At 71.0% G+C, this 115343-nt stretch carries 96 protein-coding genes and 7 pseudogenes (1 of these 103 running past the window's edge); 60 read left to right on the top strand and 43 right to left on the bottom strand.

Translation table 11 applies throughout. The features are described from left to right. From HUT19_RS02980 to HUT19_RS02970, 3 genes are all read right to left on the bottom strand, one after another. On the bottom strand, positions 1-851 hold the 5' portion of the coding sequence (locus HUT19_RS02980) for a cytosine permease (protein ID WP_176178924.1). It extends 829 nt beyond the left edge of the window; 851 of the gene's 1680 nt are visible here — the first part of the coding sequence; its start codon is at positions 849-851; its stop codon lies beyond the left edge, outside the window. 132 nt (positions 852-983) lie between these two features. Then, the gene (locus HUT19_RS02975) at positions 984-1718 is read right to left on the bottom strand and encodes a GntR family transcriptional regulator (protein ID WP_176178923.1); all 735 of its coding nucleotides are present in this window, start codon (positions 1716-1718) and stop codon (positions 984-986) included. Positions 1719-1996: 278 nt separating this feature from the next. Then, positions 1997-2680 (bottom strand): nitroreductase, encoded by a 684-nt coding sequence (locus tag HUT19_RS02970; protein ID WP_176178922.1) that lies wholly within the window; start codon positions 2678-2680, stop codon positions 1997-1999. A 394-nt stretch (positions 2681-3074) separates the two neighbouring features. Between HUT19_RS02970 and HUT19_RS02965 the strand changes: the two genes are divergently transcribed. Further along, complete coding sequence (locus tag HUT19_RS02965) at positions 3075-3662, top strand: NADH-quinone oxidoreductase subunit B family protein (RefSeq protein ID WP_176178921.1); 588 nt, start codon at positions 3075-3077, stop codon at positions 3660-3662. Positions 3663-3692: 30 nt separating this feature from the next. On the opposite strand, the gene HUT19_RS02960 is transcribed toward HUT19_RS02965, so the two are convergent. Next, positions 3693-4883, bottom strand: coding sequence for an MFS transporter (locus HUT19_RS02960; RefSeq protein WP_176178920.1), 1191 nt, complete (start codon positions 4881-4883; stop codon positions 3693-3695). A 604-nt stretch (positions 4884-5487) separates the two neighbouring features. On the opposite strand from HUT19_RS02960, the gene HUT19_RS02955 reads away from it, so the two are divergent. From HUT19_RS02955 to HUT19_RS02945, 3 genes are all read left to right on the top strand, one after another. After that, on the top strand, positions 5488-6993 hold the full coding sequence (locus HUT19_RS02955; RefSeq protein WP_176178919.1) for an AMP-binding protein: 1506 nt from the start codon (positions 5488-5490) through the stop codon (positions 6991-6993). Further along, the gene (locus HUT19_RS02950) at positions 6986-7885 is read left to right on the top strand and encodes an alpha/beta fold hydrolase (protein WP_176178918.1); all 900 of its coding nucleotides are present in this window, start codon (positions 6986-6988) and stop codon (positions 7883-7885) included. The genes HUT19_RS02955 and HUT19_RS02950 overlap by 8 nt, the downstream gene beginning before the upstream one ends. Before the next feature lie 145 nt (positions 7886-8030). After that, entirely contained in the window at positions 8031-9257 is a 1227-nt protein-coding gene (locus HUT19_RS02945) for an SMP-30/gluconolactonase/LRE family protein (protein WP_176178917.1), read from the top strand. Positions 9258-9386: 129 nt separating this feature from the next. Here the strand turns inward: HUT19_RS02945 and HUT19_RS02940 are convergent, their stop codons facing one another. Beyond that, entirely contained in the window at positions 9387-9968 is a 582-nt protein-coding gene (locus HUT19_RS02940) for a PadR family transcriptional regulator (RefSeq protein WP_176178916.1), read from the bottom strand. A 121-nt stretch (positions 9969-10089) separates the two neighbouring features. On the opposite strand from HUT19_RS02940, the gene HUT19_RS02935 reads away from it, so the two are divergent. After that, complete coding sequence (locus HUT19_RS02935; protein WP_176178915.1) at positions 10090-10656, top strand: hypothetical protein; 567 nt, start codon at positions 10090-10092, stop codon at positions 10654-10656. A 6-nt stretch (positions 10657-10662) separates the two neighbouring features. On the opposite strand, the gene HUT19_RS02930 is transcribed toward HUT19_RS02935, so the two are convergent. Next, on the bottom strand, positions 10663-10830 hold the full coding sequence (locus tag HUT19_RS02930; protein ID WP_176178914.1) for a hypothetical protein: 168 nt from the start codon (positions 10828-10830) through the stop codon (positions 10663-10665). A gap of 143 nt (positions 10831-10973) precedes the next feature. Here HUT19_RS02930 and HUT19_RS02925 point away from each other — a divergent pair, with 143 nt between their 5' ends. From HUT19_RS02925 to HUT19_RS02890, 8 genes are all read left to right on the top strand, one after another. Continuing rightward, entirely contained in the window at positions 10974-11252 is a 279-nt protein-coding gene (locus HUT19_RS02925; protein ID WP_176178913.1) for a hypothetical protein, read from the top strand. 244 nt (positions 11253-11496) lie between these two features. Further along, positions 11497-12558 (top strand): ABC transporter substrate-binding protein, encoded by a 1062-nt coding sequence (locus tag HUT19_RS02920; RefSeq protein ID WP_176178912.1) that lies wholly within the window; start codon positions 11497-11499, stop codon positions 12556-12558. A 3-nt stretch (positions 12559-12561) separates the two neighbouring features. Beyond that, positions 12562-13386: an ABC transporter ATP-binding protein gene (locus HUT19_RS02915; protein WP_176178911.1), complete on the top strand. Its 825-nt coding sequence runs from the start codon at positions 12562-12564 to the stop codon at positions 13384-13386. After that, the gene (locus tag HUT19_RS02910) at positions 13383-14339 is read left to right on the top strand and encodes an ABC transporter permease (RefSeq protein WP_217712238.1); all 957 of its coding nucleotides are present in this window, start codon (positions 13383-13385) and stop codon (positions 14337-14339) included. The genes HUT19_RS02915 and HUT19_RS02910 overlap by 4 nt, the downstream gene beginning before the upstream one ends. A gap of 63 nt (positions 14340-14402) precedes the next feature. Further along, a complete protein-coding gene (locus HUT19_RS02905) occupies positions 14403-15755 on the top strand; it encodes an LLM class flavin-dependent oxidoreductase (RefSeq protein ID WP_176178910.1) in 1353 nt (450 codons plus the stop codon). Then, positions 15752-17347, top strand: a complete 1596-nt coding sequence (locus tag HUT19_RS02900; protein WP_176178909.1) for an FAD-dependent oxidoreductase — start codon at positions 15752-15754, stop codon at positions 17345-17347. Before HUT19_RS02905 ends, HUT19_RS02900 begins: the two co-directional genes overlap by 4 nt. Then, the gene (locus tag HUT19_RS02895) at positions 17344-17712 is read left to right on the top strand and encodes a ferredoxin family protein (RefSeq protein ID WP_176178908.1); all 369 of its coding nucleotides are present in this window, start codon (positions 17344-17346) and stop codon (positions 17710-17712) included. Before HUT19_RS02900 ends, HUT19_RS02895 begins: the two co-directional genes overlap by 4 nt. Before the next feature lie 27 nt (positions 17713-17739). Beyond that, positions 17740-18639 carry a TauD/TfdA family dioxygenase gene (locus HUT19_RS02890; protein WP_176178907.1) on the top strand — a complete coding sequence of 300 codons (900 nt, stop codon included), beginning with the start codon at positions 17740-17742 and terminating at the stop codon, positions 18637-18639. Positions 18640-18772: 133 nt separating this feature from the next. Here the strand turns inward: HUT19_RS02890 and HUT19_RS02885 are convergent, their stop codons facing one another. The 6 genes and pseudogenes from HUT19_RS02885 to HUT19_RS42740 form a co-directional block, all read right to left on the bottom strand. Continuing rightward, the gene (locus HUT19_RS02885) at positions 18773-28591 is read right to left on the bottom strand and encodes a neuraminidase-like domain-containing protein (RefSeq protein ID WP_176178906.1); all 9819 of its coding nucleotides are present in this window, start codon (positions 28589-28591) and stop codon (positions 18773-18775) included. A gap of 60 nt (positions 28592-28651) precedes the next feature. Continuing rightward, a complete protein-coding gene (locus tag HUT19_RS02880) occupies positions 28652-36067 on the bottom strand; it encodes a SpvB/TcaC N-terminal domain-containing protein (protein ID WP_254885408.1) in 7416 nt (2471 codons plus the stop codon). A gap of 305 nt (positions 36068-36372) precedes the next feature. Continuing rightward, positions 36373-37533, bottom strand: a complete 1161-nt coding sequence (locus tag HUT19_RS02875; protein WP_176178904.1) for an alkaline phosphatase PhoX — start codon at positions 37531-37533, stop codon at positions 36373-36375. A gap of 159 nt (positions 37534-37692) precedes the next feature. Then, on the bottom strand, positions 37693-37947 hold the full coding sequence (locus HUT19_RS02870) for a hypothetical protein (RefSeq protein ID WP_254885407.1): 255 nt from the start codon (positions 37945-37947) through the stop codon (positions 37693-37695). 178 nt (positions 37948-38125) lie between these two features. After that, on the bottom strand, positions 38126-38326 hold the full coding sequence (locus HUT19_RS02865; RefSeq protein ID WP_176178902.1) for a hypothetical protein: 201 nt from the start codon (positions 38324-38326) through the stop codon (positions 38126-38128). A 12-nt stretch (positions 38327-38338) separates the two neighbouring features. Further along, a pseudogene (locus tag HUT19_RS42740) lies at positions 38339-38434 on the bottom strand (MarR family transcriptional regulator); the annotation flags it as partial. 139 nt (positions 38435-38573) lie between these two features. On the opposite strand from HUT19_RS42740, the gene HUT19_RS02860 reads away from it, so the two are divergent. Beyond that, positions 38574-39125, top strand: a complete 552-nt coding sequence (locus HUT19_RS02860) for a TetR/AcrR family transcriptional regulator (protein ID WP_254885406.1) — start codon at positions 38574-38576, stop codon at positions 39123-39125. A 92-nt stretch (positions 39126-39217) separates the two neighbouring features. Then, entirely contained in the window at positions 39218-40861 is a 1644-nt protein-coding gene (locus HUT19_RS02855) for an MFS transporter (RefSeq protein ID WP_254886111.1), read from the top strand. A gap of 146 nt (positions 40862-41007) precedes the next feature. Here HUT19_RS02855 and HUT19_RS42735 read toward each other — a convergent pair. Further along, positions 41008-41193: pseudogene (locus HUT19_RS42735) on the bottom strand (hypothetical protein); the annotation flags it as partial. A 222-nt stretch (positions 41194-41415) separates the two neighbouring features. Then, complete coding sequence (locus HUT19_RS02850; protein ID WP_254885405.1) at positions 41416-42879, bottom strand: MFS transporter; 1464 nt, start codon at positions 42877-42879, stop codon at positions 41416-41418. Positions 42880-43181: 302 nt separating this feature from the next. Here HUT19_RS02850 and HUT19_RS02845 point away from each other — a divergent pair, with 302 nt between their 5' ends. Beyond that, positions 43182-44042, top strand: a complete 861-nt coding sequence (locus HUT19_RS02845) for a helix-turn-helix domain-containing protein (RefSeq protein WP_176178899.1) — start codon at positions 43182-43184, stop codon at positions 44040-44042. Positions 44043-44165: 123 nt separating this feature from the next. Here HUT19_RS02845 and HUT19_RS44180 read toward each other — a convergent pair. Continuing rightward, positions 44166-44282 (bottom strand): annotated as a pseudogene (locus HUT19_RS44180) (hypothetical protein); the annotation flags it as partial. A 70-nt stretch (positions 44283-44352) separates the two neighbouring features. Next, a pseudogene (locus tag HUT19_RS02840) lies at positions 44353-45042 on the bottom strand (aldehyde dehydrogenase family protein); the annotation flags it as partial. Positions 45043-45113: 71 nt separating this feature from the next. Between HUT19_RS02840 and HUT19_RS02835 the strand changes: the two are divergent. Next, positions 45114-45473 carry a TetR family transcriptional regulator C-terminal domain-containing protein gene (locus HUT19_RS02835; protein ID WP_176186405.1) on the top strand — a complete coding sequence of 120 codons (360 nt, stop codon included), beginning with the start codon at positions 45114-45116 and terminating at the stop codon, positions 45471-45473. 85 nt (positions 45474-45558) lie between these two features. Here HUT19_RS02835 and HUT19_RS02830 read toward each other — a convergent pair whose 3' ends face one another. Beyond that, positions 45559-47526, bottom strand: coding sequence for a hypothetical protein (locus HUT19_RS02830; protein ID WP_176178898.1), 1968 nt, complete (start codon positions 47524-47526; stop codon positions 45559-45561). Positions 47527-47777: 251 nt separating this feature from the next. Between HUT19_RS02830 and HUT19_RS02825 the strand changes: the two genes are divergently transcribed. From HUT19_RS02825 to HUT19_RS02800, 6 genes are all read left to right on the top strand, one after another. Continuing rightward, positions 47778-49118, top strand: a complete 1341-nt coding sequence (locus HUT19_RS02825) for an ABC transporter substrate-binding protein (RefSeq protein WP_254885404.1) — start codon at positions 47778-47780, stop codon at positions 49116-49118. Continuing rightward, positions 49115-50032, top strand: a complete 918-nt coding sequence (locus HUT19_RS02820) for a carbohydrate ABC transporter permease (RefSeq protein ID WP_176178896.1) — start codon at positions 49115-49117, stop codon at positions 50030-50032. The genes HUT19_RS02825 and HUT19_RS02820 overlap by 4 nt, the downstream gene beginning before the upstream one ends. Then, a complete protein-coding gene (locus HUT19_RS02815) occupies positions 50029-50856 on the top strand; it encodes a carbohydrate ABC transporter permease (protein ID WP_176178895.1) in 828 nt (275 codons plus the stop codon). The genes HUT19_RS02820 and HUT19_RS02815 overlap by 4 nt, the downstream gene beginning before the upstream one ends. 2 nt (positions 50857-50858) lie before the next feature. Then, the gene (locus HUT19_RS02810; RefSeq protein ID WP_176178894.1) at positions 50859-52625 is read left to right on the top strand and encodes an alpha-galactosidase; all 1767 of its coding nucleotides are present in this window, start codon (positions 50859-50861) and stop codon (positions 52623-52625) included. Between the two features lie 2 nt (positions 52626-52627). Then, positions 52628-53617, top strand: coding sequence for a LacI family DNA-binding transcriptional regulator (locus HUT19_RS02805; RefSeq protein ID WP_254885403.1), 990 nt, complete (start codon positions 52628-52630; stop codon positions 53615-53617). A gap of 193 nt (positions 53618-53810) precedes the next feature. Then, complete coding sequence (locus tag HUT19_RS02800; protein ID WP_176178892.1) at positions 53811-54863, top strand: acyl-CoA desaturase; 1053 nt, start codon at positions 53811-53813, stop codon at positions 54861-54863. Positions 54864-54881: 18 nt separating this feature from the next. On the opposite strand, the gene HUT19_RS02795 is transcribed toward HUT19_RS02800, so the two are convergent. From HUT19_RS02795 to HUT19_RS02785, 3 genes are read right to left on the bottom strand one after another with little or no spacing between them, the layout of a single operon-like run. Next, entirely contained in the window at positions 54882-55706 is an 825-nt protein-coding gene (locus HUT19_RS02795) for a hypothetical protein (RefSeq protein ID WP_176178891.1), read from the bottom strand. A gap of 31 nt (positions 55707-55737) precedes the next feature. Beyond that, on the bottom strand, positions 55738-56775 hold the full coding sequence (locus HUT19_RS02790) for a hypothetical protein (protein ID WP_176178890.1): 1038 nt from the start codon (positions 56773-56775) through the stop codon (positions 55738-55740). Positions 56776-56777: 2 nt separating this feature from the next. After that, positions 56778-57233, bottom strand: coding sequence for a hypothetical protein (locus tag HUT19_RS02785; RefSeq protein WP_217712237.1), 456 nt, complete (start codon positions 57231-57233; stop codon positions 56778-56780). Between the two features lie 80 nt (positions 57234-57313). On the opposite strand from HUT19_RS02785, the gene HUT19_RS02780 reads away from it, so the two are divergent. From HUT19_RS02780 to HUT19_RS02770, 3 genes are all read left to right on the top strand, one after another. Then, positions 57314-60955 carry a CHAT domain-containing protein gene (locus HUT19_RS02780; RefSeq protein WP_176178888.1) on the top strand — a complete coding sequence of 1214 codons (3642 nt, stop codon included), beginning with the start codon at positions 57314-57316 and terminating at the stop codon, positions 60953-60955. Between the two features lie 35 nt (positions 60956-60990). Then, positions 60991-61635: a hypothetical protein gene (locus HUT19_RS02775; protein WP_176178887.1), complete on the top strand. Its 645-nt coding sequence runs from the start codon at positions 60991-60993 to the stop codon at positions 61633-61635. Between the two features lie 97 nt (positions 61636-61732). Continuing rightward, on the top strand, positions 61733-62470 hold the full coding sequence (locus tag HUT19_RS02770; protein ID WP_254885402.1) for a hypothetical protein: 738 nt from the start codon (positions 61733-61735) through the stop codon (positions 62468-62470). A 242-nt stretch (positions 62471-62712) separates the two neighbouring features. Here the strand turns inward: HUT19_RS02770 and HUT19_RS02765 are convergent, their stop codons facing one another. Both HUT19_RS02765 and HUT19_RS42725 read right to left on the bottom strand, forming a co-directional pair. After that, the gene (locus HUT19_RS02765) at positions 62713-63171 is read right to left on the bottom strand and encodes an SRPBCC family protein (protein WP_176178885.1); all 459 of its coding nucleotides are present in this window, start codon (positions 63169-63171) and stop codon (positions 62713-62715) included. Positions 63172-63344: 173 nt separating this feature from the next. After that, positions 63345-63974: a hypothetical protein gene (locus tag HUT19_RS42725; RefSeq protein ID WP_254885401.1), complete on the bottom strand. Its 630-nt coding sequence runs from the start codon at positions 63972-63974 to the stop codon at positions 63345-63347. Here HUT19_RS42725 and HUT19_RS42720 point away from each other — a divergent pair. Together HUT19_RS42720 and HUT19_RS02750 are read left to right on the top strand one after the other, a co-directional pair. Further along, a complete protein-coding gene (locus HUT19_RS42720; RefSeq protein WP_368661741.1) occupies positions 63881-64213 on the top strand; it encodes a LysR substrate-binding domain-containing protein in 333 nt (110 codons plus the stop codon). The two genes, HUT19_RS42725 and HUT19_RS42720, sit on opposite strands and share 94 nt — an antisense overlap. Before the next feature lie 284 nt (positions 64214-64497). Beyond that, a complete protein-coding gene (locus HUT19_RS02750) occupies positions 64498-65385 on the top strand; it encodes a universal stress protein (protein WP_176178883.1) in 888 nt (295 codons plus the stop codon). Between the two features lie 124 nt (positions 65386-65509). Here HUT19_RS02750 and HUT19_RS02745 read toward each other — a convergent pair whose 3' ends face one another. The 3 genes from HUT19_RS02745 to HUT19_RS02735 form a co-directional block, all read right to left on the bottom strand. Next, on the bottom strand, positions 65510-66685 hold the full coding sequence (locus HUT19_RS02745; protein ID WP_176178882.1) for a cation:proton antiporter: 1176 nt from the start codon (positions 66683-66685) through the stop codon (positions 65510-65512). Positions 66686-66689: 4 nt separating this feature from the next. After that, entirely contained in the window at positions 66690-67190 is a 501-nt protein-coding gene (locus HUT19_RS02740; protein ID WP_254885400.1) for a cation:proton antiporter regulatory subunit, read from the bottom strand. A gap of 335 nt (positions 67191-67525) precedes the next feature. Next, positions 67526-67864: a helix-turn-helix domain-containing protein gene (locus tag HUT19_RS02735; protein WP_254885399.1), complete on the bottom strand. Its 339-nt coding sequence runs from the start codon at positions 67862-67864 to the stop codon at positions 67526-67528. A 308-nt stretch (positions 67865-68172) separates the two neighbouring features. Here HUT19_RS02735 and HUT19_RS43895 point away from each other — a divergent pair, with 308 nt between their 5' ends. From HUT19_RS43895 to HUT19_RS02720, 4 genes and pseudogenes are all read left to right on the top strand, one after another. Continuing rightward, positions 68173-68298 carry a hypothetical protein gene (locus HUT19_RS43895; RefSeq protein ID WP_303331588.1) on the top strand — a complete coding sequence of 42 codons (126 nt, stop codon included), beginning with the start codon at positions 68173-68175 and terminating at the stop codon, positions 68296-68298. Positions 68299-68436: 138 nt separating this feature from the next. After that, on the top strand, positions 68437-69414 hold the full coding sequence (locus HUT19_RS02730) for a TerC family protein (protein WP_176178880.1): 978 nt from the start codon (positions 68437-68439) through the stop codon (positions 69412-69414). A gap of 306 nt (positions 69415-69720) precedes the next feature. Beyond that, on the top strand, positions 69721-70095 hold the full coding sequence (locus tag HUT19_RS02725; RefSeq protein WP_176178879.1) for a hypothetical protein: 375 nt from the start codon (positions 69721-69723) through the stop codon (positions 70093-70095). Next, a pseudogene (locus tag HUT19_RS02720) lies at positions 70092-70680 on the top strand (universal stress protein); the annotation flags it as partial. The gene HUT19_RS02725 and the pseudogene HUT19_RS02720, both read left to right, overlap by 4 nt. Positions 70681-70859: 179 nt before the next feature. Here the strand turns inward: HUT19_RS02720 and HUT19_RS02715 are convergent. Continuing rightward, on the bottom strand, positions 70860-75281 hold the full coding sequence (locus HUT19_RS02715) for a hypothetical protein (RefSeq protein ID WP_176178878.1): 4422 nt from the start codon (positions 75279-75281) through the stop codon (positions 70860-70862). Between the two features lie 441 nt (positions 75282-75722). Here HUT19_RS02715 and HUT19_RS02710 point away from each other — a divergent pair, with 441 nt between their 5' ends. From HUT19_RS02710 to HUT19_RS02695, 4 genes are all read left to right on the top strand, one after another. Further along, on the top strand, positions 75723-76949 hold the full coding sequence (locus HUT19_RS02710) for a haloacid dehalogenase-like hydrolase (RefSeq protein ID WP_254886108.1): 1227 nt from the start codon (positions 75723-75725) through the stop codon (positions 76947-76949). Positions 76950-77348: 399 nt separating this feature from the next. After that, entirely contained in the window at positions 77349-78338 is a 990-nt protein-coding gene (locus tag HUT19_RS02705; RefSeq protein ID WP_176178877.1) for an FkbM family methyltransferase, read from the top strand. A gap of 171 nt (positions 78339-78509) precedes the next feature. After that, on the top strand, positions 78510-79079 hold the full coding sequence (locus tag HUT19_RS02700) for a PadR family transcriptional regulator (RefSeq protein ID WP_176178876.1): 570 nt from the start codon (positions 78510-78512) through the stop codon (positions 79077-79079). A gap of 146 nt (positions 79080-79225) precedes the next feature. Further along, positions 79226-80950 carry an acyl-CoA dehydrogenase family protein gene (locus HUT19_RS02695; protein WP_176178875.1) on the top strand — a complete coding sequence of 575 codons (1725 nt, stop codon included), beginning with the start codon at positions 79226-79228 and terminating at the stop codon, positions 80948-80950. A gap of 245 nt (positions 80951-81195) precedes the next feature. On the opposite strand, the gene HUT19_RS42715 is transcribed toward HUT19_RS02695, so the two are convergent. Further along, positions 81196-81357 carry a hypothetical protein gene (locus tag HUT19_RS42715; protein WP_254885398.1) on the bottom strand — a complete coding sequence of 54 codons (162 nt, stop codon included), beginning with the start codon at positions 81355-81357 and terminating at the stop codon, positions 81196-81198. Between the two features lie 176 nt (positions 81358-81533). Between HUT19_RS42715 and HUT19_RS42710 the strand changes: the two genes are divergently transcribed. Beyond that, complete coding sequence (locus HUT19_RS42710; protein ID WP_254885397.1) at positions 81534-81827, top strand: hypothetical protein; 294 nt, start codon at positions 81534-81536, stop codon at positions 81825-81827. Between the two features lie 60 nt (positions 81828-81887). On the opposite strand, the gene HUT19_RS02685 is transcribed toward HUT19_RS42710, so the two are convergent. The 3 genes from HUT19_RS02685 to HUT19_RS02675 all read right to left on the bottom strand — a co-directional run bounded on the left by HUT19_RS02685 (position 81888) and on the right by HUT19_RS02675 (position 83799). Further along, entirely contained in the window at positions 81888-82274 is a 387-nt protein-coding gene (locus tag HUT19_RS02685) for a PPOX class F420-dependent oxidoreductase (protein ID WP_176178874.1), read from the bottom strand. Between the two features lie 76 nt (positions 82275-82350). Then, positions 82351-83151, bottom strand: a complete 801-nt coding sequence (locus tag HUT19_RS02680; protein ID WP_176178873.1) for an aminoglycoside adenylyltransferase domain-containing protein — start codon at positions 83149-83151, stop codon at positions 82351-82353. An 18-nt stretch (positions 83152-83169) separates the two neighbouring features. Then, positions 83170-83799: a methyltransferase domain-containing protein gene (locus HUT19_RS02675; RefSeq protein WP_303332567.1), complete on the bottom strand. Its 630-nt coding sequence runs from the start codon at positions 83797-83799 to the stop codon at positions 83170-83172. A 173-nt stretch (positions 83800-83972) separates the two neighbouring features. Here HUT19_RS02675 and HUT19_RS44175 point away from each other — a divergent pair. The 3 genes and pseudogenes from HUT19_RS44175 to HUT19_RS42700 form a co-directional block, all read left to right on the top strand. Further along, a pseudogene (locus HUT19_RS44175) lies at positions 83973-84197 on the top strand (transcriptional regulator); the annotation flags it as partial. Between the two features lie 107 nt (positions 84198-84304). After that, positions 84305-84841 (top strand): hypothetical protein, encoded by a 537-nt coding sequence (locus HUT19_RS02670; RefSeq protein ID WP_254885395.1) that lies wholly within the window; start codon positions 84305-84307, stop codon positions 84839-84841. A gap of 224 nt (positions 84842-85065) precedes the next feature. After that, on the top strand, positions 85066-85329 hold the full coding sequence (locus HUT19_RS42700; protein WP_254885394.1) for an alcohol dehydrogenase catalytic domain-containing protein: 264 nt from the start codon (positions 85066-85068) through the stop codon (positions 85327-85329). On the opposite strand, the gene HUT19_RS02660 is transcribed toward HUT19_RS42700, so the two are convergent. Next, the gene (locus HUT19_RS02660; RefSeq protein ID WP_176178871.1) at positions 85324-86322 is read right to left on the bottom strand and encodes a GlxA family transcriptional regulator; all 999 of its coding nucleotides are present in this window, start codon (positions 86320-86322) and stop codon (positions 85324-85326) included. The genes HUT19_RS42700 and HUT19_RS02660 overlap by 6 nt on opposite strands. Before the next feature lie 147 nt (positions 86323-86469). Here HUT19_RS02660 and HUT19_RS02655 point away from each other — a divergent pair, with 147 nt between their 5' ends. The 15 genes from HUT19_RS02655 (at position 86470) to HUT19_RS02585 (ending at position 102166) form a co-directional block, all read left to right on the top strand. After that, the gene (locus tag HUT19_RS02655) at positions 86470-87366 is read left to right on the top strand and encodes an NAD-dependent epimerase/dehydratase family protein (protein ID WP_176178870.1); all 897 of its coding nucleotides are present in this window, start codon (positions 86470-86472) and stop codon (positions 87364-87366) included. Positions 87367-88345: 979 nt separating this feature from the next. Then, the gene (locus tag HUT19_RS02650) at positions 88346-88687 is read left to right on the top strand and encodes a GNAT family N-acetyltransferase (protein ID WP_176178869.1); all 342 of its coding nucleotides are present in this window, start codon (positions 88346-88348) and stop codon (positions 88685-88687) included. 160 nt (positions 88688-88847) lie between these two features. Further along, positions 88848-89456, top strand: a complete 609-nt coding sequence (locus tag HUT19_RS02645; protein WP_176178868.1) for a helix-turn-helix domain-containing protein — start codon at positions 88848-88850, stop codon at positions 89454-89456. A 110-nt stretch (positions 89457-89566) separates the two neighbouring features. After that, entirely contained in the window at positions 89567-90862 is a 1296-nt protein-coding gene (locus HUT19_RS02640; protein WP_176178867.1) for an MFS transporter, read from the top strand. 12 nt (positions 90863-90874) lie between these two features. Further along, positions 90875-92239: an FAD-dependent oxidoreductase gene (locus HUT19_RS02635; protein WP_217712236.1), complete on the top strand. Its 1365-nt coding sequence runs from the start codon at positions 90875-90877 to the stop codon at positions 92237-92239. Then, positions 92236-93423 (top strand): CaiB/BaiF CoA-transferase family protein, encoded by a 1188-nt coding sequence (locus HUT19_RS02630; RefSeq protein ID WP_176178866.1) that lies wholly within the window; start codon positions 92236-92238, stop codon positions 93421-93423. The genes HUT19_RS02635 and HUT19_RS02630 overlap by 4 nt, the downstream gene beginning before the upstream one ends. Continuing rightward, complete coding sequence (locus HUT19_RS02625; protein WP_176178865.1) at positions 93420-94208, top strand: enoyl-CoA hydratase-related protein; 789 nt, start codon at positions 93420-93422, stop codon at positions 94206-94208. The genes HUT19_RS02630 and HUT19_RS02625 overlap by 4 nt, the downstream gene beginning before the upstream one ends. A gap of 46 nt (positions 94209-94254) precedes the next feature. Beyond that, a complete protein-coding gene (locus tag HUT19_RS02620; protein WP_176178864.1) occupies positions 94255-95160 on the top strand; it encodes a dihydrodipicolinate synthase family protein in 906 nt (301 codons plus the stop codon). After that, positions 95160-95933 carry an SDR family oxidoreductase gene (locus tag HUT19_RS02615; protein ID WP_176178863.1) on the top strand — a complete coding sequence of 258 codons (774 nt, stop codon included), beginning with the start codon at positions 95160-95162 and terminating at the stop codon, positions 95931-95933. The genes HUT19_RS02620 and HUT19_RS02615 overlap by 1 nt, the downstream gene beginning before the upstream one ends. Further along, positions 95930-96949, top strand: a complete 1020-nt coding sequence (gene add, locus HUT19_RS02610; RefSeq protein ID WP_254885393.1) for an adenosine deaminase — start codon at positions 95930-95932, stop codon at positions 96947-96949. The genes HUT19_RS02615 and add overlap by 4 nt, the downstream gene beginning before the upstream one ends. A 22-nt stretch (positions 96950-96971) precedes the next feature. Beyond that, positions 96972-98426 carry an aldehyde dehydrogenase family protein gene (locus HUT19_RS02605; protein WP_176178862.1) on the top strand — a complete coding sequence of 485 codons (1455 nt, stop codon included), beginning with the start codon at positions 96972-96974 and terminating at the stop codon, positions 98424-98426. A gap of 284 nt (positions 98427-98710) precedes the next feature. Next, positions 98711-99130, top strand: coding sequence for a PepSY domain-containing protein (locus tag HUT19_RS02600; protein WP_176178861.1), 420 nt, complete (start codon positions 98711-98713; stop codon positions 99128-99130). A gap of 192 nt (positions 99131-99322) precedes the next feature. After that, positions 99323-100075 (top strand): response regulator transcription factor, encoded by a 753-nt coding sequence (locus HUT19_RS02595; protein WP_176178860.1) that lies wholly within the window; start codon positions 99323-99325, stop codon positions 100073-100075. Further along, complete coding sequence (locus HUT19_RS02590; RefSeq protein WP_176178859.1) at positions 100072-101523, top strand: HAMP domain-containing sensor histidine kinase; 1452 nt, start codon at positions 100072-100074, stop codon at positions 101521-101523. Before HUT19_RS02595 ends, HUT19_RS02590 begins: the two co-directional genes overlap by 4 nt. A gap of 172 nt (positions 101524-101695) precedes the next feature. Then, a complete protein-coding gene (locus tag HUT19_RS02585; protein WP_176178858.1) occupies positions 101696-102166 on the top strand; it encodes a DUF3592 domain-containing protein in 471 nt (156 codons plus the stop codon). Positions 102167-102180: 14 nt separating this feature from the next. On the opposite strand, the gene HUT19_RS02580 is transcribed toward HUT19_RS02585, so the two are convergent. The 5 genes from HUT19_RS02580 to HUT19_RS02560 form a co-directional block, all read right to left on the bottom strand. Beyond that, complete coding sequence (locus HUT19_RS02580) at positions 102181-103788, bottom strand: ABC-F family ATP-binding cassette domain-containing protein (protein ID WP_176178857.1); 1608 nt, start codon at positions 103786-103788, stop codon at positions 102181-102183. Between the two features lie 175 nt (positions 103789-103963). Beyond that, a complete protein-coding gene (locus HUT19_RS02575) occupies positions 103964-104359 on the bottom strand; it encodes a nitroreductase/quinone reductase family protein (RefSeq protein ID WP_176178856.1) in 396 nt (131 codons plus the stop codon). 100 nt (positions 104360-104459) lie between these two features. Next, positions 104460-104798, bottom strand: a complete 339-nt coding sequence (locus HUT19_RS02570) for an amidohydrolase family protein (protein WP_254885392.1) — start codon at positions 104796-104798, stop codon at positions 104460-104462. Further along, complete coding sequence (locus HUT19_RS02565; RefSeq protein ID WP_176178855.1) at positions 104795-105214, bottom strand: VOC family protein; 420 nt, start codon at positions 105212-105214, stop codon at positions 104795-104797. The genes HUT19_RS02570 and HUT19_RS02565 overlap by 4 nt, the downstream gene beginning before the upstream one ends. A gap of 346 nt (positions 105215-105560) precedes the next feature. Beyond that, positions 105561-105860 carry a putative quinol monooxygenase gene (locus HUT19_RS02560; protein WP_176178854.1) on the bottom strand — a complete coding sequence of 100 codons (300 nt, stop codon included), beginning with the start codon at positions 105858-105860 and terminating at the stop codon, positions 105561-105563. Positions 105861-106031: 171 nt separating this feature from the next. On the opposite strand from HUT19_RS02560, the gene HUT19_RS02555 reads away from it, so the two are divergent. Continuing rightward, entirely contained in the window at positions 106032-106919 is an 888-nt protein-coding gene (locus HUT19_RS02555) for a helix-turn-helix domain-containing protein (RefSeq protein ID WP_176178853.1), read from the top strand. A gap of 16 nt (positions 106920-106935) precedes the next feature. Here the strand turns inward: HUT19_RS02555 and HUT19_RS42695 are convergent, their stop codons facing one another. Both HUT19_RS42695 and HUT19_RS42690 read right to left on the bottom strand, forming a co-directional pair. Then, entirely contained in the window at positions 106936-107166 is a 231-nt protein-coding gene (locus HUT19_RS42695) for a hypothetical protein (protein ID WP_254885391.1), read from the bottom strand. A gap of 429 nt (positions 107167-107595) precedes the next feature. Beyond that, positions 107596-108048: a TetR family transcriptional regulator gene (locus HUT19_RS42690; RefSeq protein ID WP_254885390.1), complete on the bottom strand. Its 453-nt coding sequence runs from the start codon at positions 108046-108048 to the stop codon at positions 107596-107598. Positions 108049-108145: 97 nt separating this feature from the next. Here HUT19_RS42690 and HUT19_RS02540 point away from each other — a divergent pair, with 97 nt between their 5' ends. Further along, positions 108146-108598, top strand: a complete 453-nt coding sequence (locus tag HUT19_RS02540; protein ID WP_176178852.1) for an iron chaperone — start codon at positions 108146-108148, stop codon at positions 108596-108598. Between the two features lie 103 nt (positions 108599-108701). Here the strand turns inward: HUT19_RS02540 and HUT19_RS02535 are convergent, their stop codons facing one another. After that, complete coding sequence (locus HUT19_RS02535; protein WP_176178851.1) at positions 108702-111515, bottom strand: LuxR C-terminal-related transcriptional regulator; 2814 nt, start codon at positions 111513-111515, stop codon at positions 108702-108704. A 234-nt stretch (positions 111516-111749) separates the two neighbouring features. On the opposite strand from HUT19_RS02535, the gene HUT19_RS02530 reads away from it, so the two are divergent. Continuing rightward, on the top strand, positions 111750-112202 hold the full coding sequence (locus HUT19_RS02530; RefSeq protein ID WP_176178850.1) for a pyridoxamine 5'-phosphate oxidase family protein: 453 nt from the start codon (positions 111750-111752) through the stop codon (positions 112200-112202). Between the two features lie 74 nt (positions 112203-112276). Here HUT19_RS02530 and HUT19_RS02525 read toward each other — a convergent pair whose 3' ends face one another. Continuing rightward, positions 112277-112696: a DNA alkylation repair protein gene (locus HUT19_RS02525; protein WP_176178849.1), complete on the bottom strand. Its 420-nt coding sequence runs from the start codon at positions 112694-112696 to the stop codon at positions 112277-112279. A 161-nt stretch (positions 112697-112857) separates the two neighbouring features. Between HUT19_RS02525 and HUT19_RS02520 the strand changes: the two genes are divergently transcribed. Next, a complete protein-coding gene (locus tag HUT19_RS02520; RefSeq protein WP_176178848.1) occupies positions 112858-113007 on the top strand; it encodes a hypothetical protein in 150 nt (49 codons plus the stop codon). Between the two features lie 124 nt (positions 113008-113131). Here HUT19_RS02520 and HUT19_RS02515 read toward each other — a convergent pair whose 3' ends face one another. Then, positions 113132-113386, bottom strand: coding sequence for a zinc ribbon domain-containing protein (locus tag HUT19_RS02515; RefSeq protein WP_217712235.1), 255 nt, complete (start codon positions 113384-113386; stop codon positions 113132-113134). Between the two features lie 22 nt (positions 113387-113408). After that, positions 113409-113990: a TetR/AcrR family transcriptional regulator gene (locus HUT19_RS02510; protein ID WP_176178847.1), complete on the bottom strand. Its 582-nt coding sequence runs from the start codon at positions 113988-113990 to the stop codon at positions 113409-113411. Between the two features lie 178 nt (positions 113991-114168). Here HUT19_RS02510 and nadE point away from each other — a divergent pair, with 178 nt between their 5' ends. Further along, positions 114169-114999: an ammonia-dependent NAD(+) synthetase gene (gene nadE / locus HUT19_RS02505; protein WP_303331587.1), complete on the top strand. Its 831-nt coding sequence runs from the start codon at positions 114169-114171 to the stop codon at positions 114997-114999. Positions 115000-115124: 125 nt separating this feature from the next. On the opposite strand, the pseudogene HUT19_RS42685 reads toward nadE, so the two are convergent. Beyond that, positions 115125-115296, bottom strand: a pseudogene (locus HUT19_RS42685) (helix-turn-helix domain-containing protein); the annotation flags it as partial. Positions 115297-115343: the final 47 nt, after the last annotated feature.

Raw genomic sequence — 115343 nt, 5'->3', positions numbered from 1 at the left:
TTCAGCGCCCCCAGCACCACCCAGCCGGGACCGGCCGTCACCACGGCGGTCCACCAAGCCCGGCTGTTCTCCGTGGTCTTGGGCGGCATGAAGCGCAGATAGTCGATCTGCTCGCCGATCTGCGCGATGAGGGACAGGCACACCCCCGCGCCGAGCAGGACGGAGGCGGTGTTGACGCCACCGTCGCCGCCCGTGCCCGCGTAGGAGAGGAAGCGGTCGACACTGCCGGGGTCGGTGGCGATCAGGTACACCAGCGGGGCGACCATCAGCAGCAGCCAGACGGGGGTGGTCCACACCTGGAGCGTGCTGAGCGCCTTCATACCGTAGATCACCAGCGGGATCACCATCAGCGTGGAGACCAGATAGCCCAGCCACAACGGCAGTCCGAGGCCGAGTTCGAGCCCCTGCGCCATGATCGACCCTTCGAGGGCGAAGAAGACGAAGGTGAAGCTGGCGAAGATGACGCTGGTGAGCACCGAGCCGTAGTAGCCGAAGCCGGAGCCGCGGGTGATCAGGTCGAGGTCGATGTTGTAGCGGGCGGCGTAGTACGCGAGGGGGAAACCGGTGACGAAGATGACAACGGCGGCGACGGCGATCGCCACGAGGGCGTTACCGGTGCCGTGTGCCAGGCCGATTCCGGCGCCGATGGAGAAGTCGGCCATGTAGGCGATGCCGCCGAGCGCGGTGGTCGCCACGACCGCCGGTGTCCAGCGGCGGTAACTGCGCGGTGCGAAGCGGAGGGTGTAGTCCTCCAGGGTCTCCTTCACCGCCTGGTCGGTCTGCCGGTTGCCGGACGGGTCTGCCGATGCGGAACGGTCCGGCGCTGCCGACCGTGACTCGATGGCGCTCATGCCACGCCTCCTGGGAGTGCGTTGGGTGGTACCGGATGTGCCGTGCGGGCGGCCGGACCCCGTGTGGCGTCGTCGGCAGGACGGGGGAGTGCGGGCACGGGGTGCGGACCCCGTGCGGGAAAACAGCGGAGGTCAGATCCGGCCGGCGTGCAGGGCCATCTGCGTCATGGCCCGCTGGGCGCGCTCCATGACCACGGCCATCGAGTCGCCGACATGGGCGTGCAGGGCCCGGTAGCCCTCGTCGAGGCGGCCGTCGCGGACGAGTTCCATGATCTCGATATGCTCGGTGATGGTCGTCTGCACCCGGTCCCGGGTGAGGAAGTCGTACATCCGCACCCGACGGATCCGCTCGCTGACCGTCACGAGTGCCTCGGTCAGGGCAGGGTTGCCGGAGGCGCGGGACAGCTCGGCGTGGAACCGCTCGTCCTGTACGACGAAGCGCGGGTCCGGCGCGGGAGGACGCTCGCGCATCGCGTACCAGCGCTCCAACTCGGCGGTGAGGACTGCCGGATCGTGCCGTACGGAGGAGTCCTCGATGGCGCGGGCGACCCCCCGCAACTCCAGGGTGACCCGGAGCTCGTAGAAGTCCTTCAGCTGGGCGAGGTTGGGGACGGTGGCGAAGAAGCCACCGTCCTCCCGCTCGATCAGCCCGTCGGTGTGCAGCCGGGCCAGCGCTTCGCGCACCGGCGTCCGCGACACCCCGAACCGCGCGGCCAGCCGCAGTTCGGCCAGCGATTCACGCGCCCCGAACTCGCCGTTCAGGAGAGCGTCCCGCAACCTCGCGTAGACCGTCCCACCGAGCGAGCACGCGGGCCGGGCCTCCGGTACGGAGGCTGTGTCCAGCTGTGTATACAGCTCTGCATCCATGGGCGGAAACGCTAGGGAGGGTTCGTTTCCCGGACGTTCCCGCTCCCGTGAAGTGCTCGTTTCGGAGATCTCACCGCGGGGCGCCGGCTGCGGGGGCCCAGCCGCGGGGCGCCGCTCGTGCCGCGTCAGCCAAGGTTCGCCCCCGCTCGCCGCCCTGGCACGCACACTCGCTGCGTTGGCCGAAAGCCCGAGCAGACCCACTACGACGGCTTGCGGCCGCCTTGCGATCGCACGCACCAGGACGCCTCGCTACCGGGCGAACCTTGGCTGACGCGGCACTAGCGGTGGAAGCGGGTCGTCTCCGCCAGTTCCGCGCGGGGCATGCGGACCTGGTTCCTGGGGGAGGACTCGTCGGCGTAGCCGAACGAGATCCCGAAGATGAGCTTGTTGTCGCTGATGCCGAGCGTTTCGCGGATGGTGTCGCAGAAGAAGCCCAGGGACGCCTGCGGACAGCTGGCCACCCCGTGGGCGGTCATGGCGAGCATCAGGGTCTGTGCGTACAGCCCGGTGTCATTGGCCATCCGTTCCTCCGCGTTGGGCGGCATGAACATCAGCGCCACGTGCGGGGCGCCGAAGAACCGCAGATTGTCCCGGAGGATGACATGCCGCCCCTCGTGGTCGTCCCGTGCGATGCCCAGGGAGCTGTACATCCGCGCTCCCATGTCCTGACGCCACCGGACGCTGTTGCCGGAGTACATGGTGTCGTCGTAGGGATAGTCGAACGTGAAGGCGTTCTCCTCCTTCGCGGCGAGCAGGGCCTTGCTCAGCCGGTCACGGGTTTCTCCGCTGACCACCTCGACAAGCCAGGGCTGGGTGTTGGACGAGGAGGGCGCCGCACCGGCCAGCGTGAAGATGTCATGCAGTGTCCTTTCGGGGACGGGGGCGGGGAGGAAGGCCCGGGTGGCACGTCGGCCGCGGATCAGCCGCTCGGCGTATGCGGGCATCAGGGGGGTGGAGGACATGCACATCACTTCCCAGGGGGCATGACGAAAGTCGGTGGAGAGACCGGGCGGCATGGGGTGGTGCCGACGGGTGCCCCGGATGTCCACCGGACGGCACTCCGCCGTGCTGCCTGCCCGCAGCAACTCTCGCCGCGCTCCCTGCCGGGCCGGTGAGTAATTCCTGCTCATCCCGGGGGCGGAGGCGGCCCCGCTCGCCTGCTGGGCGCCCCGCACCGTACCGGAGGAGGAGAACCGCGCACACACCTCAGCGGTGAGTAGTTGTTACTCATCTTCCGGTGGGTCGTCCTCACCCCTGGTTCCGGTCCGGTGCCGTCCGGCTACGTTGTGTGAGGAGCAGAACGCTCCGATCAGCCAGGACTGCCGTCCCCGGACCCTTTGGAACAGAGGTGCTGGTGTGGGTATCGAAGAGAGTCTCCCGAGCGGTTTCGCCCTCACGACCGTGGAAGTCCTCGCGGGAGCCGCGCGCAAGTCGTCGATGTTCCCCGCGGTCTTCGGACTGGCGTGCTGCGCGATGGAAGTGATGGCGACGGGAGGTGCGAAGCACGATCTGTCGCGGTGGGGGATGGAGTACTGGCGCGGGCCGAGACAGGCGGATCTCATGATCGTGTCCGGACGGGTCAGCCAGAAGATGGCTCCCGTGCTGCGCCGTGTGTACGACCAGATGCCGAACCCCAAGTGGGTCATCGCCATGGGCGTGTGCGCGTCCTCGGGCGGGATGTTCAACAACTACGCCGTGGTCCAGGGGGTCGATCACATCGTCCCCGTGGACATCTATCTGCCGGGGTGCCCGCCCCGCCCGCAGATGCTGATGGACGCCGTCGTCAAGCTGCACGAACAGGTCAGGTGCGCACCCCTCGGGGTGAACCGTGAGGAGGCCGCACGCGCGGCGGAGGAGGTGGCGCTCCGCGCCCGTCCCGTCATCGACGTGCCGCTCCTGCCGACCGGCCCCCGGACGCCGGGGCACGCCCGGGGGCCGGCGTAGGGGCTCCTCCGCGGGTCGGCGTGCGCCGGGTCAGCGGACGCTCTTGATCGGCAGGACGGCCACCGCGCCGATGACCGCGAGCGCGACACCGGCACCGAAGAGCGACCGGTAGCCGCCCAGCGCGCTGATCAGACCCGCGGCGACGACGGGGGCCACGGCCGTGGCCCCGTTGTTCGCGATGCTGAGGATGCCCATGTCCTTGCCGCTGTCCTCGGCGTTGGGCAGCACCAGTGTCATCAGGGCCTGGTCCACCGCCGCGTAGCAGCCGAAGCCCAGGCCGGCGATCGCATAGAAGGCGTACATCGCGGTGACGGTGGGCCAGATCAGCGGAAAGAGACCGGCGATGGCGATGGCCAGCGAGGAGATGAACACGAACACCTTGCGGCGGCCGAGTCGGTCGGACAGGGCACCGGCGGGGAGTGTGCCGATGATGACGCCCGCCACCAGCACCAGGTTCAGGGCGGGGCTGAGCTCCGCGGCGTCGTCCAGGGACATGCCCACGTAGTCCTGGAGGATGTACAGCTGGTAGGTGAGGATCGCGTTGAATCCGAGGACCATCGCCGTGCGGGCGACGAACGCCCAGGCGAAGTCCGGGTACCGGCGGGGGCTCACCCAGAAACCGCGGAGGAAGCGTCCCAGGTGGAAGGGGGGCCGCGGTTCACCCGCGCTGGAGCGGTCGCCGGACAGCAGCGTGAACAACCCGGCCGCGGCCACCAGACCCACCGCGATCACCATGTAGCCGAGCGGGATCCGGGACACGAACGCCGCGGCCACCAGCGTGCCCCCCACCGCGCCCGCGAACCCCGCCAGTCCCATCAGGGCGGAGACGAAGCCGCGCTTCTCCGGGGGAGTCCGGTCCGGCACCAGCGCGTTGACCGGCGCGATCAGCACATTGAGGAACATCTTCGTGAGTGCCCAGAACACCGCGATCCACATCAGTGCCCCCAGGGCGCCGAGCGCCAGCAGGGACACCGCGCTGCCCAGACCACCGGCGACCACCCAGGGCGTACGCCGTCCCCAGCGGCCGCGGGTGCGGTCCGACAGCGCACCGGCGAGGGGGTTGGCGAGGACGGTGACGGCCGCGCCGACCGCGGTCACCATGGCCAGCGCCCCGACCTTGCCATCGGGGGTGATCTCGGCGATCTGTTTCGGTATCAGGATCCCCAGCGCGCCCCCCAGGCAGATGTTGTACATGAGGGTGACGCTGACGACTGACGTCATGAGCGCGCCGTACCGGGCTTTCGGCGGTTTCCCCGTGTCCGGTGGGACGACCGTGACGTTCATGGAGCGACTCCCTGTCAGGGCGGTGGACTCAACGAGCCATGGGGGAGGACCACCACCACGCGGGTGTGCTCCCCAAGCGGCCGCGGAGGCGAGGAGGAAGAAGAAATGTCGAACGCTGAGACACAACGCGCCTCGTAGCCCGTGAGGGGGCGAGTGCGCGGGGGTGGGTGCGCCATGAGCGCATCCGCGGTGGGTGACGGCCTGCTCGGCAGGCCCCCGCTGCGCAAAGTGTTACCGGCCATGAACGTTTGTGTCCAGGTTGCGGAAACAGTGGCGGCGGTCACATCATGCCCCGGACCTTTCCGGCCCGGAGGCGGTGTCGCGGGGGCGGGGGCGCATGCGAGGGCACCAGTGGTTCTACGGATGCGGCCATGCCCGACCCCGGCCTTTGATGGCGTGCGGACTGGCAGTGCTGCCCGGGGTGACGGCAGCGCGGCCGGCCCGAGGGAACGTACGCGCCACTCTTCATTCCGCCTGCCCGTCCCGCACCGGAGGAGGACGTCCCGGCCGCCGTCCGGTCCAGCCGTGAGAAGGAAGACCGATGTCCACGACGCAACCGATCGGCCGCATCATCAGGGAACTGGCCAAGCGGGATCCGCAGCGCCCCGCCATCACCTGTGGCGCGCGGACCCTGACCCGGGAGGAGCTCGACCGCGGGAGCAACCGGCTCGCGCGCGCCTACGCGGAACTCGGGGTGCGACACGGTAACTTCGTCACCATCGCGCTGCCGAACTCCACCGAGTTCCACCTCGCCGCCGTCGCCGTCTGGAAGCTCGGTGCCGTGCCGCAGCCGGTCTCCTGGCGGCTGCCGGCCCGTGAGCGGCGGGAGATCGTGGAACTGGCGGGCTCCACGCTGGTGGTCGGGGATCTGGATCCCGCCGACCACCCCGGCGTCGCTCATGTTCCAGCTGGTTTCCGGCCTCCCACGGGCCTGGGTGACGGGCCGCTGCCCGAACGGATCTCCCCCTCCTGGAAGGCTCCGACCTCAGGCGGTAGCACCGGACGCCCCAAAGTCATCGTCGACGGCCACGACGGTGACATCGACCTGGCCCAAGCTCGCGCGATGCTGATGGAACCCGACGACTGCCAGCTGGTCGCGGGCCCGCTCCATCACAACGCGCCCTTCACCTTCTCCAGCCTGGGCCTGTTCCTGGGCCACCACCTGGTGGTGCTGCCCCGCTTCGACGCCACCGCGGCCATCGACGCGATCCGCACCCACGCCGTGTCGTGGATGGTGCTGGTGCCGACCATGATGCAGCGCATCTGGCGCACGGCGCAGGAGGAACCGGGACGCTTCGACGCCTCCTCGCTGAGGGTGGTGCTGCACTCCTCGGCGGCCTGTCCGCCATGGGTGAAGGAGGCGTGGATCGACCTGGTCGGTCCCGAGCGGCTGTGGGAGATGTACTCCGGTACGGAAGCCCAGGCGATCGCCGCACTCAACGGCACCGAATGGCTCGCGCACCGGGGCTCGGTGGGCCGTCCGATGAGCGGCGAGATGACCGTGCTGAACCCCGACGGCACACCGGCCCCGCCCGGGGTGATCGGCGAGATCTTCATGCGCGCGCCCGAGGGCGATCCCGGCTACCGGTACATCGGGGCCGAGGCCCGCAGCCACGGCGACTGGGAGTCCCTGGGCGACCTCGGCTGGATGGACGAGGACGGCTACCTCTACCTCAGCGACCGCCGCACCGACCTCATCGTCTCCGGTGGCGCCAACATCTACCCGGCACAGGTCGAGTCGGCTCTCAGCGAGCATCCCGCGGTGCTGACCAGTGTGGTCGTCGGACTTCCGGACGACGACCTCGGCCAGCGGGTCCACGCCGTCGTCCAGGCAGCCCCCGGCACCACCGTCGAGGCGCTTCTCGACCACCTGGCCGACCGGCTGGACCGCTACAAGATCCCCCGCTCCATCGAGCTCACCGACGAGCCGCTGCGCGACGACGCGGGCAAGACCCGCCGTGGAGCGATCCGCGACGCCGCCATCGAGTCCCTGCGAGGGACAGAACGCGTTTCCGGACGGGACATGAAGGGACCGTCACATGCCTGAGAAGATCGTCCTTGCCGGTGAACTCCAGCTGTGGACCGAGGACTTCGGCGATCCCGCCGACCCGGATGTGCTGCTGATCGTCGGAGCGGACGCCCAGGCCGTGGGGTGGCCCGACAGCCTGTGCCACGGCCTGGCGGCGAGTGGGCGGCACGTCATCCGCTACGACCAGCGCAACACCGGCAAGTCCACCCTGATCGACTACGACAAGAACCCCTACGACTGCCATGACCTGGCCCGCGACGCCGTGGCGGTCCTGGACGGCTACGGCGTCGACGCCGCGCACATCGTCGGCGGGTCCATGGGCGGACTCGTCGCCCAGCTCCTCGGGCTCGACCACCCGGGCCGCGTACGCTCACTGACGCTGTGTTCGACCAGTTCTCGCCTGGCGGGCGTGGTGCCCACCCTCAGAGGCGAGGCGTCGTTCTTCTCTCCGCCCCCGCACGCCGACTACCTGGCACACGTGGCGCAGATGGCGGCCGAGCTGGCCGCCAGCCCGCCCGCCACCCGGGAGGAGTTCATCGAGGCCCGCTTCAGCGCTTACGCGCCGCTGGCTGGAAGCACGGAGTACGACATGGAGGGGTGCCGGGCAGTCCTCACCCACGAGTACGACCGCGCGACCAACCCCTGGCACCCGGACGCCAGCCAGCTCGCCATCGACGCCATCGCATCCGTCGGCGACCTCGCGCCCAGGCTGCGCGCGCTGGACGTGCCCACCCTGGTCATCCACGGCACGGATGACCCGATCATCCCCGTCGAGCACGGGCGGGCCCTGGCCGAGACCGTTCCCGGAGCCAGAGGGCTGTTCATCGAGGGCTACGGCCACGTCTGTCCCAACGCCGCGGTCATCGAACATCTCCGCGCGGCCATCGTCGGCATCACCGGCGGGCCCTGAACCACTCGGCCACTCACCCATCTACCCGCCACCGCCCCGCGCCTGCCGTTGGGGTGGATGCCGGGCGGGCCGGTGGCGTGGTGCGGACGAGGGCGGGCCATGGGTTCCTAGGGTCGGGCGTCCGTCCAGAACAGATGGGTGTGTCATGATCCGTTTTTCCACACGACAGCGACTGACCGCGCTGTCAGGAATTCTGACGCTGTGTACGGCTGGCATCGCACCGGCAACCACGGCCACGGCCGCGCCTCCCGACCGCGCGCGGCGCACCGTGCCCCTGTACGTCTCGGAGTACACCGACAACACGGTGCTGAAGGTCGCCACCGACGGCAGCGGCCAGACCACAGTCCCGACCACCGGGCTCACCCGCCCGACCGGTCTCGCGCTCGACGCCGCCAACAACCTCTTCGTCTCCGACACGGGAAACAACCGTGTGGTGGAGGTCCCGGCCAACGGCGGCGGTCAGACCACCGTCCCCACCACCGGCCTCAACCGCCCGATCGGACTGGGCCTCAACCGCGACGGCGACCTCTTCATCTCGGACAGTTTCAATGACCGGGTGGTGCGGGTCCCTCCGAACGGCGGTGGTCAGACCACCGTTCCGACCACTGGTCTGCTCCACCCGGACGGCCTGGCCCTCGATGCCGACGGCGATCTGTTCATCGCCGACTTCATCAACGACCGCGTCGTGAAGGTGCCCGCCGACGGCGGTCCGCAGACCACCGTCCCCCTCATTGGCCTCTCCCAGCCCACCGGGCTGGCGTTCGACCGGGCCGGGAACCTGTATGTGTCCGACTCGGGCAACAACCGGGTGATCAAACTGCCCGCCCGCGGCGGCTCTCAGTGGACCGTCCCGACGACCGGGCTGAACAGCCCGCAGGGGCTGGCCCTCGACGCGCAGGGCGACCTGTTCATCGCCGACTTCGGCAACGACCGGGTGGTGGAGGTCCCCGCGCGCGGTGGCACCCAGACCACCGTCCCCATCGCCGGGCTGCACACTCCCGTCGGACTGGCCATTCCGACCGCAACCCACCACGAGTCCACCCGTCTCACAGCGTCCCCGGCCACCGTGCAACGGCACCTGACACCTCCGTATCTGAAGGTCAAGGGGCTGTCCGCCACCCTGACCAACGCCCAGGGCACCCCGCTGCGCGGTCAGACCATCCGGTTCACCGACGCGTCCGGTACCCGGAAGCTGTGCACAGCGGTGACCGGCGCCCAGGGCAGGGCCGAGTGCGATGCCACCCTCCACAGCGGCAACCGCGCTCGCTACGACGAACTACGCCGCCACGGCTACCGCGCCACCTACGCCGGCATCACCCCGTACAAGCCCAGCACCGACACCGCCCCCGTACGCTCCGCGCACCGGCACTGAGCGCCCGCGGCGACCTGGGCACGCCACGCCGAACGGCGGCGTGCCCAGGTGGGTCCGCTCCACACCGGGGTCCGGCGCGGCCGGATGAGACGCTCAGTGCGGGCTGGGGAGCACACCGGGCTCCTTCGTCTAGGGCGCCGGTGCCTCGGGGCCGGGCGGCGGGGCAGCCACGGTCGGGGCATCCGCGCTCTCGTCGAGGGCGCCGACGCGCTCGGCGGCCCAGCGGGCCCACTCCTCCTGCATGACGGACTGCCGGACGCCGTACTCCAGGACGATCCGGCCGTAGACCGACAGCGGGCCCTCGTCCCAGTCGATGGACTTCTCCAGCTCCTTCAGGGCGGTGCGGCGCGTGGCGGCGCGGGCGGCCTCGGCCTCGAGGTGGGTGACCGCCTCCAACCGGGTGAGCCGACCGAGGAAGAACACGCGCAGCAGCATGTCGCTGCGGCGGGTGGTGGTGGGTGGGGTGCCGGTCAGCCAGTGCCGCAGCTCGGCCTTGCCGTCCTCGGTGATGGCGTACTCCTTGCGGCCGCGCGGACCCTCGGCCGTGACCGCCACCAGGCCCCCGTCGGACAGCTTGCCCAGCTCCCCGTAGACCTGGCTCTGGGTGGCCGCCCACACGTTCGCCAACGAGGTCTCGAACAGCTTCATCAGGTCATAGCCGCTGGCCGGGTGGTCGGCCAGCAGCCCCAGTACGGCATGGCGAAGGCTCATGACCTCCACTTTACCTTCCAATATTGACACGTCAACGTTGGACCTTCTATTTTTGACATGTCGGAGTGAGAATGTCGCCGCAAGGGGACGAGAGGGCCGGAACGCCCACAAAGGAGCGGACATGAACTACCTGCGCGGCTTCATCCCGTGGATCGCCTTCGCGGTGGTCTCCTCACTGGGCTGGCAGTGGGGCGCGCTGGCGGGCCTGGTGATCGGGGCCGGGCTGCTGGTGCAGCAGCGGAAGTCGGGTGTGGACGCGGACGCCCTGGTGCTGGAGGGCAGCACGGTGGTCTTCTTCGCGGGTCTCACCGCGCTCTCCTTCGCCCGCCCGCACAGCGCCCTTGAGTCCTACGGCGGCGCGCTGGCGCTGGGCTGGCTGGCCGTCACCGCCTGGGTGACGGTCGCCGTGCGGCGGCCCTTCACCACCGGCATAGCCCGCCGCCAGGCGCCGCGCGAGGTGTGGGGCACCCCGCTGTTCCGCCGGATCAATGTGGTGATCACCGCCGTCTGGGCCACCGCCTTCACCCTCTCCGCCGCCGCCCTGGCCGCGGTCCACGCCGCGGATCTGGGTGATACGGCCTCGACGGCGGTCCAGGTGGCCGGGTTCGTGCTGCCCGCCATGTTCACCGCCCGCTACCCCGAGCGCGCCCGAGCCCGCGCCCTCGAGCAGACCGCACCGCGGGTCTGAACGTCGCTACGTGTGGCTGCCGGACGTCGTCCGGCAGCTCGCCGTGCCTTTGCGGCGCTGGAGTGCTGTGAGGGTGCGGTACTCGACGCGTGCGGCCTGGTGCCAGTCGTTCTCCGACCGGCCGTGCACCAGCCCGGCGAGGCTGCGTCCGTCCACGGTCGACGGTGGCTTCACCCCCGCGAGAGGGCCCGGACGTACCGTTCCTGTCGGCTGGCTGATACTCATTCAGGCACTTTTCCATGAACCCGGTCTGACAGCCCGCGCGTTGCAGCACGGGTCCGCTCGTCCCGGAGCGTCGACCTGGAGCACGCCCGCACTTGCTGGACGCCCGTCACCTGCTGGAGGTGACCGACCTCGACATCGCTCTCTCCGCCCCCGCCTACCGGAAGTCCTTGCGAGGCGGCCCGAAGAGGGTGATGCGAAACCGGCCCGCCGAGGGTAAGGAATCCGCCATGCGAGACGGCATCCGGAAGTCGTTGACGAGGGACTCCGCCACTGCCATCCTGCTTGACGTGAGCCAATCCGAGAATTTCGCCGTGCGTCTGCACGTCGATCTGCGACGCCAGGCCAGCGCCATCTGTGCCGCCGGCCGCTGAGTCGTTCGCGCTCGACTCCCTCACTTTTCTTCCCGCTCGGCATCTGACGGTATCCGCTGCCCTCTGGGCACGGTGAGTCCTGCCTTCCCGGTCCGCTCCCCCCACCTTCCTCGGCCTTTCCTGCACGACATGACGAGGAATGGCTTCATGGTGCTGCCAGGACTCATGCGCGTGCGGTTTTTCGGATAGCGCCGTGCGGCTATTCGGCCTGCCTTTCACATCCCCCTTCGCAAGGACCCCTTTCATGCGCACAGCTACTTCCAGGCGACAATTCATGACCCTGCTCGGTGTCTCGGCCGCGGCGGTGAGCTGCGGTACGGCCACGGGCAACGCCTCCGGGAAGCAGACCAAGAAACTCCGGTACCAGGGATGGTCGGGCCAGGTCACCCTGCCAGAGCTCGCCGAGGACCTGGGGTATCTGGGCGATGTGCAGCTGGACTGGGTCGGCAACACCATCAGCGGTCCCCAGGACATCCAGTCCGCGGCCACCGGACAGGTCGACTTCGGCGGAGCCTTCAACGGCGCGGTGGTCAAACTGGCCGCGAACGGTGCCCCGATCACCTCCGTCATCGCTTACTACGGATCCGACAAGGCCGCGTACAACGGCTTTTACGTGCTGGAGGACAGTCCGATCCGATCGGCTCGCGACCTCATCGGGAAGAAGGTCGGGATGAACACCCTCGGCGCCCACTCCGAGGCGATGCTCGATATCTATCTCCAGCGTCATGGACTGTCCCAAGGGGAGATCGGCAAGGTACAGCCGCTGGTGGTGCCGCCGGTCAATACCGAACAGTCGCTGCGGCAACGCCAGATCCAGGTGGGTGTGCTGGGCGACATCCTGCGGGAGAAGGCCCTGGCCAAGGGCGGGATCCGGCCGCTGTTCACCGACGTCCAGCTGCTCGGGAATTTCAGCGCCGGAACGTATGTCATGACCGATCGCTTTCTGCGGCAGAACCCGGACACGGTCAAGACCTTTGTCACCGGCGTGGCCCGGGCCATCGAGTGGGCCCGCAGAACACCGCGCGAGGAAGTGATCGCGCGGATGACCGAGGTGGTGAGGAAGCGCAAGCGCAAGGAGGACGCCACGCCCCTGAAGTACTGGAAGTCCTTCGGGGTCGCCGAGACCGGCGGCCGGATCGCCGACAAGCAACTCCAGTTGTGGATCGACTGGCTGGAGGAGCGCGGTGACATCAAGCCGGGGAAGGTCAAGGCGTCCGACCTCTACACCAACAAGTACAACCACTATCGCCCGGCGAGCGCCTCGTCCAGCTCCCCGGCTCCCTCCGCGACGAAGACCCGGAGCTGATCCATGACCGTCAAAATCGCTTTTGAGCAGGTCCGCAAGGCGTTCCCGGTGCAGGGTTCGGCAGGCCGCCGCCAGGGCACCGAGTTCACCGCCCTGGACGGAATCGACCTGGAGATCTCGGCGGGTGAGTTCGTGGTGGTCGTCGGACCCAGCGGCTGCGGCAAGTCCACCCTGCTGGACCTGCTCGGCGGCCTCACCCAGCCCACGTGCGGGCGGATCCTCCTGGACGGAGAGCCGGTCACCGGTCCCGGTCTCGACCGCGGCATCGTCTTCCAGCAGTACGCCCTGCTGCCCTGGCGCACGGCCCTGGGCAATGTCGAGTTCGGCCTCGAGGCCACCGGAGTGCCGCGGCGCCGGCGCGCCGAACGCGCCCGGGAATACCTGGACCTGGTGGGTCTGACCGGATTCGAGGACCGCCACCCGCACGAACTCTCCGGCGGAATGCGCCAGCGCGTGGCGATCGCGCGCAGCCTCGCCTACGACCCCGATGTGCTGCTCATGGACGAGCCGTTCGCCGCCCTGGACGCGCAGACACGCGAGCTGTTGCAGAACGAGCTGCTGCGGATCTGGGAACGGACCGGCAAGACGGTGGTCTTCATCACCCATGGCATCGAGGAAGCGGTCTACCTCGGGCAGCGGGTGGCCGTCCTCACCTCCCGGCCGGGGACCGTCAAAGAGGTCGTACCGATCGCGCTCGACGCCCGCACCACGGCGGACGACGTGCGCTCCAGCCCGGAGTTCGCGCGCTACCGACACGAGATCTGGAGCCTGCTGCACGACGAAGTGGCCCGAGCCCAGCAGTTGGAGAAGGAGAGTGTTCCCGCATGAGCCCCGCCACCGGGACAACGACCGCGACCAAGGACCCCACCACCCCCGTGACGGAGCCCGCCCCGGCTTCCGGGACCACTGCCGGGCCACACACACCGGATCCCGCGGGCACAGCGACATCGGAGCCGGATAAACGGCAACCACCCGCACCCCTGACGGCCAGGGCCCGCGCCGTCGCCCGCCGACTGCCCGGCCTGCTGCTGCGCGGCCTCACCAAGGTGGCCGCGGTCGCCGCCCTGCTGGCCGTATGGGAGATCGCGCCCCGCGTCGGTCTGGTGGACGGCACCTTCCTGCCGCCCTTCAGCGAGGTCGCCCGCGCCTGGTGGGAGTTGCTGGCCGACGGGGATCTCACCGACAACGCCAAGGCCAGCCTGTCGCGTTCGTTCACCGGATTCGGTCTGGCCGTCGCCATCAGCGTCCCGCTGGGGCTGCTGATCGGCCGGTATCGGCTGATCGCCGATCTGCTGGGACCGCTGCTCGAACTGTTCCGCAACACCGCCGCCCTCGCGCTGCTCCCGGTGTTCGTCCTGCTGCTGGGCATCGGCGAGACATCGAAGATCTCCATCGTGCTCTACGCCTGCACCTGGCCGATCCTCCTCAACACCATCAGCGCCGTACGCCAGGTGGATCCCACACTGATCAAATTGGCGAAGTCCATGGATCTGTCCGCGCCCCGGCTGTTCCAGAAGGTGATCCTGCCCGCCTCCATACCGCAGATCTTCACGGGCATACGGCTGGCCGGAGCCTATTCCATCCTGGTGCTGGTGGCCGCGGAGATGGTCGGCGCCAAGGAAGGGCTCGGCTATCTGATCAACACCTCGCAGTACAACTTCGCGATCCCGCAGATGTACGCCGGGATCCTCACCATCTCCGTCATCGGCGTCGTCTTCAACCAGTTGCTCGTGACCGTGGAACGCAGGCTCAGCTCCTGGCGCGTCCCCGCACAGACCTGACCCGCGCCCCGCAACCGCGGACGTATGGCATCACCTGACATGACGTCAGCAGAAAGGTCCCCCATGGCCAGCAGACGACGCCCGTTCCATCTCAACGCCTTCCTGATGAACGCGGGCCACCACGACGCCGCGTGGCGGCACCCCCGTACACAGCCCGAGCGCATCACCGACCTGAGCTACTTCCAGGAGCTCGCACGGACCGCCGAGCGCGGCAAGCTCGACTCGCTCTTCCTCGCCGACGGTCTCACCTTGTGGGGAAACGCCCGCCACAACGCGGTGGGCGGCTTCGAACCGCTCACCCTGCTGTCCGCGCTCGCGGTCACCACCGAGCACATCGGGCTGATCGCAACCGTCTCCACCACCTTCGACGAACCCTTCCACGTAGCCCGCCGGTTCGCCTCGCTCGACCACCTCAGCGGTGGCCGGGCCGGGTGGAACATCGTGACCTCCGGCAATGTCGCCGAGGCCCGGAACTTCGGACGCGAGGAACACCTCGAACACCGGCTGCGCTACGAGCGCGCCGCCGAATTCCTCGATGTGGCCACCCGGCTGTGGGACAGCTGGGAAGACGACGCGGTGGTGCTCGACCGGGAGCGCGGCGTCTACGCGGACGGCGACAAGGTACGCGCCATCGGCCACCGCGGAGCCCACTTCCGGGTGGACGGCCCGCTCAATGTGCGGCGCTCGCCGCAGGGCCACCCGCTGCTCGTCCAGGCCGGATCCTCGGAGGACGGCAAGGAGTTCGCCGCCCGGTACGCGGAGGCGGTCTTCACCGCCCAGCAGACCCTGGCCGACGCGCAGACCTTCGCCAAGGACCTGACCTCCCGGCTGGCACGACACGGCCGCACCCGGGACCAGCTGAAGATCCTCCCCGGCATCTGCCCCGTCATCGGCTCGACCGAGGCCGAGGCCCGCGCGCTCGAGGAGGAACTGACCGCGCTCCAGGTGCCCGAGTACGGGTTGCAGCAGCTCTCCGGAATGCTGGGCACCGACCTGACCGGCCTCCCGCTGGACGGCCCGCTGCCCGAGCTCCCGGAAGAGCGGGACATCAACGGCAACAAGAGCCGTTTCACCCTCGTCGCCGAACTCGCCCGCCGCGACGGCCTCACCCTGCGCGAGCTGATCGCCCGGCTCGGCGGTGGCCGAGGCCACCGCGTCTTCGCCGGAACCCCGGAACAGATCGCCGACGAGCTCGAGGAGTGGTTCACCGAAGGCGCCGCCGACGGATTCAACATCATGCCGCCCCATCTGCCGGGTGGTCTCGAGGACTTCGTGGACCACGTCGTCCCGGTCCTCCAGCGGCGCGGTCTGTTCCGTACCGAGTACACCGGCGGCACCCTGCGTGACCACTACGGCCTGTCCCGGCCCGCCGTGGCACCGGTGGCCGCCGCCGGAAGGGAGAGGGGCATCGCGTGACCACGCTCGAGCTGACCACCGACGTCCTCGTCGTCGGCGGCGGCCCGGCCGCCACCTGGGCAGCCCTCAAAGCGGCCCGGGCGGGCGCCGCCGTCGTCCTCGCCGACAAGGGATACTGCGGTACCAGTGGCGCCACCGCCTCCGCGGGCACCGGCGTGTGGTACGTGCCGCCGGAGCCCGCCGCTCGCGAGGCGGCCATGGCGAGCAGGGAGGCACTCGGCGGCTACCTCGCCGACCGCCGCTGGATGGCACGTGTCCTGGACCAGACGTACGAGGGCGTCAACGAGCTTGCCGACGAGGCCCGTTACCCCTTTCCGACGGGGCCGGACGGACAGCCGCTCAGAAACGGTCTGCACGGTCCCGAGTACATGCGGCGAATGCGTGTCCGTGTGAAACGCGCCGGGGTGCGCGTCCTGGACCACAGCCCGGTGTACGAACTGCTCACCGACACCTCGGGTGCGGTGGCGGGCGCCGGCGGGTACCGCCGCCAGACCCGGGAGCCGTACCGGGTACGCGCGGGTGCGGTGGTCCTGGCCACCGGCGGCTGCGCGTTCCTCAGTGGCGCCCTCGGCTGCAACGTCAACACCGGCGACGGCGCCCTGTTCGCCGCCGAGGCCGGAGCCGACCTGTCCGGCATGGAGTTCTCCAACGCGTACGGCATCGCACCCGAGCACACCTCGGTCACCAAGTCCGCCTTCTACTCCTTCGCCACCTTCTTCCACGAGGACGGCACGGTGCTGGAGGGCGCGGCCAGCCAGGGCGGCCGCTCGGTCATCGCCCGGGCGCTGCTCCAGGAGAAGGTGTACTGCCGCCTCGACCGCGCCGACGCGGACGCCCAGGCGGCCATGCGCCTCACCCAGCCCAACTTCTTCCTCACCTTCGACCGGCTGGGCATCGACCCCTTCACCCAGCGCTTCCCCATCACACTGATCGCCGAGGGCACCGTGCGCGGCACCGGCGGAATCCGCATCACCGGAGACGACTGCGCCACCACCGTGCCCGGACTCTACGCGGCGGGCGACGCCGCCACCCGCGAGCTGATCTGCGGCGGCTTCACCGGCGGCGGCAGCCACAACGCGGCCTGGGCCATCTCCTCCGGCAGCTGGGCGGGCCAGGCGGCGGCACGTCACGCGCGCTCGCTCTCCGGCGGCGCCCGCGCCCGGCGTACCGCACCGGTGGGCGGCGCGGGACTGCGTCCCACCGGAACACCGGGCCCCGCCGACGGCTTCCGCGAGGCCGTCGCCGCCGTCCAGGGCGAGGTCCTGCCGTACGAGAAGAACTATCTGCGCCACGGAGACGGGCTGAGGGCCTCCCTGCGGACGCTGGACGACATCTGGCAGCGGCTGCGCGCGACCCTGCACGCCGAGGACGGGGACGTCGTACGGGCCCGGCAGGCCGCGGCGATGGCGGCGCACGCCCGCTGGATGTACACCGCGGCGCTCACCCGCACCGAGACCCGGGGCATGGCCAAGCGGCTCGACTTCCCCGCCCGGGACCCGGGTCTGCACCACCGCATCGTGACGGGCGGTCTCGACCGCGTATGGACCCGTCCTGAGCCCCTGACGACCACACCGCTGGAGGTGGCCTCGTGATCGAACTGGTCTCGGCAGAGCGCTGTATCGCCTGTGACAAGTGCGTCGCGGTGTGCCCGACGAACGTCTTCGACCGGGGCCCGGACGGCATCCCCCTGCTCAGCCGGCAGGAGGACTGCCAGACCTGCTTCCAGTGCGAGGCGAACTGCCCCGTGGACGCGCTGTTCGTCGCCCCCGTCACCCACCCGTTGCCCGACGACCAAGCGGTGCGCGACGAGGGCCATCTGCGCCGCACCGGTCTGCTCGGCAGCTACCGCCGCCACATCGGCTGGGGCCGCGGCCGGACCCCCGCGCCCCTGCGGGCCGTCGGTCCGCCGCTCCCCGCGCCGGGTGCCGCCCGCCCCTCACCGCCCATCACCTCCTGAACCTCACCACCGAAGGGACAGAGCCCCATGACGACCAGCACCGGATTCGACGTCCGAAAGATCGGCGGCCGGATCGGCGCCGAAGTCCTCGGCGTCACACTCTCCGACGACCTCGACCCCGCGCTCGTCTCGGACATCAACTCCTCGCTCCTGGAACACAAGGCGCTCATCTTCCGTGACCAGCACCTGGACGACGCCGCCCAGCTCCGCTTCGCCTCCCTCTTCGGCGAGCTGACCACCGCGCACCCCACGGTGCCGTCCGTCGAGGGGCAGCCCAGCATCCTGCCGGTCGACGCCGAGGAGGGCATCCGCGCCAACCACTGGCACACGGACGTCACCTTCGTCCGTACGCCCCCGAAGGTGTCCACCCTGCGCGGCATCGTGGTCCCGCCCTACGGCGGCACCACGCTCATCGCCAACGCGGGCGCCGCTTACCAGGACCTGCCCCAGCCGCTGCGCGAGCTGGCCGACAAGCTGTGGGCCGTGCACACCAACGACTACGACTACGCCGCGCCCCGGAACGAGAAGGCGGCCGAGCACCGCAAGCGGTTCGTCTCCCGGAAGTACCGGACCGCCCACCCCGTGGTCCGTGTCCACCCCGAGAGCGGCGAGCGCGGACTGTTCATCGGCGGCTTCGCGCAGAGCTTCCTCGGCCTCGGCCCATCCGAGTCCCGTGATCTGCTGCGGATCTTCCAGTCCTATGTCATCCGCCCGGAGAACATCGTGCGGATCGCCTGGTCCCCGGGGGATGTGGTGGTCTTCGACAACCGCATCACCCAGCACTACGCCCCCGACGACTACGGCGACCTGCCGCGCCTGCTGCACCGGGTGACCGTCGCGGGTGATGCCCCGGTCGGCGTGGACGGCGAGCGCTCTTACGTCCTCGAAGGCGACGAGGCCGGCCACTACACCCCGGCCGCCGCCTGACGGCCCACCGGTCTCCTGCACCATGACAGTGCCCACCCGGTGTGCGTCTGCTGCGCACACCGGGTGCGGGAGCCACAGCCCGGCCGGTACACCTCCGCGGCCACGGCCGTGAATGAGCGGGGGACCCGCCCGGTCAGCACACCTCGTACGCGCAGAGCAGCAGGATGCGTGTCACCTCCGGCAGTCGGGCGGGGAAGGAGAAGGTGCCGAGCTCGGCCTCTCCGGTGCGGACCAGCGGACCGGAGCCGAGGTCCTCGAGCACACCGTGGAAGAGCCCCGGCCAGTCGGCGCCCGCCACACAGCGCATCTCGGTGGCGGGGCACGGGTCGTCGGTGTGCTGCCAGTGGGGGCGGGCGGGGGTGAAGTGCAGCAGGTGGTGCTCGCTGGGCACCGGGTGTGCGGTCTCGAAGAACAGCTCCACACGGCTGACCCGTACATCCTTCCGGCCCGGCAGGAAGGGGAACATACCCCGGCCGAGCCGCAGCGTCAGTTCGTGATGGCGGTCCTCGCCGTGCGGGCGCCGGAAGGCGTGCCAGGCCGATGTCATATCGTGCCGGACGTCGAAGTACCGCAGGCCGGAACCGGGCAGATGGCGGTCCGCGATCTCCTCGGCCGCATGTCGCAGGGCATCCCCGCCCTCGCGGGCCGTGTAGTTGAGGTGGAGCAGGACGTCCGCCACCGTGTCGAGGTCGAACTGGTTGTTCCGGGGGCGCATCTCGATCCGCCACCTGCTCACCGCACCGCGGAATTCGAAGGGCAGCTTGCGCTCGTCCCGGAAGTTGAGCTCGAACATCCCCGTGTCATTCTGCCCGGTGGAGGTGGCGATCGCCTCGGTGGCGAGATATTCGCTGACGATCCGCGGATCGTCGGGCAGGGCCGGGTAGCCGTTGCCCGGCTCGCCCTCCCCGCAGCACACGGCCGGTGGCGCGGTCAGCTCGGGGCTGATCCGGGTGGTGCTGCTGAGCAGTGTCAGCCGGCAGTGCACCCCCGCGTACGGGCCTACCACGCACGGGATGGTGAGGCCGACGTTCCTGATCCGCCTCAGGTAGTGGCCGTAGTCCTGGTCGAACATCCACTCCGGGAGCTCGATCTCGCACACACCGGTGGCCTGGAGCAGCAGGAACTGGAGGGGGAAGTCGCGGCGCAGCGAGAAGTGCTTGGTCAGTTCGTACTCGCGGAGGTTCTCGTCGAGGTAGGCGTGTTCCATCTGCCGCAGCGCGAGCTGGAGCCGCTCTCCTGCGAGGAGCCTCTCGCGCAGGTCGCGGCCGTCCTCCACCGGCAGGAAGTCACGCGCGGTGTGTCCCCGCTCGATGTTGAAGGCCCGCTGCGCCTGCCGGGCGGTGTGCACGGCCAGTTCGTACAGCTGGTGGTACAGGGCCGCCGTCTCCTGCTGGAGATGGAGGTAGAGGTCGTGGCTGGTGAACTTGGAGCGCAGGAAGTCCTGGACGTCGACGGAGTGTTCCAGCTGCCGCTGATGGCTCTCCAGCTCGCGCAGGGCGATGCCCCGGCGGCGCCCGGCCGCGAGGATCTGCCGCTCCACCTGTTCCAGCTCGATGTCCAGCACCTCCACCTGGTGGCGCCACTCCTCCTCCCGGCGCACCCAGCCCGCCTGGGTCAGCCGCAGCCCCGCCATGGTGTTGGCGATCTCGGCGAGCCCGTTGGTGATCCTTGCGGCCGCCGAGAACACACCGCCCAGCTTGGAGCCGACCGGCGGCTGGATCTGGTTGCAGGGGAACCCCACGAACATGTCCGGGATCAGTCCCATGATCTGCGCGATGCCCTCGGTGACATTGCTCGCGGTGCGCAGCGCGAGACCCGTACCGGTGAGGTTCTCGTACTCGATCTCCTTGCTGATCAGACCGTGCTCGACCAGCGCGGCGTAGTAGTTGCGGCGGGTCTGTGTCATCTCCTTCGTCTTGTGCAGCGCCTGGAGCTGCCAGTCGGCCTCCCGCCACTGCTGCTGCCGGACCTGCGAGGCGAGCGCCAGCAACTGGCTCTCCTGGGTGGCGCGCAGCGAGGCGAGGCACTCGGCGTCGCCCTTCTCGTACGCGGCGAGCAGCGCCGTGCCGAGAGCGCGCACCTCACCGGTCAGCTCCACGGCCTTCTGCACCAGGAAGACAAAGCGGTACGGGCTGGGCGGCGCACACCAGTCCACGTCGTCCGGGCAGGGCCGCCCGGACACACTCCCCGCGTCCGGCCGCGCCCCCGGGTACGGCAGGGCCGGGCGGCGCAGCCGGTGCGCGTCGAGGCAGGCCCGGATCAGGCCCTGCCGGTCGGAGGTGCGGTCGTAGAGAGCGATCAGCCGGGGATTGAGCGGCGGGGCGAGCGGCACGGACTCCGCCACGGTGTCCGGTTCGCGGTCCGGTTCCGCCGTGATCGTACGGGGCCGGGCACCCAGCAGCCTGGCCGCGGTGTCGAACAGCAGCCGGGCATGGCCGAACGATTCGGGAGTACCGCGCTGGAGCGCGGCGTCGCCCCACTGGAGCAGTGTCTCCGTGTAGTGCAGGACGATCGACCGCCGTTTGGCGTCGTCCCCGGTCCGGTGCAGCCAGCCGGAGTCGGAGGACAGCGGGGCGAAGGCCAGTTCGTACCACTTGAGGGCGGCCTCGAACCGACAGCGGGCCCGCAGCGCCCCGGCGACCGTCACGGCGGGGGCGAAGGGCGACTCGGGCACCAGCCGCGCGCCCGGCGCGTGGTAGGCGAAGTACGGGTACGCGGGCAGCGCGCCCGGGTAAACGGGGGCGCCGTCCGACGGATCCGGCTCCACCACCAGCGGCAGCGGAACGGCGGCGTCGGCCGCGAGGTCGTAGCGGAAACCGGCCGGGGCGCCCTGGTGGGGTGGCGGCGCGACACCACCGGTTACCCGGAACGTCAGCGAGTCCGCGGTGCGGCCCACGAACTCCAGATCGCCGCTTCCCTCCCCGTCGCCGACCCGCACGGCCTCCGCCGACCTCCGTGGTTGCAGGAACCGGCCGTTGTGGACCCGGCACCAGGCCAGACGCACGGCGCGCCCGCTGTCCCAGTGCAGCAGCCGGGGCAGCTCGTCCGGCTGGTGCCAGGGCCATTCCGCCTGCTGTTCCTGCTCCTCGTACCGCCGGACGTCGACCGTCCAGAAGTAGTACTCGTCGACCACCGCCGACGCGGGGGCGTCGCAGTCGGTGCAGCAGACCTCCGCACCGTCCGTAGGGCGGGGGGCGAAGCCCGTGGCCGCGGGCGGCTCGCAGGCCGCGGCCACCCGGATGAACCGGGTGCCCAGGCGCACGGCGGCCTGGATCCACAGCGGTACGTCAGCACCGGCCCCGTCGTCCTCCCCGTACGCTGTCAGCCGTGGCCTGTCGCCGTCGCCGTCCTGGCCGCCGTCGTGGTCGTTGTTCCCCTGGCCGTTTCCGTCGCCGGCGGAGAGCCCTACGGCGGCCGGCCAGGACGGTGTGGCGGACCACTCCGGTGTGCCCAGCACATCGAGGCCCTCCCTGGCCGGGGCGAGTCCCTGGATGCCGGCGGGCCGGTCCGCCTGGAGCGGTGTCAGACCCGGGTGGACCGGTGGCCGCCCCCCGCTCCAGTACTCCAGGCCGCCGGGCAGCGGAACGGTGAGCGTGGCGCTGCGCAGTTCGGCCTCGAGCAGGCGGAACCCTTCGCCGCGCCTGGCCCGGTCCAGCTCCTCCCAGTCGATCCAGTTCTCCCGGTAGAGCTCCCGCCGGGTGCAGCTCTCCCACAGCCGGTAGTCGGCGAAACGCCGCTCCCACAGCAGGGAGAAGGCGGGTGTCACGGTGAACCGCGGCTCCAGGCCGAGCTGAGCGCGCCGGATGAACAGCTGGACGGCCCCGATCGCCTCCTCGATCCGGCTCGTCCGCTCGCACAGCCCGGCCTCGACATCGAGCAGCAGCACCTCACTGAGGCGGCCGGGCTCGCTGACGGCTCCGCCGTCGGGCAACGGCACCCGGTCCATCGCGCACAGATACGCGCCCAACGCGGCTCTGGCCCGCTCCCGCAGACCGTCGTTGAGCCGCTTGACATCCTCGTAGCGGTGGGGTTGGCCGTTCTCGAAGCAGCCATCGCGCACGAACCGGGTGAGGTTCTGATTGCCGGTCACCGTTTCACCGGTCGGGGGCACCCCCGGGTCGTCCGAGGCCCATAGGTCGGGTCGGGCCGCTCGGAGGTCCTTGACCAGGAAGTTCCGGCGCAGTGCGCGGATCCAGGCGTCGGCGTGCCAGACGCGGATCGCCCAGCGCTCGTCCTCCAGGTCGGCGCTGGACACCTGGTGACCGGGGAAGTAGCGGAGCACCAGGGGGGTGTGCAGCAGGTCAACGCCCATGTGCCGGAGCAGATGGGCCGGGTCGTCCGGGTGGTTCTCGGCGGCCTCGTGGAACAGCAGCCACAGCGGGCGCTCGGGTGCTCCGGCCGCGTCACGGCGTACGACGGTGTAGTCGAAGATCCGCTCCCACCAGTCGAACAGTGCCTGCCGACGGCGGGGCGTCGGGTTCACCCGGCGGTCCTGGGCGGCGGCGGGAGAGTGGTAATTGTCCTTCAGGGGGAGGAAGTTGAAGTCCAGGAAGGCGTGGTGCACCCGGAAGCCGCCGCCGTGGCGGTAGTACGAGGTGCCGGTGAAGTCGCCGGAGTGGGCGAGCAGATAGCCCAGCTCGGACTGTCCGTCGTCGGCGGCGGGACGCGCGGACAGCGCGAAGCGGCTGGTGAACAGCAGGGCCTTGAAGGCCCGCTGATAGGTGCGCCGGATATCGCGCAGCGTGCTGGTGAAATGCCCGTGCAGAAAGGTCCGGGCGGCGCCCTCCACGCACAGTCCTTCGTCGAGCGGCTGGTCCTTGCGGTCATGGAACAGCCGCTCGCGGGGGATCACGACCAGCTCGCCGCCGCTGTCGGGGCCCGCGTAGCTGACCTCGAACCCGCCGGTGGCCGGGCAGAGGTCCTCCGGGCGCGCGAACGCGGGGCTCGGCTGGGCCAGTTCGACGGTCAGCTGGTAGACGCCACGGCGCAGCGTCAACGGCGCGGAGCAGTCCGGCGGCGCGGTCTCGTCCGGCCAGTCGTGGCTGAGCAGCACCCAGCTGCGCTGCCCGCGCCGCAGCGACACCCGCCAGCGCTTGCGGTGCGCGGCCGCGGTGTCGGGCGGCTCTCCCTCGGGGGCCGGGGCGCCCGCCCGGAAGGTGTACCCGCCCTCCTCCTCGACCAGCAGCGCGCCGGTCCAGCGCGCGGTCCAGCCGTGCGCACTGCCCAGCGGACGGCCGTCGGGGTTGGCGAGCGCGAAGCCGTTGCGGACGCTGACGAAGCGCTCCTGCGCCTCGCTCGGCGTCAGGTCGAGCGCGGGCAGCACGGTCGGGATCTGCACCCCCGCGGCGTCCCTCTCGGGGCCGAAGGCGGACATCGGCCCGCGGAGCTCGCGCCAGGCCGTCGGCCCGCCCTCCGGGGCGAGCTCGCCCAGCAGCCCCGTACCGGTGAGGCCGAGCAGGGCCGCGAACGCGCCGCCGGACGGCTGGTCCGGCCAGGTGACGGCGGGCCGCTCACCGGAGTCGGACTCCCACGGGCCGAGGGCGCGGTTCTCGTCGGCGTACAGATGGCCCAGCAGCGCCCACGCCAGGTCCGCCCCGCCGCAACCGTCGCCCGTGTCGTCCCCGGGATGCCCGGTCCACTCGGCCACATGGCCGGCCAGATGCGCGGCGATGATCCGGCAACGGGCGTGCGCACGGGCGAAGGCACGCTGGAAGTACGCCCAGCGGCGGCCTTCGTCGGGCTCCTCGACGAGCCGTTCCTCGGCCTCCTCGAGACTGCCGAAGAGGAAGGCGAACGGCGCGAGATCGGCGCGCGGCCGGAAGTACAGCTCCCGGACCGCGGTCTGCTCCGAGGGCTTCAGCCGGCGGACACGGCGCAGTTTCGCGATCACCGAGGCGTCGGTCAGCGGCACCTGGGTCCACAGCTGCCCGGCCGCGCTGTCGTAGCGGAAGGGGCCGTCGGGCGGGGTGTTCCACATCAGCGGAGCGGTGTCCGCCTGCGGCAGCCCGGTCCGGTACTGCCGGTCGGCGATCGGCACCGGGAGGCCGCAGGTCTCCAGCACCGAGGGGAAGAAATGTGTTCCCAGCGAGAGCAGCGGATCCGGGGACCCGGCCGGCGGTGCGAAGCCGAACTCCCCGCGCAGGGTGGTGGAGACGCGGTCCCAGGACCAGGCCGCGGCGTCCTCGTCGGACACCTCCACGGCCAGCAGCGCACGGCGCAGGTCCCACAGCGAGAAGTGCGTCTCGTCATCGGGCAGGCCGAGGGGTGAGTCCAGTGCCTCGTTCCCCGGTTGCAGCGGGAACGGGTCGTCGCCGTCGAGGTGGTCATCGGTGGTGAACAGGAACAGGATCTCCCCGATGCCGAAGTCGGAGGCGTAGACCTTGCCCAGGACCTCGGCGAACCGCAGCGTGTGCGTCGGACGCGCGGACCATGTGTCGGCCGCGGACCCGGGGTCGAAACCGGCCAGCCGGGAGAGCGGGCCCAGATTCTCGGCGAGCAGCTTGCGGAACTCCGGCGGGCGGCAGCCGCAGCCGTGCCGGGCCAGGGCATGCCACTGGATCTGGTCCAGCAGCTCGTCGACCGCCCAGTCCCAGTGGGAGGCGTCCGGCCCCACCCACAGCGCCAGCAGATGCGTCCGCCGCTCACCGGTCTCACCGGGCACGGGCGGGCTGCCGTCGGTGAGCGCGAGCAGGAAGTCGTCGCGCAGGAGCTGGAAGGCGGCGAGCTGCCGGAGGAAACCCGGGCCGACGGTCCCCTCGGCTCCGAACAGCCCCAGCACCTCGCAGATGTCGCGGAGTTCGGCGAATCCGTACCCACCGCCGGGCAGGGCGCGCAGGGTGCGCCAGAGCCGGATGAACACCGCCAGTCGGCGGAGCGCCTGCTCAGGGTCCTGCGGATCGGTGAACCGGATGCGGTAGGCGGCGAGATCGCAGGGCTCGCAGTCGGGGAACGGCAGGCAGTCGTCGGTGTCCTCGCGCGCATCGGCCACGTCGCGCCCATCGGCGTCGCCCCGCGTGTCGCTCGGCAGGTGGGCGCGGAACCGCACGTACTCGGACCGCCACAGCTCCAGGAACTCGCAGTAGGTCAGCCCGGTGCGCACCAGGAACTCCGGCAGCCGTACGACGATCCGGGTCCAGGAGGTGTCGCTGACCGACTCCGCCGGGAAGCCGTACAGCTCCCACGGCGGGAGCTCACCCGTGCCGTACAGCAGCTCGGCCTCCTCGGGAGTGACCCCGAGGTACTCGTGGGCGAGTTCGGTGCGCACCGGGTAGCGCCACAGATGGCGCTGGAAGTCCGCCGGCTCGGCGGCCGGGTCGAGCACCAGCTCGGTGATGTCCTCGCGGAAGCGGCGCATCGTGGCGTAACGGCTGGTGCGCAGGTGCCCGAGATAGCCGCGGCCGATGTCGAGGGCCTGGGCGTAGGGCAGCGCGGGGGCGGAGAAGTCCTTGCGCAGGATCTCGTACGCGCCGGGCTCGGCGACCGGGGCCGCGGGCGTGGAGTGCTCGGGCAGCGCGGCGAACAGGGTGGCCGGGTCGTGGGGCGATCCCAGGGGGTGGCCGCCCAGCTCGGTGTCACTGGTGTTGCGCACCGCGCCCACCGGATCGTCCGGATGGGTGGCGACGGCCTCCAGGCACTCGTTGACGAGGTCGATCACCGGCAGGGGGGTGGACAGATTGGCCTCGGACGCCAGGAGGTCGCCCACCGGTCCCCGGCGGGCGGCGAGTATGTCGCCCAGCTGGCTGAAGTCACCGCTCGGTGTGGGGTTTTCGCAGGTGGAGCGGGCGCTGAGCCGGAGCAGCTGCTGTAGGTAGGCCACCGGTCCCAGCGGCGACAGATGGTCCGGCGGCAGACAGTCGACCAGCCGTCCGTCCGGGTTGACGGGCACGAAGCAGCCGGATCCGTTTCCCTCGTCGCCGTCTCCCCCCTCCCCGGTCGCGGTCGCCGCCGTGTGGAGGAGCGCGGCATCCTGGTGGACAACGGTGCCGGTGAGCGCGCGGGTGAACTCCTCGAGGGACAGCTCCCGCACCTGGACACGGCTGGTGAAACCGCGGGCGTAGAGCGCTTCCATCGCGGAGAACCGCCGGTCCGCCGCCGGGATCGCCCGGGCGAGCAGGGCGAGTTCGTCCACGGCCCGGATCAGCTGCTCCAGCCAGGCGCGTGCGTCGTGGTCGTCGGGGAACACATCGCCGACGGCGCCGCGCATCCGGTCCTCGTCCCAGGGCTCGCCGAAGACGAAGTCCGGGCCGTAGAAGCCGGTGAAGGCGGTCAGCGGATCCCGGTGGAGCTCCCGGAACCGTGGCGGCCGCCCCGGCTCGGGGGCCTCCCGGTCACCGGCCTCGGTGGTGAGCGCGAAGAACTTGGCGACGTGCCGGATGAACGCGTTCACCCGGTCCTGTGGGCTCCCCGCGACGATGAACGGCGGCAGCAGCGTGTCGTCGACACCACCGTCCGGTGTGCGGAACAGGCCGCGCCAGTCGTCCGCCTTCCTCTGGGCCAGCTCCGCCGCCGAGCCGACGGCGAACGAGGTCCTGATCCTGGCCATCAGCGCGTCACGGCCGCCGGTGAGGGCGCACAGCACCAGCTCCAGATGGGCGGCCAGATCCGCCGGGGAGGTCAGCGCGGCCCAGAAGACGGTGATGTTCTCGCCCGTGAACGTCAGCTGGTTCTGCACCAGCGCCCGCACCCGCTCGGCCGCGAGCGCCGTCGCCGGGCCCGTGGCCGCGCCCAGCGCGCGCAGTCGCCGCGCTGCCTGGTTGATGTTCGCGTGCGTGGTGGCGAGCGGCGGCTCGAACCCGACCCCCGCCTGGTCGGCGGCCTCATCGAGCACACCGAGTGTGATGGCGGTCCGTAAGGTGTCGCGGGTGTGCCTCTCCTCCGCGAGGACGGCCAGTTCGTACCGCCGGTCGGCGGTCACGGAGGTGGGCATGGTCGCGGACAGTACGTAGAAATACGCGGCCGGAACGCCGAACCGGGGCTCGGCCAGCGCTCCGAGACCCTCGAGGATGACCTTGGCCTCCCGGTACCGGGCCCCGGTACCGGCCGGCGGAGGGGTGAGCTGGACCGGGAAGTCCAACCCGGCCCGGACGGCTTGCCGGCTGCGCGCCTCGGCCGCGATCGCGCCGCTCAGCGCGTACACGAACCCGGCCAGCCGCTCGGCCTCCGCGTTCCCCCTGGCGTAGTACGCCTGCCGCTCGCCCTCGAAGCGGCGGCGGGCCTGTTCGCTCGGGTCGTCGTCGCCCTTCTTGCCGGTGTACATCGCTTCGAGCGAGCGCGTGGACTGGTTCGAGGTGGTCGGGTTGTACGGATCGGGCACGGGCAGCGGGCGCAGCGCGCTGTTCCAGACGATCTCGTAGGCGACATGTTTGGCCTGCTGCGGGGTGAGGGTCGGGAGGACCGAGGTGTCCCCCGGGTCGTGCCCGAGCACATCGGCGACGGCCCTGCGCAGGTCCGCGAAGCGCGGCGGGGTGCCGTCGGCGGGCAGCTCCAGGGGGTTCTGGCTGTCGAGAGCGGCAGCGGGCAGCGGCAGGAACAGGCTCGGGGCCAGGAGGGGATACACGGCCGGGCTCAGCGGCCCGTCGTGCTGCTGCTCCGGCACGTTGAAGTACACCTGGCGGTGCACGATCTGCTGGCCGGCCCGGGTGATCTCCAGCCGCAGATCGCGCGTCCGGTGCTCCGGGTGGTCGGGCGGGTCGGGAACCCTGATCACCGCGGTGGCCACGGCCAGTGGTTTCACCGGGACGGGCGGCAGCCCGGGCGGGCTGTAGTGCTGCACGATCGTGGTGCTCGCGTCCGGTGGGGACTTGTAGGTGGCGGTGCCGATGAGGATCCCGTCCAGCGGTGTGCTGAAGGTCAGATCCCATGCCGTGATGCTGAGCCCGGTCAGATAGCCGGTGAAGTCCTCTCCCGCGACCGGTTCGACGGGGTGGAGACGGATGGTGATGATGCTGGCCATGGGGAGGCACCCCTCGTCTTCGCGGCGAATTCTTGACCATCGGTTGGTGCGTCGGATCCATCAGGGCGTCGATGGAGGTGGTGCCGGAGGAGGGGATGGGAAGGTCTTGAGAAGCTGTTGCGCTTCGGCGCTGATCGGGAGCGGGGACCCCGCGGTACGTCCAAGCCGGACCGCTTCGGCATGTGAGACGCCGTGGAACTCGAACCACTCGTGAGCGATCACCGTGTCAACACGGGTGGAGAGCGAAGCGTTGTTCCACTCGGCCCAGCCCACCACCGGCTCCAGGACGCCCGGGTCCACGTTGATACCGACACCGGCGACATTTCCGCCGACCGTCCCGCCGGCCGGGTTGTACCCCCGGCCCCCTTCCCATGGGATTCCGATATTCGTCTGCGGAATCCCCAGGGCTCGCATCCTGTTCTCGATGGCTCTGGTGAGCCGCTCGGTCGAACCGGCCGATACCGGTCCGGTGGAGATGTAACCTCCACCGGTCATCGCACCTCTGGCGTTCAGGTCGAACGCGGTGTCGAAGGAAGCCGGTACCGGCTCCGGGGGCGGTGCCGACACCACCCGCGTCGCATTGTTCGCCTGCCGCTCCACCGTCGATGCCTCGGAGGCCGCACGCACGGTGGTGGTCTCGGCCCGTGAGGCGGCGCTCACGGCCCGGCTCTCCGCGCTCGCCGCATGCAGTTCCATGGCGAACGGCAGTACATCGAGGCCGAATTGGACACCGGCCCACAGACGGCTGGTGTCCTGGCCCGTGACCGTCGTCCCGGTGACGAGCCGTGCCCCCGGATCCAGGACCGGAACGAACCCCGCCCCGACTTCCAGACCGACCACACTGGCGGGTGTCGGGTTGTTTTCGATCGGTACGAGCCGCAGGGTCCCGGCCCGCACCACTCCGCCGACCATGCCGCCGACCCCGCCCTCCGGGGGCGAGTACTCGACCCTGTTGGCCCTGGGGTTCACATAGGCCTTGCCACCGAAAATCGACTCGATCATGGCACTGAATTCCTGGCCCATGCGGTCCCACATCATGCCCATCATCATTTCCTGCGAGTCCGCGCTCTGTCGGCCCTGTGGATCGACCGCTACCAGCGGGCGGTTACGCACATAGCAATAGACATTCGGTCCGTCCGCCAGCCCTGCCGGATCGCAGCTCGTCCAGCGGCCGAGCCAGGGGATGTAGAACCGGGCCCCGTGATAGTTCAGGCCGGATTCCTCGTCGCGTTCCCTCCCGGTCCAGCGGTAGCGCTTCGGAGTCTCCGTCCGGCTGCGGACGGCCTGGTACGAGGTGCTGCCGTAGGGGTAGTACTCCTCGTACGAGATGATGTCCGCGTCCGCGTCCAATTCCAGAGCGGCCGAGCCGAGATGATTGGCGAGCTGATACCGCACGAGCTGCTGCGGACCGGCGTCCATGCCCTCGGTGCGGGTCTCCACCAGCGCGATGAGCCGCTTGTCATCGAGGATGTGCAACGTTTCGCGAGCCAGCGCCACGGTGCCATCGCCCGCGAACTCCCGGTAGATCTCGAAGGCTCCGAAGGAGATCCTCTCGGCTTTCCGCCTCCCCTTCCGGTGGTCGGTCACCTTACGGATGCGCAGACCGCCGGAATCGTAGGTGTAATACGTGGTTTCAGGTGACCCGGCGGTGACGGCCTGCCGTGCGCAAGCCCGCAATTGGTCCTTCACATCCCAGCGCATGACCGGCAGCTCGGGCATGGAGGTGATGTTGCCGTGCTCGTCGTAGCCGAAGGGCTGGAGCGTCTCGCTCTCGCTCGCCGTAGTGCCCGTCAGGCGGTTCCCGGCCCGTTCCGGCTCCAGGAGGCTGGGTTCGGCGTAGCGGTAGTCGCGGGTCCAGCCGGGCCGGGACGGGTCATCGCCCCGGTGGGCCATCGAGAGGATGTTGCCGACGGCATCGTAGACATATCGCTGCACGTAACGGCCGAGCGCGTCACCGTCGCCCGGGTGGGCCAGGCGCACCCGAGGAGCGTCGTCCTGGCTGGTGGGGACCGAAACGCCACCGGCTTGGCCGAGGTGCTCGCGCCCGGTGGCTTCGACCAGGCGGTACAGCGCGTCGTAGGTGAAGTCGGCACTCGGCTCCACGCGGCGGTTGCGGAAGAAGACCGTCTGCTGGGCGCCGTCCTCGACGCGGGTGATGTTTCCGGCCGGGTCATAGGTGTAGGCCAGGTCCTGGAGCGCCGTCTGGCCGCGCATCGTGCGGAGCCCCGTCAGACGGAAGGTCAATGGGTCGTAGGAGTAGACGGTGCGCACACCGTTGTCGTACGCGATGGATGTTCGCTGACCGCGTGCGTTGTAGTCGATGCCCGCGACGAAGGCTGTCGGCTGTGTCGCGCTCCGCAGCTGGGAGCTGAGGCGTTCGAGGAGGTTGGCCTCGTTGTACACGGGGCGGGTCACACTGCCGTCCGGGGCGGTCAGCCGCGTCGGACGGTTGAGGGCGTCGTAGCGCGTGGAGCTGGTGTAGTCGTGGTCCTCCAGCTCCACATCGCCCGCCCAGTCGGGGGACCGGCGGTATTCCACCGCCAATCGGCGCCGAGCGTGGAGCAGATTGCCCTTGAAGTCATAGGCGGCGCTCGTGGCGACACCGGCGCCGTCCCGTGACCGGAAGGTGTGGCCGAGCAGGTTGAGCCGCTGAGCATCCGGTCGGCCCTCGCCGTACTCGGTGCTCTCGTACAGGATCTCGCCGGGCTGGTCGCCGCCGCGCACAAAGGTGCGGACCGGGCGGCGCAGCGCGTCGTACTCCGTGCGGAACCGGAAACCCCTGCCGTTCCAGGAAGACACCGGCTTACCGGTGACATCGTTGAGCACGAGGCGCTCGCCGGCCTCCATGCCCGCCTGGCGCACCCGCCCGCCCGGAATCGCGTAGGCGTACCGCATCACGACCCGTCCGAGCGCGTCGATCACCTCGCGCTCCTTGCCCTCGATGTCGAGCCGAGTACGGGTCGGATACGACGCGGAGCCATTGTCGGCCAGGGCGAGGAACGTGCGGCCGAGACTGTCGAACCAGGCGCGGGAGGGGGTCGCCGCGTGACCGGCCGCCTTCTCGGCCGCCGCCCGCTGGGCGGGGCCGAGGTCGCCGCCGATGCGCCGGTCGTACCAGCTGCGCCAGCCATCGCCGCGGGACAGATGGCGGCGCACATAGCCGCCGACGTCCGGGTCCCGGCGGGGGTCGAGCAGCACCGTGTCGTTGACGTCCCAACTCGTCCGGCGCCACGGGTCGAAGACCACCTTCTCCCATGTGTCGTCAGGGCGCAGCGTGGCGACCACCCGCTCCAGCGGATCGTAGAACAGCACGGGGCTGACACCGACCGTCACCGCGAACTCGAAGTGGTGCGTGGCGGAGAAGAACGGCTCGTACTGACGGACCGGTTTTCCCTTGTTGTTGAAGACCGTCCAGCCGGTGCCGACCCAGCGGGGTGTGATGTCCGGGCCGCCGTCGGTCAGCGGGCCGGGCTCGGCCCGCACCTTCTGCTGGACCTCCCGGCCGAACCCGTCGGAGTAGGACACGCTGTGCTGGATCCGGGTCCGCTCACCGTCGCCGAGGTCGGAAACGTGGGTCTCGCGGGCCAGGGTGGCCACCGCCGGGCAGGCGGGGCGCTCCTGGTCATGGGTGCGGACGTAGGCGAACAGGTCATAGAGCAGGCGGGTGCCGGCGCCGCCGAGCAGCGGATGCGGGTCGCTCAGCGGGTCATCGAAGTAGGCGCCGACCGTCTCCTCGTCCGGGTCGGGGTCGAAGGCGTCGAGCGTGTCGCCGAGCAACTCCTCCGGTTTGCCCCGTACCGCGGTGCCGACCACCATCCCGAGTGCGTCGAAGGCGGCTTCCGAGCGGTTGCGGTTGGGGTCCATGACCGTGCCCGGCAGCAGTACGCGGTAGTCGTTTCCATTGCGGGAGAGACGGCCCTCGGGGTCACGCTCACCCGCCGTGACCACATTGCCCACCGCGTCCCGCACCTGCTGGACCAGCAGGTCGTACGGGTCGTAGGCCACCTCGGTGATCGCGCCGAACGGATCCTGGGCACGGTGGGGGAGGAAGAAGTGCCGCCGGGCGTGGCCGAGTTCGTCGACCTCCGCCGGGGAGTAGAAGACCCGGCCGGACGGGATCCACCAGCCGTCGTGGCCCGCCAGCCGGACATAGCCCCCGGGGCCGGAGACCAAGGTCTCGTCCACCCGGTCGCCGTAGAGCTCGGTCAGCAGACTGGGGGTGAAGGCCAGCCGGTACCCGGCGTACGGCAGTGCCTTCGGCTCCAGGGCGCCGAGTGGCAGCGGCCCGGTGAGGTCATCACGCCGGAACAGCGTGCGGGTGTGCTCGATCAGCCGCCGAGCGGGCTCCGGCGGATCGGCGTCCCACTCCTCGTACGGCAGCTCCCGGGTGGTCGCGGTGAGCGCCCGGTCCAGCTCCTCCAGGCCGAACAGCGGGCCGTCAGGACTCAGGGCCAGCAGCTCCCACGCCCGGCTCTCGCAGCGCACCGGCGTGCGGTAGGCGTCCGGCTCGTCCACCGCGTGGGTGTAACGGTGCTCGGTGTGCACGACATGGCGCCGGTGTTGCCGTGCCCGGTCCTCGGGGGTGAGCGCCGGGTCGGGATCGGGATGGCGGCGGCCGTACCCGACCGACGCCGACCGCAGCACATTGCCGAAGTCGTCCACGGCCAGGACCAGTTCATGGCTGACCCGGGGGTCGGCGCTCGGTTGTCCCTCGACGTCGTACAGCATGCGCTCATGGTGTGCGGTGAGGGTCTCGCGCGGGTGGACGAAGAAGACCGCGTAGGGCGGTTCGCCCCCGGGCGGTTGCTCGCCGTGGGCGTGGCGTATCAGCCTGACCGTGTAATTGCGCTCGACCACGGTGTACGGCCGCGGCTCGGCTTCCGTGGCGTCGAGCGCGTACACCTCCTGGCGCAGCATCGAGCCCTTGAGCGCGCGGCACGCCTGCCGCTCCTCATCGGGGGTGAGCGACACCGGGGGCAGGACGGTGCCGGGAAGCAGCGACCGCCCCCCGTACGCGCGCTCCAACTGCTCTGCGCGAAGGCGGTTTTGACCGACCGCACCGGTGTGGAACCACGTCCGGGTCAGAACGGGCGGGACGTGGTGTGCCTCATCGGCGTTCGTGGCGCCGGACGCGTCCAGTGCGGCGAAGCTCTCGGTGTCCCACTGCTCCACCATCCCGAAGCCCCGGAACTCGCGCTCGGTACCGTCGAAATGGCCGTGGTGGTACGCGTACCTGGTGACCAAGCGGTTTCCGCTGATCCGGTCCAGGGTCTCGACCCGCTCGACCACCTGCACCGGGAACGGCAGCCGGGTGAGCCACGGCCTGCCCGCGGCCTTGTCCTCCAGATGGAACCGGGTCGACGGCGCATAGGCGACGTGGGTCTCGGCGCCCAGGTTGTTGCGCACCTCCACCAGGAGGTGCGGTTTGCGGCCGCCCATCAGATCGACATAGCGCACCTGACGTCCACTGTCGCCCGGCAGGGGAGAGGACCACACCAGACAGGCGGTGCCGCTGCCGAGCAGGTCCACCACCGAGACCTGGGAGACGCTGTCCGCCCGCGGGAAGGAGACCGGCAGCTCATGGGGCGGGGCCCAGGCGTTTCCCGAGTGGTTGGCGTAGAGGCGGACCGATGAGCGGTGGAGGTAGATGAGGTCGGTGGTGCCGGAGCCGTCGGTATCGGCCAGTCTGATCCGCCGCGGGTCGAAGTGATCCGGCTCGTCGAACCACGGCGCGCCGTCCATGTCGACCTTGGCTCCGAACCGGCCGTAGCCGAGGCTGGGCCAGTAGCACACCTCTCCGTTGCGGATCCGGACCAGGTCGGACAGGCCGTCGCCGGACATGTCCGCCAGGTGGAGCGACTGTTCGGCATCGGCGAGCACCACGCGGGGGCCGTGCTCCTCGCCCAGCGGCGGATGGGTGCGCTGTGCGGGCCCGAATCCCTCCTCGGCCAGCGAGGAGTGCCAGCTGAGCACGTCCTCCTCGGTGATCAGCACATCGGCATGGCCGTCGCCCGTCAGGTCCACCAGGCGCAGCTGGGGATCGTGCCAGTCCACGGTGGGCAGCGAGGAGAACGGGCGGAAGCGCGACCAGTCCCGCCGCTCCGTGCGCTCGTGGAAGCCGGGCGCGGTGCCGCCGAAGTCGACGAGGTCCAGGCGTCCGTCCCCGGCGAGGTCGATGAGCTGTGGGCGACCACCGCCGAGCACGCCGGTGGACGGGCGGGTGGCGACCTCCTTCAGAGGGCCGTAGCGGCCGGCGCCGAGGGCCGGTGCGTAGAACCAGCCCCCGCCCTGCTCGGTGAGGACGCCCGCGATGCCTTCGCCGTCGAGATCGACCCACTGGTATCCCGGCGCGTCCGGCCCGGCCGGAAGGTGCTCCAGACTCTCCGGTGGCAGTTCATGCAGCTGTGGGTCGATGACCGCCTCGCTGTAGCGCAGGTCCAGCGGGGGCATCGGCTTCCGCAGATAGCCGCCTTCGTCCCGGCGCCGGTACCCGGCCTGGGTCACCGAGGCGAGGAACGAGGCCGCCGGGTCCTCACGGTAGGAGAAGTCGGTGGAGCGGGTCAGACAGTCCTGGCCGACCCCCGGCTCGCCGGGGAAGTGATGGAACATCAGCACCCGTCGGCACAGCCGGTAGTTACGGATCTCGAAGCCCGCGCGGTGGGTGGAGAACGCGTCCTCACGACAACCCCAGGGGGCGGTCCCGTCCGGGCGTGGATCGGCCATGTCATGCTCGCCGTAGTCGAGGACGAGCTCGAACATCCAACTGGCTTGGGACAGTTGCGGGTCGGCCAGCCGTGACGGGCGATTGCCGTACTTCACCCGCTTCAGATACCGGTTGGCCGAACGGTCCATCGGCGAGCGGTGCCGCTCGTGCGGCAGACAGGGGTCGATCCCCTCGGAGTCCTCCGCCTTGTACTCGTAGACCACGGCGTTGCCGGTGTCGTCGTAGCTCTGGCAGATCAGCCAGCTGAAGACACGGCCGCTGTCCGCCGGGTCGGCGATCCGGCTGCTGGGTGTCCGGCCGTAGACGGTGGTGACGTTGCTGGGTGAGACCGACCTCCAGTGGGTCTCACCCGAGACCGTGTCCGTCCATCTCTCGATCCTGGCGAACAGACCCTCGATGCGCGGGCGATACCGCCGCACGTCGTATGCGCGCCCGGCGTCCACGCGGGACAGCGGCTCGGGCTCGGGGACGAGGTCCTCCGCGCCGGACAATGTGAACACGTCCTCGGAGGTGTAGCGCGGCAGGCCCTTGTCCGTCTTGCGTGTGATCGCCGGCAGGGATAATCGCCAGCCGAATCCGAACGGGCCGTTGCCCGCCCCGGAGTCGTACCGCAGGGTGAGCGACGGCCCGAAACCGCTTCGCCCGGGACTGGTGGCCAGGGGCACGGTGAGTGTGCCGGTGCCGTTGACCGCGTTGCTCTCGAACTTCTCGCCGATCCCACGAACCGCCCCGCCCCCCTTGGGCAGTGACACGGTCGGCGGCTGGAATGCCCCCGCCCCCGGCCCCGCTGCCGGATCAGGCGCGGCGGTGACGCTGTCGACTGGAGTTGGGCGTGACGAAGCAACGGCGTCCCACATGGCGATCCCCCCGGAGCCTTGCGCATGTCGCATAGGCCAGTACAGCCCGTGACAAAGATGACTGTAGCTTTGCGATAAATGCGAACCAATAGCCTGTTCGGGTGATGTGGGATGGCGGCGAGGTGACGAGGGAGCACGAGGGCCGAGGAGTCCGGGGTCTCGGACCAGGCACTCGGCCTGGTCCGAGACCCGGCCCACCGTCAGCTGCGGAAGGGTCCGGTCACTTCGTAGGTGATGCCGCCCGAGGAACTGCCCGTGGTCCCGCGCTGCGAGGAGAAGTACAGCCGGTTGCCGTTGGGTGAGAAGGCGGGCCCGGTGATCTCGGAGCTCGACTGGCCGGTGATGCGGAGGAACGGCGCGACGATGTCATCCGGGGTGATGATGCAGATCTCCATGTTTCCTCCGTCCTCGGCGACGAAGAGGTCGCCGGAGGAGGAGCCGGTGACGTTGTCCACACCGGTGAGCGGAGCGTTGCCACCGATGACGAGGGAGTCGTCGTAGGCCAGCTCGTAGGTGCTGTTGGCGAGGTTCAGCTGCCACACGCGGTTGTCGCCCTTGGTGGTGAACCAGACGGTGTCGTTCGCGTAGTGGCAGCCTTCGCCGCCGTTGAACCGTTTGGCGCCGGAGACCTGGTTGCGGGTGGTGGTCGGGGAGCCGTCGGGGTCGGGGACGTTCCCCCAGGTGAACGATCCGGAGGTGCCCGTACCGGCCTTGAGGACCTGAAGTGTGCCGGAGGACAGATCGCCCCAGGTGGTGGGGATGAAGCGGTAGAAGCAGCCGTCGGTCTCGTCCTCGGTCAGGTAGATGGCATGGCGGACCGGGTCGGCCGCGGCCGCCTCGTGCTTGAATCTGCCCATGGCGTCGCGGCGGGTGGCGGCGTTCACGCCCCACGGGTCGGTCTCATAGACGTAGCCGAGGCTGACCTCCTCGCAGGACAGCCAGGTGTTCCAGGGCGTTTTGCCGCCGGCACAGTTCTGCCGGGTGTTGGACAGGACACGGTGGGCGCCGGTGATGGTGCCCGAGGAATTGAACTTCACGGCGCCGACACCGCCGCCGGGGTTGATCTCGGAGTTGGAGACGTAGATCCATCCACTGCCGTCAGCGAAGCAGGCCCCGCCGTCGGGGGCGTTGTGCCAGGTGTACGAGCTGCCCGTGACCGTCTGCCCGGACCGGGCTATGACGCGGCTGGTGAAGCCGCTGGGCAGCTGGATGCCGTTGGCGTCGGCGGAGCCCAGCGCGCCGTACGGGCCGGGACCGGGCTGGGCCGGGGCGGCGTAGGCCGCCCCCTTCATGAGGGTGCCGCCGAAGGCGGCGGCCGAGGTGCCGATTGCTGCTCCGCGCAGGAAATTGCGACGTTTCACACTGACTCCACGGGTGACGATGTCCCGCCGCCCCGGGGCGGACGACGGGGTCCGCGCAGGACAGTAGAGGAGGTCGGACAGAGGGAGCAGTTGACGGCACCTCAACACTTGATGAATCGCTGTGGGGCCTTCCGTCGCGCGGCGGCTTGAGTGGTTCCGCTATGCGGACGCCACGACCTGGCCGGCGAAGACCTGGGGCGGGTTGGGGAGCAGTGACGTGAGGTTGTCCCGTACGAAGGCCGCCGCCTGCTGGACCGACTCCTCGGCCCCCGCCTCGCTCTCGAAGACACTGGTCGAGACCATGACACCGTTCCCGGCGTCGACCCAGTAGTAGGCCAGGAGGCCGGGGATCCCCCGCATGAGCGGTACGAACCCCTCGTTCACCCGGCGCCCTGCCTCGGCCGGATCGGTCACCCCTGAGTACTGTCTGACGGCTGCGTACACGGCTGATCTCCTCACGAGTGCGGGGCATCTGCTGCGGAGGCGCCGTACCCCCGCGACGTGCCCTCCGCTCGCGAATCGTCCGGCAATCACCGGAAGGAGCCGGCCGGTGGTCCGAATGGCGGGCCCTGGTGGCTGGGGCGTGGTGAGGTCAGCCCTCGAGGTGCAGCCGACCGCGCCGGTAGGCGGGGACGAGCCGCCGCTCGCGCCGATCCCGCCGTGGCGTCAGCCGGTCGCCCTGCGGCCACGTCCTCGGTGACAGCCGCGTTCGGACTCGGCCACCCCGCAGCAGGAGGCGGTGCAGTTCCCCGCACTCCTCGGGAGTGAGCGCGTGCGGCAGTTCGTCATCCACGCCCCGGCTGGTCTTGTCGGTGGAGCGCGGGAACTCCCGCCCCCGCTGGGACAGGACGACGATGCGGCTGCCCCGGTCGTCGGGTGACGGGCGGCGCTCGGCGAACCCCGTCCACGCCGTACCCCGAGGTGAGGTTCCACCGTCCGTAGCACCCGGGCGGCCAGCGACCCACTGTCCTCACTCTCCGTGATGACCCATGCATGTACCGCATGAGACATTGATGTCTCACATGGGCTACTCTTGTCTCATGTCTGTCGATCGTGAACACGTCCTGCGTGCCGCCGCCGAGCTGCTCGCCCGCAAGGCCACGGCCTCCATGGATGAGATCGCCAAGTCCGCCGGGATCAGCCGTGCCACCCTGCACCGGCACTTCGCCGGACGCGACGCACTCGTCCAGGCGCTCGGCGTGCTCGGCATCCAGCTCGTCGAGGAACGGCTCACGGCCGCCCGGATCGACGAGGGGGACCCCGTCGACGCGGTTCGACGTCTGGTCGCCGAGGCGCTGCCGGTGTCCGGCTTCCTCGCCTTCCTCTACGGCGAGAACCAGCTCTACGAGTCCGACGCCATGGACGAGGGCTGGGCGCGCATCGACGAGCAGGTGGGTGCGCTGTTCCGGCGAGGCCAGGAGCAAGGGCTGTTCCGGTTCGACCTGACTCCGGCCTGGCTGACCGAGGCGCTGTACGCGCTCATCGCCGCCTCTGGCTGGAGTGTCCAGGAGGGCAGGATCGCGTCCAAGGACGCGGGTCACATGGTCTCCGAGCTGCTGCTCGGAGGGATGATTCGGAGTGTGGAGAAGTGAGTGGCAAGACCCCTGAGCGCCAGACTGGTCAGGATCGTACCCCGCGGCCCGGCGCGGCCAAGGGGGCTCCGGGCCGCTGGCTCGCCCTGTCGGTGCTCATCCTCGCCGTATTGCTCGTGGCCGTCGACGCGACCGTCCTCGGCCTGGCCACGCCGTACCTCAGCGAGGACCTCGAGCCGACCGGCAACCAACTGCTGTGGATAGGTGACGTCTACTCGTTCGTCATCGCCGGCCTGTTGGTGTCCATGGGCGGTCTCGGTGACCGCATCGGCCGCAAGAAACTGCTCCTCGGCGGTGCCACCGCCTTCGGCGGACTGTCACTGCTGGCCGCGTACGCCACCTCGCCGGAGATGATGATCGCGACCCGGGCTCTGCTCGGTGTCGCGGGCGCGACACTGATGCCGTCCACGCTCGCCCTCATCCGCAACCTCTTCCCCGATCCGAAGGAGCGCAGTGTCGCCATCGGCATCTGGGGCGCGGCGGCGTCGGCGGGCGCGGCGGTCGGACCGGTCGTCGGCGGATTCCTGCTGGAGCACTTCTGGTGGGGCTCGGTGTTCCTCATCAACCTGCCCGTGATGGCCGTCCTCGTCCTCGTCGGCGTCAGACTGCTGCCGGAGTCGAAGAACCCCGACCCCGGGCCCTGGGATCTGCCCAGTGTCGGCTTCTCCCTCGTCGGAATGATCGGCGTCGTCTACTGCGTCAAGGAGCTGGCCTCACACGCCATGGACGCGGTGGCGATCGTGGCCGGTGTCGCCGGCGCGCTTTCGCTGCTGGCCTTCGTCAGGCGTCAACTCACCCTCCGAACACCGCTGTTGGACATGCGGCTGTTCAAGAACCGTGGCTTCTCCGGCGCCGTCCTGGCCGATCTGCTCACCATTCTGGGTCTCTCAGGCCTGGTCTTCTTCCTGTCGCAGTTCCTGCAACTGGTCCAGGGGCGGACACCGCTTCAGGCGGGACTCGCCGAGCTGCCCGCGGCCCTCGGCGCCGTGGCGGCCGGGCTTGTCGCCGGTGCCGCGGCCCGGCGCTACTCCGTCCGCGCGATCGTGGCCGGTGGCCTCGCGGCCATCGGCGTCGCACTCGCCGCCCTGGTCCTCCTGAGCGCACACACCGGCTTTCCGGTACTCGGCGCCGTGCTGCTGGTCGTCGGGGCCGGCGCGGGCTTCTCCTTCACGGTCACCGCGGACGTGATCCTCTCCAGCGTCCCCAAGGAGCAGGCGGGGGCGGCGTCCGCCGTCTCAGAGACGGCCTACGAACTGGGCGCGGCACTCGGTATCGCCCTCCTCGGCTCTATGGTCACCGGTGTCTACCGCGGTTTCGCCACGCCCGCGGGCGTACCGGCGGACGTGGCCGACGCCGCCCACGAGTCACTGGGCGGCGCGGCCGAATCGGCCGTCCACCTGCCGCGCGGCCTCGCCTCCGAACTCCTCGCCTCGGCGCAGGAGTCGTTCGTGGACGGCCTGCGGATCGCCTGCGGGGTGGGTGCGGTGGTGCTGCTCGCGACGGCGGTCGGGGCGTGGTTCCTGCTGCGCGGTCAGTCGCTTCAGACCGGCGGCGACGAGACCGTTGCCGGGCCGCTGGCGATGGACGACGGCGAATGCCGTGACGAGAGGTGGGACGGCGGTGACGGTGACACCGACCGGGAACACCGCGGTGGCGGGGGTGACTTCGGTACCCGAGGGCAGGGCGACCACGGCGGCCGACCGTGCGGAACGCCCGAATCCGCTGCCCGCCGCTGAATCGGCCGCCACCGGCCGCCGCCACATGTACGACGTGTCCGTCGCTGAGACAGCCGAGTTGGGTGATACCTGCGGCCTGCGGACGATCCACCGCAGCGAGCGTGCCGATCCGCACGGCCGTGGCGGCGTCCGGTGGAGCCGCCGGAAGCGCGGCCCCAGAAGAACTGGGCCAGGCCGTAGTCCCGGCACATGCCGTGGACGCCGAAGGTGTTCTCACCGAAGTCCGCCCCGAGGACCTCGGTGACGCCGTCGGGGGAGTCGGTGGGACGGACGCCGAGCAATGTGCCGGTGGTGACGACGTCCACGTAGAACGCCAGGGAGTACGGGGTCAAGGGCGGATCCTCGATGCGGTGGGGTCCAACGGAAAGCCCCCACGTTCCCTCGGCCGACGCTGAGGTGACGGGTGACGCCGGGCGCCATCGGCACGATAGCCGGTGAGCCGTCGGAGGATGCGGCGAGGATCTCGGTGTTCGATGCCGTACGGCTCCCGCGAGAGGGAGGTGCTGATGGTGTGCCGCGGCGGACCGCAGACCACGATCCGGCCCTCGTGCATCTCACTCGCGCGGCAGCAGAGTCCGGGCCACCACTGAGGTGACGCAGAGCAGCACCCCCACCGCCACCAGACCCACCCGCATTCCCGGGAGCGAGAACGCCTCGTCCCCGGAGGCGGCGAGCAACGACCCGAAGAGGGCGACGACGAGCGCGCCGCCGGTCTGCCGCAGGGCGTTGAGCAGGCCCGACGCCGTCCCCGCCCGCTCACCCGGCACACTGTCCATCAGCAGGGCGGTCAGCGCGGGCACCGCGAGCGCCCCACCGACGCCGGTCGGCGCGAGCAGCAGCAGGACCAGCCACAGCGGTGTGTCCGCGGTGAGCGGCAGCAGGGCGAACATCGCCACGGCCAGGATCACCTGCCCCGTGACGATCACCGACCGGCGCCCGATGCGTTCGGCCAGCCGAGGGGAGACGAGGTTCGTGGTGGTGATGAGCGCGGACAGCGGGACGAACATCAGTCCCGTCGCGACCCCGGACATGCCCCGCAACTCCTGGCAGTAGAGGCCCAGCAGGAAGACCACCCCGTAGAAACCGGCGTTGATGGCGAAGCCCACGGCGAGCGACACGGACACCTCCGGGCGCCGGAGCATGGCCGGTGGCACCATCGGCGCCCGGTGGCGTCGCTCCACCCACTGGAAGGCCACACCCGCGGCGGCCGCGGTGGCGAACCCGCCCAGGGCCACGGCGCTGGTCCACCCCTCGTGTCCGCCCTCGATCACGCCGAGGGCGAGACCGGTGAGCGCCACCACAGCGGTGAGCTGACCCGGCAGGTCCAGCGGCGCGGGCCTGCGCGGTGAGCGGGCCACCCGAGTGAGCAGCAGCAGGATCACCGCGCCCACCGGCAGGTTCAGCAGGAACACCGAACGCCAGCCGACCGTCTGGGTGAGGACCCCGCCCAGTACGGGACCGGCCGCCATCGCCACCGAGCCGCCGACCGTCCACAGGGCGATGGCGCGGGCCCGGTGCCGGGCGTCCTGGTAGGCCTGCCGGATCAGGGCGAGCGAGGCGGGCATGACGATGGCCGCCGCGCCGCCCTGGAGGACCCGGGCCGCCACCAGAGTGCCGATGCCCGGGGCGAGCGCGCAGCCCAGCGAGGCCAGTGTGAACAGCGACACCCCCCAGCCGTACGCGCGCCGCGCTCCGGCCCGGTCGGCGAGGGCGCCCGCGGAGAGCATCAGGGCGGCGAACATCAGGGTGTAGGCGTCCACCACCCACTGGAGACCGGACATCCCGGCGTGGAGGCGGTCGCGGATGGCGGGCAGGGCGAGGTTCACGGCGGACACGTCGACGGCGATGACGGCGAAGCCGAGGAGAGCGGTGACCAGCGCGGCCCCGGGGCGGCCGTCGGCGGCGTCGTGCCCGGTACCCGCCGTGGCGGCGTTTACGGCGCGGCGCCGCGAGGGAGGCGCCGGCAACGGGCCCGGTGCGGGGGACGGCACGCGGTCGTGCCCGGCGGTGACGCTCACAGATGACTCCTCCGTCGAGAAGGGCGGGAGCGAAGACGGCTTCGAAGAGGCCCGCCCCGACCGGGAACCGGACCGACCCGGAAGACCCTTCGCGGAAACGGCGCGCGCGGGGCGGACACCGCCCCCACGTCCGCGGTCCGGTGCCGTGCACCCCCTGGGACCGCGGGGACGGGGCCGTCCCGCGACACCGCCTACTCTGTCGGCCGGGCCGGTGGCGCGGCAGGCCGCCGTTCGCCGGGGAGCCCCGTTCCAGGCCCTGCCACGCCCCCCCAGCGGGCTTGCGCTGCTGAGACAATGAACGGATGAGCGATGACAACGGTGGTACGGAACTGGGCAGATACCTCAGGGCGCGGCGCGCCCTGGTGAGCCCCGAGGATGCGGGGCTGCCGCCCGGCGCGGGCATCCGCCGCACGCCCGGCCTCCGTCGCGAGGAACTGGCCACGCTCGCCGGTGTGAGCGTCGACTACTACACGCGTCTGGAGCGCGGGCGCGAGACCAACCCCTCCACCGCCGTCATCGACGCCATCAGCCGGGCCCTCCGGCTGTGCGGTGACGCGCACGAGCGGCTGCACGACCTCGCGGAGCTGGCCTCCGGACGGTTCACCGAGCCCCGGCCCGTCCCCGATGACACGGTGCGCGACTCGGTCCACCAGATGCTGGAGCGGCTGCGCCCCATGCCCGCCTACGTCGTCGACAGCTACAACTACTGCCTGGCCGCGAACCCGCCCGGGCGACGGCTCCTGCCGGGCCTGTGGGACTGGCCGCCGGAGGAGCGCAACGTCACCCGGTACCTCTTTCTGCACCCCGTCGGCCGTGCCCTCTACGCCCCCTGGAAGCAGACGGTCGCCCAGTCGGTGGCCCATCTGCGGGCGGTCGGGGGTGTCGATCCCGATGTGCCGCGCCTGGCCCGGCTGGTCGGGGAACTGCTTTTGAAGTCACCGGAGTTCGCCGAGCTGTGGAACCGGTACGAGGTACGGGAGCGCGGCGGCGGCATGAAGACGTTCGAGCACCCGAAGGTGGGTGGGATGACGCTGTCGTTCGAGGTGATGACGCTCGCCCGCAGTGGCGGGCAGCGCATGGTCGTCTACCAGGCTCCGGCGGGCTCCCCCGACGAGGAGGCCATGCTCCGCCTCGACCCCGCGGCCCACCCCTCCCCTCGGTGAGCGGCCGTACCGAGGGGAGGGGGCGGGGCAGGGCCGCGGACGACGGTGGCTCACAGCAGTCAGATGCTTGGGCTGGGTGTAGTCGAGCAGCCCGCCCATGGACAGATCGCTCCCGTAGCCGGAGTGTCCGACACCGCCGTGCGGCAGTTCGGCGACCGTGGTGCCATGGGTGTTGACCCAGACGATGCCGGTGCGCAGGGCCCGGCCCGCCGCATGGCGCGGTCGTGGTCCCGGGTCCACACACGGGCGGGAGCCCCTGCGGCACGGCGTTGGCCAGGCGCAGCGCCTGCGCCTCGTCGGCGAACGGCGGGACGGTCACCACCGGGCCGAACACCTCGCCCTGCACGAGCTCGTCGCTCTGGCGCACTCCCGTCACCACGGTCGCCTCGTGGAAGAAACCGGGGCGGTCCAGGGCGGAACCGCCCGCCACCACCTGGGCATGGACCGGCAGCCGGTCCAGCGCGCCGCGGACCGTGCGCAGATGCTCCGCGCTGTTGAGCGGACCGAAGTCGGCGCCCTTGTCATCGGGGTCGCCGGGGCGGAGCCGTGACACCGCGCCCGCGAAGGCGTCCACGAAAGCGTCGTGGACGCGCTCGTGGACCAGGATCCTGGTGGCCGCCGTGCAGTCCTGTCCGGCGTTGTAGAAGGACAGCGACGACAACTGCTGGACCGCGTGGTCGAGATCGGCGTCCTCGTGTATCAGAACCGGTGCGTTGCCGCCGAGTTCCAGATGGAGCCGTTTGAGGTCGGCGGCCGCGGCGGCGGCGATCTCCCGCCCGGCCCGTGCGCTGCCGGTGAGGGCGACCAGCCGTACGTCCGGGTGCGAGACCAGGGCCCGTCCGGCGTCGCGGTCGCCGCACACCACGTTCAGCACACCCGGTGGCAGATGCTCCGCGGCGAGCCGGGCGAGCGCCACCGTGGACCGCGGTGTGGTGTCGGAGGGCTTGAGCACCACGGTGTTGCCCGCCGCCAGCACCGGGGCGATCTTCCACACCGCCATCATCAGCGGGTAGTTCCACGGGGTGATCTGGGCGCACACCCCGACGGGCGACGGCGCCCGCCGCCGTCGTCCTGGCCAGGATCGTCCACAGCCTGCTGCCCACCGACCCCGAACTCCGCCAGGACTGGCGCCTGTGGCAGGAGCTGTGGGTACGGTCGCTGCGCGACGAGACGACGCGGGTGTTCGCCGTCGACCTGTACGCCCAGCTCCACGCTTGGGTCGGCGGAGCGATCGAGCAGGGTGTGGCATCCGGTGAGTTCCGCCCGGCCGACGTGGACCGTCTGGGCACCCCCGTACTGGCGCTGAGCGACGGATACGGGATCCGGCTGATGCTGGGGGATCCCACGGTCGACGTGGACGACGTGCTGGCCGCCATCTGGCGGCCGGTCGCCGAGGAACTCGGCCTGCCGCCGGACTTCCCCGAGATCTGACCCGCGGCCGCACCCCTGCCGGCGGAACGGGCCGCCGCGCCGGAGAGCGGCACCCGGTGCGGCGGCGGTTCGGGGGAGGGGAGGGTCAGCCGACCCGGACGGTGCTGGACGCTCCGGGGGCCACGGAGACAACGGCATAGGTGTAGATCGCGCCGTCCACCTTCTTGGTGCGCACGGGACGCTTCTTCCCGTCGACCGTGATCCGGCTGTGCTTGCCGGGGAACCGTGCCTCCCAGGTGTAGGTGGCGCCTCCGGAGGTGTGGGCGAGGGTGGAGGAGGTCGCGCCGTCGTGACGCAGGGTGAAGGTGCTCTTGCCGATGCGCAGATGGTCCAGCTTCAGCCAGTCCATCCCGCTGGGCAGCCGTGACTGGGTGGTCAGGGAATGGCGGGGCGCGTCGGGCGCGACGCCCATCAGCCCCTGGACCGTCTGGCTCAGGAGGGTGAAGGACACCTCGGGGTAATCCCCGTTGGGGCCCTGGCGGCTGACGGTGTGCTGGGTGTTCCGCCGGTCGTAGATGTGGCGCATCCACTTCCAGGCCGTGTCCGCGCGGTTGTGCCGGAAGAAGGTGTCGGGGAGGTAGGTGAGGGCCTCGATGTTCACGGGCCTGCCCGAGCCGCTCGCCTGCTCGTCGATGTAGTCGAGGTAGGCGTTGTTGCGGGGGCCGGGGTCGATGATGCCCTTCATCGGCATGAACCAGCTGTTCTCCTTGCCCCAGCCGGTGACCGCCGTGCCATCGGTGCGGTAGGCGCGCACCATGGACGCGCCCGAGCCATCGCCGCTCCAGGTGGTGTTGAAGTACTCCTTGAGCTGCTTGGCCCGTGCGGCGGACGCTTTCGCGAGGGAGCGGTCGCCCTTGTCGCGGGCGAGCTCCGCCAGCGCGCGGTACGCCTGGTACTGCGCCGCGATGCCGTCGCCGCCCTCGGCGAGGTGATCGTTGCCCTCCTCGTTGTAGCTGGCGGCCCCGGCGAAGATGCCCTCCCCGGTGCCCTCGGCCACCTGGACCTTCCCGTTGTCCTTGGTGCCGTCGTGCAGGTCGACGAACTCCTTGGTCGCGTGGCGGTAGTAGTCCCAGAAGGCGGTGTCGTCGAGGTAGGCGCGGTCGCCGCTCCAGCGGTAGGCCTCGTTGGCCTTCTCCACCAGTTCGAAGGTGGCGGGCACTTCGCGGACGAAGTCGTCGGGGCCGTGGTAGTCGATCGCGTGCGCGGTGGTGGTGTCGAAGTTGAGCGACCAGACCGGGTAGTAGCGGTGCTCGGCGGTGGAGGAAGCGGCGTAGGAGCGGAGCATCGCCTTGTTCTCGTCGCCCAGCCCGAGGATGGCGGCTCCGCCGAGTTGGTGGGCGAAGTCGCGCGCGTAGTACGCGCTGCGGTGGGCATAGCCGGCCCAGTAGGCCGAGCCGTAGGTACCGGTGCCGGTTCCCGAGCGGTGGTTCTCGTCGACGTTCAACGGGCCGGTGGTGCCGGGGAGGTGCACCCAGCTGTTGGCCTTCCGCTTCGACCAGTTGAACATTTCCACGATCCTCGGGTCCGAGGAGCTGAGCGTGGGGTCCACCGGGGACGACGGCGACACCATGACGTCGTCGGCGTTGACCCAGCTGTCGCCGGACTCGAAGGCGATCTCCAACTGGTCGTCGGGCTTCAGGGCGACCCGGCTGATGGTGTAGCGGGCGTACGTCGGGCGACTGGGCAGCGCGACGGAGTCCATGACCTTTTTGTTCACCCGCGCCGTGAAGTGGGCGCCGGGCCCTCCGGTGGCGATCCACGCGGAGAAGTCATAGGTGCCGGACTGGCGGGCCGTGATGGTCTGCGACGCCTTGTTGTCCGGACCCTCGTCGAGGTAGAGCAGCCGGGTGCCGCCATGGGGCATGTTGGTGGCGGTCCCCGCACCGGAGGTGAGGGTCCAGCCCGCGCCCTCCTGCTCGAAGCCGGGGTCGGTAACGGTCAGTGGGGCTTCCGCGGCGGCCGCGGCGGGCGCCCCATCCGTCGGTAGAAGCGTTACGGCGAGCGCGCTGAGCGCGGCCAGCGCGGACAGCACGTACAAGCGGGAAGGTCTCATCTCTTTCTCCCGGTCGTCATTGGCGTGGACGGGAGCCGGGGCGGCCCTTGGGGCGGCGACGTTAGCAATCGGCCATCTGGCTTGCAATGAGTGTGAGCATGCTTTCTTTAGCGACGTCAATGAACAAAATAAAGTGTGCGGAAAGATTGCAGTGAATCTTTGCAAGCACTACGTTCCTGTCACCACCTCTCGTGCCACGGCGCAGCTGTGCGCGCAGCCGCAGACAGGGATCAGTCATGAACGTTTCGCCCGTGAACACTCCTCTCGGCATCGACCGCCGAAGACTCCTCCGGCTCGGCGGCGCGCTCGCCGCCGCCGCCTCGCTCTCCGCGTGCTCCGGCTCCGGCGGGACCGGTGGCGCGGGCGACAAGAACAAGGCCTCCCTCACGGTCTGGAGCTGGCAGGAACCGGCCAAGGCGCTGAAGGCACTGGTGCCGGAGTTCCGCAGGAAGCACCCGGGTATCAAGGTGACCGTCGAGGACATCGGGAACCCGGCCATCTGGGACAAGATCACCACCGCGATGGCGGCCCGAGGCGAGGGGCTCGCCGATGTGCTGCACATCGGCGTCGACTACCTCCCCGGCTACACCGAGAAGTTCCCGGACGGACTCGCCGACCTGGGCGAGCTGGGCGCGAACAAGTACCGCCGGGCCTTCGCCTCCGGCCTGTGGCGCACCGTCTCCCCGGACGGCAGCAGGGTCAACGCCCTTCCTTGGGAGGCCAATTCGGCGGGCTTCTGGTACCGCGAGGACCTCTTCCGGAGGGCAGGTGTCGAAGCGGGCTCCCTGGCCACCTGGGACGACGCCATCGAGGCAGGAAAGAAGATCAAGGCGAAGACCGGCACCCGCCTGATCGGCATGGACAAGCCCGCTTCCCAGGCCGACGCCGCCAACTTCTTCCAGATGCTCCTCCAGCTCCAGGGCACCTTCTACTTCAACGCCGACGGCGACATCACGCTCGACTCCCCGGAGGCGGTGCGTGCCATGAAGATCATCAAGCGGCTGAACGACGCCGGGCTGGTCGACGACTACTCCGGCGGCTGGAGCACGATGGTGAGCTCGCTGAAGAAGAGCACCGTCGCCGTACAGCCCATGCCCACCTGGTTCGGCGGTGTCATCGAGCGCGAGGTCCCCCAGCAGAAGGGTAAATGGCGCGTCCAGCTGCCCCCGGCCGTCCACTCCGGCGGCTCCCGTTCGGCCACCGTCAACTCCACCCACCTCGCCGTCGCGGGCAGCAGCCCCCACCAGGCCGCCGCCTGGTCCTTCGTCGAGTACGTCCTCACCCGTCCGGCCTCACAGGCGAAGATCTACCGGAGCGCGGCCATCGCCCCGGCCCTGATGAAGGCATACGACGACGCCGCCTTCCACGAGCCCTCCGCCTACTTCGGCGGACAGAAGCGAGGAGAGGTCTTCCTCAGGGCGCTTCAGGCGCCCTCCCGGGCGTTCAACTACTCCGCCGACTACGCCCGCGCGCTCAAGGTGGTCACCGATGCCCAGACCAAGGTGCTGCTCAAGGGCGCCGACGCGGCCGAGGTGCTGGGCGATGCCGCCGACCGGCTCGGCAAGCAGACCGGACGGAAGATCGTCCGATGAGCGCGGTCCTCCACACGGCAACCGCCCCCGCCGGAGCGGCCCGAGCGAGGAGAAGCCGACCGCGCGGGCGCATCGCCCCCTACCTCTTCATCCTGCCCGCCGTCGCCCTCTTCGCGGCGTTCAAGCTGTACCCCATCGGCTGGTCCTTCGTGCTCAGCCTCCACAAGTCGGTGGGCGGCACCGACACCTTCGTGGGGAGCGAGAACTACCGGCGGCTGGTCGACGATCCGCTCTTCTGGACCGCGCTGAAGAACACCGCCGTGGTGCTCGCCGTCCAGGTCCCGGTGATGCTGGCCCTCGCCACCGGACTCGCCGTCGCGCTCAACTCAACGCTGCTGCATGGGCGTCCGGTCTTCCGGCTGGGGTTCTTCCTGCCGATGATCACCGGTCTGGTGGCCTACGGCATCATCTTCTCCGTCCTCCTCCACAAGGAATACGGCCTGGTCAACTGGTCCCTGGAACACCTCGGTATCGACGGCATCCCCTGGCTGACCGATCCCCTCTGGGCGAAGATCTCCATCGGCCTCGCGCTGACCTGGCACTACACCGGCTACAACGCGGTGATCCTGCTGGCCCGGCTGCAAACCGTACCGAAGGAGCTCTACGACGCGGCCGCGGTGGACGGAGCAGGGCCCTGGCACTCCTTCCGGCATGTGACCCTGCCGGGGCTCCGCCCCGCACTGCTGCTCACCACGGTCCTCTCCACCATCGGCACCCTGCAACTCTTCGACGAGCCGTACATCCTCACCGGAGGCGGTCCGGACAACGCCACCCTGACCATCGGCGTGTACCTCTACCAGACCGCCTTCAAGTACTTCGACTTCGGCTACGCCTCGGCCATCGCCTATGTGCTCGCTGTCCTGATCGGAATCCTGGGACTGATCCAGTTCCGGGTGCTGGGAGACAAGTCGTGAGACCCGCACAGCGCCGCAACGGCATCCTGCTGACCTCCTCGCTCGCCATCACCCTGGCCGCGGTGGTCATCCCCCTCTACTGGCTGATCGTCGCCAGTACCCACAGCAGCCGCGAGATCTTCAACAGCCCTCCGCCCCTGCTGCCCGGCGGCCACCTGCCGGAGAACCTCGACACCCTCCAGCGGACCGCCTCCTTCGGCCGCGTGGTGCTCAACTCCACGCTGATAGCGGCGATGTACACGCTGTGCGCCGGCGCGGTGTGCACGCTCGCCGGATACGGCTTCGCCAAGTACCGCTTCAAGGGCCGCGAAGCGCTGTTCGGACTGCTGATGCTGGGGCTGGTGATCCCGGTCCAGGTGACCTTGATCCCGCTGTTCAAGCTGATGGCGGAGCTGGAGTGGCTGAACACCTACCAGGCCGTGATGATGCCGAATCTGGCCCTGCCGTTCGGTATCTTCCTGATGCGCCAGTCGATGGCCGCCGTCCCCGACGAACTGCTCGACTCGGCCCGGATGGACGGCTGCGGCGAGCTGCGGCTGTTCTGGAAGGTGGTCCTCCCGCCGATGAAACCCGCCCTCGCGGCACTCGCCATCTTCCTCTTCCTCTACCAGTGGAACGACTTCATCTGGCCGCTGATCGTGCTGCGCGACAGCCAGTCGTTCACCATCCCCGTGGCCCTCGCCGCTCTCCAGGGCCTGAACAACACCGACTACGGGGCCATCCTCGCCGGTACCGCCGTCGCCGCGGTGCCGATGGCCGTCGTCTTCCTCGTGCTGCAACGCCACTTTGTCTCCGGCCTGCTGGCCGGTGCCGTGAAGGAGTGACCATGTCCCACGCGACGCACCAGGCCGTCACCACCGCGGAGCTTGCTCCCGCGGCCCGTGAGCCGCTGCTCGACGGAGTGAGCATCGCAGTGCCGGCCCCCGGCGCCGACGTCACCTGGGACCTTGTCGAGGAGTCCGGGGGCCCCAGCACCCTGTGGCTGCGGGCCGACGGCGCCCCCATCGAGGTCCGGTTCTCCGTACCGCTCGGGGACGCCGCCGGATACTGGCATCCGCGCGTGGGATGGCATCGCACCCTGCTCGCCGACTGGGAGGGGCGATCGGTGGCCTCCCTGGTCGACGGACACGCCGCGGGGTGCCTCTACGACCACTCCGGCGCCACTCTGCTGACCTTCGCGGCCGTCGATCCGGTCCCGGAGACCACCCTGCGGTTCGGGGTGTCGGAGGAGAACGACACCTATGTCGTCCATGTCCATCTGCCCGCGTCGGACGGCCCGCACCGGTTGCTGCTCGTACCGCGCGCGGAGTCGGTCGCCGCGGCGCTGCGCGTCCTGCGCGCCTGGTTCACGGCCGAGGTGACGGCGCTGCCGGTGCCCGACAGCGCACGCACACCCGTCTACTCCACCTGGTACGCCTTCAACCAGCAGGTGGACGCGGTTTCCCTGGAGACCCAGGCCCGCCTGGCCGCCGAACTCGGCTGCGGAGTTCTGATCCTGGACGACGGCTGGCAACGCCACGGCCACGGTCGCGGCTACGCGGGCTGCGGCGACTGGGAGCCGGACGAGGCCAAGTTCCCCGATTTCACGGCTCATGTCGGCCGGGTGCGCGGATACGGTCTGCGCTACATGGTCTGGATCGCCCCGCTCCTGCTGGGCCCACGGGCCGCATGCCACGCACGCTGGGCACCGTATGCCACGCGCCCCGCCACGGTCCCCGGCGCAGCCGTCCTGGACCCCCGCCACCCGGAAGTGCGCTCCCGGATCGTCGAGAGTTGCGTACGCCTGGTGCGCGACCACGGACTCGACGGTCTGAAGGTGGACTTCCTCGACCAGGCCATGGTGTACGCGGGCGACGGCGCCGGGGATGTCGGCGTGGCGATGGCCCTCCTCCTGGCCGACCTGAGGTGCGCGCTCCAGACCGTCCGCCCCGGCGTGCTGCTGGAACTGCGCCAGCCGTACACCGGTCCCGGTATGGCCCCGTACGGCAATATGATGCGCTCCTTCGACTGCCCGGCGGACGCCACCGCCAACCGGGTCCGCACCATCGACACCTCACTGCTCACCGTCGGTGGCGCGGTCCACTCCGACATGCTGCTGTGGGATCCGGCCGCCCCGGTCGAGGCCGCGGTGCGCCAGCTCATCGGCACCTTCCACTCCGTGCCGCAGCTCTCGGTGCGGCTGGACCGGCTTCCCGCGGGACACCGTGAGGCGATCGCGTTCTGGCTGGCCGAATGGAGCCGTCTGCGTCCGCAACTGCTGGACGGTACGGTCGAACCCGGGCGACCCGACGAGCTCTACACGCTGGTCCGTTCGACCGCCGACGGGGTGTGCGTCATCGATGTGCACAGCGATCGCGTCGTGCCGCTGCGGCCCGCCGGGCACCACGAGATCGTGCTGGTCAACGGAACCCCGGCGGACCGGCTCACCGTGGCGGTGGGGGAGGACTCCCGCGCCGCGGACATCACGGTGCACGACCCCCGTGGCCGTATCATCGACCGGTGCCGTCGTGTGCTCACGCCCGGCGTGCACACGGTCCCCGTGCCGAGCATGGGACTGGCCACACTCCGGATCAGGGAAGGCGGCACACAGTGAAGGTGGGGATCACCGAGGTCGCCACGCGGGCAGGGGTCAGCGAGGCGACCGTCAGCCGTGTGATCAACCGGCGGCCGGGCGTCTCCAAGAAGACCCGCGACACCGTCGAGCAGGCCATGGCCGAGCTCGGCTACGAACGCCCGACCCAAGGCCAGCTGGTCGCGCTGCTCACCGAGCACGTCTCCAATCCGTTCTTCGCGGACGTGGCCGAGCGGATCGAGTCCTCGCTCGCACCCCACGGCCTGAAGACGGTGGTGTGTCCCGCGTTCCCCGGCGGTGTCCAGGAGCGCGACTTCATCGCCTCCCTGGTGGACAAGGGCATCGCGGCGGTGGTGTTCCTCTCCGCGTCGAACACCGTCGAGGGAGCGGACCTCGAGACCTACGGGATGCTGCGGACGCGTCGCATCCCATACGTGGCCATCAACGGGGAGTTCGCGGACGGAGTGCCCGCGCCGGTCTTCTCCACCGATGACCTCCTGGCCGCCGAACTGGCCGTCGACCACCTCCACCGGTTCGGACACCGCAGGATCGGCATGGCCTCCGGCCCGGTGGGCAACCACCCGGCCGACAAGCGGGTCGAGGGTTTCCTGACGGCCATGGCGAAGCGCGGCATCGAGGACCCCGAGCGCTGGGTGATCCGGCAGTCGTACACCGTCGAGGGCGGCCAGTCGGCCGCCACCACCCTCCTCGGCCTCGGTGCCACCGCGATCGTCGCGGCGAGTGACTACATGGCGCTCGGCGCCATCCGCGGGGTGCGACGCCAGGGCCGCTCGGTGCCCGGCGACATCTCGGTGGTGGGATACGACGGGTCGATGATCACCGAGTTTGTGGACCCCCCGCTCACCACGGTGCGTCAGCCCGCCGACCGGCTGTCGCTGGAAGTCGGCCGCACGGTGCTGGCCCTGGTCAGCAATCGCGATGTCCCCACCGGTGAGCTGCTGTTCGACCCGGAGCTGGTGATCCGCGCCAGTACCGGCCCAGCTCCTTCCTGAACGGCTGAGCCGGGGCCCACACACACCAGGCCGGTCGGGGCGCCCGGACCGGCCAGGTGTAGCCAGCCCCCCTGCGGAACCCGGGGGCTGGCCCCCGTGCGGCCGGGGTGCTGCCGCCATGGTGCCGTGGGGCCCCAGTCCCTACGTTTGGGCAGGTCAGAGCGTTACGACCGCATCAGTACCGGAGCCCTCCATGTCCCAGGCCACCGCGCCGTCCGTTCCCACCGCACCTGTCGGCGGCACCGCGCCGCCAGGGAGTGAATTCGCTCCCCTGCTGCGGACGGTCAGGACCCAGGGGCTGCTGGAGCGCCGCCGAGGCTGGTACACACGGATGATCACCGTGAACGCCCTCGCCCTGGCCGCCGTGGTGACAGCGATCGTCCTCGCCGGGGACACCTGGTGGACACTGCTGCTCGCCCCGCCGCTCGCGGTCCTGTCCGCCCGCACCGCCTTCGTCGGCCACGACGCCGGGCACGCCCAGATCACCGTCGGCCGCCGGGCGAACCGGGTCATCGGACTCATCCACGGCAACCTGCTGCTGGGTATGAGCTACGCGTGGTGGAACGACAAGCACAACCGGCATCACGCCAACCCCAATCACATCGAGAAGGACCCCGACGTCGGTGTCGGCGCCCTGGTGTGGACAGCGGAACAGGCCGCCGTACGCCGGGGGTTCGCCCGCTGGGTGACCCGCCACCAGGCCCGGCTGTTCTTCCCGATGCTGCTCCTCGAAGGGCTCGCGCTGAAGGTGAGCAGTGTCCAGGACCTGCGGCGGCAGCCGGTGCGTGAACGGGCCGTCGAAGGGGTGCTGCTGGCGCTGCACGCGATCGGTTATGGCGCTCTGCTGCTGACCTGCCTGCCGGTGGGCAAGGCCGTCGTATTCGCCCTGCTGCACCAGGCGCTGTTCGGGCTCCACCTGGGAATGGCCTTCGCGCCCAACCACAAGGGCATGGAGATGCCCGATCCGGCGGGCGAGCGCTGGGGCCATCTGCGCCGCCAGGTCCTGACCTCGCGGAACGTCCGCGGCGGGCCGCTCACGGACTGGCTGCTCGGCGGGCTGAACTACCAGATCGAACACCACCTCTTCCCCCACCTGCCCCGGCCCCATCTGAAGCTCGCACAGCCTCTGGTCCAACAGCACTGCCGCACCCTGGGGCTGTCGTACGCCCAGACCGGGCTGCTCGACTCGTACCGGCAGGGGCTCCGGCATATGCACACGGTCGGCAGCGCGGCCCGGTCCGCGTGAGACGCGGGCACCGGCCGGTCATGGGCCCGCCGACGGGTGCTCGGGGTCGATGTGCTTGGGCCGGTTCTCGAAGACCTTGGCGATCACCCAGCGCCGGCCGCGTCGGCCGGCTTGTTTGCCGGGGTAGATCCGCAGGTCGTAGTCGTCCGTGAGGTAGGCCGACTCCATCGCTCCGGCGTGGAACACGGCCTCCGTCCGGCCTTCGTCCGCCGTGAATTTCCGGTAGTGATTGCCGGTGATCCGGGGACTGCCCTCGAACACGTCGGGCATCACGCTCTCGCAGAGCCCTGTCATGAACTCCGCCGACGGCGGCTTCTTCCCTTCGACCAGCACGATCACATGGACCAGCCGCTTGTTGAGGCGCTCGGTCTGGGCGGACTGCCGCCGTCCGTTCGGCGCGGGAGCGTGGTCCAGCTGCCGGCCGCAGCGCGGACAGTCCAGGCCGTGCCCGGCGGATCGCGCATGGCGTTTGCACAAGGTGACACCGCAGTCCTCGCAGCATCCGCCCATCGGATTGCTGATCATCGCGCCGCCCCTGTGGCCGTCCAGCAGGTGGTGGGCGCTCACCCAGGACACCCCGCATCCCGGCGCTTCACAGGCGCAGAACACCGCGTTCAGGCGGGTGTCGAACAGCTGCCTGGTACCGAGCTGTTCGTCGGGAGCGGCTTCACTCGTCGTACGGGCCCCGGCGTAGATCAATGCGCTGGCCAGTTGCCGTGCCTCCGGCAGGTCGGGGTAGACGTCGAAGACGACCAGCAGCCGTTCCAGGGCCGATCGGTAGCGATGCGCCGACATCAGTGCGGTCGCCTCGTCCAGCAACTGCTGTGTCCATCGCGACACCATGGGGATCCTTCGTCCTTCGGTCAGGGGTGAGCTAGTCGGCAGCGGGCGGTGGTGCGGGAGGCGGTACGTACAACGCGCGCGTGAGAGCGTCGCCGACGTCCGGCGTGAGGGGCGTGGGCCCGGTGCCGTCGACATCGTCCGCGTCGTCGGGCGGGCATGCGGGACCCGGCAGGACGGCGGGCCCCGGGGGTGCGGCGGGCCCCGGGAGCGCGGAGGTGAGGCCGAGGCGCAGGGCGAGCTCGCCGCCGTGCAGCCGGGCCGCGGCCTCCAGCAGCAGGGCGTAGTTGTCCGCGGCGGCACGGGTGCGGGACCGGCCCGCGAGGGCCAGGGTGAGGCTGATGAGAGCGGCGGGCCACCACCGTCCGGCGACCGGAAGGTACAGCAGGGCCCATGCGGTGAGGGTGCTGCCACGGTACAGGGACTGGCGTGCCGCGGAGATCTCCGCACGGGTCGGTTCGGGCAGGATGAGCCACAAGTACGGCCACACCGTGGCCAGATCGAGCCGGTGGACCCGCTCCAGACGGGCGGACACGCTGTGGATGCGATCGCCGCTCCAGGTGGGGCGGTCGGGGAGTTCCGCCGCGACACGGGTCATGGCGAGGTGGGCCGCCCACCGCGCGGTGGGGTCGCCGCGCTCGCCCCGGCCGCGGGCGCGCCGAGCCTCCGTCAGCAGCCGGTGGTAGCCCTGGGCGGCTGTGGTCCAGCGTTGCCGACGGCGCTCGACGCGCAGCCGGGCCGGGGCGCGCAACGGGCGTGGCCAGGCGCGCCAGCCGGCGCCCAGGCAGATGCGCTCCACGAGTGAGCCCAGCGCCTGCGCGGCGAGCCCCGCCCCGGCGGAGCCGGCCAGCACGGCGCCGAGGACCACGACCTGCCCGCCGAAGGTGCCGACCGCCCGGGCCTCCGCCGCCGCCGAGATCCGCTCGGTCAGCTGGTGCGGGTCGACGGCGTGGCCATGGCCGAGCAGCGCCGCCGTGCCCAGGACGGCGAGGTAGAGGGCGCCCGGCAGGACGAGGAGTGACAGCCAGCGTTCGGCGAGCTTCTTCCCGAGTTCGGAGAGCAGACCGCCCATGGCTACAGACGGTCCCGTCGCAGCGGTTGGCCGGTGATGGCACAGCGCGGCAGAGGCACGGTCGGGTGCGGAACCCAGGAACGCGCACACCGGTGCGCCGGACACAAGTAGACGATGTCGGCCGGGCCCGGTGCCGCGCCGCGGGTCAGCCCGGTCACCTGGTGCAGACCCGGGCCGCCGGGCAGCCCACCGTCCCCGAGTCCGCGGGCGCCGTCCTCCGCGCCGTCGAGCGCGTGCACACCGCGGGCGTCGCCGTCCGCCTGGAGCAGCAGATGCAGATGCTCCAGCGCCCCGTCGACCTCCCCGCCCGAACGCACCGCCGCGAGGAGCCGATCCAGCGGTCCGTCGTCGCCCAACTGCCCCTCGAGCAGCTGTGATCGGAGCTGTTCCAGGTTCTGGCAGACGTACGCCACGGCGTTGGCTGTGCGAACGGCCGGCCGGCCGGGGCCGTCACTCAACACGTCCTCCCTATAGTGATGCAGCGCACACCAGGCTCCAACATGCAGTGTGACATGGGTACGAGGGGACGAGGTGCCGAATGCGGTGGAAGTCGTTCAGCGGTGGTCACGGCCGCAAGGGGCCGGAGGACTGGGTTCGGCGCGGGAGCGAGGCATGGGAGCGATTCGACCGGACCGGCGCCACGGCGGACTTGGACGAGGCTGTTGCCGCCTACCGCACGGCGGTGGCGCGGGCTCCGCGGCGCCATGCGGACCGTGCGAGTCTGCTGTACGACCTTCAGGTCATGCTGCATGCGCGCAACGCGCGGACCGGCGCCCTGGCGGATCTGGACGAGGCCGTGGCCGCCGGGCGGGAGGCCGTCGCCCTCGCCCCCGCCAACGCGGGCTATCTCTCGGTCCTCGGCGCCGTCCTCACCGAGCGCTTCGAGCAGAGCGGGCGGACCGCCGATCTCGAACAGGCCATCGCACTGGGCCGCGAGGCCGTCGCGCTCCCGCCCACCGGCTCCTCCGACGTCGAGGCCTCGCTCACCAACCTGGGCTCCGCGCTGCACCGGCGATACCAGTGGACGGGATCCCTGGCGGACCTGGAAGAGTCGGTCGACCTGGCACGTACCGCGCTCGCACTGAGCCAGCCCCGGTCCTCCGGACGCAAGGGAGCTCTGGCCAATCTCACGGACGGGCTGACCTCGCTCCACCTCAGAACCGGGCGACCGGAGGCCCTGGACGAGGCCGTCTCCTTCGCCCGACGGGCCGTCAGGGCCGAACCGGCCACCGGCGTCCATCAGCTGGCCTGCCTGACCGACGCGGGCAACGCCCTGCTGCTGCGGTACGAACGCGACGGTGCGCACGCGGACCTGGAAGAATCCATCGCCCTCGGGCGCGAGGCCGTCGCACTGACCGTGACCCACCCCACCGTGCGGCCACCGTTCCTCATCAATCTCATGAACCGGCTGACACTCCGGTACCAGCGGGGAGGCCCGGACGCGGACATCGAGGAGGCGCTCGTGCTGGGCCGCGAGGCGATCGACCTGGCCCCCCTTCACCATCCCGAGCGCCCCGGATACCTGGCCCACCTGGTGAACACCCTCGCTCTGCGGTCGCTGCACAGCGGCCGTACGACCTTCCTCGACGAGGCGGTCACCCGCTCCCGCGAAGCCGCCGAGGCCACGCCCTCGTCCGCCCCGCCCGAGGTCAGGGGCGCCTGTCTCACCACCTTCTGCCAGGCCCTGCGCAGCCGCTTCGAACAGGTGGGAGAACTCGCCGACCTGGACGAGGCGATCGCGGTCGGCCGCGACTCCCTCCCGCTCCTCCCCACGGGAACCCGTGGCGCCCTCCGTCAGTCCGTCGTCCTGATCGAGACGCTGTACGTACGGTTCCGGCACACCGGATCCATGGACGACCTGGGCGAGGCGATCGCCCTCTCGCGCGCGGACCTGGCAGCCGCGTCCCGCGACCCCGTGGACCGTGCCAGTCCGCTCGCCTTCCTCGGCATGCTGCTGTGGACCCGTTACGAGCGCACGGACCACGACGCCGACCTGGAGGAAGCGGTCCGGTTCTGCCGCGAGGCGGTGGCGGCGACCGTCCACGAGGACCAGTTGACGTCACGTCTGGCCAACCTCGCGGCGGCGCTGGTGGCACGTTTTCAGCAGACCGATCTGCCGTCCGACCTCGACGACGCCATCGACGCGGCCCAACGCGCCGTCCAGCTCACCCCGCGGCGGGACACCGAGCTCCCGCGCTACCTCTCGAACCTCGCCTACGCCCTGACCCTGCGGTTCCGACGGACCGGCGGGAGACCGGACGTGGACGAGGCCGTCACCGTCGGCCGGGACAGCGTCGCACTCATCCCCGCCCACCATCCCGAACGGGCGAAGTTCCTCGGCAACCTCGGAGGCGCGCTGAGGACCCGGTACGAGCACTTCGCGGCCGAGGCGGACCTGGAGGCGGCCATCGCCGCCTTCACCGAGGCGGCGGGAGCGGAGTCCGCACCGGCCTCCCACCGCGTCGGCGCCGCACGGAGCGCGGCCGAACTCATCGCCCCCACGGACCCCGCCCTCGCCGCCGACGTCCTGGAAGCGGCGGTCCTGCTGCTCCCCGAGGTCAGCCACCGGCGCCTGGCACGCGGCGACCAGCAGCACGCGCTCGGCGATGCCCGCCGACTGGCCGGTGATGCCGCGGCTCTCGTCCTCTCCGCTCCGCGGCGGTCCGGCACCCAGGACCCCGCCCTGCGCGCCCTGCGGCTTCTGGAGACCGGACGGACCGTCCTCATCGGCCAGGCGCTCGACGCCCGGGACGACCTGTCGGAACTCCGCAGGCGCCACCCCGGGCTCGCCGCCCGATTCCTCGACCTGCGAGACCGCCTCGACCAGCCGCCGCCCGCGCTCCTCGTGCCCCAGCTGCCCGCCGACGGCGGCTCCCCGGCCCACTCCGGTGCCCCGGCAACGGAGCCGCCCGCCGCGCTGAACCGACCGGCTCTCGCCGCCGAGTTCGCCGCCACCCTCGCCGAGATCCGCGCCCGCCGCGGATTCGCCTCCTTCGCCCTGCCGCCCACCCCGGAAGACCTGATGACCGCGGCGGAGCACGGCCCGCTGGTGGTGCTCAACGTCAGTACGTACGGCAGCCACGCCCTCCTGCTGACCCGCGACGGTGTGTCGGCCGTCCCGCTCCCCGCACTCGATTTCGAGAGCGTGATCGCCAGGACGGACGCCTTCCACGGCGCCGTGCACGGAGCGGTGGCGGGCAGCGACAGCACCGAGCGCCGCGCGGCCCAGGGCCGCTTGCGCGAGGTCATGGAGTGGCTGTGGGACGCCGCGGCCGGACCCGTCCTGGAGCGGCTGGAGTTCCGGCACCGGCCGACGGGGGAGCCGGACACCTGGCCCCGGCTGTGGTGGGTGCCGAGCGGCCTGCTGAGCCTGTTACCGCTGCACGCCGCCGGCCACCACACCGAGGCCACGGACGGCACCGCACCCCGTACGGTCATGGACCGCGTGGTGTCCTCCTACACACCCAGCGTCCGCGCACTCCACCACGCCCGCGCACACGCCCCCGCCACGGACATCTCCCCGGCCGGGATCCCCCGCGCCCTCGGCGTCGCGATGCCCGTCACCCCCGGCATGCCGGGAGGAGGCCGCCTGCACCACGTGAGCGAGGAAGTCGCCGTGCTCCGACGGCATCTCCCCGATGTGGTGGCCCTCGACGGCGGAGCCGATCCGGCCGTGCCGGTCAAGGCCGATGTGCTGAAGCGGCTGCCGGACTGTCCCGTCGCCCACTTCGCCTGCCACGGTCACAGCGATGCCACGGACCCCTCCCTCAGCCGTCTGCTGCTCCAGGACCACGAGCGTGACCCCCTCACCGTCGCCGCCCTCGCTCCCGTCGTCCTCGACCGTGCCCAGCTCGCCTACCTGTCGGCCTGCCGCACCGCGACCGTCACCCACGGGGCCTTCCTCGACGAGGCCCTCCATCTCGCCTCGGCCTTCCAGGTCGCGGGCTTCCCGCGGGTCGTCGGCACCCTCTGGGAGGTCGACGACCGGCTCTGCGTCGCCATCGCCGACCGCTTCTACGCCCATCTGCGCACCGCGGAGGGCGGCCTGGACACCCGCCGCGCCGCGTACGCGCTGCATCGCGCACTCCTCGCCGTACGCGACGGGCAGGACCTGCCGGGCCCCCTCACCAGGGCGGCGACCCCGTTCCTGTGGGCAGCGCATATCCACGTCGGAGCCTGAAGGCCCCGGGCCGCACCACACCTTACGGAGACCCCATGCTGTTCAAGCGCTTCCGGAGGAAGCCGACGGAAGAACCGCTCACCTCGCCCCCGGCACCCGAGCACGAGGACGCGCGGTGGATGCCGGAACCGGACGGGCCCGACAGCGAAGGGATGATCACCCTTCCCGGTACCGGCTGGACGGGCGAGTGGTGGAGGGAGATGCCCGTCCGGGTTCCATGGCGGGTCGACGTCAGCGAGTTCCTGAGCCGCCGCCCGCTGCCGTACCTCTGGCCGGACGACCCCGAGTACCGGGCGCACGTCGACGGCGGGGAACACCCCGAGCAGCTGCTGCACATCAGTTGGACCGATGTATTCCTCCACCACCCCGACGACAGCGTCGTCATCCAGTGCCTGCGCGACGCCTTCACCGGGGACAACGTCGGGAACCTCACCAGCGTCGCCGACCTCCTCGGCCACACCTGTGCGCCGGAGGTCAAACAGGAAGCCGCCAAGGCGGTGTGGCGGCTCAGCGACGAGGGAGTGCACCGGGTCTTCAACGTGCTGCTCTCCCGCGGGTTCTTCCCCTCCGACTACGCCGCCCTCTGCGTCCACGAGGCGCTCGGCCACCTGCGCGCGATGTGCCCTCCGGAGAGGGCCGGGACACTCGCATCGGAACTCGGCGGTCCCGACCAGGACTGAACGCGGGCGGCCGGTCGACGGGCCGGGTCGGCCGCGGCGAGGAAGCTCCCGAACGTCCGCACCGCGGCCGCGGGGCAGGAGCGGCATGATGAACTCCATGACGACCAGCGCGGAGCTGCACCCGGTCCGGATACCGGGCTACGGGGGTGGTCCCTTCACCCACCGCACCGAATTCCTGGACGAGAACGTGTTCTGGCTGGGGCACCTCTCCCACTGCGCCCAGGGCGCGGAAAGCGAGGAAGCCGAAGAACTGCTGTTCGGCGCGGACTACGACGCGGCCGGGGACTTCCAGCACCGACTGTTCCAGCGTGCCGACTGGCCCGCTTTCACCATCCCGCTCACCGCCGGCCACCGCCTCCACGTCGTCTACCGCACCGTCGAGGGCGACGAAGGCACCGACTACCTCCTGCACCACCCCGACTGGGAGGAAGCCGTGCTCCTCGCCCGGGACGAGGGATGCTTCATGGGCCCCGGCCTGTCCTGGCCGGAGCTGGTCGCCGCCGCGGACAACGCACTGCCCGGTGGCTCCACCACCGATGCCCACGCCCGCCTGCTGCTCCTGCTGCCCGCACTCGGTGACGACGCCCTGCCCGACCACGCAGCCGACCGTCTGGCAGTCGCGTTGCGCGCCCGCACCGGTGTCGAAGCCCCCGAACCGCTCGCCGGTGCCCTCCTGGAAAACCAGGGCCTCTGGGGTCCCGCACACTGGACCACGCCTGTAGCCGGTCTCCGTATCAACGACGGTGAGTACTCCTTCCGCAACCCCGCCAACCGGTTCGCCCTGCCCGCCGCGCTCCTCGCCCGTGTGGCTGCCGCACTCGCCCCTCACGAGTGAGTCCTCCTCGATGGCTTCGCAGGACGAACACACCCACTGGGTCCGGTTCGTCGGGTGGACGTTGTTGTGCGTCTCGACGGTCCTGTACATCGCGCCGACGCATCTGCCGCGCTTGCTGCGCGCCATCCCCGTTCGGGGGAGCAGTGCGACGACCGCCGGTCCGGGCACACGGGAGCCCGCGCGTTGACGCGCGGGCTCCCGGTCAGCCCGGCTGCCGTCGTCACCGTACGGACGCCGGGGAGTCAGCCGGGGTTGATACGGCCCCGCCAGCCGCCCTCTTCCTGGCCCCGGTGTTCGATGAAGTCCTTGAACCGGTGCAGATCTCCCTTGATCCGGCGGTCGAGCGTCCCGGTCATGTCCGCGGCCTTCTCCGCCAACCCGGTCGGTTCGAAGACGATGGCCAGATTGACCTCGGTATGGCTCGCGTCCAGGGGCCGGAATGTCACCAGGCCCTGCTGCCGCACATCGCCCGAGGTCGTGCGCCAGGCGATGCGCTCGTCGGGGAGCTGGTCGACGATCTCGGTGTCGAACTCACGGTGCACACCGGCGATGGAGGTCGACCAGTGGTTGTGCCGGTCGTCCACCTGGGTCACCCGATCCACGCCTTCCATGAACCGCGGGAACTCGGTGAACTGCGTCCACTGGTTGTAGGCCGTGCTCAGCGGAACGTCAACCTCGACGGACTCCCGCACGGTGCTCATCAGTGACTCCTTTCTTCGTTGTCACGGCACCGGGTTACCGGACGGCGCGCTCGTAAAACGTCCCGGCCGGGACGGCCGGGACGGCGGCTCAGCCGGGCAGCAGCAGGCCGACCGCCGGCGCTGCCACCACCGCGGCGGAGACCAGCGCGGTAACGCCCCGCCCCCGTGGGCCGTCAGCGTCCTGCCCAGTGCGCTCCACCCGCGGCCAGCAACAGCTGCCGGCTCACGGAGGCGGTGATCACGGCGGCCACGAAGACCGCTGGGACGGAGGGGCCGGCTCCGGTGCCCGCGCCTCCGGCGGGCACCAGCGCTGAGAAGCAGATGACCGCCCAGGGGTTCACCAACCTCAGGACCAGGAAGGCGAGATAGGCCCGGACGGGGCGGCCCAGCAGGTTCCGCTCCGGGCCGGCCGCGTCGTCCCGTTGCCGGTGGCGCGGTGCCCGTACGGCGGCCCGCGACGCCATGCCGAGCATGACCGCGGCGATGGCGCGCAACGGGCCCGCCACCGGGGCGACGGTCCGCGAGACGGCGGCGCCCCCGACCACCGCGACCAGGGCGCGGCAGCCGTCGGCGGTGCCCGACCCCGAGCGCAGCTGCGCCAACTCGCGGCGCGGATCGGCCTGGAGCTGTTGGAGCCGACGGGCCGCCGGGTACGGCTCACCCCCGCGGCACTGGCGCTGCTCGGGCATGCCGACGCGCTGTTCGCGCGCTGGGAGGAGGCCCGCGCGGATCTGGCCGGGTACCCGGACGGGACGGCCGATCAGCATCAACTGCTGCTGGCCGCCTGCGGCCGCCGGGTTCACCCCCGCGGGCGAGGCACAGTGCGGCCGACGGGTCCGCGATCGCGGCCCTGGTCGCCCACGGCTGCGGAATCTGTCTGCTGCCGCGGCCGGCGCCGGTACCGGACGGCCACCGGGACCGGGTGGTACGGGTACCGCTGCGCGGTGAGCCCGTACCGGTGCGGCGGTTCGTGGCGGCCGTACGGCGCGGCAGCGAGCGCCAGCCCCCGATCCCCGCCCTCCCTGTGGAATCGGCGTGTTGAAGCCGATCAAGAAGGGTGCGCTTGCAATGAGTTGGCGTGCGTTCCGGGTACCGCCGGACGCGGTACGGGTCGTCCACGTCCTGCCTGTGCAGCACAGCCCGCACCGGACCGGCCGGCCCCACACCTCATGATCTTGCGCCTCCACCCGAGGGGGTGAGCTGAGTAGTCCGCCCCGTGGACCGTATGGCCGGATGTGGCAGCCCATCGGCCCCCTGGCAGGGGAATGCCGCCGGGGTGACGCTGAGGGAGAGGCGCCGACACATGCTAAGGATGTGAGAGCCACAATGAGCGGTTTGGTGGTCGTGGGCGTGGACGGCTCGGCGTCGAGTCTCGCCGCGGTGGAGACGGCGGCGCGAGAGGCTCGGTGGCGTAGGGCCGGGCTGCGGGTGGTGCACGCGTTCCTGTGGCCTGCGATGCACGTGCCGCTCGGGCCGTCGGCGCTGGGCCCGCCCGAGGGCGGGATCCGGAACATGGTCGAGCACCTGGTGGCGGAGGCGGTGGCGTGTGCCAGGTCGGTGGCACCGGAGGTGGATGTCTCGCATGCGGTGGTGATAGGGGAGCCGCTGTCGGTGCTGGAGGCGCAGTCGCGTACCGCGCAGCTCGTGGTCGTCGGGTCGCGGGGCATGGGCGGGTTCGTCGGGCTGCTGGTGGGATCGACAGCGGTGCACCTGGCCGCGCACGGCAAGTGTCCAGTGCTGGTCGTGCGAGAGGCGGGTGACCAGGCGGGGCCGGTGGTTGTGGGCGTCGATGGTTCCATCGTGGGGGAGCAGGCGGTTGACTTCGCCTTCGCCGAGGCTGCTCTGCGGAAGGCGCCGGTGAGGGCGCTGCACGCCTGGACTACGTGGAATACGCCTTTGTCCGCGCCGCAGGATGCGGCGGTGCCGTATGCGAACCCGCCGGGCGCACTGGCCAGGGAAGAGGAGCGGCTGGTGTCCGAGGCGCTCGCCGGGCACCGGGAGCGGTACCCGGAGGTTGCAGTGGTACACCAGGTGGTGCATGGCCGGACGCGCGAGGCGCTGATCGAGGCGAGCCGTTCGGCACAGCTGCTGGTGGTGGGCGCCCGGGGGCGTGGGGGGTTCGCGGGGCTGCTGCTGGGGTCGGTCAGCCAGGCCGTCCTGCACCATGCGCACTGTCCGGTCGCCGTCGCGCGGGGTTCTGGTGGGCGGCGCTGATGTCGCTGGGGTGCCCGGTCGCCGGGATCGCCCCTGCACGCCGTCGCTGCCGGCAAGCGCCTGCGCCACCACACGATGGAGCAGGCTCCCTGCCCACGCCACCGCTGTTCCGGGCAGGGAGCGCTCACTGCGGCGTCGCCTCGTGGCGCGGCCTGCGGGCTACGGACGGCAGGCGTGCACCGGAGAAGCGGGTGATCATGGGTCCGGCCACGGCAAGCAGAAGGACATAGGCAGCCACGAGGGCGCCGAGCCGGTCGTGACGTACTCCCACCAGGCCGACGATGACGATGGAGAATTCGCCCCGGGCGATGAGCGCGGTCCCGGCCCGCAGCCGACCCCGGGGCCCCGCACCGTCCCGCCGCGCGGCAAACCAGCCGGAGGCCACTTTCGTCACGGCGGTGACCAGGGCCAGCAGCAGGGCGGTGGGCAGCACCGGAGGCAACATGGCCGGGCTCACGGACAGACCGATGGCGAGGAAGAACACCGCGGCGAACAGATCCCGCAGTGGGCTGAGCACCTCCCGCGCCCGCTGGGCTGTCTCGCCGGTGAGTGACAGTCCGACGAGAAACGCACCGACCGCGGCGGAGACGTGGACGGCCTCGGCGAGAGCGGCGACGATCAGCGTGACGCCGAGGACCCGCAGGAGCAGTTGCTCGGCCTCCGGATGCCCCAGCAGCCGGCCCAGGTGATGCCCCCACCAGTACGACACGGTGAACGCGGCCAGCACTGTCCCGAGTGCCAGCAGCACTCCCAGCAGTGCCTGCCGCCATGTGCCGCCGGCGGCGACGACGGCGAGCGGCGGAAGGTAGGCGGCCATCGCGAAGTCCTCCAGCACCAGCACGGACAGCACCGCGGGGGTTTCCCGGTTGCCCATCCGCCGCAGATCGGTCAGGAGCCGGGCGATGATGCCCGAGGAGGAAATGTAGGTCACGCCGGCGAGCGCGAGGATCCCGGCGGCGTCGAGCCCGAGCAGCCATCCCGCCACTGCTCCGGGGGCCGCGTTCAGCACCAGGTCGACCAGCGCGGAGGGCAGGTGACGGTGCAGACTGACCGTGAACTCCGGCACCGTGAACTCAAGCCCGAGCACCAGCAGCAACAGCACCACCCCGATACCCGCCCCGGTCTCCACGAACGTCCCGGCCGCCTGAACCGGCGCGATGCCTCCCTCGCCCAGGGCCAGTCCGGCCAGGAGGTACAGCGGGATGGGCGACAGCGCGAAACGCCGCGCCAGTGCCCCGAGCAGGCTCAGCGCGGCCAAAATGACCCCCAGTTCCAGCAGCAGGGGGATGGAGATCTGCACCGGCTCAGCCTCGGACGATCTGTTCCACCGCGGCGATCCCTTCATGGGTTCCGATCACCACCAGGACGTCCCCGGCGCGCAGGACCTGCCCCGGTCCCGGGGAGGGGATCACTTCCTCGCCTCGGACGACCGCCACGATCGACGCACCGGTCCGGGTCCGCGCCCTGGTCTCCCCCAACGGTTGGCCGGAGAACGGGGTACCCGCCGCCACCTCGACCTGCCCGGCACTGAGGCCGGGTACTTCCCTGGTGAGATCGGCGAACCGTTCGGCGATGCGCGGGGCGCCGAGGATCTCGGCGAGGGTGTCGGCCTCCTCTCCGGTCAGCCGGAGCACGGCCCGTGCTTCGTCGGGATCCTCACCCTCGTAGACGACCACTTCGAAGTCGCCCGACCGCCGGGCGACGACACCGATCCGGTCGCCGTCGCGGTTGACGAACTCGTAGCGCAGCCCCACCCCGGGCAGCAGCACCTCGTTGACGTCCACGCACATCACCCCGTCAGTCATAAATCCGGAACCCGTGCGACCCCCGTACCGGCGGCCCGCTCTGCACCGATATTCGGCAGATGCGTACGGCTACTCGAGCACGGGCGCCGGGCCCGGCCTGAGCCGTGCGGGTTGATGCCGGTGTCCTGGTCGTCGAGGGGTGTCGGCAGGGGCGTGCGGCCCGGTCGGCAGGCCGGATGGCTCCTGGCCGCGGTGGGCGGCGGCTCCGAGGCTGGGAGATGACACAGCCGCTCGCCGGTGGCCCTGCTGGACGGGAGCCCGGCTGCCCACGGGGAGCGGGCGGCCGGGACCGGCCGCTGTACGCCCTGGCGCCGCCGTCTGCGGTCCGGGCCGTCTTACGGGGCGGCGCGTTCGGGATCGGGGGTGGGGGCGTCCTCGCGGTGCAGGAAGGTGGCCAGGAGGTCGCCGACGGGGTGGTCCGCCTCGCTGGGATGGCGCAGGGCGACGGTGGGGTCGATGGTGTAGCGGTTGCGGCGGCCGACGCGCTCACGGGTGAGGTATCCGGCCGCTTCGAGGTCGGCGACGATCAGCTGGACGGCGCGTTCGGTGATGCCGATGGCGTCGGCGACGTCGCGCCCGCGCGCTTCAGGGTCGCGGGCGAGGGTGATCAGGACCCGGGCATGGTTGGTCAGGAAGGTCCACTGATCGCCGCGCGGGCTGGAGGGCCGGCTCATGGCCTTCATCATACGAAGTCAGCTTCGTATAACCAAGATTATTTCGCGCAAAATAATTGACGAAAAGGTTTTCGCGTAACTCTTGGCGGGAATCAGAGGGGCAGGTGACGCTGGACACACCCCCACCACCCTCTTCGACCCCACCGAAAGGGGGTCACGATGTCCCCCAGCCCCTCGCCCCGGCCTCGCCAGGCCGTGCCTGTCGCCGGCGTGGGGCCGGGGCCGGCGGACCAATCGCCCGCCGGGGTTCGCCATCTGTGGACGCTCTCCCAGCGCCGCCTGCCCACGGCCCGACGGGTGGAGGCGTGATGAACGGCCTGCACGCGCTCGCACCCTGGTGGCTGCTGGCGCTCGTGGACTTGGTCGTCGGCGGTCTGTGCCTCGCCCACGCCCTTCGCCCGCGCCGCACCACCGCCGTCCGGCGGCCCGCCTGAACCGGGGAGGTGAACGCCTGGACGAACTGAATCAGCGCCCGGGTCCGGCAGCCCTCCGTAACCCGCCAGGGCCTGGGACACCCCCCACTCTCTTCTCCGTCCTTGTCCTTCCGATCCGCCCGAGGAAGCCGATCCACCATGGATGAACTGTCGTTCGTCGTCCCGCTGTGGGTATGGGCCGCGGTCGCGCTCGGCATCGGCGTCTTGCTCGCCGTCGACCTGATCGCCCACCGCGACAACCATGTGATCGGCTTCCGCGAGGCCGCGCTGTGGAGTGGCCTGTGGATCGCCATCGGCCTCGGCTTCGGCCTCATCCTGTGGGCGTGGCAGGGTGGCGAGGCGTCCTCGACGTACTACGCCGGCTACCTGATCGAAAAGGCCCTGTCGATCGACAACGTGTTCGTCTTCGCGTTGGTCTTCTCCTTCTTCGCCGTGCCCGACGCCTACCAGCACAAGGTCCTCTTCTGGGGCGTCATCGGCGCGCTCGCGGCCCGGCTGGTGTTCATCTTCATCGGCGCCGAACTGCTCCAGGTGTTCTTCTGGACCGCCTACCTCTTCGGCGCGTTCCTGATCTGGACCGGCTACAAGATGGCCGTCTCCAAGGACGAAGAGGTCCATCCCGACCGCAACCCCGTCGTCCGCCTCGTCAAGAAGATCATCCCCACTGACCCGCGGTTTCATGGCGACAGGTTCTTCACCCGCATCAGCGGCAAGCGAGTGGCGACCCTGCTGTTCGTGGTCCTGGTCGCCGTCGAGGCCACCGACCTGATCTTCGCCGTCGACTCCGTCGCCGCCGTCCTGGCGATCACCACCAACACCTTCATCGTCTGGACCGCCAACGCCTTCGCCGTCCTCGGCCTGCGCAGCCTGTACTTCTGCCTGGCCGGACTCCTGCGCCGCTTCCGGTACCTGCACTACGGGCTCGCGGTCCTACTCGCCTTCGCCGGCGTCAAGCTCATCCTGTCCGAGACCCCTGTGGGCAAGCTGCCCATTCCCCTCACCCTCGGCGTCATCGCCGTCACCATCACCGTCTCCATCGCCTGGTCCCTGATCGCCACCCGCGGCCAGCAGCCCCCCCATCGCCCAGAGCACGCCGGCTGGGACGGCAGAAGGTGACGCCCCCGGCGCGGCAGCGCACGCGCCGGTCACGAGCCCGACCACAGCCCCCAGGGCACGCACACGCACAGGAAGGAACCGCCGTGACGACGCTCCGCCTCTCCCTACCGGACGCTGCCGCACCGGCCCCGACACGGGTACACCTCTACCGCTTCTCCTCGCGACCCGGCGCCGGGGTCCTGGCCCTGTTCACCGGCTCGCGCGCCGATCAGGCCGTGGCCGCCCGCGCTGCCGGCCTCGCCCGCAGCGGACACCCCCGTCACCGCCGCGGCCCTCGTCCGCTCCACCGGCTTCAGCATCAACGCCGTGCTGCACCACGCCCGACACCGGCGCTTCCAGGCCGACACTGACGCCATCCTCGCCCCTGTGCTGCCCGTCATCGCCCGCGCCGGCCCTGTGCGGACCACCTCCCTGGTCGTGCCCGCCCGAGTCAACCCCTACCGGGCCTTGCCCGCCGGCCGAATCGAACGCGTCGCCGGGCGTCTCGGCAACGACGTGATCCTCAGCCCGGTCCCCCTGCCCGGACGCACCCTGCATCCCACCGGGCCTGCCGCACAGCCACCCGCCCGCGAGCGCGCCGTCGACGGCGGACAGGATCATCGCGCACGCGGGAGCGGCGGCCGCCGAGCCTGGCGGCGCCTGCCGCACGTGACGGCCGCGGAGATCGGAGGTGCGCTGTGAACGCACATGTCGTTGTGGGAGTAGATGGTTCGGCGTCGAGCCTGGAAGCGGTCGAACTCGCAGTCCGCGAGGCACGCCTGCGCGAGTGCGGGCTGAGAGTGGTCCACGCCTTCACCTGGCCGATGATGCACGTGCCGCTCGGCCCCTCACCCCTCGGCCCGCCCGAGGGCGGACTGCGCAACATCGCCGACCGGATGCCTGCCGAGGCAGTCGAGCACGCACGGTCCACCGAACCGGAGGTGGAGGTCACCAGCGCCCTCACCACCGGCGAACCGCTCACCGTACTGGAAGCCCGGTCCCGCACGGCCGCGCTGGTCGTGGTCGGCACCCGCGGCGCCCGGAGGCTTCGTAGGGCTGCTGGTGTGGTCGACGGCGGTGCACCTGGCAGCGCACAGCCATTGCCCCGTCCTCGTGGTACGAGAGCAGGAACGTCCCGCCCAGCAGGTCGTGGTGGGCGTCGACGGCTCCCCGGCCGGCGACGCCGCGGTCGACTTCGCTTTCACCGAGGCCGCGCTGCGACGCACGTCCCTGACCGCCCTTCATGCCTGGACCCTGTGGAACGCCGCCGTCCCCGAACTGCAGGACGACGGCTTGGCGTACACCGAGCCCGAACAGCGCGAACCCGATGCGCACCCGGGCCGCTGGGAGGCCCACGGGCTGGCGGCGCTGCGCGCGGCCGTGGACGAACGGGTCTGACGGCATTGCGAGGTGGAGGCTCGGCCCCCGCGCAACGGGCGCCGAGCCCCGGACCGCACGTCCGGACGTCAGACCAGCGGCGGCTTGGCGGCGTGCTCCAGGAGCGCCGCCACGGTGACCGGCGCGCCGGGCCGCGGCCAGTTGCGGTCCTTGCCGGTCAGCCCGGCGTAGAGCCGCTGCCAGGCCGCGGGGCTGTCGCCCAGGTGCCGGTCGGCGAGGGTGACGAGTTCCTTGGTGGCGTCATGAACGGTGTTCTCCAGCGCGGTGGGCAGTTCGTGCCGGAGGGCGGCCTCGCGGAGATAGTGCAGCACGCGGTTGGCGCCTTCCGCGTGGTGGAGGAGGTCGGAGCCGGTGAGCAGGGAGGCTTCAAGGAAGGAATCCAACGTGGCGCCGAACCTTTCGCGGCGATCGCCCGGCTGGGGCGGGGCCGTGATGGCCGCGCGAGCCAGCTCGTGACTGCGTTCGGCGAGGGCGCGGGCGGGGACGGGTGACCAGCGTCCCGTGATGCCTCTGGCCACCCCCGGCGGGGCGTCCGGGAGCCGGACGAGTTTGCTCCACACCCGTTCCGGGAGCGGTTCCTCCTCATGGGCGCGGACCAGGACGTCCCAGTCACGGCGGTAGGGCAGGTCGAGGATCTTTTCCTCCTCGTACTCCTTGCACGCACGCAACTTGGCGACCAGCCGCTCTGTGCTCAGCTCGAGATCGAGGCGGGCGGTGAGGACGGCGTCGGGGTCGGGCGAGGCCAGCGCTTTGGTGGCGACCTTGGCGGCGGCGGTGCTCAGCAGGCCGCGGTCGACCAGGGAGCGCAGATGGTCCGGGCCGCCGTGGCGCAGGGAGTTGCGGGCGACGAGGAGATGGTCCATGAGCGGGACCCACTTGCCCCATGACACGATCGCGTGCTCGACGAGTTCGGCGTCGGCCGCCTCGGCCAGGACGCGGTAGGGGTGCAGGTAGCCCCGCCCGATGAAGGTGAACTTCTCCAGCAGCCTGGCGCGCAGTTCGGGGGTGAGCGGGAGAAGGTCGTCCGGGCCGGTGGCGGGGCGGCCCTGGGGACGGCGGGAGAGGATGGTCCGGCGGATCTCGGGTGTGGAGCTGTGGGGGGTCGGGCCGTAGAGCACCGCGTTGACGACGGGGTCGTCGGCGCTCAGGAGCCGCCGCCACAGCCCCGGGTGCTGCCTGGTGGCATCCGGATCCTTGGCGAGGACGAGCAACGCCGCGCGATCACCATGCGTGCACACATGGTCGAGGACGGCTTCGGTGAGGTGTTTGCGCGCGCAGGCCTTCTCGATCAGCGTGAGCGCCGCCCGGGGATCCAGCCGCGGCAGGACGGCGGCCAGCGCGTCGGCGTCCGCGTGCAGCAGCAGCCCGGCGGCCGCCGGGGTGAGGGCCGTGGGTGCGTCGGGGCCGTCGTCGGTGGTGGCGTGGTCGAGCAACTCGCCGAACGGCCGCCGGGCCCGCTCGGTGTCCATGGCGGCGAGTGCGCGCAGCCAGCGGCGGGGGTCGGCGCCGAGCCGGCCGTCGACGAGGCGGCGCACGGCGCGCAACTGGTCGGCACCGCCGCGGTCGCGCCAGGCGGCCGGCAGCGGGTCCAGCCGCTCCGCGGGCTGCCGGGCGACCATCTCGCTCGGGGCGATATGGCCGTTGCGGCAGGCGGCCAGCTCCTTGATGACCTCCCATGTGCGTCCCGTGAAGCCCGCGTAGGCCGGACCCCGCTGGGAGGCCAGCACCTTCACGGCCTGCGCGGTGCCATGCGTACGGCACGCCTCCTCGAGCCAATCGGGGTGTGCGTGCCCGGGGATGTCGGAGGAACTGGTGTCGGCGAGCTTCTCCAGGACGTCGGAGTCCGTGGGCAACGGGGCGCCGGGGACCAGGTTGCGCAGCAGGTCGATCGCGGCCACCGCGGCTCTGGTGTCCAGGGCCTCGTCAAGGCGCTTGCGTTCGGCGAAGTGGAGGTTCTTCTCGGGGGGTGCGGGCGCCGGCTCGTGGGCCGCAGCCTCGGCCTCGGCGTGCTGCCGGCTCGCGTCGAGGCGGGCGAGCGCTTCGGCGCCGGGCCGGGGGCCGGCGGCCTGCGCGGCGGCGGTGAGCAGTTCGGCGAGGGTGCCGGTGAAACTCTCGACCAGGTGGAGCGCGATGACCCATCCCTCGGGATGGCCGGCCAGATGCTCCCGCACCAGCTCCCTGACGCGCCGTCGGGCCGCGGCGCGCACGGCCGGGTCCTCGTCGTTGAAGAGGCTTGCCAGGACCGCGGGCGCGGGACGGGCGGTGTCGATGAGCCGTTCCGCCGAGAGGGTGCCCTGCCGCACCGCGTCGTCGAACCAGCGGCCGTGGCGGGGCCAACTCTCGTTCTGCAAATAGACCAGCGGATCGAAAACGCCGTCCTGCAGGGCCTCCGTGCCCGCGACCCCGTACGGCCGGGACGCGGTGAGGGCCACCCGGATCTCCTCGTCGACATCCTCGTGGCGCAGGAGTTCCGCGATCGGCTCGGGTTCGAAGGTGTGCTCGTGGTGGGCGGCGATCAGACGCGGGAAGTCGTACGTGTACGGCTCGTGAACGATGGTGCGCATCAGCCGGCGAGTGGCGTTGCGGCCGCCGGAGTGTGCGAACTCCCAGGGCAGTCGGTCGGGGTCCTCGTACGGTTGCATGTCCGCGCGGAGGCGTTCCACGCCGTCGGGGTGGCCGAGCGCGGCCCGGGTGTCCTCGATCACCTGCCGGTTCCAGGCGCCCTCGGGAAGCAGGGCGATCAGCGTGCGCACCGCATCGGGGCCGCCGCGCTCCCACACGCGGACCACGGCGAAGCGGTGCATCTCGTCGGTGGGGAACAGCTGCCAGGCGTGCGCGACGAGTTCGGGGTCCCCGCTGGTCACCAGCGGGGTGCACAGGAACTTGTCCTCGCTGGCGAGGAGTTCGGCGCGCAGCCGCGCGTCGAGCGGGAGCGGCTCGGTACGGCCGGGGGTGCGCGGAACGCCGGAGGCGATCGCGCGCCGCAGCGTCAGGGTCGCCTTCTGGTTGCGGTACACCGTGCCGTTGACCGCGGGCTCGTCGCGCTCGACCAGCCGGCGCAGCTCGCGCGCGCCGAGCGCCACATTGCCCCCGATGGCGGCGCGGGCGCGCGGATCGGCCGCCGCGAGCGCGGCATCGAGGGCGTGCGCGGGCAACGCGCCCTTGCCGAGCAGGGCGGCCAGCAGCTCGTCGGGCAGCTGGGGGAGGAGATCGCGCAGGTCCTCGGGCTCGGCGGCGTACAGCAGGGAGCGGTACGGCTTGCTCAGCGCGGGCACCTTGGCGGTGGGCGCGGGCGCGGGAACCGTACCGTCGGCGATGGCGGCCAGAAGGTCGGCGAGGGTGCCCTTGTGGCGGGACAGGGCGACCCGCAGAGTGGCCCAGCGGCGGGGGTCGGCGCCCAGGTGGCGGCGGAGCCGGGCACGCAGCGGCGCCGCTGCGGCGCCACCGACCTCGGCGAGGGCGGCGGCCGCGGTACGGGCGGGGACCACACCGTCGAGGACGGCCGCGCCGGTGTCCTCGTCGGCCTCGCCCAGGGCGGTGGCGAGCCGGAGGAGTTCGGGGTGGCCGGGGGTACGGGCGGCGGCGCGCAGCACGGCGGCGCAGGGCCGGGCAATGTCGGCGACGGTGACGGGGTGGGCGCGGTAGAAGTCGGCGAGCAGCGGCTCGGGGCAGTCGGGACGGGCGGCCAGGATCCGTACGGCGGCCTCCGGCAGCGGCTGTGAGCCATGGGCCGCCGCCAGGGCGTCCCAGTCCGGTGTACGGCGCCAGCCCGGCTCGGCCTCACCGGCCCGCAGACCGGCTATCAGGCCCTCGGCTCCTTCGGCGGCGATGACGGCGGCCCGCAGACGGCAGGCGCCGTCATCACCGTCGAGCGCCGTGCGGGCGACATCGCCGACGTCCCCGCGCAGCAGTGCGGTGGGGGCGTCGAGGAGGGCGCGCAGCCGCTCGGGGTGCGGCAGCAGGCTCTGCACACCGCGCAGTTGCTCGGCGGTGGTCAGCGCCGTACCGCAGGTACGCAGGGCGTGTTCGGCCACCTCAGGCACGTCGCTGACCACGGCGGCGGCGATGAAGTGGCCGAGGCCGGGCGGATCCTGAGTGGTCGCGCGAATGCGGTCCAGCAGGGGCGTCAGGGCGGTGGACGCGGGGTACCGGCCGGGTGCGAGGATCCGGCGGCGCATCCAGGGCAGGGCCGCGGGGTGCTCGTACACGGCTTGGTCGACGACGGGATCGGGCCGCTCCAGGGCGATGGCCAGATCATCCGTGGTGAGGCCCTTCGCACGCAGCACGGCGCGCCGTACCAGCGCATCGGGATCGCTCACGGCGTGTGCACGGGCCTGGTCGGTCAGCTTCGCCCACGTGAGGTAGTGGGGCTCGCCCTCCCCCAGTCGGTGGCGCACCCGCCCGGCGTCTCCGGGGGCCGCGCCGTCGAGGAGGAGGGCCAATAGCCGTGCGCCGTAGGGATTGTAGGGGTTGGCGGAGCCCGATGTCACTGATGGCGTCCCTTGCGTCCGTCGGGGTGGTCCCGGTGTGCGGTGTGTGCGGACGGGGCGGGCCACCGCGGCCACCTGGATCGTGGCGGCGCGGCTGCCGATTCCCCCGTGGGGGTAGCTCATCACATGCGGTGCCGGACGGTCAGCCGGGTGCCTTGTCACCGTCCGGGCCCGGCCTCATGCGGTGTCACCGTCCGGAGGTCGCCCCGGTGTCGGCCGCGGAAACCACCGGTCCGTCGAAGACGTCGCAGGGTCCTGCCCGGGCCCGCTTCTGCGTGGTTGCATGACTCGGTACAGTCCCTGATCTATGCCGAAACGTTTCTCTTCGCGCTCGGCAAACACGCGCCCCTACGCCCAGGAGGCCCCATGCCCCGTAAGCAGGCTCTCAGGCCGGCGATGACGTGTCTGGCGTTCGCGCTCGCCGCCACCCTCAGCGCCCCGATGACCGCCACCGCCCGTGACACCCCGGACCCCCGTGCGTCGCGTGCCGAGTGCCCGCAGCTCAGCAAGGACGTCCCGTGGTACGGCAACAACCGCGCCAGACTCCAGCACATGATCGACGAACGTGGAACATGTGCCCAGGGTTCCGGCACCGGTGCACCGAAACCCGTGGCCGCGTTCGACTGGGACAACACCGTCGTCAAGAACGACATCTCCGACGCCACCCTCGCGTGGATGCTCAAGCACGACAAGATCCTCCAGCCCGCCGGCTGGCGCGCCACCAACACATGGATGACCGACGCCGCCCACCGCGCGCTCACCCGCGCCTGCGGCACCTCCGTACCGGCGGGCCGGCCGCTGCCGACCTCGACGGACACCGACTGCACCGACGAGATCCTCGACATCTACGAGGACGAGAAGACATCGGCCGGGGACACCGCCTTCAGCGGGGTGTGGAATCACCGGCGGACCGTTCCCTCGTACGTCTGGATCACCCAGCTCTTCGCCGGGCACAGCCCCGAGCAGCTCACCGCCTTCGCCCGTGAGGCGCGTGCCGAGAACCTCGCCGCACCGATCGGCACGGAGCAGAAGGTCGGCACACACAGCTGGGCCGGTTATGTGCGCTACTACGAGCAGCAACTCGACCTCATCCACACCCTCCGGAAGGCCGGATTCGACGTCTGGGTCGTGTCCGCCTCCGCCGAGCCGATCGTGCGGGCCTGGGCTCCGGGCGCGGGTTTCGCGGACAACCGTGTCGTCGGCATCCGCAATGTCATCAAGGACGGCCGACTCACCACCGGTGTGCAGGGGTGCGGCGACGTCAAGGACAACACCCGCGGTGACGTGCTGACGTATATGGACGGCAAACGCTGCTGGATCAACAAGAGCGTCTACGGCATCAAGGGCGCCGAGGCCTGGCGGAAGCAGGACCCCGCGCACCGCATCGCGTTCGGCGCGGGCGACGCGGAAACCGATGTCACCTTCGTCAATGACGCCACGGCCGGACACCTGGCCATCAACCGCAACAAGACCGAACTGATGTGCCGGGCCTACGACAACGCCGACCGGCGGTGGGTCGTCAACCCCATGTTCATCGAGCCGAAGGCGCGCCAGAAGATGCCGTACCCCTGCGCCACCAAGGGGTACATGAACACCGATGGCGCCGAGGGTCCGCTCCGGCGCCCCGACGGATCCGTCGTTCCGGACCAGAAGGACCGGGTGTTCTAGCGCCGCGCGGGTGCTCCGCCAAGGCCGGCCCGGACACCGGGCCCGGCCGCCCTCGCCGTCGGCACCACCCGGCGGACCCTGGAGCGCCGGGTGCGCGAGTGGCTGGACACCACGCCCTGCGCCGTGGTGCCGGCTCCGCGCCGAGCGGGCCGACCATCTGCGGCGTACCACGGCCCTCAGCGAAACGGACATCGCCCAGCAGGTCGGATACGGCAATGCCGGGCCGCTCAAGGCCCTGCGGGTTCACGGAAACTCCCACCCGGCGGCTGACTGACGGCCGCTCCATATGGGGCTCCCGACGGGTCCGGGTGCCCGCGAGCCGGGAGGGCGGAGCTGCGCATGTGCGCTAATTGGCTGCAAGGGGGGTCCGGGACGGCTGATGCCTGCGAGGCTGGCTGAATGAGGACTCTTTACAGAAGACTGCTCCGTGTGCTTCCCCGGCTCGGAGTGCATGTGCTCGATCTCGGCTCGGGGACGGCCGTGCTGTCCCGGCGCGGTGAACGTACGCGCGTTCCCGTGGGCCGGGGAGCCGATCTGGTGACCCGCGGCAGCGGCACGTACGCGGTGACGCGGATGCGAGCGGGCATGTGGGCGGTCGCCCGCGACCGTGGTGACCCGCCCGGACCGTGGAGGAACGTTCCGCTCGGTGACACCGGGTCCGTGCTCCTCCTCGAGGAGAGCGGTTCGGCCGATGAACGAGCTGTCCAGCTTGCGGCGGCCGCGTATCTGTGTGCTCACCATGTGGCCGGGGTGCTGGAGAAGTACGGCGTGAACTGCGTCTTCGACGTCGGGGCCAATTCCGGCCAGTACGCGAAGAGCCTGCGCCGGCTCGGCTACACGGGCAGGATCGTTTCTTTCGAGCCCACCAAGGAGGCGTTCGCGAAGCTGGCGGCGGCCGCGGAGTCCGATCCCCAATGGTGGGTGTACCCCTTCGGCCTCGGACGCCAGGACGCCGCGGAGTCCATCCACGTGGACTGGAACACCATGAACTCGCTGCTCCCGCCCAGCGACTACGGCAAGGGCCGCTATCGGCGGTTCGCCAAGACGCGCACCGAGGAGATCGAGATCCGCAGGCTGGACGGCGTGATGGACAAGGCGCTGGCCGACCTGGCCGAGCCCCGGCCCTATCTGAAGATGGACACCCAGGGGTACGACCTGGAGGTGTTCGCGGGCGCCGGGGACCGGATCGGCGACTTCGTGGGGATGCAGTCGGAGGTGGCGGCGCTACAGCTCTACGAAGGCAGCCCGCGGATGAGCGAGGCCATCGCCGTGTACGAGAACGGCGGGTTCGAGATCACGGGCATGTATCCGGTGACCCGTGAGGCGACGACGGGCCGGGTGGTGGAGTTCGACTGCGTCATGATGCGCGCGGCCGCCGCCCCCCGGTGAATCGACGGCGGTTCCGCCGGGCCCTACGGGTGCCCGGCCTCGGAGCGGGTCCCGGACCGGAACGGTCCGGGACCCGCTCGGTCATGGTGCCCCGTCCGGCCGAGGGTGAGCCGTGCCTCATTCCGAGCGGTCTCCCTTGCTATGCAACGAGTTGCATAGCAGGATCGGGGCATGGCGCTCGAACACGCGATCCTCGTCTCCCTGCTGGAGCAGCCGGGATCCGGCTATGAGCTGGCCCGGCGGTTCGAGCGGTCCATCGGTTACTTCTGGACCGCCAGCCACCAGCAGATCTACCGCGTTCTCAAGCGCATGGAGAGCGATGGCTGGATCGGGGCCCGCGATGTGCCGCAGCAGGCCCGGCCGGACAAGAGGGAGTACTCCGTCGCCGAGCCCGGCCGGGCAGCCCTGTCCCAGTGGCTGCACGAGCCGATCGAACCCGAGAGCGTGCGGCACGACCTCGCAGTGAAGATCCGCGGCGCGGCCTTCGACGACCCGGCCGCGCTGATCAGCGAGGTCGAACGGCACCGCCGGACGCACAGCGACCGGCTCGCCCGCTATCTGGCAGGTGAACGACGGGACTTCACCGGCCCCGACGCCCCGGAGACGCCCACCGCCGGGCAGACGCTCCAGCACGTCGTGCTGCGCGGCGGTATCGCGTACGAGCGGATGACGCTCGACTGGCTGGACGACGTACTCGCCACGCTCCACCGGCTCCGTCCGGAGCGCGAACCCGAGCGCTGAACCCGAGTGCTGAACCCGAGCGCTGAACCCGAGCGCTGACCCCCGGGGCCTCGATGCGTCCGCCGCCCGGGCCGTCCCGCATGCCCTCATCCGCCACAACCCGCTCCACCCACCCCCGCAACCCTCAAGCCGGAAAGGCGACCCCCGTGGCCGACGCACTGCTGTTCAACCCGCGCACCTATGACCCGGCACACTTCGACCCCGAGACCCGCAGGCTGCTGCGCGCCACCGTCGACTGGTTCGAGGACCGCGGCAAGCGCCGACTGATCGAGGACTACCGCACGCGTGCGTGGCTGGCGGACTTCCTCGCGTTCTCCGCCAAGGAAGGACTCTTCGCGACCTTCCTCACCCCGGCCTCGGCCTCCGGCGCCGGGCAGGCGGACAAGCGCTGGGACACCGCCCGGATAGCCGCCCTCAACGAGATCTTCGGCTTCTACGGGCTGGACTACTGGTACGCCTGGCAGGTCACCATCCTCGGACTCGGCCCGGTCTGGCAGAGCGACAACGCCACCGCCCGCACTCGGGCGGCCGAACTCCTCTCCCAGGGCGAGGTGTTCGCCTTCGGCCTGTCCGAGAAGGCCCACGGCGCCGACATCTACTCCACCGACATGCTGCTGGCGCCGGACGGCGACGGCGGCTTCCTGGCCAGCGGCTCCAAGTACTACATCGGCAACGGCAACGCCGCCGGGCTCGTCTCCGTCTTCGGCCGGCGCACCGACGTCGAGGGCCCCGACGGCTACGTCTTCTTCGCCGCCGACAGCCGCCACCCGGCGTACCACCTCGTGAAGAACGTGGTCGACTCCTCGAAGTACGTCAGCGAGTTCCGCCTCGAGAACTACCCCGTCGGCCCCGACGACGTACTGCACACCGGCCGTGCCGCCTTCGACGCCGCCCTCAACACCGTCAACGTCGGCAAGTTCAACCTCTGCACCGCCTCGGTCGGCATCTGCGAGCACGCGATGTACGAGGCCGTCAGCCACGCCCACCACCGCATCCTCTACGGCCGTCCCGTGACCGCCTTCCCGCACGTGCGCCGCGAACTGGCCGACGCCTACGTCCGTCTCGTCGGGATGAAGCTGTTCAGCGACCGAGCCGTCGACTACTTCCGCTCCGCGGGCCCCGACGACCGCCGCTACCTCCTCTTCAACCCGATGACGAAGATGAAGGTGACCACCGAGGGCGAGAAGGTCATCGACCTGATGTGGGACGTCATCGCCGCGAAGGGCTTCGAGAAGGACACCTACTTCGCCCAGGCCTCGTCCGAGATCCGGGGGCTGCCCAAGCTGGAGGGCACCGTCCACGTCAACCTTGCCCTGATCCTGAAGTTCATGGGCAACCACCTGCTGGCCCCGGCCGACTACGCGCCCGTACCGACCCGCCTGGACGCGGCCGACGACGCGTTCCTCTTCCGGCAGGGCCCGGCCCGTGGCCTGGGTTCCATACGCTTCCACGACTGGCGCACCGCCTACGACGCGTATGCTCACATCCCCAACGTCGGCCGCTTCCGCGAACAGGCGGACGCCCTGTGCGAGTTCGTCAGGACCGCCGCCCCCGGCGAGGAGCAGAGCGAGGACCTGGACCTCCTCCTCGCCGTCGGCCAGCTCTTCGCCGTGGTGGTGTACGGCCAGCTGATCCTGGAGCAGGGGCGCCTGACCGGCGTCGAGGAGAACGTGCTCGACGAGCTGTTCGCGGTCTTCGTACGCGACTTCTCCGCATACGCCGTCGAACTGCACGGCAAGGACTCCGCCACCGCGGACCAGCAGCGCTGGGCACTGGACGCGGTCCGGCGCCCGGTCGTCGACGAGGCCCGCTCGGCCCGCGTCTGGGAGCGTGTCGAAGCGCTGGCCGGAGCCTACGAAATGGCCCCCTGACCACGGCGGTCCGCTCGTCCGCTTCCCCTGGCCCCGCGCGAACACCGTGACCCGGCCCTTCCGCGGGGGGCGACGGCGAAGGCGCCTGCACCGGGTTGTACCCGGGCAGGCGCCTTCGGTCGGCCGGTGTGGTCCGCGTACCGCGGGTTCAGGCCGGGGGCAGTTTTCCGCGCCCGAAGAGCTTCCGCTCGTCGTGCAGGGCGAACGGCGTGGTTCGAGATCGGCGATCCGGATGCCGAAGATCTTCAGTGGAGCATCAGCTCCGTCCCGAGGTCGTAGCCCGCACTGAGCGCCCACGCCGGGGCCCGGCCCCGGGTGGCCGCCGCGGCCCGTCCGGTCAGGTGCACCGAGAGATCCCCGCCCACTCCCGCGGTGTCGTACAGGAACACCTGGGCGCACGCCGGCACGGGCCGTCGCGCTGGCCGCGCCCTGAACGCGGGGTGTGCCGCCCTTGGTCCGCTGGCGCGCCTCGTGGAGCGCCCGCCAGCCGTGCGTACGGTCGTACCGGGCGCCGACGGCGAACGATCCGGTGGTGCGCTGGTCGGCGTCAAGCACGATGGGTCCGCCGGCGGTGAAGCGGTAGGTGAAGGTCACCTCGGTGCTCACCACGACCGGCACCGGACCCACCCCGAAGACGTGCCGTCCGGTGACCGCCGCCAGCGGCACCGTGACCTGTCCGGTGTCGGCGGTGCCCCGCGCCTTCCCGTTGCCCCCGCCAGCCGTAGCTGTACGAGCCGCCGGGGCCGGCGGCCGCGCACGCGGGCAGCGGGCCGTGCCCGCCGCGCCGGTCGTACTGGAAGATCAGCTCGGGCCGGAAGGCGATGTCACCGGCCGGGCCCACCGCCGCATCCACGGCCCGACGGACGGCCCCGGGTAGCGGCTGACCGAGGGGTGCGCTCCACACCGCCGGGGAGACACCGCCGGGGGGGACGGTGCGTCAGGGCTCCGCCGAGATACGGATGCCCACCGTGCCCGTCTTGCCGCGCCGCAGCCGGCTGCCCACGAGGGTGAGCCGGCCGAGCATGCCGTACTTGCGCGCCACGAGTCCACGATAGCGCTCGGTGGTGGCCGCGTCGCAGATCCCGGCGATGGCGGGCAGCTGTTCGCCCGTGGGGTTGCCGCGCACGTCGCACGGGCCCACCAGGACATCGCGGCGGTTGCGGATCCGCTTCACCTTCCACGAGTCGGTGGCCGTCCATACCCCCAGCGCCGGCCCGTCGGGCACCACCCAGACCGGGGTGGCGACGGTCGAACCGTCCTTGCGGTAGCTGGTGAGGAGCAGATACTTGCCGGTACCGAGCCGTTCCAGCCAGGTCTCTTCCATGCCGGAAGTCTAGGCGTACCGCCCTGGCCCAGGGCCGACCATGGCTGCCGCAAGCGGTGACCATGCCCGACGACGCTCAGCGCCCGTCCGCCCGGGCCGCCTCGTCGACACGTTCGCGAACCCACGCCAGGAACGCGCGCACCTCGGCGGTGGGCAGCGGGACCGCGGATGAACGGGGCCGCTCGAAGCTGTGCACGGCGGCCTCGATGAGCGGCCGGAATCCCTCCTCCGCCGTAGCGATGTCCTGTGCCGCCCCGCGCTTGGCCATCCAGCGACCCGTACGGCAGAACACCACCGCACGGCAGCCGTTGAGTACACGGTTGTCCGCGAGGTGGCCTTCGCCGTCGCTGTGCTCACGGACCGAAGCGCGGACCGCGGCGAGCACATCCGGGCGATCCGGTGCGGCGACCACCTCCCGTGCGGGGCGGCCGAACAGCGAGAGTCCGGCCTGATGGGCGACGGAGCGGTCGATGACGTACCAGAACGACGGGGACCGCGCCGCCTCGAAGCTGAGCCGGTCCGGCAGCAGCGGACCGGTGTTGAGGTCCAGAAGGTACCCCGCTTCACCGGAGGGACGGCCGACGAAATCCGTCCCGTAGACCACCAGCTCCAGCCCCGCCGCGGGGCACAACAGATCGGGGTGGGCGAGGGCCGCGGCCAGGTCGTGCAGAGCCGATCCGGACAGTGACGGCTCCACGACGACCGTCACATCGACATCGCTGCGCCCGTGCCAGTAGTCCTCCAGCGCGAGGGAACCGACCGCGAACACACTCACCAGATGGGGTCCGCACACCGCGCGTGCGCGCCGGACGAGTTCCCCCAGGTAGGCATGGAGCTCAGGGGGCAGAGACCGCGGCTCTTCGAGTGGGTGGATCATCCGCTCCCCTCCACCGGTCTACAGGTCGGCCACGAGGAGCCGGTAGCCGACATCGAGTGCTTCACGGTCGAGCAGGTCGGCATGACGTCGGTGCCATCGGCCGGAGGACAGGTCGTCGGACAGCCGGGCCAGGCCCGGTCGGAGCACCTCGTCGCCGGTCTGGGCGAACACCGAGATACCGGCCCGCACTTCCGGATCGAGATATGCCTCGGGTCGGCGCCAGAACGCGGCGAGGAATCCGTCGGTGCAGTCGTGCGGGACGGGGACGGTCTCGACGCGGGCGCCGCCCAACAGCGTGACCAGGCGGTCGATCGCGACGGCTCGTGTGTCGTCGAGCGCGGCTGCCTCGGGCAGGTACTCTTCCAGCAGCCAGAATCCGCGGCTGATGGTGTAGTCCCAGGTGAGGATGACGATCCGCTGCCGGGCTATGCGGAGAAGCTCCCCGATACCGGCTTCCAGGTCGCCCCAGTGGTGCACGGTCAGGAGGGCCATCGCCGCGTCGGCCGAGTCGTCAGCGACAGGGATCGACTCCGCGGACGCTTCCAGGGCCCGCGCGGATCCGGCCGGACGCTGAGCGATCATCACGGAGCTGGGTTCCACAGCGAGCACCGTCTGTGACGGTTCATAGGAGCCGGTACCGGCCCCCACGTTGATCACGGTGGCAGCACCACCGAGAGCTTGATGGATCCTGGCGGCGATGCGGGGATCCGGTCGCCGGGTGTGAGCGTACGTCGTACCGATGCTGTTGTAGGTCGCCACACCGTGCAGTATGCGCTACCCGTCAGAACCGGGTGAGGCGATCGCGTTGTTCAGTTTGGCCCATGGCGAGCCCTGACGCCTCCCTGCCCCGCGACGACGCCGCACCGCGCTGCGGGAATTCCTGCGCAGCCGCCGAGCCCGCGTCTCACCGGCTGATGTCGGCATGCCGGACGGGGGCCGACGGCGCACACCGGGTCTGCGGCGCTGAGGAGGCCGCGGGGCCGGCAGGGGTCGGAGTGTCCTGGTACACGTGGCTGGAGCAGGGGCGCGACATCAAGGTGGCCGAGCAGGTCCTCGACGCGATCGCCCGGGTACTGCTGCTGGACTCGGCCGAGCGCGCCCATCTGTACCGCCTGGCGGGTTCAACCCGCCGCAGGCCGCCGCCGCGCCGTCCGTGGCGGTCGCGCCCGAGATGCGGCGGCTGCTGGACGCCTGGTCCCCGCGGCCCGGCTGCATGCGCGGCCGCCACGGGAACTTCACCGCCGTCAACGACGCGGTGCGCGGGGTGTTCGGCTACAGCGAGAGCGACCACAACTGTCTGGTCTCCTTCTTCACCAACGTCCGCTACCGGGTGCTGCACCAGCACTGGGCGGAGACCGCACCCGACGTGGCCGCCGCCTTCCGGGCCCGACGTGGCGCGCTACCCCGGACGATCCGGAGTTCGGCCGCGTCGCCGCTGACCTGGCCGCGGTCAGCTGCGAGTTCGCCGAGCTGTGGTGCGCGCCACGATGTGGCCGAGCACACCAGCGCGGTGAAGGCGGTCGATTACTACGAGGCCGGAGCGATGGTCTTCGGCGCCACGCTGCTTCCCCTGCCCGAACACCCCGGGCACCACCTGATCCTGCACAACCCGCGCCCCGGTACGGAGACCCAGCGGCGGCTGGAGACGCTGATGCGGCAGCACAGCCTGGTGGTGCCACACCCAGGATGAACGGACACTGCCCGCAGTGCTGCCGGTGGCCCCGGGGTCGACGACATGAACAGCAGCGAGCCGCAGATGAAGGCAGTGACCATCCTCGAGTTCGGCGAGGCCGATGTGCTCCCCGTCGCCACCGTGCCGATCCCCGAGCCCGGGCCGGGACAGGGCGCCATCGACGTGGCGTACGCGGGGCGCCTATTTCGCCGAAGTCCTCTACCGGCGCGGGGGTGGTCGGTGTGCCGCTGCCCTTCGTACCCGGTATCGAGGTGGCCGGCCGGATCCGAGCCCTCGGTGACGGCGTCGAGGGCCTGACCGCCGGACAGCCGGTGGCCGCGCTCACGAGCGTCGACAGTGGCGGCTACGCCGAGGTGGCGGTCACCTCCGCCGACCTCCCGGGTGCTGGCTGTCCTGGTCCCGCGGCGACGGCTGCTGCGGCCGAGGATTCGGCGCTGGCGGCTTTCCGCCGATCCCAATGGTGTTTCACAGGCGACCACCTATGAAACGCCGTGTCCGGGCCGAGTCACGTTCGGCCACTGACCGGTCTTCACGCCCGGGCGGTGGGCGAAGGCGCTCCGGTAAGCGGCCGGAGTCATGCCGATCTGGCGGCTCAGGTGCTGGCGGAGCGACTCGCCGGAGCCGAGGCCGCTGCGGCTGGCCACATGGTCGACGGTGAGATCGGTGGTCTCCAGCAGCTCGCGGGCCCGCAGCAGCCGCTGCTGGAGCAGCCATTGGAACGGGGTCACACCTGTCTCGGCTGTGAAGCGGCGGGTCAGGGTCCGCACACTGACCTTGGCCCGACCGGCCAGGTCGTGTAGAGAGATTGACTGGTCCAGGTGCTGCAGTGCCCAGATGCGGGCCGCATCCAAGGGGGAGTCGGTCTCGGCCGGTAGTGGGGTCTGCACGAACTGCGCCTGCCCGCCGTGGCGCACCGGGGTGACGACGGCGGCGCGGGCCGCCGCGTTGGCCGCGGCCGCGCCATAGTCGGAGCTGATCAGGTGTAGGCACAGGTCGATCCCGGCGGCGGAGCCCGCACCGGTGACGATCCGTCCGTCCTCGGCGAACAGCCGGTCGGCGTCTACACGTACCGCAGGGTAGGCGCGCTGAAGTTCCTCCGCGAGGGCCCAGTGGGTGGTGGCAGTACGGCCGTCGAGGAGCCCGGCCTGGGCGAGGACGAAGGCGCCGCTGCAGATCGAGGCAACGCGCTTTCCCGCGGCGGCCGCCTCCCGCAAGGCGTCCAGTGCGGCTGGCTCGGCGTCATGTCGGCTGGCGGTCGAGGGGACGATCACCGTGTCCGCGGCCGCGAGGGCCTGCAGGCCGTGCCGGATCACTACCTCGATACCACCGGAAGCGGCGACCGTACCAGGCATGACGGTGCACACCGTCACCTCATAGCCGGGGCGTCCCTCAAGTTCGACGGCGCTGAGCAGGGTCGACGGCATGGACAGGTCGAAGGGCTTGACCGCAGGGACGGCCAGAACGGCGACACGATGCATGGCTAGATCCTTGGATCTCGTGGCTTTCAGGCCACTGACCCTACCGTGCGTCGGCACGGCAGAGTTGGGCGAGCGGTCGGGCCCCCGCGACCACGTTTCCCCCTTCAGGGAAGCGTTCCATTTTTGAGGGAAAACGGAGTCAACGTCATGGCTGAATCAGTCGTCATCGGGGCAGGTGCGACCGGGGTCGCGACCGCCAGGCAACTGGCCGACAGCGGTGAGCGGGTCCGCCTCATCACCCGCAGCGGCAGTGGTCCTGACCATCCCGGCATCGAACGGATCGCCCTGGACGCGGGCCGCACTGACGAGCTGGCCGAGGCACTGGCCGGAGCGGCCACGGTCTTCAACGCCGCCATGACCGCCTACCAGACCTGGCCGGAGACCATGCCGCCGTTGTTCGCTTCGATCCTCACCGCGACCGAGCGGGCCGGGGCCGACTACGTGATGCTCGGCAACCACTACGGCTATCAGCAGACCACCGGGCCGGTCACCGAGCGCACCCCGATGACCCCGCACACCCGAAAGGGCCGGGTGAGGGCCGAGCTGTGGCGGCAGGCCAAGGATGCCCACGACGAAGGGCGGCTGCGGGTCACCGAAGTGCGAGCCGGCCAGTACCTGGGCCCAGGTGCAGTCTCAGCGTTCACGCTGCTGGTCGCGCCCCGGGTCCGCGAGGGTGAACTGGCTCTCGTCCATGGTAACCCCGATGCGGCGCATGCCTTTTCGTACACCGAGGACGTCGCAGCGGCGCTGGTGGCGGTCAGCGGCGACGAGCGGGCCTGGGGACGGGGCTGGCACGCCCCGGTCATCACCACGACCCTGCGTCAGGCCGCGACCGACCTCGCCGAACTCCACGGAGCGCCCGAACCGCGGTTGGAGCCGCTCACCGAACGGGATATGACACTGCTGTCCTTCACCGATCCACTGTGGCGGGAGTTCGCCGAGATGAGCTACATGTCCGAGCGTCCGTTCCTCGTGGACGACAGCGATATCCGCAACACCTTCGGGCTCAAGCCTTCAACGCTCCGTGCAGCGCTGGCGGCCTGATGCCGCGGTGGTCGGGCCGGGGCTCCCGGCCCGACCACGCCTGGACATGAGGTGCGCGAGCTGCTCGACGATCGCCGAGTCCTTCATCGCTTCTCCGTCCGCGAGCGGTCGGCGGCATCCGCCGGGGTGCGGGGTCGGGGCACGGCGGCGGCCGGCCCCAGGTCGAGCCCGGCGTCCATGTCCAGGCGGAAGGTGCCGCACGGGTTGACGTTGGACAGATCAGCGCGGTCAGGCCGCGCCGGTCCTCGTCGCTCAGCTTCTTCGCCCAGGCCGGCTCGGCCGGAACCTGCTGAACCAGCCGCGTGTTGACGTGCACGAGAGCGGACTGGAGCAGGTGCAGACGAGCATCGAGGTCTCGGCATGCTCCTTGTCCGGGCCGGTCGGGGCGCCGTCCTTGCCGTAGTGCAGCACGGTGTTGGCGCTGTTCCAGTTCTCCACGACCTGGAGCCCGCCGTGGATCTCCCGGCGCAGGCCGGGGCCGCAGCGGTCGGTGGGCCGGCCACCACGTCGCCCTTGCGCACCCGGGAGGTGCCGGACGCGCGGTGCTTCACGGCCGCCCGGCCGGAGGCGGTGTCGTAGGAGGCGAGCGTTACCTCCCTGCCGGTGGGGCGGCTGGCTCCCCCGCCGTCCGAGGGGCGGCTGACGACGGCGGATCCACCCTTGCCCGGGGTGACCGGGAGCGTGGTGGTCTCCGTGCCGCCGCCGGACGCGGCGGAGGGGCCCGGCCCGGATTCCTCACGGATTCCTCGTGCGGGCCCTCCGACGGGCCGCCGTGCGGTCGGTGTCCGGTGCAAGCGGCGTCGGCCGAGCCCGGCGATGTGTTCCCGCATCCCGTGAGGAGCAGTGCGGATACGCAGACCATCGACCACGGACCGGGGCTGGACACCCGCTTCGTGCGAACCTCGTCGGTGGGGGTGGGAGGGGAGCCAGCTCGAACGCGTGGTGCCTTGAGGTGCCCGGGCGGCGCCCTGGTCTTTTCGTGATCGATCTCGACGGAGCGATGATCGGCATGATCACGCTCGATCGGCGCGATGCAGAGCGTCCGGGGCACGTCCGTCCGGATGCCGGGGAAGCCGGGCCCGGTTATCTGTTCCTGCCGGAAGCGTGGGGATTCGGGTACGCCGCCGAGGCGTGCGCGGCGGCACTCGACTGGTCGCCGGCGCACTTCCCGGCGAGCCGGTGGTGCTCTGCACCCAGACCGCTCAACGACCGCGCGATGCGCCTCGCGGCGAAGGTGGGGTTCACCGAGGTGGAGCGGTTCGAGGAGTACGGCGCAGAGGAGTGGTTCGGCCTGTGGTTCTCGGTCACGCCGTCCGGTTGAGCCGGGCGTTTTCCCGGGGGTGCCGTCGCGGGCGGGGAGCGAGGGTTGGGGGCGGAGTGCCGCAGGGTGAAGATCTTCATTCCGAGGGCTTGTTTTCATTTTGCTGAAGCTCTTCAATATGAGGTACTCCACGACGCACACGTCTGAGGCGGGTCGGAACATGAGTGAGGCCACTGGCACGGCGCCCGACAAGGGCATGAACATCGAGGCGATGGTCGCCACGGTGGGTGTGCAGATCAAGGTCCTGCGCAAGCAGGTCGGGCTGACGCTCGACGACCTCAGCCGGCGCTCCGGGGTGTCCACCGGACTCATCAGTCAGGTGGAGCGCGGAAAGGGCAACCCGTCCTTCGCGACTCTGGTGCAACTCGCCCACGGCCTCGAAGTGCCCGTCGGCCGTCTCTTCCATCTCACCGAGCAGATCAGCCCCGTCGTGCGGCGCGACGAGCGCCGCACCCTGGACTTCCACGGTGCCGGTGACCCCGGCGATGCCCGCTACGAACTGCTCACCCCCAGTCTCAACGGCGCCCTCGAGGTCATCTGGGTGGAAACCCAGCCGGGCCACGACACGAGCAAGACCCCCTTCCGCCACAGCGGCGAGGAATTCGGGGTCGTCCTGTCGGGAGTGAAGGACGTCTATCTCGACGGAGTGCAACACCGGCTCCACGCCGGTGACTCCATCACGTACTCCTGCAGCATTCCGCACTGGTACGCCAACAGCGGCGACGAGCCCTCGACGTCGATCTGGGTGATCACTCCTCCCACCTGGTAGCAGACCCGGGTTCTCGGCGCCTCCTCAACGTCCCGTCCGACCACGGACAGGGCAGCGGGTTCCGCACGGCCGGATTCGTCCGTAGCCCTTCCCACCTGCGAGGTGCCCCCATGGCATCGCTCTCCTACCGTTCCCGCACTCAAGCCGGCGCCCTGTCCTCCCGGCGCGCCTTCCTCGCCCTCGGCGGTGGCAACGCCGTCGAGTGGTACGACTGGATGGTCTACGGCCTGCTCGCCTCCTACCTGGGCCCGCAGTTCTTCCCGTCCAGCAGCTCCCTGTCGTCCACCCTGTCCGCACTCGTCGTCTTCGCCGTCGGCTTCGCGGCCAGACCCCTCGGCGCCCTCGTCTTCGGCACGCTCGCCGACCGGCTCGGCCGCCGCGGCATCATGCTGCTGTCCATCGGCGGCATGGTGCTCAGCACCGGCGTCCTCGCCGTACTCCCCACCCACGCGAGCATCGGTGTGTGGGCCGGAGTGATCCTCGTCGTCTGCCGGATCCTCCAGGGGCTGTCGACCGGCATCGAGGCGCCGCTGAACTCCGCGTACATCGTGGAGATGGCACCCGAGGGCCAGACCGCGCGCTACGGCGGCATCATCAGCGTCTACGTCCAGTCCGGCATCATCGCGGCGTCGCTCGTCGCGTTCCTGACGACCACTTTCCTCAGCACCCCGGCCATGGAGGCGTGGGGCTGGCGCATCCCCTTCGCCGTCGGTGCCGTCGTCGGCGCCCTCTTCCTGTGGCTCCGCCGCAACCTGCCCGAAACCCTCCACAGGTCCTCCGCCCCCGGGGCGGCCCCGCCCGCCTCGCAGGTGTGGCGGGAGGTCGGCCGCAACAAGCTGGCCCTGCTGGCCATCATCTTCGTCGTCGCGGGCGCACAGGCCCTCAACTACACCTGGGCGACCGGACTGCCCAACCTGGCGCGCACGGCGTACGACGAGGACCCCAGCGCGGTGTTCGCCGTGAGCACCCTGAGCGGGCTCTGTATCGCCGCGCTCTACCCCCTCGCCGGGCGTCTCGCGGACCGCAAGCGCATCTCCCGCACCTTCATCGTCACCAGACTCGCGGCCGTGCCCCTGGTCTTCGTGGTCCTCGCCTACCGGGCCCCCGGGATGGTCCTGTTCACGGCCGTGATGATGATCGGCGCTCCGGTGCTGGCCTTCACCATGGGGCTCTACAACACCGTCTCCGCCACCCTCATGCCGATGAGCTGCCGGGTCACCGGTGTGGGCATTGGCTACGCCGTCGGGGTCGCGGGCTTCGGCGGCACCGCTCCCTACATCCTGCTGTGGTTGCAGGACCGGGGGGTGTCCTGGGTGTTCCCGGTCTACGTGGCCGTTCTGTGCCTGCTGAGCGCTCTGTTCTACACCCTCGCCCTCCGCCGCAGCTCCGTCCGCGTCGGAAGCTGAAAGGAGTCATCTGTGTCCTCCCACACGGAGACCATCGCCCTCGACGCCGTGGAAGCGCCCGTGGTCCAGCGGTCCGACGTGGTCGTGGTGGGCGGCGGTCCGGCCGGAGTCAGCGCCGCCGTCTCCGCCGCCCGCAGCGGAGCCGATGTGACGCTCCTCGAGCGGTACTCGGCCCTGGGCGGCCTGGCCTCGGGCGGCATGGTGCTGGTCCTGGACGACATGGTCAACGGGGACGAGGTCACGGTCACCGGGATCGTCGACGAGTACGTCGAGCGGATGGCCACGATGGGACTCGCTGTGTACCCGCCGGTAGAGGAACGTTTCTCCTCCCCGGAGACATGGGCCAAGTGGGGACGGTGGGGCGCCTTCGACTTCCATTCCCACCTCACCCCGAAACCGATCTGCTATGCCGTCGCCTTCGACCCCGACGGGTGGAAGCGCGTCTCCAACGACCTGGTCCGCGAGAACGGTGTCCACCTGCGTCTGCACAGCTGGTTCTCCCGCCCGGTGGTCCAGGACGGTGCCGTCAGGGGAGTGGTCTGCGAGACCAAGGCCGGTCCGCAGGCGGTCATGGGCAGCGTCGTCGTCGACACCACCGGCGACATCGACGTCGCCTCGCGCGCCGGCGCGGCCCACACCCAGGGCAGCTACCTCACCACCCTCGTCTTCCGCCTCGGCGGCGTCGACACCGACGCGGCGGCCCGATTCGAGCAGGAGAACCCACGCGACGTCCGGGCCATCAACCGGAAGATCAAGCGGATGCTCGGGGGAGCCTGGGAGCTGTGGTGGCTGAAAACACCCATCCCCGGTGTGGTGTGGTGCAACTGCCCCCATATGACCGGCTTTGACGGCGCCGACCCGGTGTCCCTCACCGAAGCCGAGTTCGAGGCGCGGGCCCGCATCGCCGCCGTCCTCGACACCATCCGGCAGGACCTGCCCGGCTTCGGGGGAGCGTATCTGCTCGACGTCGCCGAGCAGATGGGCGTCCGTCAGACCCGGCTGCTCCAAGGCGAGTACGTCATGACCAAGGAGGACGTGACCGGCCGCCGTCACTTCCCGGACTCGGTGGCACGGGGCCGGGACTACTACTACCCCTACCGTTCCCTGCTGCCCCGCGGGGTGGACCAGCTGGTCGTCGCGGGCCGCCACTACTCGGCCACCCCCGAGGCCCAGCGGATGTCGCGGGAGATCCCCCCGTGCATGGCGATGGGGCAGGCCGCGGGCATCGCCGCCGCGACGGCCGCCGAGCGGGAGATCGCCGTCCGGGACGTCGACCCCGCGGACATCCAGCGGCGCATGCGCGACCAGGGCGCCGACCCGGGCGACGTACCGGCCCCGAACGCGACCACCGACGACCCCGTGGAGGCCACGGCATGACCGGTCAACAGCAACTCAGCGGCATCACCGTGGTGGACTTCACGCAGGTCTTCATGGGCCCTTCGTGCACACAGTCGCTCGGCGACTACGGCGCCGACGTCATCAAGATCGAGCGGCCCGGCACCGGCGACATGACCCGGACCTCGATACCCGACCCCGCGGGCCCGGACAACCCGATCTTCCTCTCCATCAACCGCAACAAGCGCAGCGTCGCCATCGACCTGCGCAGCCCCGAGGGCCACGCGGTGGTCGGGCAACTGGTACGCGACGCCGACATCGTGGTCAGCAACTTCCGCGCCGGGGTCATGGAGCGTCTCGGGCTGGGATACGAAGCCGTCCGAGCGCTCAACCCCCGTGTCATCTGGGCCTCGGGCACCGGCTTCGGACCCCGGGGCCCGTACGCCCGCAAGGGCGGACAGGACGCCGTCGCCCAGGCGTACAGCGGAGTCATGTGGCGCCGGACCTCCGAGGAGGACCCCTTCGCCCTCTACCCGACCACGATCTGCGACTACATCACCGGCCAGCACCTCCTCCAGGGCATCCTGCTGGCGCTGCTGCAACGCGAACGCACCGGGGAGGGGCAGCGGGTCGACGTCACGATGTACGACTCCATGCTGCACCTCCAGATGCAGGAGGCCTGCCAGCAACTGATGCGCGGCACCGAGGTCAACTGGGCGGCGATGCCCCTGACGGGCGTGTTCCCCACCACCGACGGAGCGGTCTGCCTCGTCGGCGGCTTCACCCGCGACCCACTGCACGCCCTGAGCCTCGCCCTCGGCCTGGACGAGGACCTCTCCGAGCGAGCCGACCTCGCCACGCTCGGGCAGCAGTTCGAGGCCCGGCCGGAGCTCCAGCGGATCTTCGCCGAACGGCTGGCGACGAACACCACCGCGCACTGGATCGACCGCCTGGAGGAACACGGCATCCTGTGCGCCCCCGTCCACAGCCTCCGGCAGGCGCTGGACGATGAACAGACCGCGGTGAACAACATGATCGTGGAGATGGAACACCCCGCCGTCGGCCGCGTCCGCGCCCTCAACGCCCCCATCCGGCTCTCCGCCGGACCCCCCACCGTCCGGCTCTCCCCGCCCCGATTGGGCGAGCACACCACCGAGGTGCTCGCGGAACTCGGCTACAGCGCCGACGACATCGCGGTGCTCCGGGACAAGGGGGTACTGGCATGAGCGCGGAGGGGGTCCGCTACGAACGCGACGGACACATCGCCCGCGTCACCATCGACCGGCCGCACGTCCTGAACGCGGTCGACTCGGCGGCCCACGCACGGCTGAACCGGATCTGGGCCGGTATCGAGGCCGACCCGGACGTCCGGGTCGTCGTGCTGACCGGAGCCGGTGAGCGGTCGTTCTGCACGGGCGCCGACATGTCCGAGAACGCCGTGCACACGTCCGGTCTGGACTACTGGGCCGCACTCGACCCCAACGGCTTCGGCGGTCTCACCCTGCGCACGACGCTCGACGTCCCGGTCATCGCCCGCGTCAACGGGTACGCGCTCGGCGGCGGTATGGAACTGGTCCTCGGCTGCGACCTGGTGATCGCCGCCGGGCACGCCTCCTTCGGCCTCACCGAACCCCGCGTCGGGCGCATCCCGCTCGACGGCGGCGTCGGCCAGCTCGTACGGCGCCTTCCGCATACGCAGGCGATGGGGCTGCTGCTCACCGGACGGCGCGCCACCGCCGCCGAGATGCACCGGATGGGCCTGGTCAACGAAGTGGCCGCGGAGGGCGAACTGGACGCGACCGTCGACCGCTGGGTCGCCGACGTACTGGCCTGCGCCCCGACATCGCTGAAGGCGATCAAGCAGATGGTCCTCGCGGGAGCGGGTCTCGCGCCGCGTGAGGCGCACGCACTACGCACCCCCGCCCTCATGGCCGCCCTGGACAGCGAGGACGCCGTCGAAGGCGTGCGGGCCTTCCGCGAGAAGCGCGGCCCCGTCTGGCCGGGGCGCTGAGCTGCCCGCCGGCCCGAACCCATCCACCGACGACCCAAGGAATGCCATGTCACACCATCTGGCCCCCGGAGTCTGGGGGGTCGTGGCCACGCCCTTCGTCGGCTCCGCCCACACCGTCGACGAGACCGGCCTGACCCGCCTGGTACGGCACTACGAGGCCATCGGAGCCACCGGACTGACCGTCCTCGGCGTCTTCGGCGAGGCGTCCCGGCTGTCGGCGGGGGAGCGCCGCACCGTTCTCGAGGTGGTCGCCGAGAGCGTCGGCCTGCCGCTCGTCGCCGGTGCCACGGCGCTGGCCACCGCCCCGGTGATCGAAGAGGCGCGCCTGGTCACCGAGACGCTCGGTGACCGCCTCGCCGGACTCATGGTGCAGGTCAACTCACCGGATCCGATCACCGTGGCCGGTCATCTGAACGCGGTGCACGAGGCCACGGGCGCGCCCGTCGTCGTCCAGGACTATCCCGCGACCAGCGGGGTCACCATCCGCACGGCCGACCTGGCCGAAGCGGTGAAGGCCGTCCCCTCGGCCGTGGCGCTCAAGGCCGAGGCCCCGCCCACTCCTTCCGCGGTCGCGGCGCTGACCGCCGAACTCGATGTCCCGGTCTTCGGCGGCCTCGGCGGCCTGGGTCTCCTCGACGAGCTGGCCTGCGGTGCCGCGGGCGCCATGACCGGATTCTCCTGCCCCGAGGGGCTGATCGCGTGCACCCGGGCGTGGCACGAAGGAGGCTACACGGCGGCCCGCGAGGCGTATCTACCCTACCTCCCGCTCGTCAACTTCGAGGCGCAGGCAGGCATCGGCCTCGCCGTGCGCAAGGAGGCGATCCGGCGCCGCGGGCTGTTCCTGGAAGCCGGGGTGCGGCCGCCGTCCCGGACCCTGCCGGAACAGCTCGTTCCTCAACTGGCCCGGCATCTGTCCGCGACACCCGGCGCGATCCTGGCGGGGGCGCGCTGATGGACCTCGGAATCAGCGCGAGGACCGCCCTGGTCGCCGCCTCCACCTCCGGACTCGGCCGCGCTGTCGCCGAAGCCCTCGCGGCCGAAGGCGCGCGGGTGGTGGTCGCCGCACGGCGGGGCGACCTGGCCAGGGAGATCGCGGCGACCCTGCCCGCGGCGGTCGGTGTCGAAGCGGACCTGAGCGCGGCCGACGGCCCCCGCGTCATGGTCGAGGCCGCGCGCCGCGCGTTCGGCGACCCCGACATCCTGGTCCTCAACGGGCCGGGCCCCCAACCCGGGCAGGCCGCGGCCACCACGGACAGCGATCTCACCGGCGCCCTGGAAACCCTCCTGCTGGCCCAGCAGCGGCTGACGGCGCTGACACTGCCCGCCATGCGCGCACGCGGGTGGGGCAGGATCGTGGCCATCGGCTCCAGCGGTGTCGCCGCGCCCCTGCCGGGCATGGCCCTGTCCAACACCGGGCGGGCGGCGACCGCCGCCTACCTCAAAACCCTCGCGGGCGAGGTGGCGGCCGATGGTGTCACCGTCAACCTGCTGCTGCCGGGGCGCATCGCGACGGAGCGGGTCGCCGCACTCGACCGGGCCAGGGCGGACCGGGAACAGCGGGCCGTGGCCGACGTCGAGGCCGCGTCCCGCGCCACCATCCCCGCGGGGCGCTACGGTACCCCCGAGGAATTCGGCGCGGCGGCCGCGTTCCTCTGCTCGGCGCCCGCCTCGTACATCACCGGCACCGCGCTGCGCTGCGACGGAGGGCTGGTGCGCGAGCTGTGACGGCGGCCCCACGCGACCTCGCGCTCCTCCCCAAGGCCCATCTGCATCTCCACCTGGAGGGCTCGATGCGGCCCGGCACACTCGCCGACCTGGCGGCCGCCGCCGGTGTGCCGGCCCCGGGCGTCCGTGACTACCGCACCTTCGCCGAGTTCGGCGCCCGCTACGCCGACGCGGTGGCCCTCGTCCGCACCGAGTCCGATCTGCGCCGGGTCGTCCGCGAGGTCGTCGAGGACGCGGCCGCCGACGGCGCGGTGTGGCTCGAACCCGCCGTCAACCCGCTGGCCTACCGCGGCCGCCTGGGGCCGCCGGGACACGTCCTCGACGTCCTGCTGGACGAGGCGCGCACCAGCGCGGACCGGCTCGGCATCGGCTGCGGCCTGATGGTGACCGTCCTGCGCAACCTCCCCCCGCGGACCGCCGAGGAGCTCGCGCGACTGGCGGCGACCAGGGCCGGAGCGGGGGTGGTCGCGTTCGGGCTCGCCGCCGACGAGGAGAGGTACGCCCCCGAGCCCTTTTCCCGGGCCTTCGCCACCGCCCGGGACGCGGGCCTGATCAGCGCCCCGCACGCCGGTGAACTCATGGGCGAGGCAAGCATCCTGGGAGCCCTGGACGCACTCGGCGCCGACCGGATCGGCCACGGGATACGGGCCATCGAGTCACCCGGTCTGATGGCCAGACTCACCGCCGAGGGCACCGTCCTCGATGTGTGCCCCACGTCCAACGTCTCACTGGGCCTGGTGGCAACGCTCGCCGACCACCCCCTGCCCCAACTCCTGGCGGCGGGAGTGCGCTGCACGATCGGGGCCGACGACCCCCTGCTGTGCGGAACCGGACTGCTCGGCGAGTACACCGCCGCCCGCGACGTCCTGGGCCTCGACGACGACCGCCTCCGCGCGGTGGCGCGCTGCTCCCTGGAGGCGTCCGGTGCCCCGTCGGCCACGGTCACGGCCGCGCTTCGGGACATCGATGCATGGCCGGACACACGGGCCACCAACGCCACCCGCCCCCATCCGTGACGAGCGTTTCCGAGGGAACACCATGACCACCAGCACGAGCACCCAAACCCTCAGGATCGGCAACCTGATCGCGGGCCGACGGCTGCCCGGCGAGGGCTCCGAACGCCGCAATCCCGCCGACCCCACCGACCTGGTCGCCGTCGCCCCCTCCTCCGGCGGGGACGAGGCCGACGCCGCGGTCAGCGCCGCCGCCGACGCCCAGCCCGCGTGGGCGGCGCTGCCGGCGCCCGCACGCGGCGCCGTGCTCATGGACGCGGCGGAGATCCTCCGCGGCCGCCACGAGACCGTCGCCCGCGACCTGGTCCGGGAGGAGGGCAAGACCCTCGCCGAGGCCCGCGGCGAGGTACGCCGCGCCATCGACGTCCTCCGGTACTTCGGCTCCGCCGGCTGGCACTCCGACGGTCGGACCCTGCCCAGCTCGCAGCCCGACACCCTCGTCCACACCCGCCGCGAACCACTCGGCGTGGTGGGAGTGATCACCCCGTGGAACTTCCCCGTCGCGATACCCGCGTGGAAGACGGCCCCGGCCCTGATCAGCGGGAACGCGGTGGTGCTCAAACCCGCGGAGATCACTCCGGTGTCGGCCCACCACCTGAGCGAAGCCCTGCTGGCGGCGGGACTGCCGCCGGGCGTTCTCAACGTCGTCCACGGCCGCGGTTCCGTCGTCGGCGAGTCGCTGACCGCTGACCCGCGGGTCGCGGCGGTGTCGTTCACCGGCTCCACCTCCGTCGGCCTGCGCATCGAGCGCGCCCTTCACGAGCGGCGCGGACGCGTCCAGGTGGAGATGGGCGGCAAGAACGCCCTGGTCGTCCTCGACGACGCGGACGTGGCGAAGGCCGCGCGCATCGCGTCCGCGGGAGGCTTCGCCCTGACCGGTCAGGCCTGCACCGCCTCCTCCCGCGTCATCTGCACCCCCGCCGTGCACGACGCCCTCGTCGACGCCCTCATTGGGGAGGCCCGGCGCTACCGGCCCGGCAACGGCCTGGCCGAGGGCACGCTCATGGGGCCGGTGGTCAGCGAGCAACAGCTCGCGAGCGATCTGGACGCGATCCGGACGGCCCGTGCCGAAGGGGCGACGGTAGCCGCCGGAGGCGAAAGCGCCCAGGGCCTGATGCTGGATCCGGCGATCCTGACGAACGTGGGGCGGGGCGACACGGTGGCCCGCGACGAGATCTTCGGGCCCGTCCTGGCCGTCCTGCCGGCCGCCGACCTCGACGAGGCGATCGACCTCGTGAACGACTCCCGCTACGGCCTCGCCGCCGGGATCTGCACCCGCGACCTCGCCGCGGCCCAGCACTTCGCCCACCACGCCCGGGCCGGTGTCATCAAGGTCAACCGGCCGACCACCGGGCTCGACCTCAACGTCCCCTTCGGCGGCGTGAAGGACTCCTCCACCAACACCTACCGTGAACAGGGGGCGACCGCGGTCGACTTCTACACCTGGTCGAAATCGGTGTACCTGGGCTGGGACGGTTAGGCCCGGCCGGAGCGGCCCGGATCGCGTTCCCAGCCGGCACCAGGACTCGTGCTCCGTGTGGGGCGAGGACGCAGGGGGTGGTGACCCGATCGAGGGTACCGAGACGCGTCGCGCCGGCTCGGAGGCCACGATCACGCTCTGCGGGCGTGGCGAAAGATTGGTCGTCTGCTGGTCCGTTCCTGTCGTTTGCCGGCCTTGCCCTGGATGACGTGTTCCTAGGGTCGTGCGCATCCCCCGGGAGTCCGGCTATCGGACCCCGTACCCGACCGTTCTGGAGACGTCTGATGCGTGTATTGCCCCGCCGTGCCCTCACCGCTGCTCCCGCCGCTCTCCTGATGTTCGCTCTGGTGGCCTGCGGCGGTGGGTCCGACTCCGACTCCGGGAAGGACGAAGGCACTCAGCAGTCTGCGCAGGGTGCCGGCAGTGGTGGGAATGCCGAGGCGGAGCGAGGCGTCGAGGAGGAGGCAGGTGAGGAGAAGGAACCGCCGCTGACCGGCGAGGTGAAGAAGAAAGCGGAGGCGGCGGCACTGGCCAAGTACCCGGGGACTGTCGTGAAGTCCGAGGAGGACACCGAGAAGCCGGGCATGTACGCGGTGGAGGTCAAAAAGTCGGACGGTACGACGGTGGAGGTCTACCTCGACAAGAGCTACACCGTCACCGACACCGAGGAGGAAGGCACCGAGGAGGCGGAGAACGGCGGTTGACGGGCACGTTCCCGACCGGTGTGCAAACGCCCGCTGCGTGAGCGGCAGGCGTCGGGCCGTGGCGCGTGTGCCTCGGCGCAGTCCGATTCGCCGCCCTGCGCCGGTGCTGAGCGTGACGATGGACGCGATGAGCCCCGGCAGGTTGTGATGAATGCTGAGACTGCTGTTGTGCAGCCGTGCGAGCCTTTCGCCATGCGGCTGCTATTGATCGAAGACGATGACCGGATCGCCGGTCCTGTCACCGAAGGGCTTGAGCGGTACGGGTTCACCGTCGACCGGGCGCGCACCGGTGCCGCCGGACTTGCGAGGACCGTTGAGGACCCCGATCTGGTTCTGCTCGATCTCGGACTGCCCGACATGGACGGCTTGGACGTCTGCCGTCGCCTGCGCGCCCGGTCCGCCATCCCCATCATCATGATTACTGCCCGGGGGGAGGAGGCCGACCGGGTCGTCGGACTGGAGATTGGGGCGGATGACTATGTCGCCAAGCCGTTCGGCGTGCGGGAGCTGGTCGCCCGGATCCGGGCAGTGACGCGCCGCACCGCCGGTCATCTGGCGCCGGCGGATGCCCCGGCATCCGCGGAGACGCCTTCGGCGTCCGTGCCTGGAGCTGGTCCGCAGCGGCTGGGCCGGCTGGAGATCGACCGGCGCACCCGGGAGGTCCGCATCGAGGGCTGTGAAGTGGCCCTGTCTCCGCGGGAATTCGACTTGCTCGCCTATCTCGCCCAGGACCCCGGCGCGGTGCACTCCCGGCAGCAGATCATGGACACGGTATGGGACCCGCACTTCTTCGGGCCCACCAAGACGCTGGATGCGCACGTCGCCGCCCTGCGCCGCAAACTGGGCGATCCGGCCTGGATCACTACGGCGCGTGGTGTCGGCTTCCGTCTCACCGTCCCTGCCGGGCGGCCCGGGAACGGCTCGCCGCCAAAGGCCGTGTCGTGACGCGTCGCCTGCTGCTGAGCTACCTGGCGCTGGCGCTGCTGGTGCTCGTGGGTCTGGAGATTCCGCTCGGCTACTTCTACGCCCGTGGGGAGGAATCCCGCTTCTCCCAGGGCGTCGAGCGTGACGCGTCGATGCTGGCCGAAGTCGCAGAGGAGAACATCGAGAAGGGCAACCTGGAGGCCCTGCCCGAACTGGCGCAGGAGTACGCCGAAGACAACGGCGCCCGCGTGGTGGTCGTCGACCGCACCGGCCGCGTTCTGACCGACTCCGTGGGTGCCGCCGCCGTCGGGGCCGATGTGTCCGGGCAGACGGACATCGCCGCCGCCTTGCGTAACGAGGCCACCACCGCCACCCACACGGACCCCCAAGCCGGTGATGTCCTGGTGGCGACCATGCCGGGCTCCTCCGGGACCACCATCCGTGGCGCGCTACAGGTGACGTACCCGATGACGATGGTCACCGACCGGGAGCACCGCATCTGGCTCGCTCTCGCCCTCGCCGGAGCATGCGTACTTGCCGCCGTGGCCGTTGTGGCGTTCACCATGGCCCGCTGGATCACGCGCCCCCTGCGCACCCTGGAGCGGGCTACCACCCAGCTCGCCGACGGACACCTGGACAACCCGCCCGACTCCGCCACCGGACCACCCGAACTGCGCAGACTGGCCACCTCGTTCACCCACACCGCCACACGGCTGCAACACCTGCTCGAAGCCCAGCATGGATTCGCCGCCGAGGCTTCCCACCAGCTCAAAACCCCGCTGGCCTCGCTGCGGCTACGGCTGGAGAACCTCGAGCCCTACCTCGACCCGCGCGCCCACACCAGCCTCGAGGAGACCATCGAGGAAGTCGAACGGCTCAGCCGCATGGTGCACGGACTACTCGCCCTCGCCCGCCTGGAGAGCGCCGCCACCACCCCCGAGCCGGTGGACCTGGATGCCGTCCTCGCCGACCGGGCCGCCATATGGGAACCGCTCGCCTCCGAACAGCACGTCACCGTGGTTGTCACGGGGCCGGCGGTCGGCCGGGTGTGGGCGATTCCCGGGGCGTTGGAGCAGATCACCGACAACCTGCTCGCCAACGCGCTGCGTGTCTCCCCGCCCGGCACGGCCATCACCCTCGCCCGTGCGCCAGGTGCCGAAGTCCACGTCATCGACCAGGGCCCCGGCATGCCGCAGGCCGACCGGGAACGCGCCTTCGACCGCTTCTGGCGCGCCTCCGATTCCCACCACGACGGCACCGGACTCGGCCTGCCGATCGTCCGCCACCTGGTCCACGCCTCCGGCGGAGAGATCAGCCTCAACGCCGCACCGGGCGGCGGCCTGGATGCCCGTGTCCGGCTGCGTCCCGCGGACCAGGAACGCCGTTCCGGCAACATCACCTCACGTGCTGCTCAGCACTTCGGCCGTCGAACACCGACACACAGAAGCGGACCGCGTAGCCCCGTCTGATCGCAGTCCTCGCAGCCAGCCGGATCGCGAACCCAGCCGGGACCAGGACTCGCGCTCCGTGTGGTGGGGTCGTCGACAGTAGGCTCCGTACCGACGCGCCGCCGCGGCGGTGGTGGTCCGACGCGTCCCGCGTTGTCCTTGCCCCGCCCGCTACTGATCCGGAACTCCCCTCATGTCCCCTTCTGTTGTCCCTTGGTTCCTGTCCACGGTCTTCATGCTGATCGGTGGCACCCTCGGTGTGATCGCGTACCGCGGCTTCCGGAAGGTTCGGCGTCTGCTCCAGCGGGGCGCGAGGACGCAGGGGGTGGTGACCCGATTGAGGGCCACCGAGATGCGCCCCGCCGGTTCGGAGGCCACGATCACGCTGAAGAGCTCAGGGACCACCGTGTACTACCCGGTCATCTCCTGGACCACGGCGGACAACCACCCGATGGAGACGGAGGGCACCCTTGCCCGCCCCCTCGGCAGGACCCCTGCCCCCGGCACCCGGGTCACGGTGGTCTACGACCCGGCGGACCCCTCTCGCTGGACGCTTTCGTCCGAGGGCACCGTCATGTACGGGCTCGTCGCCGGGATAGGGGCGGTCTTCGCGGTGGCAGGGGTGACGATCTTGTTGGTGCGAGTGCTCGCGGGGCCGTTCTGAGCGTGCCCCGGGGATCAGGCGAGGGCGACGAGGCCGCGGTAGTCCTCGTTCCACAGGTCCTCGTCCGCGTCCGGCAGGAGCAGGACGCGGTCGGGCCGCAGGGCGTCGATGGCGCCCGCGTCGTGGGTGACCATCACGATGGCGCCGGGGTAGGAACCGACCGCGGCCAGGACTTCGGCCCGGGACGCGGGATCGAGGTTGTTGGTCGGCTCGTCCAGCAGCAGAACGTTGGCCCCGGAGTGCACCAGAGCGGCCAGCGCCAGCCGGGCCTTCTCGCCGCCGGAGAGCACCTCGGCGGGCTTGTCGGCGTCGTCCCCGGAGAACAGGAACGCGCCCAGCACATGCCGCACTTCACCGTCGGTCAGATGGGGGGCGGCGTCCGCCAGGTTCTGCCGGACGGACCGGTCCCCGCTCAGGGTGTCGTGTTCCTGCGCGAAGTAGCCCAGCCGCAGCCCGTGTCCGTGCACCACACGGCCCGCGTCCGGCCGCTGCTCGCCCGCCAGGATGCGCAACAGTGTGGTCTTGCCGGCGCCGTTGAGGCCGAGGACAACCAGCCGGCTGCCTCGGTCCACGGCCAGATCGACCCCGGACAGGACCTGGTGTCCGCCGTAGGACTTGGTCAGACCGACCGCGCCCAGCGGCATCCGTCCGCACGGCTCCGGCTCGGGCAGCCGGAGCTTGGCGACCCGCTCCGTCCGCCGGGCCGGTTCCAGTTCGGCGAGCATGCGATCGGCGCGCCGCATCATGCTCTTGGCCATCGTCGCGGTGGCCGACCGGGCCTTCATTTTGTCCGCCTGCGCGTGCAGGGCCGCGGCCTTGGGCTCGGCACCGACCCGCTCCCGGGCACGCCGCCGTTCGTCCGCCTCCCGCTGGGTGAGGTAGGCGTCCCACCCGGTGTTGTGGATGTCGATCGTCGCCCGGGTGGCGTCCAGATGGAACACCCGGTTGACGACGTCGGCGAGCAGCGAGGTGTCGTGGCTGATCACAACGAGACCGCCGTGGTGGCCGCGGAGGAAGGCGCGCAGCCAGCCGACGGAGTCGGCGTCGAGGTGGTTGGTCGGCTCGTCCAGCAGCAGTGTCCCGCCGTCCTGGCCGGAGAGCAGGATCCGCGCCAGCTCGACCCGGCGCCGCTGTCCGCCGGACAGCGTGCCCAACGGCTCGCCCATCACCCGGTCGGGCAAGCCCAGACCGGCCGCGACCCGGGCGGCCTCGGCCTCCGCGGCGTACCCGCCACCGGCCTGGAAGGCGGCCTCGGCACGTGCGTAGTCGTTCATGGCCCGCTCCAGCGCGGCGGGCTCCGCGGCCCCGGCCATGGCCGCCTCCGCCGTGCGCAGCCGCCGCAGCGCCCGCTCCAGACCGCGGGCGGACAGGATCCGGTCGGTCACGGTGACCGTGGAGTCGGCCGCCCGGGAGTCCTGGGCGAGAAGCCCGACCGGGCCGGTGCGGGTGATCGTCCCGGCGGTGGGCCCGGTCCGCCCGGCGAGGGCGGTCATCAAGGTGGTCTTGCCCGCGCCATTGCGGCCGACCAGACCGATGCGGTCGCCGGGCGAGACGGTGAAGGAGATGTCGGACAGCAGCAGGCGGGCACCCGCGCGCAGCTCGACGCCATGAACGGCAATCATGGACAACGCTCCGAAAAAGCAAAAGGACACACTTCTGGCCTGGAAGCGGGTCCTCAGCTAGGAAACTCGGGGCGTCGGCATGGGCTCACCGTAACCGACGGCCCGTGACCGCCGCAGCCGCTTTTTCCGGGGCTCCGCGGGGACCGGTCACGCGCCATGAAGGCGGGGCCCCGTATCAGGTGTCGAGATCCACCCGTACGGTCAGCAGGGCGTTGCCGACAGCGTGTACCACCGCGCTGTTCAACTGCGGCAAGGCGCGGAGCCGCGCGCGGGCGTCGTCCTGCGGCAGCGGGTGCGCGGTCCCGGTGTACCAGCGGCCTTTGATCCGCACCCGGACCCGGGGGTCGGCCTGGATGTTGCGCACGTACTGCGACTTCTCGCCGAACTCGGAGACCAGCCAGAACGTCCGCCCCTCGTGCCGCCCACCCAGGGGTGTCCGCCGGGGCAGTCCGGAGACGCGTCCGGTCGTCTCCAGAAGGGTCTGGAACGGCATCCGGCGGGAGATGGGGTTGACCACCCGCCGCTGGAGGGCCGTGACGGCCCGGAATGTGGTGTCGCCAGTGCGTGGCATGCGCGGCCTCCCCGTTGCTCGGCGGTCCGGTCCGGTGCGCCGGGTGCTCCTGGCGGGCGGCTCTGACGGTCCGGACTCCTCCTCGGTGCCTGACGTCACCTTACGAGACCGGTGTACACGGGTAGCGGGCCGCCAGTCCGGCCAGGGTACGCACATCGGCCGCGGTCGTGGGCGCGTATCCGTGGACGACCACCGGGAGCCCGGCGTAGTCGCACGCGGCCTGGAGGACCGGCTCCACCAGGGCCGCCTGGTCGGGGGGCGGGGTGAGCTCGCCGATGCCGTGCAATCCGCGGGCGATCACGTCGTGGGCGACCGCGGCCGCGGTCTCGGCGGACGGGCGGCCCAGCCGGACGGAGCCAAAACCGAGGAAGCGGGCAGGGTGGGCAGCCAGCGCCTCGTCAAGCTCCCGCCAGGCCACGGTCGGCCCGGCCGCCTTCACTCCGAGGCAGCCTCTCTGACGTCACGGTGACGGGCCAGTTGGATCAAGTCCCAACGGTTCCCGTACAGATCCCTGAAGACGGCCACCGTGCCATACGACTCCTGCCGCGGTGCCTCCTCGAACACGACCCCAGCGGCCCGCATTCGCTCGTAGTCGCGTTCGAACGCCTCGGTGTTCAAGAACCAGCCGACACGCCCGCCCGTCTGATCGCCGATACGCGCTTCCTGCTCACCGGTCGCGGCCCGGGCCAGGAGCACCGCCGATTCCGTAGCCCCGCGCGGAGCGACGACAACCCAGCGTTTCCAGTCATCGACACGGGTGTCCTCGAGAAGGCTGAACCCCAGAACGTCCACGTAGAAAGCGATGGCCTCGTCGTAGTCACGTACGACCACGGTCACCAGTCCGAGATAAGGCATCCGACGATCTTGCCCGTCAGCTACCCGGCCGGACCATCCCTACGAAGAGCCCGCCACCGCTTCGGCCTCCGGTCCGGCAACAACGGCTCTCTCCGCGCGGCTGGCCGTGGAGCCCGCACGGGTGGTGTCGATCGCCGATCCCGAGGTGACCGAACTGGGCGGCCAAGGGAAGCTCACCGTCTCCGTCGACCGTGTCCTCCCGCTCGCCGAGGCGGCTGAGGTGTGGCGGCTGAGGCGCTGCTCTCCGTTCGCTGAACCCTGCACACGTCCCCGTGTGGGGGAGTAGCCGTCGCCGAGCGAGTTGAGTGATCCAGCGGGGAGGTCCACTGGAGCCGGGCCGGGGGGCTCAGGCGGGGATGTCGGTCAGGCGGCGCAGGGTGAACGGCTCGGCGAGGATCTCGTCCAGGACCTGGGCGACATGCTTGAAGTGCGGCAGCGAGAAGTGGTGGTCCAGGGCCGCGCTGCTGGCCCACTCCTCGATGATGATCATGCGATCGGCGTTGTTGGGATCGGTGAACGGCTGGTAGCAGATGCACCCCTCCTCCGCCAGGGATGGCGCGATCATCGCGTTCAGCTCGTCGCGCAGACGCTGCTCCTGGCCCGGCTTGGCGGTGAAGCCGGCAACGATCGTGAGCGTGTTCGACATGGGGCGACTCCTGGTCCGGTGAGGTGGGTTGGTGCCGTTGTTCGTCGGCGGACGATGTCCATGCTGCGCATCCGGTCCAGGCCGACCCAGAGCTCCGTTCAACCCGGGTCAGCCCCGCCTGGTTCTGTCAGGACCAGGCAGAACCCCACGGCCCTGACCGACACTGGGAGCATGGATCGTGCCCAGCAGCTCAGCGAGTTCCTCAAGACCCGACGCGCCCGCCTCCGCCCCGAAGACGTCGGGGCGGGCACCTTCGGCGGACAGCGGCGCGTACCGGGCCTGCGCCGCGAGGAGCTGGCGCTGCTGGCCGGGGTGAGCGTGGACTACTACACCCGCCTGGAACAGGGCCGGGCCCGCAACGTGTCCCCCGAGGTCCTGGACGCCGTTGCCGGTGCGCTCCGCCTTGACGCCGATGAACGCGCACACCTGCGCAACCTCGCCAAACCCACCAGTGCCCGCAAGCGCCCCAGCCGCCCGCAACAGGTCGGCCCCGAGATGCGCCAGGCGCTCCAGGCCCTCGGCTCCGTCCCCGCCTACATCATCGGACGCCGCCTGGACATCCTGGCCTGGAACGACCTGGCCCGGACCTTGATCGCCGACTTCCCCGCCCTGCCCGCGGCCGAGCGGAACATGGCCCGCCTGGTCTTCCTCGACGACGCCGCCAAGGACCTCTACCCCGACTGGGAGAGCAAGGCCCGCGATACCGTCTCCAACCTCCGCCTGGACGCCGGCCGCCACTCCGACGACCCGCAGCTGGCCACCCTCGTCGGTGAACTCTCCTTGGCCAGCGACGACTTCCGCCGACTGTGGGCCGACCACACCGTCCGAGGCAAGACCTGCGGGCGCAAGCGGTTCAACCACCCGCGGATCGGCGAACTCGCACTTGACTACGTCGCCATGCGGGCCCCCGACGACCCCGACATGACCATGATGATCTACAGCGCACCGCCGGGACCCGAGGCCGCCACCACCCTCCAGCTCCTGGCCGGCCTCACCACACCAGCCGTTCCGAGCACGACGTACAGCGCGGCGGACCTTCCGGCGGAGATCGCGCTCTGAACTGAGCCGCACCGCCTCACGCACCACCAAGGCGCGGCGAGGAAGACCGGGCGCCCCACACCGCCGTGACCAGCCGCAGATGGTGACGGAACATCGGTTTGCTGTCCCGGATCATCAGCATCCGCGGGCTGCCGGAGATTGGCGACAGCGGCGTTCCGACCACCACCAGGCTCAGTGTGAACACCGCCATGGCCTCCACGCGGCGCTGCCGCACGATGCCGTAAACGAACCACGGGGGGAGCAGCACACGCCGACGACCATCGAGAGCCACTGGCCGAGGCCGCCCGCGCGCAATCCGTAGCAGGAGCCGAGTGGCAGGACGAGCTCGAAGAGCAACTGCGCGGCGAGCCGACGGCGCAGTGCCGCCGTGCGGCGTCGCGCGGCTACCGCGCGGGCCCCGTCCGTGTCGGTCTGTGGTGCTTCGCGCGTTGCCATGGTGTGTGTCCCGTGTCCGCCGCGGTCATGATGTCCTCCTGGTGGCGCTGTCGGACAGGTCCGCCAGCTCCCGGCCGGCGGCCCGCACATCCAGGTCGGGATCGTGGGTGGCGCCGACGCACCATGTCGTCGATGGCGGCGCGGATCGCCCGACTCATCACCCACGGGTCGAAGTCGCAGAACCCGCCCGCACGCTGCCCCTTGCGGATCTGCTTCACCTGGACGGCGAGCCTCTCCTCCGTCATGTCATGCCGAGGAACGCGACCATGCCGGGGTCGTCGCCGCGAGGTTGGCGAGGATCTCGACGACCGCCGCGAGGTGGTTCGGGTACTCGGCGAACGGGTCGAGGTCGCCCTCGATGGAGGCACGCAGGCGGGCCGCGTAGCTCTCGTGGGCCTCGATACGGGGGGCGGACGTAGCCCTCCGCGAGCCGCATCACCTCGGCGACGACCTCGCGCATCAGGTCGTCCCGCCCGTGAAAGTGGTAGGAGATCATCCCCGTGCTGCTCAGCCCGGCGTGCTCCGCGATCTTCCGAACGAGGCCCGGTTGGTACCCGGCCTCGGCGATGATGTCGATCGCCGCGGCGACGATCTGGGCACGGCGGCCCGTCTCCGTGAACGAGGGCCTGGTCGTGCGTTTCGCCGATTGCTCGGCCGTCACACTGTGCTCGGTGGTGGTTTCCGTGGTCAGCACGGAGGCGGCCCGTACCCCGCCCGGGGGATGGTGTGACCACGGCGATCGGGCCCGCCATGACAGGGCCGATCGCGACCCACCCACCACAGGAGAAGCCATGACCAGCACCGAAAGCAGCACATACGAGGGGTTCACGCCGGAGGAGCGGGCCGCGATGAAGGAGCACGCCCAGGAGCAGAAGAAGGCGGCGCGCCGCAGCTCGCCGGCGGTCAAGGCGGCGGAGGCGGAACGGGACGTGCTCGCGAAGATCGCCGAGATGGAGGGCTCCGACCGGAGCATGGCCGAGCGCGTCCATGCCATCGTCAAGGCCAATGCCCCGGTCCTTGCCCCGAAGCTCTGGTACGGGATGCCCGCCTACGCACTGGACGGCAAGGTCGTCTGCTTCTTCCAGAGCGCGGCGAAGTTCAAGGCGCGCTACGCGACCCTCGGGTTCAACGACCCGGCAAAGCTGGACGAGGGCTCGATGTGGGCGACCGCCTTCGCCCTGACCGAGGTGACGGCCGAGGTGGAGGCGCGGATCGCCACACTGGTGAAGCAGGCGGTGAGCTGACGACGCAACGCCTGGTGAAGCGCGGGCAGTTGGGGCGAGGTCGGCCCCCGCTGCCCGCCCCGACCGCTCCCGCTCCGGCCGCGCCGTTCGCCGTACCGGCACCTCATGGGACAGACGGCTGTCGGCGGCTACCGGACGGCCCCGGGGCCAGGCCGAGGCCGGCGAGCGCGGCCGTTCCCGCGGTGGCGTGCTCGCCCCCGGCGAGCAGCAGTGTGCGTGCCGACTGGTAGGGGCAGTCGGCCGCGTCGAACGCCGCCGCGGCGGCGAGCAGCCGCGGCAGGTCGCCGTCGAGCAGCGCCTCAGCACGGTCCACCAGGGCGGTGGCGACCGGGTTGCCGGGAACCACGGTCCGGGCGGCGTCGATCCGGCCCCGGGCGTCCGGGTGCCCCGCGAGCACCGCCGCCTCCGCCCGAAGCGCCACGTACCAGTGCAGCCAGACCCAGCACACCCACTTCCACACCTGCTCCGGCTCCGGCGCGACCCGCTCCAGCGCCGCGTTCACCTCCCCGCGGTGGAGCAGGAGGATGGCGTCGAACACCGCACCGTAGCCATGGCGGTGCTCCGCCGCCGTGTCCGCCTCGTCGACGATCGCGAGCCAGGCCGCCCGGGCGTCCTGGTCGCCGCGCAGCCCTTGGACCATGGCCACCGACGCGGCGGCGGCGCCGAGGGAGAGCGAGCGCGGGCGGCCACTCTGCCCCCACGCCTCGAGGAACCGCACACTGCGGGTGAGTACCTCCTCGGCACGGCCCGCGAACGCGTCCGCCACCAGGATCCAGGACGTGGCGTGGTGGCCCGCCTCGGCCATCAACGGGTGGTCGGCGAGCTGCCCTCCCCACCGTCGGGCTTCCGGCAGTTCGCCCACGCCGAGGGCGGTTCCGGCGGCCATCGCGAGGGCGTCCATCAGCTCATGCGTACTGGCGGGAGTGGGCGGTACGGAAGCCAGGATGTCGATCCGTCGCCGGGCGGCGGCCGCGACGGCGAACGCGTCACCAGTCCAGCTCTGGGCGCCGGAGAGCGCGTCGATGGCGGCGGACATCGCCACCGGGTCTCCCGTTCGCCGGGCGAGTGCGACGGCCTGCCGGGCGAGCTCGGCCGTCTCGTGCGCGGTGTTCTCCGCGTCTCCCTGAAGCGCCCCGAACGCGTCCGCGACCACCGCCGCCTGGGCCAGCGCCACCGCCGCCTCGGCGTCCGGGGAGTCACCGGCCAGCTCCCGCGCCTCCACGAGCATGGCCTTCACCTCGTCCACAGTGGGAATCCGCGTGAACGAGGTCGAGAAGCGGTACGCGGCGGTGGCGGCTTCCGCCAGGTCGCGGCCGGCACGGATGTCGTCCCCGGCCCGGCGAGCTGCCTCCCCGGCGGCACGGTGCAGCCGGAACATGTCGTCACCGAGCCTGCGGCACCCGGCCACCGAGGCGGCCTGCCGCAGCGCCGCGCCACCGGCGGCGGCGGCGAGCCCGGCCGCCTGCTCGTACCGCTGCTGGGACTCGCCGAGCAGATTGCGGGAGAAGGCCAGTTCGGCGAGGGACACCGCGAGTCCGTGCGCGTCCGCGCGGCGCTCCGGCTGGTCGGCGGCCCAGGTGAGGGCGGCCCGGAGGTCGTCCGCCACGGCGTCGAACCGGGCGCGCCAGTCCGCGCCCGAAGTCCCCTCGAGGGCGGTGGCGCCGGACACGCACCAGTCCAGGTGGCGGGACCGGACATCGATCAGCTCATCCGCGTCGCTCAGACGCTCCGTTCCGTACTGCCGGATGGTCTCCAGCGCCTGGTACCGGGTACCGGCCGCGGACGGTGTCACGGCCAGCAGGCTCTGCTCGGCGAGCCTGCCGAGCCCATCGACCACCGTGGTCGGATCCAGCGGGGCGAACCCTGCCACCCCGGCGGCCGCCTCAGCGGTGAACGGAGCGACGAACACCGACACCCGGCGCAACAAAGCCTGGTCCCGCGGCTCCAGCAGGTCATGGCTCCAGTCCAGCACCGCCCGCACCGACCGGTGCCGTTCGTCGGCGCGGGGCCCGCCGGTGAGGATCCTCAGCTGATCACCGAGGCCGGCCGCGAGGCCGTCCAGTCCGAGCGTGGACCACCGCGCCGCGGCCAGCTCGATCGCCAGCGCCATGCCTCCGAGCCGTTCGCAGATGGCCACGACCCCCGTGCCCACCGCCGGACCCGGCGGCTGACCGACCGCCGCCGCCCGGTCCATGAAGAGGGCCACCGCCTCCGACTCCTCGCCGCCGGTCCGCGACAGCGGCGGGACCGGGAAGACCCGCTCGAACGGCACCATCAGGCGGGCACGGCTCGTCACGAGCACGCGCAACCGCGGACAGGCCGCCAACAGCCGTTCCAGGAACGGCGCCACCCCGTCACGCACCTGCTCGCAGTTGTCCAGCACCAGCAGCGCCCGGCGGTCCGCCAGCGCGGCCGGCACCGCGTCGTCGATGCCGCGCCCGGGTCGCTCGCCCACACCCACGGCCGCCGCGACCGTCGCCCCCACCCGGCTCGGCTCGGTGATCGGGACCAGGTTCACGAACCACACTCCGTCGGCGAAGCCCTCCGCCACGTCGGCGGCCACCGCCAGCGCGAGGCGGGTCTTGCCCACCCCACCCGGACCGACCACGGTCACCAACCGGTGCGCCAACACCTCCCCGGCCAGCTGTTCGCGCTCCCGCCCCCGGCCGATGAACGCCGTCAGTGGCGCCGGGAGGGCGGGGGCCGGGCGCGACTGACCGGCCCGGGCTGCCTCCGCCGCGTGCCGGGACAGCGCCCGCCGATCCGGCATCTGAAGCTTGCGCAGGAGCGAGGAGACATGCGACTCGACCGTGCGCACCGAGATGAACAACCGCGCGGCGATCTCCGCGTTGCTGAGGAACTCCCCGAGCAGCGCGAGTACTTCGGCTTCCCGAGCCGAGATCACAGGACTGGGCACCGGATCATTATCCGTGTCGGTTTCCGTGGTCTGCACGGAGGCGACCCGTGCGCCGACCGGGAGAGGCTGAGACCACGGCGATCAGGCCCGACGGGGGCGACCCCGGGCCGATCGTGAACCACGACCGACAGGAGTGACCATGACCGGTTCTCCCACCCAGAGGATCAGGACGGTGCTGCCGCCCGTGTCCGGCACGGCGCCCGCAACCAACGTCCTCGACCTCCCTCAAGTCCGATGAGCGCCGCACCCCGCTCCCGCGCTCAGCGTCGGCACGACACCGAGCACCGGCTCGCCCATGACGTCGACGTCTGGGTGGCCACTGCCTCGGCCGACGGCGCGCCGTACCTGGTACCGCTGTCGTTCGACTGGGACGGCGAGTCGATGCTGGTGGCCACGCCGTCAGACAGCCCCACCGGCAGGAATCTGGCCACCACACGGGCCGTTCGGCTGGGGCTCGGCCATACCCGCGACGTATCCATGATCGACGGCGATGTCGACGTCCTCGACATCGACGCGCTGCCGCGGGAGCGGGGCGACCGGTTCGCCGAACGCACCGGTTTCGATCCGCGTGCGCCCGCCAGGCCGTACCGCTGGTTCCGTATCACCCCGCGCCGCGTCCAGGCGTGGCGCGAGGAGAACGAGCTGCGGGATCGGGAGTTGATGCGCGACGGCCGCTGGCTGGTCTGATGCTCCTGCCGGGCGCGCCGCCGGAGCGGTGGGGGGTGGGCGTGATGCCGATGGCCCGCCTCGCGGCCCGTCTGTCAGGTGGCGGTCAGCAGCTCCTTCAGGTGGTCCTGTTCGGCCGTCGGCAACTTCCTCATCCCGTTGCGGACCATGCGTCCGCTCCCTGGGCCCGGTGCGGCGGCCCATGTGGTGAGGAGGCCAAGAACGGCGTCGTGGTGGTGTGCGGAGAGGTCTCGGAGCATCCAGGCGACGGCTTTCTGCACGTCGTGGTCCGGCTCCTCTCGCAGGGCGTCGATGATGGTGAAGACATCGCCGGGTGCCGAGGTCTTCTGGAAGGCTCGCAGGATGACCACGCCGAAGCGTCGGGTCCATGCCCTCGCGTTCCTCGTGCAGCGGCTGCTGAACTGGATGGCGCCGGCCGGGTCGTGCGTGACGATGTGCCGCATGGCGAAGCAGGCCAGGTTGTCCGCGTTGGCCCAGCAGTCCAGGGTGGGCACATAGCGCCCGATCCGGCCAGGCAGGGTTCGGGGTGATAGCGGCCCAGACGCTCCAATGTCTTGCCGACGAGCTGGCGCGGTTCCAGGATGCCCGATTTCCAGAGGAGGTCCAGGGCGGTGATGACCTCCGTGGGACGGGTCTTGCCGATCTTTGCGAGTGGGTGGACCAGCGCTGTCACCGCGCTCATGCGGGTGCCCATGACGTCCTGGACCCCCGGCATCACCATGAACGCGTGCTCGGCAACCGCCGTGTCGGCATGACGACGGAGTTCGGCGATGAGCAGATCGGCGAGTCGCTGCGGAGACTGTAGGCAGGCGACGAGCCCGTCAGGCGTGGGGGAGTCGCTCATCATCATCTCCGGGGCCTTTGTGCCGGTCGTCTCCGGCCGCCCCGAAGGTGCGGACGGAAGAAGACGACGGACAGCGTCGTGCGCGTCAGCGGTTGCTCCAGGCGGGCTGCTTGGCCAGCATGTGGGTCGCCGTCTGGCGGGCCACGTCGTCCCGCAGGCCCTGGGTGTGCTGGAGGAATCCGGTGAAGCCGGTCAGGACTTCCTCGTAGCTCTTCATCCGGCCGTCTTCGTGTGCGCAGTGGTGGCAGTAGTCCTTCGACGGATCGGCGGCCGCGTGCTCCTCGGGAGCGCGCATGGGCATTCCGCAGCTGATACAGGTGGGGTCGTCGTACTCGGACACGAGATCTCCTCCGATGTGACTACTACGTGCGCAGCAAGGTCATGAAGTACTCCGTCAATGACGGGCCGTGCGCGGCGATGACGGACCCCTCGGTCACGAACAGGTCCTTGTTGACCAGGTAGTGGTGCACCAGGCCGATCCAGGTGTTGAACACCAGATGCGCGGGCAGCGCCCGGGTCCGGCCCTCGGCGGCCTCGGCCTCCGCGGCGGCGCACACATACGAGGACACCGCCGATTGCAGCCCCACCCAGGTGGCCCGGAACTCCGCGGGCAGCAGTGGTGCTTCGAGGACCAGCTGCCGATAGGCGTCTTCGTTCTCCTGCAGGCACTGGAGATGGGCTTGCAGGACGTCGTCGAGCCCACGGCCTGCCCCGGCCAGTTCATGCAGCCGGTCGGTGGTCTTGCGGCCGATATGTCCGGCGACCGCCAGGACGAGGTCCTCCCGTGAGGGGAAGTGCGTGAAGACCGTGCCGTGCGACACCCGGGCCGCCTTCGCCACGTCCACCGTACGGGTCTGCCCGAAGCCCCGCTCGCCCACCAGCCGTACGGCCTGAACGATCAGGCGCTGCCGGGTGGCCTCCTTCTGCTCCGCGCGAGACGACATCGCCCTCCTTCGATGAGTAATGGCTCACTGAGCCTACGCTCAATGAAGTGGGGGCCGTCAAGCGTCGCTGTGAACCGGAGGGGATGGATGGGGGAGCCGACCCGTGCTGTCCTGCCGGATCCGCCGGGCATAGTGTGGGCGCGACCTCAGCACATGTGCATCAGAGCAAGGAGCAGACGTGAGCGAGCCGGCGTCCATAGCCCCGCAGCGGGAGATTGCCCGGGAACTCCAGGTCGCCGAGACCTTCGAGGCCGAGCGGGAGATCGAACGCCGGGTGTCCTTCCTCGCCGAGCAGCTGACCTCCACCGGTCTGCGCTCCCTCGTGCTCGGCATCAGCGGCGGAGTCGACTCCACCACGACCGGCCGGCTGTGTCAGCTCGCCGTGGAGCACGCCCGAGCGGCCGGGCACGAGGCGCGGTTCTACGCGATGCGGCTGCCCTACGGGGTCCAGGCCGACGAGCACGACGCCCAGCTCGCGCTCTCCTTCATCCGGGCCGACCACGTGCTGACCGTGGACATCAAGGCCGCGAGCGACGCGGCGCTCGCGGCCTTGCCGGCCTCCGGCGTGACCTTCCGGGACGCGCACCACCAGGACTTCGTGCACGGCAACATCAAGGCCCGGCAGCGCATGATTGCCCAGTACGCGGTGGCCGGCGCGCACAGCGGCCTGGTCGTCGGCACCGACCACGCCGCCGAAGCGGTCTCCGGCTTCTTCACCAAGTTCGGCGACGGCGCCGCCGACCTGGTCCCGCTGACCGGCCTGACCAAGCGCCGGGTGCGCGCCGTCGCGGACGCCCTGGGCGCTCCCGCCGCGCTGGTGTGGAAGACCCCGACGGCCGACCTGGAGTCCCTCGACCCGGGCAAGGCCGACGAGGACGCGCTCGGGGTCACGTACGACGACATCGACGACTTCCTCGAGGGCAAGCCGGTGGAGGAACGGGCCTTTGAAACGATCGTCCGCCGCTACCGCCTCACCGACCACAAGCGCCGACTCCCCATCGCGCCCTGACATAGGCGCCCCCACGGATGGGTGGTGGCGGCTGATCGCGGCCGGAGTGTGCGCCTGGACTTCATCGCCTTCTTGGACTCGATCCGGGTGCGGCCTTGTCGGGTCGGCCAGCACGGATCGACCTGGATGGCGAAGTCCTCGTCGTCGTCGCTGAGCAGCCGGGGACGGTCTCCCCGCCCATCGAGGGTCCAGGCAGGCCGGACCGATCTCGTCGAACCGGTGGATCACCTCCCGCACCGTGTCCTCGTCAGCCTGGACAAGCTGGGCGATTATCGGGGACGGGGTTTCCGCCGACAGCCGCCGGAGAGGCCTGGGAAACGGTCTCCCGGGCCTTCGGTGAGCGG

The organism is Streptomyces sp. NA02950 (assembly GCF_013364155.1).
Lineage (GTDB): Bacteria > Actinomycetota > Actinomycetes > Streptomycetales > Streptomycetaceae > Streptomyces.
Note: the sequence above shows the minus strand (reverse complement) of the source record. Positions and strands in the feature narration are given on the sequence as shown.

Excerpts from the sequence above, each read along its gene's own strand:
- HUT19_RS02730 (WP_176178880.1), top strand. The coding sequence starts at position 68,437 with ATGGATGAACTGTCGTTCGTCGTCCCGCTGTGGGTATGGGCCGCGGTC.
- HUT19_RS02640 (WP_176178867.1), top strand. The coding sequence starts at position 89,567 with ATGGCATCGCTCTCCTACCGTTCCCGCACTCAAGCCGGCGCCCTGTCC.
- HUT19_RS02540 (WP_176178852.1), top strand. The coding sequence starts at position 108,146 with ATGACCAGCACCGAAAGCAGCACATACGAGGGGTTCACGCCGGAGGAG.
- HUT19_RS02830 (WP_176178898.1), bottom strand. The coding sequence starts at position 47,526 with ATGAGACCTTCCCGCTTGTACGTGCTGTCCGCGCTGGCCGCGCTCAGC.
- HUT19_RS02915 (WP_176178911.1), top strand. The coding sequence starts at position 12,562 with ATGACCGTCAAAATCGCTTTTGAGCAGGTCCGCAAGGCGTTCCCGGTG.
- HUT19_RS02845 (WP_176178899.1), top strand. The coding sequence starts at position 43,182 with ATGAGCGATGACAACGGTGGTACGGAACTGGGCAGATACCTCAGGGCG.
- HUT19_RS02580 (WP_176178857.1), bottom strand. The coding sequence starts at position 103,788 with ATGATTGCCGTTCATGGCGTCGAGCTGCGCGCGGGTGCCCGCCTGCTG.
- HUT19_RS02560 (WP_176178854.1), bottom strand. The coding sequence starts at position 105,860 with ATGTCGAACACGCTCACGATCGTTGCCGGCTTCACCGCCAAGCCGGGC.
- HUT19_RS02575 (WP_176178856.1), bottom strand. The coding sequence starts at position 104,359 with ATGCCACGCACTGGCGACACCACATTCCGGGCCGTCACGGCCCTCCAG.
- HUT19_RS02625 (WP_176178865.1), top strand. The coding sequence starts at position 93,420 with ATGAGCGCGGAGGGGGTCCGCTACGAACGCGACGGACACATCGCCCGC.
- HUT19_RS02955 (WP_176178919.1), top strand. The coding sequence starts at position 5,488 with ATGTCCACGACGCAACCGATCGGCCGCATCATCAGGGAACTGGCCAAG.
- HUT19_RS02890 (WP_176178907.1), top strand. The coding sequence starts at position 17,740 with ATGACGACCAGCACCGGATTCGACGTCCGAAAGATCGGCGGCCGGATC.
- HUT19_RS02820 (WP_176178896.1), top strand. The coding sequence starts at position 49,115 with ATGAGCGCGGTCCTCCACACGGCAACCGCCCCCGCCGGAGCGGCCCGA.
- HUT19_RS02615 (WP_176178863.1), top strand. The coding sequence starts at position 95,160 with ATGGACCTCGGAATCAGCGCGAGGACCGCCCTGGTCGCCGCCTCCACC.
- HUT19_RS02605 (WP_176178862.1), top strand. The coding sequence starts at position 96,972 with ATGACCACCAGCACGAGCACCCAAACCCTCAGGATCGGCAACCTGATC.
- HUT19_RS02660 (WP_176178871.1), bottom strand. The coding sequence starts at position 86,322 with ATGCATCGTGTCGCCGTTCTGGCCGTCCCTGCGGTCAAGCCCTTCGAC.
- HUT19_RS02940 (WP_176178916.1), bottom strand. The coding sequence starts at position 9,968 with ATGAGCCTTCGCCATGCCGTACTGGGGCTGCTGGCCGACCACCCGGCC.
- HUT19_RS02680 (WP_176178873.1), bottom strand. The coding sequence starts at position 83,151 with ATGATCCACCCACTCGAAGAGCCGCGGTCTCTGCCCCCTGAGCTCCAT.
- HUT19_RS02970 (WP_176178922.1), bottom strand. The coding sequence starts at position 2,680 with ATGTCCTCCACCCCCCTGATGCCCGCATACGCCGAGCGGCTGATCCGC.
- HUT19_RS02710 (WP_254886108.1), top strand. The coding sequence starts at position 75,723 with ATGACCGCCACCGCCCGTGACACCCCGGACCCCCGTGCGTCGCGTGCC.
- HUT19_RS02655 (WP_176178870.1), top strand. The coding sequence starts at position 86,470 with ATGGCTGAATCAGTCGTCATCGGGGCAGGTGCGACCGGGGTCGCGACC.
- HUT19_RS02510 (WP_176178847.1), bottom strand. The coding sequence starts at position 113,990 with ATGTCGTCTCGCGCGGAGCAGAAGGAGGCCACCCGGCAGCGCCTGATC.
- HUT19_RS02565 (WP_176178855.1), bottom strand. The coding sequence starts at position 105,214 with ATGCCTTATCTCGGACTGGTGACCGTGGTCGTACGTGACTACGACGAG.
- HUT19_RS02530 (WP_176178850.1), top strand. The coding sequence starts at position 111,750 with ATGAGCGCCGCACCCCGCTCCCGCGCTCAGCGTCGGCACGACACCGAG.
- HUT19_RS02780 (WP_176178888.1), top strand. The coding sequence starts at position 57,314 with ATGCGGTGGAAGTCGTTCAGCGGTGGTCACGGCCGCAAGGGGCCGGAG.
- HUT19_RS02950 (WP_176178918.1), top strand. The coding sequence starts at position 6,986 with ATGCCTGAGAAGATCGTCCTTGCCGGTGAACTCCAGCTGTGGACCGAG.
- HUT19_RS02630 (WP_176178866.1), top strand. The coding sequence starts at position 92,236 with ATGACCGGTCAACAGCAACTCAGCGGCATCACCGTGGTGGACTTCACG.
- HUT19_RS02935 (WP_176178915.1), top strand. The coding sequence starts at position 10,090 with ATGAACTACCTGCGCGGCTTCATCCCGTGGATCGCCTTCGCGGTGGTC.
- HUT19_RS02790 (WP_176178890.1), bottom strand. The coding sequence starts at position 56,775 with ATGGGCGGTCTGCTCTCCGAACTCGGGAAGAAGCTCGCCGAACGCTGG.
- HUT19_RS02885 (WP_176178906.1), bottom strand. The coding sequence starts at position 28,591 with ATGGCCAGCATCATCACCATCCGTCTCCACCCCGTCGAACCGGTCGCG.
- HUT19_RS02800 (WP_176178892.1), top strand. The coding sequence starts at position 53,811 with ATGTCCCAGGCCACCGCGCCGTCCGTTCCCACCGCACCTGTCGGCGGC.
- HUT19_RS02585 (WP_176178858.1), top strand. The coding sequence starts at position 101,696 with ATGTCCCCTTCTGTTGTCCCTTGGTTCCTGTCCACGGTCTTCATGCTG.
- HUT19_RS02750 (WP_176178883.1), top strand. The coding sequence starts at position 64,498 with ATGAGCGGTTTGGTGGTCGTGGGCGTGGACGGCTCGGCGTCGAGTCTC.
- HUT19_RS02775 (WP_176178887.1), top strand. The coding sequence starts at position 60,991 with ATGCTGTTCAAGCGCTTCCGGAGGAAGCCGACGGAAGAACCGCTCACC.
- HUT19_RS02920 (WP_176178912.1), top strand. The coding sequence starts at position 11,497 with ATGCGCACAGCTACTTCCAGGCGACAATTCATGACCCTGCTCGGTGTC.
- HUT19_RS02910 (WP_217712238.1), top strand. The coding sequence starts at position 13,383 with ATGAGCCCCGCCACCGGGACAACGACCGCGACCAAGGACCCCACCACC.
- HUT19_RS02705 (WP_176178877.1), top strand. The coding sequence starts at position 77,349 with ATGAGGACTCTTTACAGAAGACTGCTCCGTGTGCTTCCCCGGCTCGGA.
- HUT19_RS02765 (WP_176178885.1), bottom strand. The coding sequence starts at position 63,171 with ATGAGCACCGTGCGGGAGTCCGTCGAGGTTGACGTTCCGCTGAGCACG.
- HUT19_RS02960 (WP_176178920.1), bottom strand. The coding sequence starts at position 4,883 with ATGACGTCAGTCGTCAGCGTCACCCTCATGTACAACATCTGCCTGGGG.
- HUT19_RS02595 (WP_176178860.1), top strand. The coding sequence starts at position 99,323 with ATGCGGCTGCTATTGATCGAAGACGATGACCGGATCGCCGGTCCTGTC.
- HUT19_RS02555 (WP_176178853.1), top strand. The coding sequence starts at position 106,032 with ATGGATCGTGCCCAGCAGCTCAGCGAGTTCCTCAAGACCCGACGCGCC.
- HUT19_RS02795 (WP_176178891.1), bottom strand. The coding sequence starts at position 55,706 with ATGGTGTCGCGATGGACACAGCAGTTGCTGGACGAGGCGACCGCACTG.
- HUT19_RS02975 (WP_176178923.1), bottom strand. The coding sequence starts at position 1,718 with ATGGATGCAGAGCTGTATACACAGCTGGACACAGCCTCCGTACCGGAG.
- HUT19_RS02700 (WP_176178876.1), top strand. The coding sequence starts at position 78,510 with ATGGCGCTCGAACACGCGATCCTCGTCTCCCTGCTGGAGCAGCCGGGA.
- HUT19_RS02740 (WP_254885400.1), bottom strand. The coding sequence starts at position 67,190 with ATGACTGACGGGGTGATGTGCGTGGACGTCAACGAGGTGCTGCTGCCC.
- HUT19_RS02620 (WP_176178864.1), top strand. The coding sequence starts at position 94,255 with ATGTCACACCATCTGGCCCCCGGAGTCTGGGGGGTCGTGGCCACGCCC.
- HUT19_RS02645 (WP_176178868.1), top strand. The coding sequence starts at position 88,848 with ATGAGTGAGGCCACTGGCACGGCGCCCGACAAGGGCATGAACATCGAG.
- HUT19_RS43895 (WP_303331588.1), top strand. The coding sequence starts at position 68,173 with ATGAACGGCCTGCACGCGCTCGCACCCTGGTGGCTGCTGGCGCTCGTG.
- HUT19_RS02810 (WP_176178894.1), top strand. The coding sequence starts at position 50,859 with ATGTCCCACGCGACGCACCAGGCCGTCACCACCGCGGAGCTTGCTCCC.
- HUT19_RS02770 (WP_254885402.1), top strand. The coding sequence starts at position 61,733 with ATGACGACCAGCGCGGAGCTGCACCCGGTCCGGATACCGGGCTACGGG.
- HUT19_RS02860 (WP_254885406.1), top strand. The coding sequence starts at position 38,574 with ATGTCTGTCGATCGTGAACACGTCCTGCGTGCCGCCGCCGAGCTGCTC.
- HUT19_RS02600 (WP_176178861.1), top strand. The coding sequence starts at position 98,711 with ATGCGTGTATTGCCCCGCCGTGCCCTCACCGCTGCTCCCGCCGCTCTC.
- HUT19_RS02685 (WP_176178874.1), bottom strand. The coding sequence starts at position 82,274 with ATGGAAGAGACCTGGCTGGAACGGCTCGGTACCGGCAAGTATCTGCTC.
- HUT19_RS02905 (WP_176178910.1), top strand. The coding sequence starts at position 14,403 with ATGGCCAGCAGACGACGCCCGTTCCATCTCAACGCCTTCCTGATGAAC.
- HUT19_RS02945 (WP_176178917.1), top strand. The coding sequence starts at position 8,031 with ATGATCCGTTTTTCCACACGACAGCGACTGACCGCGCTGTCAGGAATT.
- HUT19_RS02735 (WP_254885399.1), bottom strand. The coding sequence starts at position 67,864 with ATGAGCCGGCCCTCCAGCCCGCGCGGCGATCAGTGGACCTTCCTGACC.